The organism is Streptomyces verrucosisporus (genome assembly GCF_017114865.1).
Taxonomy (GTDB): Bacteria; Actinomycetota; Actinomycetes; order Streptomycetales; family Streptomycetaceae; genus Streptomyces; species Streptomyces fenghuangensis.
Window position 1 is genome coordinate 56,135 of record NZ_JADEYH010000012.1, and the last position, 113,595, is coordinate 169,729.

At 72.2% G+C, this 113,595-nt stretch carries 99 protein-coding genes and 1 riboswitch (1 of these 100 running past the window's edge); of the genes, 72 read left to right on the forward strand and 27 right to left on the reverse strand.

Annotation, left to right across the window (positions count from 1 at the left end; translation table 11 throughout):
- The 13 genes from rimM to IQ279_RS15120 all read left to right on the forward strand — a co-directional run.
- On the forward strand, window positions 1–525 hold the 3' portion of the coding sequence (rimM, locus tag IQ279_RS15060; protein ID WP_206349030.1) for a ribosome maturation factor RimM. It extends 75 nt beyond the left edge of the window; 525 of the gene's 600 nt are visible here — the last part of the coding sequence; its start codon lies beyond the left edge, outside the window; its stop codon occupies window positions 523–525.
- Entirely contained in the window at window positions 525–1,346 is an 822-nt protein-coding gene (trmD, locus tag IQ279_RS15065) for a tRNA (guanosine(37)-N1)-methyltransferase TrmD (protein ID WP_206349031.1), read from the forward strand. The genes rimM and trmD overlap by 1 nt, the downstream gene beginning before the upstream one ends.
- 129 nt (window positions 1,347–1,475) lie before the next feature.
- Window positions 1,476–1,823 carry a 50S ribosomal protein L19 gene (rplS, locus tag IQ279_RS15070; RefSeq protein ID WP_093850660.1) on the forward strand — a complete coding sequence of 116 codons (348 nt, stop codon included), beginning with the start codon at window positions 1,476–1,478 and terminating at the stop codon, window positions 1,821–1,823.
- A 125-nt stretch (window positions 1,824–1,948) separates the two neighbouring features.
- A complete protein-coding gene (lepB, locus tag IQ279_RS15075; RefSeq protein ID WP_206349032.1) occupies window positions 1,949–2,590 on the forward strand; it encodes a signal peptidase I in 642 nt (213 codons plus the stop codon).
- Window positions 2,583–3,653 carry a signal peptidase I gene (gene lepB / locus IQ279_RS15080; protein WP_206349033.1) on the forward strand — a complete coding sequence of 357 codons (1,071 nt, stop codon included), beginning with the start codon at window positions 2,583–2,585 and terminating at the stop codon, window positions 3,651–3,653. Before lepB (IQ279_RS15075) ends, lepB (IQ279_RS15080) begins: the two co-directional genes overlap by 8 nt.
- Entirely contained in the window at window positions 3,580–4,482 is a 903-nt protein-coding gene (gene lepB / locus IQ279_RS15085; protein WP_206349116.1) for a signal peptidase I, read from the forward strand. The genes lepB (IQ279_RS15080) and lepB (IQ279_RS15085) overlap by 74 nt, the downstream gene beginning before the upstream one ends.
- Before the next feature lie 108 nt (window positions 4,483–4,590).
- Window positions 4,591–5,340: a signal peptidase I gene (gene lepB, locus IQ279_RS15090; protein ID WP_307792361.1), complete on the forward strand. Its 750-nt coding sequence runs from the start codon at window positions 4,591–4,593 to the stop codon at window positions 5,338–5,340.
- 13 nt (window positions 5,341–5,353) lie between these two features.
- Entirely contained in the window at window positions 5,354–5,677 is a 324-nt protein-coding gene (locus IQ279_RS15095; protein ID WP_093662147.1) for a DUF2469 domain-containing protein, read from the forward strand.
- Between the two features lie 184 nt (window positions 5,678–5,861).
- Entirely contained in the window at window positions 5,862–6,236 is a 375-nt protein-coding gene (locus tag IQ279_RS15100; protein ID WP_206349034.1) for a YraN family protein, read from the forward strand.
- A 1-nt stretch (window position 6,237) separates the two neighbouring features.
- Complete coding sequence (locus IQ279_RS15105; RefSeq protein WP_206349035.1) at window positions 6,238–7,848, forward strand: YifB family Mg chelatase-like AAA ATPase; 1,611 nt, start codon at window positions 6,238–6,240, stop codon at window positions 7,846–7,848.
- Window positions 7,845–8,975, forward strand: coding sequence for a DNA-processing protein DprA (gene dprA, locus IQ279_RS15110; protein ID WP_307792362.1), 1,131 nt, complete (start codon window positions 7,845–7,847; stop codon window positions 8,973–8,975). Before IQ279_RS15105 ends, dprA begins: the two co-directional genes overlap by 4 nt.
- A 269-nt stretch (window positions 8,976–9,244) precedes the next feature.
- Window positions 9,245–10,087 (forward strand): RNA polymerase sigma factor WhiG, encoded by an 843-nt coding sequence (whiG, locus tag IQ279_RS15115; RefSeq protein ID WP_206349036.1) that lies wholly within the window; start codon window positions 9,245–9,247, stop codon window positions 10,085–10,087.
- 54 nt (window positions 10,088–10,141) lie between these two features.
- A complete protein-coding gene (locus IQ279_RS15120) occupies window positions 10,142–10,699 on the forward strand; it encodes a TetR/AcrR family transcriptional regulator (RefSeq protein ID WP_206349119.1) in 558 nt (185 codons plus the stop codon).
- Here IQ279_RS15120 and IQ279_RS28810 read toward each other — a convergent pair.
- On the reverse strand, window positions 10,653–11,489 hold the full coding sequence (locus IQ279_RS28810) for a murein hydrolase activator EnvC family protein (RefSeq protein WP_206349037.1): 837 nt from the start codon (window positions 11,487–11,489) through the stop codon (window positions 10,653–10,655). The genes IQ279_RS15120 and IQ279_RS28810 overlap by 47 nt on opposite strands.
- 351 nt (window positions 11,490–11,840) lie before the next feature.
- On the opposite strand from IQ279_RS28810, the gene rpsB reads away from it, so the two are divergent.
- The 9 genes from rpsB to IQ279_RS15170 all read left to right on the forward strand — a co-directional run bounded on the left by rpsB (window position 11,841) and on the right by IQ279_RS15170 (window position 21,886).
- Window positions 11,841–12,737 (forward strand): 30S ribosomal protein S2, encoded by an 897-nt coding sequence (gene rpsB / locus IQ279_RS15130; RefSeq protein ID WP_206349038.1) that lies wholly within the window; start codon window positions 11,841–11,843, stop codon window positions 12,735–12,737.
- A 115-nt stretch (window positions 12,738–12,852) separates the two neighbouring features.
- Entirely contained in the window at window positions 12,853–13,689 is an 837-nt protein-coding gene (gene tsf / locus IQ279_RS15135) for a translation elongation factor Ts (protein ID WP_206349039.1), read from the forward strand.
- A 181-nt stretch (window positions 13,690–13,870) separates the two neighbouring features.
- Window positions 13,871–14,641, forward strand: a complete 771-nt coding sequence (pyrH, locus tag IQ279_RS15140) for a UMP kinase (protein ID WP_206349040.1) — start codon at window positions 13,871–13,873, stop codon at window positions 14,639–14,641.
- A gap of 172 nt (window positions 14,642–14,813) precedes the next feature.
- Window positions 14,814–15,371: a ribosome recycling factor gene (gene frr, locus IQ279_RS15145; protein ID WP_206349041.1), complete on the forward strand. Its 558-nt coding sequence runs from the start codon at window positions 14,814–14,816 to the stop codon at window positions 15,369–15,371.
- A 21-nt stretch (window positions 15,372–15,392) separates the two neighbouring features.
- Window positions 15,393–16,574: a phosphatidate cytidylyltransferase gene (locus IQ279_RS15150; RefSeq protein ID WP_372445147.1), complete on the forward strand. Its 1,182-nt coding sequence runs from the start codon at window positions 15,393–15,395 to the stop codon at window positions 16,572–16,574.
- Window positions 16,575–16,760: 186 nt separating this feature from the next.
- Window positions 16,761–17,867, forward strand: coding sequence for a dual-specificity RNA methyltransferase RlmN (gene rlmN / locus IQ279_RS15155; protein WP_206349043.1), 1,107 nt, complete (start codon window positions 16,761–16,763; stop codon window positions 17,865–17,867).
- Window positions 17,868–17,951: 84 nt separating this feature from the next.
- Window positions 17,952–18,087, forward strand: a riboswitch (TPP riboswitch).
- Complete coding sequence (locus IQ279_RS15160) at window positions 18,082–19,176, forward strand: thiamine ABC transporter substrate-binding protein (RefSeq protein WP_206349044.1); 1,095 nt, start codon at window positions 18,082–18,084, stop codon at window positions 19,174–19,176. It overlaps the preceding riboswitch by 6 nt.
- Window positions 19,152–20,846, forward strand: coding sequence for an ABC transporter permease (locus IQ279_RS15165; protein ID WP_307792363.1), 1,695 nt, complete (start codon window positions 19,152–19,154; stop codon window positions 20,844–20,846). Before IQ279_RS15160 ends, IQ279_RS15165 begins: the two co-directional genes overlap by 25 nt.
- A 2-nt stretch (window positions 20,847–20,848) precedes the next feature.
- Complete coding sequence (locus IQ279_RS15170; RefSeq protein ID WP_206349046.1) at window positions 20,849–21,886, forward strand: ABC transporter ATP-binding protein; 1,038 nt, start codon at window positions 20,849–20,851, stop codon at window positions 21,884–21,886.
- A gap of 63 nt (window positions 21,887–21,949) precedes the next feature.
- Here IQ279_RS15170 and IQ279_RS15175 read toward each other — a convergent pair whose 3' ends face one another.
- Window positions 21,950–23,194 (reverse strand): hypothetical protein, encoded by a 1,245-nt coding sequence (locus IQ279_RS15175; RefSeq protein WP_206349047.1) that lies wholly within the window; start codon window positions 23,192–23,194, stop codon window positions 21,950–21,952.
- Entirely contained in the window at window positions 23,176–23,925 is a 750-nt protein-coding gene (locus IQ279_RS15180; RefSeq protein WP_206349048.1) for an ABC transporter ATP-binding protein, read from the reverse strand. Before IQ279_RS15180 ends, IQ279_RS15175 begins: the two co-directional genes overlap by 19 nt.
- Window positions 23,926–24,223: 298 nt before the next feature.
- Between IQ279_RS15180 and IQ279_RS15185 the strand changes: the two genes are divergently transcribed.
- Window positions 24,224–25,672, forward strand: a complete 1,449-nt coding sequence (locus IQ279_RS15185; RefSeq protein WP_206349049.1) for a gamma-aminobutyraldehyde dehydrogenase — start codon at window positions 24,224–24,226, stop codon at window positions 25,670–25,672.
- A gap of 330 nt (window positions 25,673–26,002) precedes the next feature.
- On the opposite strand, the gene IQ279_RS15190 is transcribed toward IQ279_RS15185, so the two are convergent.
- A complete protein-coding gene (locus IQ279_RS15190) occupies window positions 26,003–27,139 on the reverse strand; it encodes an adenosine deaminase (RefSeq protein WP_206349050.1) in 1,137 nt (378 codons plus the stop codon).
- Here IQ279_RS15190 and IQ279_RS15195 point away from each other — a divergent pair.
- The gene (locus IQ279_RS15195; protein ID WP_206349051.1) at window positions 27,138–27,779 is read left to right on the forward strand and encodes a DUF4190 domain-containing protein; all 642 of its coding nucleotides are present in this window, start codon (window positions 27,138–27,140) and stop codon (window positions 27,777–27,779) included. The two genes, IQ279_RS15190 and IQ279_RS15195, sit on opposite strands and share 2 nt — an antisense overlap.
- Here IQ279_RS15195 and IQ279_RS15200 read toward each other — a convergent pair.
- Together IQ279_RS15200 and gabT are read right to left on the reverse strand one after the other, a co-directional pair.
- Window positions 27,776–28,402: a phosphatase PAP2 family protein gene (locus tag IQ279_RS15200; protein ID WP_307792364.1), complete on the reverse strand. Its 627-nt coding sequence runs from the start codon at window positions 28,400–28,402 to the stop codon at window positions 27,776–27,778. The genes IQ279_RS15195 and IQ279_RS15200 overlap by 4 nt on opposite strands.
- 363 nt (window positions 28,403–28,765) lie before the next feature.
- Window positions 28,766–30,118 (reverse strand): 4-aminobutyrate--2-oxoglutarate transaminase, encoded by a 1,353-nt coding sequence (gene gabT / locus IQ279_RS15205; RefSeq protein WP_206349052.1) that lies wholly within the window; start codon window positions 30,116–30,118, stop codon window positions 28,766–28,768.
- 340 nt (window positions 30,119–30,458) lie between these two features.
- Between gabT and IQ279_RS15210 the strand changes: the two genes are divergently transcribed.
- Window positions 30,459–32,546: an ATP-binding protein gene (locus IQ279_RS15210; protein ID WP_241028145.1), complete on the forward strand. Its 2,088-nt coding sequence runs from the start codon at window positions 30,459–30,461 to the stop codon at window positions 32,544–32,546.
- A 195-nt stretch (window positions 32,547–32,741) separates the two neighbouring features.
- Complete coding sequence (locus tag IQ279_RS15215) at window positions 32,742–34,451, forward strand: PucR family transcriptional regulator (protein WP_206349054.1); 1,710 nt, start codon at window positions 32,742–32,744, stop codon at window positions 34,449–34,451.
- A gap of 84 nt (window positions 34,452–34,535) precedes the next feature.
- On the opposite strand, the gene IQ279_RS15220 is transcribed toward IQ279_RS15215, so the two are convergent.
- The gene (locus IQ279_RS15220; RefSeq protein WP_206349055.1) at window positions 34,536–35,867 is read right to left on the reverse strand and encodes a M14 family metallopeptidase; all 1,332 of its coding nucleotides are present in this window, start codon (window positions 35,865–35,867) and stop codon (window positions 34,536–34,538) included.
- Window positions 35,868–36,123: 256 nt separating this feature from the next.
- Here IQ279_RS15220 and IQ279_RS15225 point away from each other — a divergent pair, with 256 nt between their 5' ends.
- Complete coding sequence (locus IQ279_RS15225) at window positions 36,124–37,578, forward strand: aldehyde dehydrogenase family protein (protein ID WP_206349056.1); 1,455 nt, start codon at window positions 36,124–36,126, stop codon at window positions 37,576–37,578.
- Between the two features lie 77 nt (window positions 37,579–37,655).
- Here IQ279_RS15225 and IQ279_RS15230 read toward each other — a convergent pair whose 3' ends face one another.
- Complete coding sequence (locus IQ279_RS15230) at window positions 37,656–40,580, reverse strand: glycoside hydrolase family 3 C-terminal domain-containing protein (protein ID WP_307792365.1); 2,925 nt, start codon at window positions 40,578–40,580, stop codon at window positions 37,656–37,658.
- 351 nt (window positions 40,581–40,931) lie between these two features.
- Between IQ279_RS15230 and IQ279_RS15235 the strand changes: the two genes are divergently transcribed.
- The 4 genes from IQ279_RS15235 to IQ279_RS15250 all read left to right on the forward strand — a co-directional run bounded on the left by IQ279_RS15235 (window position 40,932) and on the right by IQ279_RS15250 (window position 46,929).
- Complete coding sequence (locus tag IQ279_RS15235) at window positions 40,932–42,599, forward strand: extracellular solute-binding protein (RefSeq protein ID WP_206349058.1); 1,668 nt, start codon at window positions 40,932–40,934, stop codon at window positions 42,597–42,599.
- A gap of 124 nt (window positions 42,600–42,723) precedes the next feature.
- A complete protein-coding gene (locus tag IQ279_RS15240) occupies window positions 42,724–43,857 on the forward strand; it encodes an ABC transporter permease (protein ID WP_307792366.1) in 1,134 nt (377 codons plus the stop codon).
- Window positions 43,858–43,901: 44 nt separating this feature from the next.
- Complete coding sequence (locus IQ279_RS15245) at window positions 43,902–44,783, forward strand: carbohydrate ABC transporter permease (RefSeq protein ID WP_206349120.1); 882 nt, start codon at window positions 43,902–43,904, stop codon at window positions 44,781–44,783.
- A 109-nt stretch (window positions 44,784–44,892) separates the two neighbouring features.
- Window positions 44,893–46,929, forward strand: coding sequence for a beta-galactosidase (locus IQ279_RS15250; RefSeq protein WP_206349059.1), 2,037 nt, complete (start codon window positions 44,893–44,895; stop codon window positions 46,927–46,929).
- A 105-nt stretch (window positions 46,930–47,034) separates the two neighbouring features.
- Here the strand turns inward: IQ279_RS15250 and IQ279_RS15255 are convergent, their stop codons facing one another.
- Together IQ279_RS15255 and IQ279_RS15260 are read right to left on the reverse strand one after the other, a co-directional pair.
- On the reverse strand, window positions 47,035–49,083 hold the full coding sequence (locus tag IQ279_RS15255) for a glycoside hydrolase family 31 protein (RefSeq protein WP_206349060.1): 2,049 nt from the start codon (window positions 49,081–49,083) through the stop codon (window positions 47,035–47,037).
- A 91-nt stretch (window positions 49,084–49,174) separates the two neighbouring features.
- On the reverse strand, window positions 49,175–50,188 hold the full coding sequence (locus tag IQ279_RS15260) for a LacI family DNA-binding transcriptional regulator (RefSeq protein ID WP_206349061.1): 1,014 nt from the start codon (window positions 50,186–50,188) through the stop codon (window positions 49,175–49,177).
- Window positions 50,189–50,428: 240 nt separating this feature from the next.
- On the opposite strand from IQ279_RS15260, the gene IQ279_RS15265 reads away from it, so the two are divergent.
- Together IQ279_RS15265 and IQ279_RS15270 are read left to right on the forward strand one after the other, a co-directional pair.
- On the forward strand, window positions 50,429–52,345 hold the full coding sequence (locus IQ279_RS15265; RefSeq protein WP_206349062.1) for an acyl-CoA dehydrogenase family protein: 1,917 nt from the start codon (window positions 50,429–50,431) through the stop codon (window positions 52,343–52,345).
- 144 nt (window positions 52,346–52,489) lie between these two features.
- A complete protein-coding gene (locus IQ279_RS15270) occupies window positions 52,490–53,458 on the forward strand; it encodes a transposase (protein ID WP_206349063.1) in 969 nt (322 codons plus the stop codon).
- Between the two features lie 251 nt (window positions 53,459–53,709).
- Here IQ279_RS15270 and IQ279_RS15275 read toward each other — a convergent pair whose 3' ends face one another.
- From IQ279_RS15275 to IQ279_RS15290, 4 genes are all read right to left on the reverse strand, one after another.
- Window positions 53,710–54,162 carry a hypothetical protein gene (locus tag IQ279_RS15275; protein ID WP_206349064.1) on the reverse strand — a complete coding sequence of 151 codons (453 nt, stop codon included), beginning with the start codon at window positions 54,160–54,162 and terminating at the stop codon, window positions 53,710–53,712.
- A gap of 122 nt (window positions 54,163–54,284) precedes the next feature.
- The gene (locus IQ279_RS15280) at window positions 54,285–55,886 is read right to left on the reverse strand and encodes an alpha/beta hydrolase (RefSeq protein WP_206349065.1); all 1,602 of its coding nucleotides are present in this window, start codon (window positions 55,884–55,886) and stop codon (window positions 54,285–54,287) included.
- A gap of 872 nt (window positions 55,887–56,758) precedes the next feature.
- Window positions 56,759–57,505, reverse strand: a complete 747-nt coding sequence (locus IQ279_RS15285) for an alpha/beta hydrolase (protein ID WP_307792367.1) — start codon at window positions 57,503–57,505, stop codon at window positions 56,759–56,761.
- 84 nt (window positions 57,506–57,589) lie between these two features.
- Window positions 57,590–58,087 (reverse strand): MarR family winged helix-turn-helix transcriptional regulator, encoded by a 498-nt coding sequence (locus IQ279_RS15290; RefSeq protein ID WP_206349066.1) that lies wholly within the window; start codon window positions 58,085–58,087, stop codon window positions 57,590–57,592.
- Between the two features lie 85 nt (window positions 58,088–58,172).
- On the opposite strand from IQ279_RS15290, the gene IQ279_RS15295 reads away from it, so the two are divergent.
- From IQ279_RS15295 to IQ279_RS15320, 6 genes are all read left to right on the forward strand, one after another.
- Window positions 58,173–59,096: an EamA family transporter gene (locus tag IQ279_RS15295; protein WP_307792368.1), complete on the forward strand. Its 924-nt coding sequence runs from the start codon at window positions 58,173–58,175 to the stop codon at window positions 59,094–59,096.
- 14 nt (window positions 59,097–59,110) lie between these two features.
- Window positions 59,111–59,755: an NAD(P)-dependent oxidoreductase gene (locus IQ279_RS15300; RefSeq protein WP_206349123.1), complete on the forward strand. Its 645-nt coding sequence runs from the start codon at window positions 59,111–59,113 to the stop codon at window positions 59,753–59,755.
- 203 nt (window positions 59,756–59,958) lie between these two features.
- Window positions 59,959–60,390 (forward strand): hypothetical protein, encoded by a 432-nt coding sequence (locus IQ279_RS15305; protein WP_206349068.1) that lies wholly within the window; start codon window positions 59,959–59,961, stop codon window positions 60,388–60,390.
- A gap of 394 nt (window positions 60,391–60,784) precedes the next feature.
- Window positions 60,785–61,210 carry a hypothetical protein gene (locus tag IQ279_RS15310; RefSeq protein WP_206349069.1) on the forward strand — a complete coding sequence of 142 codons (426 nt, stop codon included), beginning with the start codon at window positions 60,785–60,787 and terminating at the stop codon, window positions 61,208–61,210.
- A complete protein-coding gene (locus IQ279_RS15315; RefSeq protein WP_206349070.1) occupies window positions 61,210–62,574 on the forward strand; it encodes a hypothetical protein in 1,365 nt (454 codons plus the stop codon). The genes IQ279_RS15310 and IQ279_RS15315 overlap by 1 nt, the downstream gene beginning before the upstream one ends.
- A 42-nt stretch (window positions 62,575–62,616) precedes the next feature.
- The gene (locus tag IQ279_RS15320; RefSeq protein ID WP_206349071.1) at window positions 62,617–63,354 is read left to right on the forward strand and encodes a hypothetical protein; all 738 of its coding nucleotides are present in this window, start codon (window positions 62,617–62,619) and stop codon (window positions 63,352–63,354) included.
- Window positions 63,355–63,471: 117 nt separating this feature from the next.
- On the opposite strand, the gene IQ279_RS15325 is transcribed toward IQ279_RS15320, so the two are convergent.
- The 3 genes from IQ279_RS15325 to IQ279_RS15335 are packed head-to-tail and all read right to left on the reverse strand — an operon-like array spanning window position 63,472 to window position 65,143.
- A complete protein-coding gene (locus tag IQ279_RS15325) occupies window positions 63,472–63,999 on the reverse strand; it encodes a GNAT family N-acetyltransferase (RefSeq protein ID WP_206349072.1) in 528 nt (175 codons plus the stop codon).
- 41 nt (window positions 64,000–64,040) lie between these two features.
- Window positions 64,041–64,271, reverse strand: coding sequence for a DUF397 domain-containing protein (locus tag IQ279_RS15330; protein ID WP_206349073.1), 231 nt, complete (start codon window positions 64,269–64,271; stop codon window positions 64,041–64,043).
- Window positions 64,272–64,285: 14 nt separating this feature from the next.
- Complete coding sequence (locus IQ279_RS15335; protein ID WP_206349074.1) at window positions 64,286–65,143, reverse strand: helix-turn-helix domain-containing protein; 858 nt, start codon at window positions 65,141–65,143, stop codon at window positions 64,286–64,288.
- Between the two features lie 196 nt (window positions 65,144–65,339).
- On the opposite strand from IQ279_RS15335, the gene IQ279_RS15340 reads away from it, so the two are divergent.
- The 9 genes from IQ279_RS15340 (at window position 65,340) to IQ279_RS15380 (ending at window position 73,521) form a co-directional block, all read left to right on the forward strand.
- Window positions 65,340–65,546, forward strand: coding sequence for a hypothetical protein (locus IQ279_RS15340; RefSeq protein ID WP_206349075.1), 207 nt, complete (start codon window positions 65,340–65,342; stop codon window positions 65,544–65,546).
- Window positions 65,543–65,782, forward strand: a complete 240-nt coding sequence (locus IQ279_RS15345; protein WP_206349076.1) for a hypothetical protein — start codon at window positions 65,543–65,545, stop codon at window positions 65,780–65,782. The genes IQ279_RS15340 and IQ279_RS15345 overlap by 4 nt, the downstream gene beginning before the upstream one ends.
- Window positions 65,783–65,950: 168 nt before the next feature.
- Complete coding sequence (locus IQ279_RS15350) at window positions 65,951–66,100, forward strand: hypothetical protein (protein ID WP_206349077.1); 150 nt, start codon at window positions 65,951–65,953, stop codon at window positions 66,098–66,100.
- Window positions 66,101–66,204: 104 nt separating this feature from the next.
- Window positions 66,205–67,476 (forward strand): 1-deoxy-D-xylulose-5-phosphate reductoisomerase, encoded by a 1,272-nt coding sequence (dxr, locus tag IQ279_RS15355; RefSeq protein ID WP_206349078.1) that lies wholly within the window; start codon window positions 66,205–66,207, stop codon window positions 67,474–67,476.
- Complete coding sequence (locus tag IQ279_RS15360) at window positions 67,473–68,777, forward strand: M50 family metallopeptidase (protein WP_206349079.1); 1,305 nt, start codon at window positions 67,473–67,475, stop codon at window positions 68,775–68,777. Before dxr ends, IQ279_RS15360 begins: the two co-directional genes overlap by 4 nt.
- 152 nt (window positions 68,778–68,929) lie before the next feature.
- The gene (ispG, locus tag IQ279_RS15365; protein WP_206349080.1) at window positions 68,930–70,084 is read left to right on the forward strand and encodes a flavodoxin-dependent (E)-4-hydroxy-3-methylbut-2-enyl-diphosphate synthase; all 1,155 of its coding nucleotides are present in this window, start codon (window positions 68,930–68,932) and stop codon (window positions 70,082–70,084) included.
- An 89-nt stretch (window positions 70,085–70,173) separates the two neighbouring features.
- Window positions 70,174–71,019 carry a GNAT family N-acetyltransferase gene (locus IQ279_RS15370; RefSeq protein WP_206349081.1) on the forward strand — a complete coding sequence of 282 codons (846 nt, stop codon included), beginning with the start codon at window positions 70,174–70,176 and terminating at the stop codon, window positions 71,017–71,019.
- Between the two features lie 74 nt (window positions 71,020–71,093).
- Window positions 71,094–71,627 carry a GNAT family N-acetyltransferase gene (locus IQ279_RS15375; protein WP_206349082.1) on the forward strand — a complete coding sequence of 178 codons (534 nt, stop codon included), beginning with the start codon at window positions 71,094–71,096 and terminating at the stop codon, window positions 71,625–71,627.
- Between the two features lie 172 nt (window positions 71,628–71,799).
- Window positions 71,800–73,521, forward strand: a complete 1,722-nt coding sequence (locus IQ279_RS15380; protein WP_206349083.1) for a proline--tRNA ligase — start codon at window positions 71,800–71,802, stop codon at window positions 73,519–73,521.
- A gap of 91 nt (window positions 73,522–73,612) precedes the next feature.
- Here the strand turns inward: IQ279_RS15380 and IQ279_RS15385 are convergent, their stop codons facing one another.
- Genes IQ279_RS15385 through IQ279_RS15395 form a run of 3 tightly spaced genes read right to left on the reverse strand, consistent with a single transcriptional unit; the run spans window position 73,613 to window position 75,679 of the window.
- Window positions 73,613–74,524 carry an aminoglycoside phosphotransferase family protein gene (locus IQ279_RS15385; protein ID WP_206349084.1) on the reverse strand — a complete coding sequence of 304 codons (912 nt, stop codon included), beginning with the start codon at window positions 74,522–74,524 and terminating at the stop codon, window positions 73,613–73,615.
- Window positions 74,525–74,567: 43 nt separating this feature from the next.
- Window positions 74,568–75,125: a ferritin-like domain-containing protein gene (locus tag IQ279_RS15390; protein WP_206349085.1), complete on the reverse strand. Its 558-nt coding sequence runs from the start codon at window positions 75,123–75,125 to the stop codon at window positions 74,568–74,570.
- Window positions 75,125–75,679 carry a hypothetical protein gene (locus tag IQ279_RS15395; RefSeq protein WP_307792370.1) on the reverse strand — a complete coding sequence of 185 codons (555 nt, stop codon included), beginning with the start codon at window positions 75,677–75,679 and terminating at the stop codon, window positions 75,125–75,127. Before IQ279_RS15395 ends, IQ279_RS15390 begins: the two co-directional genes overlap by 1 nt.
- 268 nt (window positions 75,680–75,947) lie before the next feature.
- Here IQ279_RS15395 and rimP point away from each other — a divergent pair, with 268 nt between their 5' ends.
- The 8 genes from rimP to IQ279_RS15435 all read left to right on the forward strand — a co-directional run bounded on the left by rimP (window position 75,948) and on the right by IQ279_RS15435 (window position 84,237).
- Window positions 75,948–76,499: a ribosome maturation factor RimP gene (rimP, locus tag IQ279_RS15400; RefSeq protein WP_206349086.1), complete on the forward strand. Its 552-nt coding sequence runs from the start codon at window positions 75,948–75,950 to the stop codon at window positions 76,497–76,499.
- A gap of 2 nt (window positions 76,500–76,501) precedes the next feature.
- Window positions 76,502–77,527: a transcription termination factor NusA gene (gene nusA, locus IQ279_RS15405; protein ID WP_206349087.1), complete on the forward strand. Its 1,026-nt coding sequence runs from the start codon at window positions 76,502–76,504 to the stop codon at window positions 77,525–77,527.
- Between the two features lie 84 nt (window positions 77,528–77,611).
- Window positions 77,612–77,890 carry a YlxR family protein gene (locus IQ279_RS15410; protein WP_093850722.1) on the forward strand — a complete coding sequence of 93 codons (279 nt, stop codon included), beginning with the start codon at window positions 77,612–77,614 and terminating at the stop codon, window positions 77,888–77,890.
- A 169-nt stretch (window positions 77,891–78,059) separates the two neighbouring features.
- Window positions 78,060–81,080, forward strand: coding sequence for a translation initiation factor IF-2 (gene infB / locus IQ279_RS15415; RefSeq protein WP_206349088.1), 3,021 nt, complete (start codon window positions 78,060–78,062; stop codon window positions 81,078–81,080).
- Window positions 81,081–81,259: 179 nt separating this feature from the next.
- Window positions 81,260–81,553, forward strand: a complete 294-nt coding sequence (locus tag IQ279_RS15420; RefSeq protein WP_093850724.1) for a DUF503 domain-containing protein — start codon at window positions 81,260–81,262, stop codon at window positions 81,551–81,553.
- Window positions 81,554–81,618: 65 nt separating this feature from the next.
- Window positions 81,619–82,116 (forward strand): 30S ribosome-binding factor RbfA, encoded by a 498-nt coding sequence (rbfA, locus tag IQ279_RS15425; protein WP_206349089.1) that lies wholly within the window; start codon window positions 81,619–81,621, stop codon window positions 82,114–82,116.
- Between the two features lie 3 nt (window positions 82,117–82,119).
- Window positions 82,120–83,025: a tRNA pseudouridine(55) synthase TruB gene (gene truB / locus IQ279_RS15430; RefSeq protein ID WP_206349090.1), complete on the forward strand. Its 906-nt coding sequence runs from the start codon at window positions 82,120–82,122 to the stop codon at window positions 83,023–83,025.
- A 273-nt stretch (window positions 83,026–83,298) separates the two neighbouring features.
- Complete coding sequence (locus IQ279_RS15435; protein WP_206349091.1) at window positions 83,299–84,237, forward strand: bifunctional riboflavin kinase/FAD synthetase; 939 nt, start codon at window positions 83,299–83,301, stop codon at window positions 84,235–84,237.
- 84 nt (window positions 84,238–84,321) lie between these two features.
- On the opposite strand, the gene IQ279_RS15440 is transcribed toward IQ279_RS15435, so the two are convergent.
- From IQ279_RS15440 to eccE, 3 genes are all read right to left on the reverse strand, one after another.
- Window positions 84,322–87,078, reverse strand: coding sequence for an SCO5717 family growth-regulating ATPase (locus tag IQ279_RS15440; RefSeq protein ID WP_206349092.1), 2,757 nt, complete (start codon window positions 87,076–87,078; stop codon window positions 84,322–84,324).
- 255 nt (window positions 87,079–87,333) lie between these two features.
- Window positions 87,334–88,071, reverse strand: coding sequence for a hypothetical protein (locus IQ279_RS15445; RefSeq protein ID WP_206349093.1), 738 nt, complete (start codon window positions 88,069–88,071; stop codon window positions 87,334–87,336).
- Entirely contained in the window at window positions 88,071–89,393 is a 1,323-nt protein-coding gene (eccE, locus tag IQ279_RS15450) for a type VII secretion protein EccE (RefSeq protein ID WP_206349094.1), read from the reverse strand. Before eccE ends, IQ279_RS15445 begins: the two co-directional genes overlap by 1 nt.
- 192 nt (window positions 89,394–89,585) lie before the next feature.
- Here eccE and eccB point away from each other — a divergent pair, with 192 nt between their 5' ends.
- The 7 genes from eccB (at window position 89,586) to IQ279_RS15485 (ending at window position 96,662) form a co-directional block, all read left to right on the forward strand.
- Window positions 89,586–91,097 carry a type VII secretion protein EccB gene (eccB, locus tag IQ279_RS15455; RefSeq protein ID WP_206349095.1) on the forward strand — a complete coding sequence of 504 codons (1,512 nt, stop codon included), beginning with the start codon at window positions 89,586–89,588 and terminating at the stop codon, window positions 91,095–91,097.
- 16 nt (window positions 91,098–91,113) lie between these two features.
- On the forward strand, window positions 91,114–92,415 hold the full coding sequence (gene mycP / locus IQ279_RS15460) for a type VII secretion-associated serine protease mycosin (RefSeq protein ID WP_206349096.1): 1,302 nt from the start codon (window positions 91,114–91,116) through the stop codon (window positions 92,413–92,415).
- Between the two features lie 98 nt (window positions 92,416–92,513).
- On the forward strand, window positions 92,514–92,924 hold the full coding sequence (locus tag IQ279_RS15465) for a DUF2563 family protein (RefSeq protein WP_206349097.1): 411 nt from the start codon (window positions 92,514–92,516) through the stop codon (window positions 92,922–92,924).
- 16 nt (window positions 92,925–92,940) lie between these two features.
- Complete coding sequence (locus IQ279_RS15470) at window positions 92,941–94,620, forward strand: WXG100 family type VII secretion target (RefSeq protein WP_206349098.1); 1,680 nt, start codon at window positions 92,941–92,943, stop codon at window positions 94,618–94,620.
- A 184-nt stretch (window positions 94,621–94,804) separates the two neighbouring features.
- Entirely contained in the window at window positions 94,805–95,908 is a 1,104-nt protein-coding gene (locus IQ279_RS15475) for a S8 family serine peptidase (protein WP_241028147.1), read from the forward strand.
- A gap of 71 nt (window positions 95,909–95,979) precedes the next feature.
- A complete protein-coding gene (locus IQ279_RS15480) occupies window positions 95,980–96,345 on the forward strand; it encodes a WXG100 family type VII secretion target (protein WP_206349100.1) in 366 nt (121 codons plus the stop codon).
- Between the two features lie 29 nt (window positions 96,346–96,374).
- Window positions 96,375–96,662 carry a WXG100 family type VII secretion target gene (locus tag IQ279_RS15485; RefSeq protein ID WP_101258001.1) on the forward strand — a complete coding sequence of 96 codons (288 nt, stop codon included), beginning with the start codon at window positions 96,375–96,377 and terminating at the stop codon, window positions 96,660–96,662.
- Window positions 96,663–96,783: 121 nt separating this feature from the next.
- Here the strand turns inward: IQ279_RS15485 and IQ279_RS15490 are convergent, their stop codons facing one another.
- Both IQ279_RS15490 and eccCa read right to left on the reverse strand, forming a co-directional pair.
- A complete protein-coding gene (locus IQ279_RS15490) occupies window positions 96,784–97,017 on the reverse strand; it encodes a DUF397 domain-containing protein (RefSeq protein WP_031508379.1) in 234 nt (77 codons plus the stop codon).
- Window positions 97,018–97,260: 243 nt separating this feature from the next.
- Window positions 97,261–101,262 carry a type VII secretion protein EccCa gene (gene eccCa / locus IQ279_RS15495; protein WP_206349101.1) on the reverse strand — a complete coding sequence of 1,334 codons (4,002 nt, stop codon included), beginning with the start codon at window positions 101,260–101,262 and terminating at the stop codon, window positions 97,261–97,263.
- Between the two features lie 260 nt (window positions 101,263–101,522).
- Here eccCa and eccD point away from each other — a divergent pair, with 260 nt between their 5' ends.
- The 6 genes from eccD to IQ279_RS15525 all read left to right on the forward strand — a co-directional run bounded on the left by eccD (window position 101,523) and on the right by IQ279_RS15525 (window position 108,744).
- Window positions 101,523–102,998, forward strand: coding sequence for a type VII secretion integral membrane protein EccD (gene eccD / locus IQ279_RS15500; RefSeq protein WP_206349102.1), 1,476 nt, complete (start codon window positions 101,523–101,525; stop codon window positions 102,996–102,998).
- Window positions 102,999–103,234: 236 nt separating this feature from the next.
- Entirely contained in the window at window positions 103,235–103,522 is a 288-nt protein-coding gene (gene rpsO, locus IQ279_RS15505) for a 30S ribosomal protein S15 (protein WP_206349103.1), read from the forward strand.
- Between the two features lie 278 nt (window positions 103,523–103,800).
- On the forward strand, window positions 103,801–106,032 hold the full coding sequence (locus IQ279_RS15510; protein WP_206349104.1) for a polyribonucleotide nucleotidyltransferase: 2,232 nt from the start codon (window positions 103,801–103,803) through the stop codon (window positions 106,030–106,032).
- Window positions 106,029–107,456 carry a M16 family metallopeptidase gene (locus IQ279_RS15515; protein WP_206349105.1) on the forward strand — a complete coding sequence of 476 codons (1,428 nt, stop codon included), beginning with the start codon at window positions 106,029–106,031 and terminating at the stop codon, window positions 107,454–107,456. The genes IQ279_RS15510 and IQ279_RS15515 overlap by 4 nt, the downstream gene beginning before the upstream one ends.
- A 68-nt stretch (window positions 107,457–107,524) precedes the next feature.
- On the forward strand, window positions 107,525–108,277 hold the full coding sequence (gene dapB, locus IQ279_RS15520; RefSeq protein ID WP_206349106.1) for a 4-hydroxy-tetrahydrodipicolinate reductase: 753 nt from the start codon (window positions 107,525–107,527) through the stop codon (window positions 108,275–108,277).
- Window positions 108,278–108,282: 5 nt separating this feature from the next.
- A complete protein-coding gene (locus tag IQ279_RS15525; protein ID WP_206349107.1) occupies window positions 108,283–108,744 on the forward strand; it encodes a hypothetical protein in 462 nt (153 codons plus the stop codon).
- A gap of 40 nt (window positions 108,745–108,784) precedes the next feature.
- On the opposite strand, the gene IQ279_RS15530 is transcribed toward IQ279_RS15525, so the two are convergent.
- Together IQ279_RS15530 and IQ279_RS15535 are read right to left on the reverse strand one after the other, a co-directional pair.
- The gene (locus tag IQ279_RS15530; protein ID WP_206349125.1) at window positions 108,785–109,333 is read right to left on the reverse strand and encodes an SCO5741 family PH domain-containing membrane protein; all 549 of its coding nucleotides are present in this window, start codon (window positions 109,331–109,333) and stop codon (window positions 108,785–108,787) included.
- 52 nt (window positions 109,334–109,385) lie between these two features.
- The gene (locus IQ279_RS15535; RefSeq protein ID WP_206349126.1) at window positions 109,386–109,625 is read right to left on the reverse strand and encodes a hypothetical protein; all 240 of its coding nucleotides are present in this window, start codon (window positions 109,623–109,625) and stop codon (window positions 109,386–109,388) included.
- Window positions 109,626–109,884: 259 nt separating this feature from the next.
- Between IQ279_RS15535 and thyX the strand changes: the two genes are divergently transcribed.
- The 3 genes from thyX (at window position 109,885) to IQ279_RS15550 (ending at window position 113,431) form a co-directional block, all read left to right on the forward strand.
- A complete protein-coding gene (thyX, locus tag IQ279_RS15540; RefSeq protein WP_241028185.1) occupies window positions 109,885–110,577 on the forward strand; it encodes an FAD-dependent thymidylate synthase in 693 nt (230 codons plus the stop codon).
- A 166-nt stretch (window positions 110,578–110,743) separates the two neighbouring features.
- Window positions 110,744–111,643: a 4-hydroxy-tetrahydrodipicolinate synthase gene (gene dapA, locus IQ279_RS15545; RefSeq protein ID WP_206349109.1), complete on the forward strand. Its 900-nt coding sequence runs from the start codon at window positions 110,744–110,746 to the stop codon at window positions 111,641–111,643.
- 102 nt (window positions 111,644–111,745) lie between these two features.
- Window positions 111,746–113,431 carry a ribonuclease J gene (locus tag IQ279_RS15550; protein WP_206349110.1) on the forward strand — a complete coding sequence of 562 codons (1,686 nt, stop codon included), beginning with the start codon at window positions 111,746–111,748 and terminating at the stop codon, window positions 113,429–113,431.
- The last annotated feature ends 164 nt before the right edge of the window (window positions 113,432–113,595 follow it).

Genomic DNA, 113,595 nt, shown 5'->3' on the forward strand with positions numbered 1-113,595 from the left:
GAACCCGAGGCGCGCCTCGCTCCCGGCGCCGTCCTGGCCACCGACCCCGCCTCCACGGGCCCCCTGGCCATCGAGTCCGGGCGCGTCCACAGCGGCCGACTGCTGCTGCGCTTCGAGGGGGTGAGGGACCGCACCGCCGCCGAGGCGCTGCGCAACACCCTGCTGATCGCCGAGGTCGACCCGGAGGAGACCCCCGAGGACCCCGACGAGTACTACGACCACCAGCTGGTCGACCTCGACGTCGTCACCCGCGACGGAACGCCCGTCGGCCGGATCGAGGAGATCGCCCACCTGCCCCACCAGGACCTGCTCGTGGTGCGCAGGCCCGACGGCGGCGAGGTGCTCGTCCCCTTCGTCGGTGAGATCGTCCCCGAGATCGACCTGGACGGCCAGCGGGCCGTCATCGATCCGCCGCCGGGGCTCATCGACGACCGGGCCGAGGTCGCCGGATCCCGTACCGGGGACGGTGCCGGGGACGGCGGCGGCGGTGCCCGGGACGGCGGGGACGGAGAGGACGGCGCCTGATGCGGATCGACGTCGTCACGATCTTCCCCGAGTACCTGGAGCCGCTGAACGTCTCCCTGGTGGGCAAGGCGCGTGCCCGCGGCCTGCTCGACGTACGCGTCCACGACCTGCGGCAGTGGACCCACGACCGGCACAGCACCGTCGACGACACCCCCTACGGCGGCGGCCCCGGCATGGTGATGAAACCCGAGCCGTGGGGCGAGGCGCTGGACTCGGTCATCGCCTCGGGCGGTGACGGGCAGGGCGAGGGACCGGTCCTGGTCGTCCCCACTCCCAGCGGCAGCCCGTTCACCCAGGAGACGGCCGTCGAACTGGCCGCAGAGCCGTGGCTGGTCTTCACCCCCGCCCGCTACGAGGGCATCGACCGCCGCGTCGTGGAGGAGTACGGCGAGCGCCTGCGGGTGCGCGAGCTGTCCATCGGCGACTACGTGCTGGCCGGTGGCGAGGCGCCCGTGCTGGTCATGGTGGAGGCCGTCGCCCGGCTGCTGCCCGGGGTCCTGGGCAACGCCGAGTCCCACCGCGACGACTCCTTCGCGCCCGGCGCCATGGCCGACCTGCTGGAAGGCCCCGTCTACACCAAGCCCCCTGTGTGGCGCGGCCGGGACATTCCCGAGGTGCTGCTCAGCGGCCACCACGGCAGGATCGCCCGCTGGCGCCGCGACCAGGCGTTCCGCCGTACGGTGCGCCACCGCCCGGACCTGATCGAGAGGTGCGACCCCGCCGTGCTGGACGCCGACGACCGCGGGCTCCTGGCGGAGCTGGGCTGGACCGAGCGCCCCGACGGCCGATTTGGGCCCGCGGCCCGGGGCGTGGAAGAATAGGCCGCTGCCTCGCGTCCGGCGCGCGACCCTGCCACAGGGGGATCAACGCCCGACCGGTACGGCGGCTCACCGAACCCAACGAACGATTCCGCCGATGACCTGTGGCATCGGCGAGGAAAGCAGACGGTCATGCACCTTCTCGACAGCGTCGACTCCGCCTCGCTGCGCAGCGACATCCCCACTTTCCGCCCCGGCGACACCGTCAACGTCCACGTGCGCGTCATCGAGGGCAACCGCTCCCGTGTGCAGCAGTTCAAGGGTGTCGTCATCCGCCGCCAGGGCTCCGGCGTCCGCGAGACCTTCACCGTCCGCAAGGTCAGCTTCAGCGTCGGCGTGGAGCGCACCTTCCCGGTGCACACCCCGGTCGTCGAGAAGATCGAGGTCGTCACCCGCGGTGACGTCCGCCGCGCCAAGCTGTACTACCTGCGTGAGCTGCGCGGCAAGGCCGCCAAGATCAAGGAGAAGCGCGAGCGCTGATCCGCGGCCGGTCCGCGCGGTGGAGCGCCGGGCGCCCCGGCGTCCGGCGCCGCCCGTGGAGCACGGTCCCCGCGCCGCTGTCCGCACCGGTGTCCGCCGCGCCGCCGGGTTAGGCTCTCGGCTCGATGAACACCGACGAACAGCACACGCGACCCATGGAGCGCGACCGCTCCTCCCGCCCCGTACGGGGCGGGAGGCGGCGGTCGCGCTTCGTGCGTTCCGGGGCCGCGGTGGCCGCGGTCGCCGTGCTGCTCCTGCTGGTCCACACGTCCGTGGCGGAACCCTTCCGCATCCCGAGCGGCTCGATGGGGAACACCCTCGAAGCGGGGGACCGCGTTCTGGTGAACAAGCTGGCGTACCGTTTCGGCAACCTTCCGGCGCGCGGAGACGTTGTGGTGTTCGACGGGACCGGTTCGTTCGACCGGGAGCCGTCGAGGGGGACCGACTACGTCAAGCGGGTCGTCGGAGTCGGCGGCGACAGGGTCAGGTGCTGCGACGAACGGGGGAGGATCGAGGTGAACGGCGAACCGGTGGACGAGACCTATCTGCATCCCGGCGACCGGCCCTCGGCCGTCCCGTTCGACATCGCGGTTCCCGAGCGGCGGCTGTGGGTGATGGGCGACCACCGCTCCCGGTCGAGCGACTCCCGGGACCACCTCGGGTCCCCAGGCGGCGGCACCGTACCGGTGGACAGGGTGATCGGCCGGGCCGACTGGATCGTCTGGCCGGCCGGCCGCTGGACCTCTCTGCGGGGCCGGGATGGGTAGGCGCGGACGGCCGCGCGGCGGCCGGCGGGCGGACACCGCCCGCGGTGCCGCCCCGCCGGAGCTCAGGACCACGCTGCGCGGCCCCGGCGAGGGCCGGGCCGACAGGCGGCGCGCCGCCAAGCGGATCAGGCGGCGCCGGCGTCTGTCGGTGACCAAGGAGATCCCCGTCCTGGTGGGCGTCGCGCTGCTGATCGCGCTGGTGCTCAAGACGTTCCTGGTGCAGGCGTTCGTCATCCCCTCCGGCTCGATGGAGCAGACGATCAGGATCGACGACCGGGTGCTGGTGGACAAGCTGACGCCCTGGTTCGGCTCGCGCCCCGAACGCGGCGACGTGGTGGTCTTCAAGGACCCCGGGGGCTGGCTGCCCCCCGGGGAGGAGCCGGAGCGGGACGACCCCGTGGGCGTCAAGCAGGGCAGGCAGTTCCTGACCTTCATCGGCCTGCTGCCCTCCGCCGAGGAACAGGACCTGATCAAGCGGGTCGTCGGCGTCGGCGGGGACACCGTCGTGTGCTGCGACGAGGACGGCCGGGTGACGGTCAACGGCACGCCGCTGAACGAGCCGTACCTCCACCCGGGCAACGCTCCCTCGCAGATGGACTTCGAGGTGAAGGTGCCCGAGAACCGGATCTTCGTGATGGGTGATCACCGCTCGAACTCCGCCGACTCCCGCTACCACCTGCAGGACCCGGGCAAGGGGACCATCCCCGAGAGCCTGGTGGTGGGCAAGGCCGTGGTGATCGCCTGGCCCTACTCCCACTGGCGACGGCTTGAGGAGCCCGGGACCTACGCGTCGGTGCCGGATCCGCGCGGCGAGACCGCCTCCGCGGCCGCGGGCGCCGACAATGGAGGAGGCGAAGACATGGTGCACGTACCGAGCCCTGCGGAACTCCCGCTCGTTATGGGAGTGGCAGGCGTGGGTCTGCACCGGCTGAGGCGCGGGCTGCAGCGCGGTAAGAGCGGTATCGGTGTGAGGAGTGGATGTGGGGGACGTGGCGGTCGGAGCGCGCTCCGACGCGGACGGGCCCGAGCGGCGGGCCGAGGGCGAGCCCGTGGGGCGCGGTGAGGAAACGGCCGCGGGCCCGGACAGCGGAGAGAGAGTGACGGGAAAGAAGCAACGCTCCTTCCTGAAGGAACTGCCCATCCTCATCGGCATCGCGCTGTTGCTGGCCCTGGGAATCAAGACGTTCCTGCTACAGGCGTTCTCCATCCCCTCCGACTCGATGCAGAACACCCTCCAACGGGGCGACCGGGTGCTGGTGGACAAGCTGACCCCCTGGTTCGGGGCCGAACCCGAGCGCGGCGAGGTCGTCGTCTTCCACGACCCGGGCGGCTGGCTCGATCCGTCGGTCCAGCAGGACACCAACGTCTTCCAGGACTTCATGAGCTTCATCGGCCTGATGCCCTCCGCCGAGGAGCAGGACCTGATCAAGCGGGTCATCGCGGTCGGCGGCGACACCGTGGCGTGCGAGAAGAACGGCCCCGTCACGGTCAACGGCAAGGCTCTGGAGGAAGGGGCCTACGTCTACCCCGGGGACGCTCCCTGCGGCAGCGAGGGCTTCGGCCCGGTCAAGGTCCCCGAGGACCGGATCTGGGTGATGGGCGACCACCGCTCCAACTCGCTGGACTCCCGCTTCCACCAGCAGCTCCCCGGACAGGGGACGGTGCCCGTGGACGAGGTCGTGGGGCGGGCCGTGGTCAGGGCGTGGCCGATCGACCGCTGGGGCACCCTCCCGGTGCCCGACACCTTCGCCGAGCAGGGCCTGGCCGCGGCTCCCGCGGCACTGGGTCTGGCGGGCGCGGTGCCGCTGGTGATGTGGCGGCGGCGCCTGAGGGCGAGGGCCGAGAAGGGGAGCGCGGAAGGGGCCGCCTCGGCGTCCGGGGACGGCGTTTGACGCCGTGAGCGTGACGGACGGACGGGGCGAGGGCTGACCCGGAAGCGTACCCGGGGGTAGGGTGCGGCGCAGACCGCCGGTGGACCCAGACCTTTTCCGGGAGCGCGAGTGAGCAGAGCCGAACGTACCGGGAAAGGCCGCGGCCGTACGGGACAGGTGCTGTCGTCGGCGGCCGTGGCGATCGGCTGCGTCCTCTTCCTGGGCGGCTTCGTCTGGGCCGCGGTGCTGTACCAGCCCTACGCCGTGCCCACCGACTCCATGTCCCCCACCGTCGAGGCCGGGGACCGGGTGCTGGCCGAGCGCATCGACGGGGACGAGGTCCGGCGCGGCGACGTCGTCGTCTTCCTCGATCCGCTGTGGGGCGACATGCCGATGATCAAGCGGGTCGTCGGCGTCGGCGGCGACACCGTGGAGTGCTGTGACAAACAGGGGAAGCTGACCGTCAACGGCGATCCCGTCGACGAGCCGTACCGGCTGGAGGAGGAACGGGCCTCCTTCTCCACCTTCGAGGCCTCCGTGCCCGAGGGGCAGCTCTTCCTCCTCGGTGACCACCGGGGAGGGTCACTGGACTCGCGCACGCACCTGGAGGACGCCAACAACGGCTCCGTGCTCCGGGAGGCGGTGACGGGCCGGGTCGACGCCACCGTCTGGCCGCTGGGCCACGCCGACATGGTCGACCGCCCGGCCGGTTTCGCGGACCTGCCCGGCGGGACCTCCCGGCCGGGGCCGCTGGGCCCCGCCCTGACCGCGATCGGGGTCGGCGCCCTGCTGATCCTGGGCGGCGCCGGCTACGGGGCGATCGGCTCGGTCCGCGGCAAGCGCGCGGAACTGACGCACAATGGGGGAACGCACGGCTGAAGGGGAACACGCCATGAGCGCCGAGGACCTCGAGAAATACGAGACCGAGATGGAGCTGAAGCTCTACCGGGAGTACCGGGACGTCGTCGGCTTGTTCAGGTACGTGATCGAGACCGAACGCCGTTTCTATCTCACCAACGACTACGAGATGCAGGTGCACTCGGTTCAGGGTGAGGTCTTCTTCGAGGTCTCGATGGCCGACGCCTGGGTGTGGGACATGTACCGGCCGGCCCGTTTCGTCAAACAGGTGAGGGTACTCACCTTCAAGGATGTGAACATCGAGGAGCTCAACAAGAGCGACCTGGACCTGCCCGAGGACTCCGACTTCAAGAGGTGAGGCCGGAGCCGGTCACCGCTTTTTCCGCTCCGGTCGCTCCAGCCGCTCCCGTCAACGCCGAGCTTGCGGAATGCCTCGTACGGGTGAGCGAGATATCCACAACCGACCGGTAGTCCACCGGATCCGACCATGATCACCCAAACCACCTCCCCGGCCGCCACAGTCGGCGCCGGAGGTGGTACCGATGAACAGCAGGAACGCACTCGGGCGCTACGGCGAGGACCTGGCCGCCCGCCGGCTGCGCGAGGCGGGCATGGCCGTCCTCGAACGGAACTGGCGCTGCCGCGACGGCGAGATCGACATCGTCGCCCGGGACGCCGACGCGCTCGTCGTCTGCGAGGTCAAGGCGCGCCGGGCCGGCCCGTACGGGCACCCGATGTCGGCCGTGACCCCGCGCAAGGCCGAGCGGCTGCGCAGACTCGCCTCCCGGTGGCTCAGCGAACGCTGGCTCGCCCGCTACGGCCGCCCGCCTACCGGAGGGGTGCGCATCGACCTCGTCGGCGTCGTCCTGCCCGAGCGCGGCGCCCCCCGGGTGCAGCACGTCAGGGGGGTGGCCTGACATGGGCTTCGCCCGCACCTGCTCGGTCGCCCTCGTGGGTGTCGAGGGCGTGGTCGTAGAGGTCCAGGCCGACCTCGAACCGGGGCTGGCCACCTTCACCCTCGTCGGCCTGCCCGACAAGAGTCTGGTGGAGAGCCGCGACCGGGTCAGGGCCGCGGTCGTCAACTCCGGTGTCGACTGGCCCCAGAAGAAACTCACCGTCGGGCTCAGCCCCGCCTCGGTTCCCAAGAGCGGCAGCGGATTCGACCTCGCGGTCGCCTGTGCGGTGCTCGGAGCCGCCGAGCGGATCGACCCCCGCGAACTCACCGGACTCGTGATGATCGGCGAGCTGGGCCTGGACGGGCGCGTCCGGCCCGTCCGCGGCGTCCTGCCCGCGGTCCTGGCCGCCGCGGACGCCGGGTACCGCCAGGTCGTCGTCGCCGAGCAGACCGCGTCCGAGGCCGCGCTGGTCCCCGGCGTCTCCGTCCTCGGCGTCCGCTCCCTGCGCCAGCTCGTCGCCGTCCTCACCGACGCGCCCGTCCCCGAGGAGGAGTGCCCGGACGGGCACGGCACCGAGGCCACCATGCTCGCCGGTCTCACCGTGCCCGGCGCAGGCGGTGGGATCGCGGGGCTGGGCGGCGAACGACGTGTGGACCTCGCCGAGGTCGCCGGCCAGAAAGCCGCCCGCAGGGCCCTGGAGGTGGCCGCAGCGGGGCGCCACCACATCTTCTTCAAGGGGCCGCCGGGCGCGGGCAAGACCATGCTCGCCGAACGGCTTCCCGGACTGCTGCCGCCGCTCACCCCGAAGGAGGCACTGGAGGTCACGGCCGTCCACTCCGTCGCCGGGGCGCTGCCGCCAGGCCAGCCGCTGGTCGAGCGACCCCCCTACTGCGCCCCGCACCACTCGGCCACCACCGCCTCCCTGGTGGGCGGCGGCAGCGGTCTGCCCAGGCCCGGGGCCGTCTCCCTCGCCCACCACGGTGTGCTCTTTCTGGACGAGGCGGCCGAGTGCAGCGCGCGGGTGCTCGACGCACTGCGCCAGCCGCTGGAGTCGGGGCAGGTCGTCGTGGCCCGGGCCCAGGGCATGATGCGCATGCCCGCCCGCTTCCTGCTCGCCCTCGCCGCCAACCCGTGCCCCTGCGGCAGGCACGGCTCCCGGGGCGGCGGCTGTGAGTGCAGGCCCTCATCGGTCAGACGCTACCGGGCACGGCTCTCCGGGCCACTGCTGGACCGTGTCGACCTCCGGGTCACCGTCGAACCCGTCACCCGCTCCGAGCTGACGGCCCCCGGCACCCGGCCGGAGTCCACCGAGACCGTGGCCGCACGCGTGCTCGCCGCACGCGAGCGCGCCGCCGCCCGCTACGACGGCACGCCCTGGCACACCAACAGCGAGGTCCCCGGCCACGAACTGCGGACCAGATGGCCCGGGAGCCCGGGAGCGCTCGGCCGGGCCGAGGAGGACATGGAACGCGGCCTGCTCACCGCACGAGGCCTGGACCGTGTCCTGCGGGTCGCCTGGACTCTGGCCGACCTGTCCGGTCGCGACCGGCCCATCGCCGAGGACGTGGACGGTGCGCTGGAACTGCGCACCGGTGTACGGCGCGGCACGGCACTCGCCGGAGGCCGGGCGTGACCGGCCGCGAGGAGCGCGTGGCCCGGGCGGCGCTCACCAGGATCGGGGAGCCCGGGGACGAGGCGATGAACCGGTGGCTCGACCGGTACGGGGCGGTGGAGACACTCAAGGCGTTCGGATCCGACTCTCCGCTGCCCGGCGCGTCCCGGACCCGCTGGGCCGGGCTGCGGCAGCGTGCGCGAGGGCTCGACCCCGAGGCCGACCTCGCCGCGATCGGCACACTGGGCGGGCGTTTCGTATGCCCCGGTGACATCGAATGGCCGAGCCAGCTGGACGACCTGGGCGACGGGCGTCCCGTGGGCGTGTGGGTGCGCGGCAGGGCCTCGCTGCGGATGTGGGCGCTGCGTTCGGTCGCCGTCGTCGGTTCCCGGGCGTGCACGGACTACGGCGCCCACATGGCCGCGACACTCGGCTCCAGCCTGGCCTCCCGCGGCTGGACGGTGGTCTCCGGCGCGGCGTACGGGGTGGACGGCGCCGCGCACAGCGGGGCTCTGGCGGTGGAAGGAGCGACCGTCGCCGTCCTGGCCTGCGGAGTCGACGTGGCCTACCCGCCGGGCAACGGCGAGCTGATCCGGCGCATCGGGGAACAGGGACTGCTGGTCGCCGAACTGCCGCCCGGCGACCACCCCACCCGCAGCCGTTTCGTCCTGCGCAACCGCGTGATCGCGGCCCTCACCCGCGGCACCGTGGTGGTGGAGGCCGAACTGCGCAGCGGCTCGCTGGTCACCGCGCGGCGGGCCCTCGGACTGGGCAGGCTCACCATGGGCGTGCCCGGCCCGGTGACCAGCGGGCTGTCGGCGGGCGTCCACCAGCTCCTGCGGGGTGAGGGCATCGTCGTCACCGACGCCGCCGAGATCGTCGAGCTGGTCGGCGCGATCGGCGAGCTGGCCCCCGAGCGGCGCGGACCCACGGTGCCGCGCGACCTGCTGTCCCCGGAGGCGGCGCGCGTTCTGGAGGCGCTGCCCGCCCGGGGTGCGCTCGGCGTCGAGGCGGTGGCGCGTGCCGCCGCTCTCGTGGAGGACCGCGCGCTCGTCCGCCTCCAGGAACTGCGGTCGCTCGGGTTCCTCGAACGCATCGGTGACTACTGGCAGTTGGCCAGATCGGCCAACCAACACACCAACAGGTGACGAGGCGGTCCTTGACCTGGGACGATCGAGTGAAAGGGTGAGAGACATGATCGCTGAACGTTTTATTCCGCATGGCCCGGCCGCGCCGTTCCGGCCACCGGGGTAACCCCGGGGTGCGGGCAGCGGAACGTATCTGCGCATGCCCTGCCCACCGCCACTCGCACTGAGCGACGCCGCGGCCACGCTACGCTCCCAAGGTTCCCGGCCCCTTCGTACGCCCCCCACCGGCGTCAGCGCACAGATCACGGCAGAACGGCTCAAGACGACGCATGCCCCATCACATCCCCGGGCCCGACCGCACGGCCACGGCAGAACCGACTGCAGCCGACGGCGCTGCACGCCCTGCCCCGCCCAGATCGCTCGACGAACTGTGGCGGTCGTACAAGTGCACGGGCGACGAGCGGCTGCGGGAACAGCTGATCCTCCACTACTCGCCCCTGGTCAAGTACGTGGCCGGGCGCGTCAGTGTCGGCCTGCCCGCCAACGTGGAGCAGGCCGACTTCGTCTCCTCCGGGGTCTTCGGACTGATCGACGCCATCGAGAAGTTCGACCCGAGCCGCTCGGTCAAGTTCGAGACCTACGCCATCACCCGCATCCGCGGAGCCATGATCGACGAACTGCGGGCGCTTGACTGGATCCCCCGCTCGGTGCGGCAGAAGGCCCGCGCCTTCGAGCGCGCCCATGCCACGCTGGAGGCGACGCTGCGGCGCACGCCGTCCGAGGCCGAGATCGCGGACGAGATGGGGATCCCGCTGGAGGAACTCCACGGGATCTTCAGCCGGCTGCCGCTGGCCAACGTGGTCGCCCTGGAAGAGGTGCTCCACAGCGGCGCGGAGGGCGGCGACCGGCTGAGCCTCATGGACACCCTGGAGGACACGGCCGCCGACAACCCCGTCGAGATCGCCGAGGACCGCGAGCTGCGGCAGTTGCTGGCCCGGGCGGTCAACACCCTGCCAGAACGCGAGAAGACCGTGGTGACCCTCTACTACTACGAAGGGCTCACCCTCGCCGAGATCGGACAGGTGCTCGGGGTCACGGAGAGCCGGGTCAGTCAGATCCACACCAAGTCCGTACTGCAGCTTCGTGCCAAGCTTGCCGATGTGGGTCGCTGAACCGGCACCGCCCTCCCTACAGTGGGACCCGTGCCCAGGATTCGAGCGGCCTCCGTGGCCGAGCACCGGACGATGCAGCGCGACGCCCTGCTGGAGGCAGCACGATCCCTGCTGTCCGAGGGCGGCACGGAGGCGCTGACCTTCCCCGCGCTGGCGGCCCGCACGGGACTGGCGCGCTCCTCCGTCTACGAGTACTTCCGTTCCCGTGCCGCTGTCGTCGAGGAGTTGTGCGCCGTCGACTTCCCCGTCTGGGCAGCGGAGGTGGAGGACGCCATGGAGCGGGCCGACACCCCCCAGGCGAAGGTGGAGGCCTATGTGCGGCGGCAGCTCGCACTGGCCGGCGACCGGCGCCACCGGGCCGTCGTGGCCATCTCGGCCGGCGAACTGGACCCCGGCGCCCGGGAGAAGATCCGCGCGGCCCACGGCGGACTGATCATCATGGTGGTGGACGCTCTCACGGCCCTCGGCCACGGCGAGCCGCGACTGACGGCCACCCTGCTGCAGGGCGTCGTGGACGCCGCGGTCCGCCGTATCGAACTGGGTGCCGCCGAGGACCCGGACCGGATCACGCAGGCCGCCGTGTCGATGGCGCTCCATGGAGTCGCGGGCTGAGCCCCTCCCTCCGCCCGGCCCGCCCGGCCTGTCCGGTTGCCGGATGCCGCGTTCCGCCCGAGAGGGCTTCCGCGCGAAACCGGATGTGGCGACGCCGGGCCCAGAACGCGGCCACCGCCAAAACCAGTGCCGTCCCCGCCCCGGGCGAACCGGCGGACAGGGATCCCTGGGCGGCCGCCGTCCGCATCACGTCGCCCCGTTTGCTCTCCGTTTCCCCTTCCTCCGGAAGCGGAACCCCCAGCACCGGAAGGAGCCGGGAAGGGCCGCGGTCGAGCAGGGAGAGCGGGTCCAGGTAGACATCACCGCGGCGCAGCCCCCAGTGCAGGCACCCCACCGGGCAGTGGAAGCCGTCCGCCTCCAGCACGCCCACCACGTCCCCCGCCGCGACCCGGTCGCCCTCGCGTACCCGCGCACCGACCGGCTCGTACGTGGTACGCAGCGGAGGGGAACCCGTGCCCGCGAGTTCGACCGAGACCACTCCGCGTCCGGCGACCTTTCCCGCGAACGAGACCCGGCCCGCGGCCACCGCGCGCACCGGCTCCCCGGGGCGGGCCGCCAGGTCCACACCGCGGTGTCCGGCCGACCACCGTTCGGGCGGGGGCTCCCAGCCGCGTCCGACATCCCCCGGCACCGGCCTGACCCGGCCGGAACCGGACGGGTCGTCCCCTGGGACGGCACGGGCCGTGTCCGCCCCCGCGATGAGGAGCGGCAGCAGCAGGCAGAGAGGCAGGAAAAGGGGCAGGCGCAGTGGTGTGCGGCGCGGCAGCGCGGCGCGGAGTCGGCGTCCCATGAGCACAGCGTGGCGCGGAAGCACGGGACGGAGGCGGTCCCGGGCGAGGGCTGTGGAACACCGGTCGGTTGTGGACAACCACGTCACCCGGTCCGGGGACGGCAGCTCCCGCCGCGGCGGCACCCGTTCCCATGTGTGTCGCCCGCCGCTTCCCCGGTCCCGTACACTTCTGGTGCGATCCGGGTCACCGGATCGACTTCGCACGCCCCGCCGGCCTCCGCAGGCGGCAGCGCATCTCGGTCCTCGAAGACGGCCCCGGGCCGTCGACTTCGCAGGCAAGCGCATCGGGGCGTCAGGAGCGGCGGCCGTCCGGCCGCCGTGTACAACCGAGTGATCCAAGGAGATACGGCCATGGCCGTCGTCACGATGCGGGAGCTGCTGGAGAGCGGCGTCCACTTCGGGCACCAGACCCGCCGCTGGAACCCGAAGATGAAGCGCTTCATCTTCACCGAGCGCAACGGCATCTACATCATCGACCTGCTCCAGTCGCTGTCGTACATCGACCGCGCCTACGAGTTCGTCAAGGAGACCGTCGCCCACGGCGGCTCCATCATGTTCGTCGGCACCAAGAAGCAGGCCCAGGAGGCCATCGCCGAGCAGGCCACGCGCGTGGGCATGCCCTACGTCAACCAGCGCTGGCTCGGCGGCATGCTGACCAACTTCTCGACCGTCCACAAGCGCCTGCAGCGCCTGAAGGAGCTCGAGCAGATCGACTTCGAGGACGTGGCCGCCTCCGGCCTCACCAAGAAGGAGCTCCTGGTCCTCTCCCGCGAGAAGGCCAAGCTGGAGAAGACCCTGGGCGGTATCCGCGACATGCAGAAGGTGCCCAGCGCCGTCTGGATCGTGGACACCAAGAAGGAGCACATCGCCGTCGGTGAGGCGCGCAAGCTCAACATCCCGGTCGTCGCGATCCTCGACACCAACTGCGACCCGGACGAGGTCGACTACAAGATCCCGGGCAACGACGACGCGATCCGCTCCGTCACCCTGCTCACCCGTGTGATCGCCGACGCCGTCGCCGAGGGCCTCATCGCCCGCTCCGGCGCCGCCGGCGAGGGCAAGGGCGAGAAGACCGCGGGCGAGCCGCTCGCCGAGTGGGAGCGCGAGCTGCTCGAGGGCGACGCCCAGAAGGCCGCCGAGTCCAAGGAGGGCGAGGCCGCCGCCGAGGCTCCGGCCGCCGCCGAGGCCCCGGCCGCCGAGGAGCAGACCGCCCCCGCCGAGGGCGAGAAGCCGGCCGAGCAGGCCTGACCGACGCCGCAGGTGGTACGGCCGGGGGCAGTGCCATGAGCGCCGCCCCCGGCCGCATGCCCGTCCCGTAGATCGATCCATCCTCATCGACCTTCCGAGAAGAGATTCACCGACCATGGCGAACTACACCGCCGCTGACGTCAAGAAGCTCCGCGAGCTCACCGGCGCCGGCATGATGGACTGCAAGAAGGCGCTGGACGAGGCCGAGGGCAACGTCGACAAGGCCGTCGAGATCCTCCGCGTCAAGGGCCAGAAGGGCGTCGCCAAGCGCGAGTCCCGCACCGCCGAGAACGGCGCCGTCGTCTCCCTGATCGCCGACGACAAGAAGTCCGGTGTGCTGGTCGAGCTCAAGTGCGAGACCGACTTCGTCGCCAAGGGCGACAAGTTCCTCGCCGTCGCCGACGCCATCGCCGCCCACGTCGCCGCCACCTCCCCGGCCGACATCGAGGCGTTGCTCGCCTCCGAGATCGAGCCCGGCAAGAGCGTCCAGGTGTACGTGGACGAGGCCAACGCCACCCTCGGCGAGAAGATCGTCCTCGACCGCTTCGCGCAGTTCTCCGGTGGCTACGTGGCCGCCTACATGCACCGCACCAGCCCGGACCTGCCCCCGCAGGTCGGTGTCCTGGTCGAGCTGGAGCAGGAGAACGCCGAGGTCGCCAAGGACGTCGCGCAGCACATCGCCGCCTTCGCACCGAAGTTCCTCTCCCGCGAGGGCGTGCCGGAGGAGACCGTCGCGAACGAGCGCCGCGTCGCCGAGGCCACCGCGCGCGAGGAGGGCAAGCCCGAGCAGGCCCTGCCCAAGATCGTCGAGGGCCGGGTGAACGGCTTCTTCAAGGAGAACTGCCTCCTGGACCAGCCCTTCGCCAAGGACAACAAGAAGTCCGTCCAGAAGATCCTGGGCGAGGCCGGTGTCACGTTGAAGCGCTTCGCCCGCTTCCGCGTCGGCGCCTGATCCGTAGGCCCGCTCCCGGTTAGGGTCGGGTTACGGGGCCCGTCCCGGTGCGTGACGCACTGAGTGCAGGCGTGTACGGACCGGACGACCGCAGTTGTGACGAGGAGGCCATTGCCGCTTTCGGGGACCGAGAGGAACCACCGGCAATGGCCTCCTCACGCGTGTGCACGAGGAGATCCGCATGAAACAGGGCAACGACCCCGGAGGCAAAGCCTCCGACAAGGACCACGACCGCCGCCGCTTCCTGCTGAAGCTCTCCGGCGAGGCGTTCGCCGGCGGTGGAGGGCTCGGAGTCGACCCCGACGTCGTGCACAAGGTCGCCCGCGAGATCGCAGCCGTGGTCCGTGACGGCGCCGAGATCGCCGTCGTCATCGGCGGCGGCAACTTCTTCCGCGGTGCCGAGCTCCAGCAGCGCGGCATGGACCGGGCCCGGTCCGACTACATGGGCATGCTCGGCACGGTCATGAACTGCCTCGCCCTCCAGGACTTCCTGGAGAAGGAGGGCATCGACTCCCGCGTGCAGACCGCCATCACCATGGGGCAGGTCGCCGAGCCGTACATCCCGCTGAGGGCGGTGCGGCATCTGGAGAAGGGGCGCGTGGTCATCTTCGGCGCCGGCATGGGCATGCCGTACTTCTCCACCGACACCACCGCCGCCCAGCGCGCCCTGGAGATCGACGCCGAGGCGCTGCTGATGGGCAAGAACGGCGTGGACGGCGTCTACGACTCCGACCCGGCGACCAACCCCGACGCGGTGAAGTTCGACGCCCTGGAGTACGGCGAGGTCATCGCCCGCGAGCTGAGGGTGGCCGACGCCACCGCCATCACCCTCTGCCGCGACAACAGGCTTCCGATCCTCGTCTTCGAGCTGCTGGCCGAGGGGAATATCGCCAGGGCGGTCCGGGGTGAGAAGATCGGCACGCTGGTGAGCGACCAGGGCTCCCGGGCCTGACGCCCGCGGCGGACACGAAACGACGTCCGTACGGGAGTCGCCGCACACGGCACCGTACGGCAACTCCGTGCCGCACGATGGGCACGGTACGGGGATGGACAACAGCCTGCCGGTCGGACACCGTGCAGGAATCAGGGCTTTCCGGCTCAATTCATCGAACCAGGAGCACGTGGTGATCGAAGAGACCCTCCTCGAGGCCGAGGAGAAGATGGAGAAGGCGGTCGTCGTCGCCAAGGAGGACTTCGCCGCGATCCGCACCGGCCGTGCGCACCCGGCGATGTTCAACAAGATCGTGGCCGAGTACTACGGTGCGATGACCCCGATCAACCAGCTCGCGTCGTTCTCGGTGCCCGAGCCGCGAATGGCCGTGGTCACCCCGTTCGACAAGAGCGCGCTGCGCAACATCGAACAGGCCATCCGTGACTCCGACCTCGGCGTCAACCCCTCCAACGACGGCAATATCATCCGCGTCGTCTTCCCGGAGCTGACCGAGCAGCGCCGCCGGGAGTACATCAAGGTCGCCAAGGGGAAGGCCGAGGACGCCAAGATCTCCATCCGCAGCGTCCGCCGCAAGGCCAAGGAGGCCATCGACAAGGCCGTCAAGGACGGCGACATCGGTGAGGACGAGGGCCGCCGCGCGGAGAAGGAGCTCGACGACACCACCTCCAAGTACGTCACGCAGGTGGACGAACTGCTCAAGCACAAGGAAGCCGAGCTTCTCGAGGTCTGAGGTTTCGAGGCTGCGATTTTCGTGAACGACTCATCCTGGGGAGCACCACCGTCGGGCGCCGGGCCCTCCGGTCGTCCCGGCCACCCCGCCCCTCCCGGCCACTTCGGATACCGGAGCACCCCCGAACAGGGTTTCTCCTCCCCGCTTCGCGCAGAGATGGCCCAGGCCCCGGCGGGTTACACGCACGAGGACGCCCAGGCGTCGCAGACTCGGCGTATGCCCATCGTGCCCGACGCCCCCGGCGGTGACCAGGACGATCGTGACGGCCGGGCGGCCGGGCGGCCGTTCGGCGGCCCCGCCCCCGGCGATGACGGCCGGCCCGAACCGCGGACCGGCCCCGGGACGGAGCCTGCCGCGCTCTCGCCCCGGGGCCGTTCCTCGGGCCGCAAGCGGGCGGGCCGCGACCTGCGCGCCGCGATAGGGGTCGGCCTGGGGCTGGGCGCCGTCATCATCGCCTCGCTCTTCGTCTACAAGCACGTCTTCGTCGGCGTGATCGTCGCCGCCGTCGTGGTCGGGCTGTGGGAGCTGACTTCCCGTCTCGCCGAGCGCAAGCAGATCAGGGCTCCGCTGGTGCCGCTGGCCGTCGGCGGCGCCGCGATGGTCGTCGCCGGCTACGTCCGCGGCGCGGAGGGCGCCTGGGTGGCCACCGCGCTCACCGCGCTGGCCGTACTGGTGTGGCGGATGACGGAGGACCCGGCGGAGTACCTGCGGGACGTCACCGCCGGTGTCTTCGCCGCCTTCTACGTCCCTTTTCTGGCCACCTTCGTGGCCATGATGCTCGCCGCCGCCGACGGCCCGCAGCGGGTGCTCACCTTCCTGCTGCTCACCGTCGTCAGCGACACCGGGGCATACGCGGTCGGCTGGCGCTTCGGCACGCACAAGCTCGCCCCGCGCATCAGCCCCGGCAAGACCCGCGAGGGCCTGCTGGGGGCGGTGGCCTTCGCGATGGCGGCGGGCGCGCTGTGCATGCACTTCCTGATCGACGGCGGCACCTGGTGGCAGGGTCTGCTGCTGGGCCTGGCAGCGGCCGCCAGCGCCACCCTGGGCGACCTCGGCGAGTCCATGATCAAGCGGGATCTGGGCATCAAGGACATGGGCACCCTGCTGCCCGGTCACGGCGGCATCATGGACCGCCTGGACTCCCTGCTGCCGACGGCCCCCGTGGTCTGGCTGCTGCTGGTCGTCTTCGTCGGCGTGGGCTGACACCCGTTCCCCGTGATGCGTCAGGGGCCGCCGCACCGGTGCGGCGGCCCCTGACGCATCACGGGGAACGGAATGCCGGGCGGGTGGCGACGTGCGATGGCGAGGCGACTCGTCCCGGCCCGGAGGCAGACCCCGCGACGGCTGCGGCCCGGGGTGCCGGAGTCGATCTGCCACACTGGACGGGTTATGCCTGCACCCGGAGAACTCACCTTTGTCGCGCCGCGCGGGGCCGCCAGGCCGCCGCGGCACCTCGCCGACCTCGCCCCGGCCGAGCGGCGCGAGGCCGTCGCCGCGATCGGCGAGAAGCCGTTTCGCGCCCAGCAGCTGTCGCGGCACTACTTCGCCCGGTACGCCACCGACCCCGCCGCCTGGACCGACATCCCGGCCGCCGCGCGCGAGAGGCTGGCGGGCGAGCTGCTGCCCGAGCTGATGACCGTGGTGCGGCACGTCAGCTGCGACGACGACACCACCCGCAAGACGCTGTGGCGGCTGCACGACGGGACGCTGGTGGAGTCGGTGCTGATGCGCTACCCGGACCGGGTCACCATGTGCGTCAGCTCCCAGGCCGGCTGCGGGATGAACTGCCCCTTCTGCGCCACCGGCCAGGCCGGTCTGGACCGCAACCTGTCCACCGCCGAGATCGTCCACCAGATCGTCGAGGGCATGCGCGCCCTGCGCGACGGCGAGGTGCCCGGGGGCCCCGCGCGGCTGTCGAACATCGTCTTCATGGGCATGGGCGAGCCGCTGGCCAACTACAAGAGGGTCATCGGCGCCATCCGCCGGCTGACCGACCCCGAGCCCGACGGCCTGGGCCTGTCCCAGCGCGGTATCACCGTCTCCACCGTCGGACTGGTGCCGGGGATCCACCGCCTGTCCGACGAGGGGCTCAAGTGCCGGCTGGCGGTCTCCCTGCACGCGCCCGACGACGAGCTGCGTGACACGCTGGTGCCGGTCAACACCCGATGGAAGGTCCGTGAGGTCCTCGACGCCGCCTGGGAGTACGCCGAGAGGTCCGGCCGCCGTGTCTCCATCGAGTACGCGCTCATCCGGGACATCAACGACCAGGCGTGGCGCGCCGACCTGCTGGGCCGGCTGCTGGCGGGCAAGCGGGCGCACGTCAACCTCATCCCCCTCAACCCCACGCCCGGTTCCAAGTGGACCGCGTCCCGGCCCGAGGACGAGCGCGCGTTCGTCGCCGGACTGGAGGCGCACGGCGTGCCGGTGACCGTCCGCGACACCCGTGGGCAGGAGATCGACGGCGCCTGCGGCCAGCTCGCCGCCACCGAGCGCTGAGGGCCGGCCCGCCACTGGTACGGTGGCGGTGACCTCAGTGGTCGCACACGGTGGCGAAACAGGCGAACACCGATACCGAAACAGCGGAACCGACAGGGGAGCGCGTACAGCGCTGAGAGTGCGGTGCCGCCGGGAGAGGGCCGAGAGGCCACCCGGTGGGCCGCAGACCCTCGGACCTGATCCGGTTAGTACCGGCGTAGGGAGTCAGAAGAAGATGCACCTCAAGTTCCGGCGCGCCCTGGGCGTCGCCGTCCTCGGCACGCTCACCCTCTCCGCCCTCGCCGCGTGCGGCGGCTCGCAGCCCTCCGGGGACGGCGGAGGGGAGGGGAAGGGCGGCAAGACGGTCACCCTGGTCACCCACGACTCCTTCGCGGCCTCCGACGCCGTGCTGGAGGAGTTCACCGAGAAGACCGGCTACAAGGTGAAGGTGCTGCGCGGCGGTGACGCCGGCTCCTCCCTCAACCAGGCGATCCTGTCCAAGGACAACCCGCAGGGCGACGTCCTCTTCGGCGTCGACAACACCCTGCTCTCCCGTGCCCTGGACAACGGCCTGTTCACGCCGTACGAGGCGGAGGGCCTGGCGAAGATACCCGCGCGGTACCAGCTCGACGCACAGGAGCACCGGGTCACCCCCGTCGACTCCGGCGACGTCTGCGTCAACTACGACCGCGCCTACTTCGAGGAGCGCGGCATCGCCCCGCCCGACACCCTCGACGACCTCGCCGAGCCCGCCTACAAGGACCTGCTGGTCACCGAGAACGCCGCCACCTCCTCGCCCGGCCTGGGCTTCCTGCTGGCCACCGTCGCCGAGTACGGCGAGGGGTGGCAGGAGTACTGGAAGAAGCTGAAGGCCAACGGCGTCGAGGTCGTCGACGGCTGGGAGCAGGCGTACTACGACCACTTCTCCGGCTCCTCCGGGGGCAAGGGCAAGGGCGACCGGCCGCTGGTCGTCTCCTACGCCTCCAGTCCGCCCGCCGAGGTCCTGGGCACCGACCCCGCGCCCGAGCAGGCCCCCACCGGGGTGGCCACCGGCACCTGCTTCCGCCAGATCGAGTTCGCCGGACTGCTGGAGGGCGCGGACAACCCCGCCGGCGGCAAGGCACTGCTGGACTTCATGACCGGTCGGTCCTTCCAGGAGGACCTGCCGCTGCAGATGTTCGTCAACCCCGTGCGCGAGGACGCCGAACTGCCCGAGGTCTTCACCCGCTACGGCGAGACGATCGACGACCCCCACACCATGGCACCCGAGAGGATCGCCGAGAACCGCGAGGCGTGGATCAAGGCGTGGACCTCGGCCGTCGTGAGGTGAGGACGGGCATACGCGCGGGGACGGCGGCGCGCCTCGCGCTCGCGGCGGTGCCGGCCGTCTTCCTCGCGCTGTTCTTCGCCTACCCCGTCGCCGCCATCACCGCGCGCGGGCTGTACGACGGCGGGCGGTGGCGACCGGAGCGGATCGCCGCCGTCCTCACCGATCCCGACATCGCCGGCGTGGTGTGGTTCACGCTGTGGCAGGCGGCGGCCTCCACCGTGCTCACCCTGCTGCTGGCGCTGCCCGGCGCGTATGTGATGGCGCGCCTGGACTTCCCCGGCAGGCGGATGCTGCGGGCGGCGGTCACCGTGCCGTTCGTGCTGCCCACCGTCGTCGTCGGCTCCGCCTTCCTGGCCCTGCTCGGCCGCGGCGGACTGCTGGACCAGTGGTGGGGGGTGCGGCTGGACACCGGCGTCGCCGCCATTCTGCTGGCCCACGTCTTCTTCAACTACGCCGTGGTCGTGCGGATCGTCGGCGGCCTGTGGGCGCAGCTCGACCCCCGGCAGGAGGAGGCCGCGCGGGTGCTCGGCGCGAGCCGGTGGACGGCCTGGCGCACCGTGACCCTTCCCGCGCTCGTCCCGTCGGTGGCCGCCGCCGCGCTGATGGTCTTCCTGTTCACCTTCACCTCCTTCGGAGTCGTCCAGATCCTCGGCGGCCCCCGCTACGCCACCCTGGAGGTGGAGATCTACCGGCAGACCGCCCAATTGCTGGACCTGCCCACCGCCGCCGTCCTGACGCTGCTGCAGTTCGCCGCGGTCGCGGCCCTGATGGCCTTCCACTCCCGCCTCCTGCGCCGCCGCAGGACGGCTCTGGGCCTGGTCGACGCCGCCGGCAGCGCCCGCCGCCCACGAGGGGCCGGACAGCGGGCGCTGCTGGCGGGGGTGCTGCTCCAGATCGCCGTGCTGCTCCTGGCACCGCTCGCCGTGCTCGCCGAGCGCTCCCTGAGCGGTCCCGACGGCTACGGGCTGCACCACTACCGCGCCCTGGGGTCGGCCGACGCGGCCGGTGGCACCTTCACCGTCGCCCCGCTGGAGGCGGTCGGCAACTCCCTGGCCTACGCGGCCACCGCCACCGCCGTCGCCCTGGCCGTCGGCGTCCCGGCCGCGGTCGCCCTCACCCTGCGCGGCCCGGAAGGCCGGGCCGGGCGGTTGCTGCGCGGTCTGGACGCGCTGCTGATGCTCCCGCTGGGCACCTCGGCGGTCACCGTCGGCTTCGGGTTCCTCATCGCGCTGGACGCCCCTCCGCTGGACCTGCGCTCGTCGTGGATCCTGGTCCCGCTCGCCCAGGCCCTGGTCGGCATCCCCTTCGTGGTGCGCACCCTGCTGCCGGTGCTGCGAGCGGTGGACGCCCGGCTGCGTGAGGCCGCCGCGATGCTGGGCGCCTCGCCGCCGCGTGTGTGGCGCGAGGTCGACCTGCCGCTGGTGCGGCGGGCGCTGCTGGTCGCCGCGGGCTTCGCCTTCGCCGTCTCGCTGGGCGAGTTCGGCGCCACGGTCTTCATCGCCCGCGCCGACGCCCCCACCCTGCCCGTGGCCGTCGCCCGCCTGCTGGGCCGGGCCGGAGAGGCCAGCTACGGCCAGGCCATGGCGCTCAGCACGATCCTGATGCTGCTGTGCGCGGCGACCCTGCTGGCGCTGGAGGGCGTCCGCACCGACCGATCGGGGGAGCTGTAGGGATGGCCTCGCTGCGACTGGACGGCGTCACCGTGGGCTACGGCGGGCGCACCGCCCTGGACGCCGTCGACCTCGATGTCGCCGAGCACGAGATCGTCTGCGTGCTAGGCCCCTCCGGCAGCGGCAAGTCCACCCTGCTGCGGACCGTCGCCGGACTGACGGAGCCGGACTCCGGACGGGTGCTGCTCGCCGGCCGCGACCAGCGGGGCGTGCCCCCGCACCGGCGCGGGGTGGGCCTGATGTTCCAGGACCACCAGCTCTTCCCCACCCGTGACGTCGGCGGCAACGTCGCCTTCGGCCCGCGCATGCGCGGCGAACCGCGCGGAGAGGTCCAGGGGCGGGTGGCCGAACTGCTGGAAATGGTCGGCCTGCCCGGGGCGCAGAAGCGGCCCGTGTCCGCCCTTTCCGGCGGCGAGCAGCAGCGCGTCGCACTCGCCCGCGCGCTCGCCCCCAGTCCCGGCCTGCTGATGCTGGACGAGCCGCTGGGCCAGCTCGACCGTTCCCTGCGCGAGCGGCTCGTGGTGGAACTGCGGCAGCTCTTCCGCCGCCTGGGCACCACCGTGCTGGCCGTCACCCACGACCAGGGCGAGGCGTTCGCGCTCGCCGACCGGGTGGTGGTGATGGAGGCGGGGAGGATCGCCCAGACCGGCAGCCCGGTGGACGTGTGGCTGAGCCCCGCCTCGGAGTTCGTCGCCCGTTTCCTGGGCTTCACCAACCTCGCCGCGGCGGTCGTGCGGGGGCGGAGCGCGGACACCCCCTGGGGCGCGGTGCCCGTACCGCCCGGCGCGCCCCAGGGGCCGTGCACCGTGCTGGTGCGCCCCGCCGGGGTGCGGCTCGCGGACCCCGGCGAGGGACTGCCGTGCACCGTCACCGCCCGCACCCTGCGCGGCGGCGGTTCCTCGGAGATCTCTCTGCTGCTCGCACCCGAGGACGGCCCCGAGCTGGAGGCGTCCTGCCCACTGCACACGGCGCCCGGCCCGGGCACCACCGTGTCCGCCGCCTTCGACGCGGCCGAGGTGGTCGTCCTGCCCGCGCGGTGAGCGCGGACGGGGAGCGGAGGTTCGGGGAAGGGGAACGGACAGTGCGGTACGAAAGGCCCGCCCTCACCGCACCAGCGGCATCGAGGCCAGCTCCGCCACCAGCCAGGCCGCCGACCCCAGCACGCCCAGCAGGGCCGCCACGCGCAGCGCGGCGGCGGTGCGCAGCAGCCGGTTCGGCACGCCCAGCCGCCGCAGCCCGTCGTTGGCGGGAGCGCGGGCCGCACGGAACTCCGACGCCGCGCTCAGCGCCCCCGCCACCGCGCACACCACGACCACCGCCGCGCCCAGCGCTGCCAGCGGCCCCACCGACGCCTCCCCGCCGCCGAGGACCGTACCCGGCCCGTGCAGCCGGACCGCCGTCAGCGCCCCCGCCGCCACAGCGCACAGCACCCCCACCGGGTGGCCCACGCGCGGTGCCTCCTCACGCAGCACCCGGCCCGCCAGCAGCCGCAGCACTCCCGGCCGGCCGACAGCCAGCAGCAGTCCGCACAGATGGACCAGGCCCGGACCGGCCAGCACCAGCCCCGAGGCGATCAGCAGCCAGCCGGCCACGACTCCCGGTCCCAGGGCGTCCGGGGGGCCCGGCAGCTGTGCCAGCGGTCCGGCGGAGGCGACGAACCGCTCGGCGGCGTAGGACTCCAGGGCCAGGCCGGCCGCGGTGACCGCCACGCCCCAGGGCAGCCCGGCGGGCGCCGGCGGCGGCCGGTGGGGGAGGACGGCGGGCGGCTCCACCCGGTGGCCGCGGGGTGCCGTCCTCATCCGGGCGGCCGCCGCGCTCGCCCCGGCGGCGGCCAGCGGCGGCACGGCCAGCAGCGTCAGAGCCGCGGCCCGCGGCAGCGGCTGCCCGGCGCCCAGCAGTTCGCCCGCCGCCCCGGCCAGCGGCATCCCTTCGAGCGCACCGCCGGACGTGCCGCCGAGCAGACCGCCGAGCACACCGGCGAGTCCTCCGCGCAGATGGAGGAAGACCGGCAGGGCCAGCGCGCACCCCAGCGCGCAGTACAGGCCCGTGGTGAGCGCCGCCAGCAGCGGCAGCCGCGCGGGCCCCACCCCGACCGCGTCCAGTGCGGCCCGGGGGCGTACGCCCGGGTCGCTGCGGACGGCGGTGACGGCCAGATGAGTACAGGCGGCCAGCGGCACCGCGCACCACAGCAGCCGGGCCGTCGCCGCGCCGGGCCGCTCGGGGTGGGCGACGGCGTGGCCCAGTGCGCTCAGCAGCAGGAACCCCACGGCTCCGGCGGTGCAGGCGACCAGTGCCCGCCGCGCCAGCGCCGAGGGGCGAAAGGTGCGTACTAGGCGGAGAGCGAGCACGCGGCCCTGCCCTCCGGACCGGGCCGCACGGGTGCGTCCGTGGGCGGCGGGGCGTCGGCGCCGACCCGGCGGCCGTCCACGAGTGTGACCGCGCGGTCCGCCACGCCCGCCACCCTGGGGTCGTGGCTGGCCAGCACCACCGTGATCCCGTGCGAGCGGGCCGCGGTGGTCAGGGTGCGCAGCACCTGGGCGCGGTCCGCCTGGTGCAGCGGGGCGGTCGGCTCGTCGGCGAAGACCACCGCGGGGGAGTGCGCCAGCGCGCGGGCGATGGCCACCCGCTGCCGCTGCGCCTGCATCAGCGCGCCCGGCCGGCTGCGGGCGCAGTACCCGACGTCCAGCCGCTCCAGCCACTCGCACGCCGTGCGGCGGGCCCGGCGCCGCCCGGTGCCCGACAGCAGCAGCGGCAGCGCGGCGTTCTCCCACACCGTCAGCTCCGGCAGGAGGTGCGGTTCGCTGCCGACCCAGCCGAAGCGGTCACGGCGCAGCCGCTCGCGGGCGGGTGCGGGAAGGGCGTGCAGGGGGACGCCGTCGAACCACACCTCGCCCCGCGCCGGCACCAGCCGTCCCGACAGGCAGCCCAGCAGCGTGGACTTGCCGCAGCCGCGCGGTCCGGTGACGGACAGGACCTCGCCCCCGCGGACCCCGACGCACACGTCCAGCAACGCGGGCGAGCCCTCGTGCTCGTGGTGCAGCCCACGTGCCCAGAGCAGATCCTCGGGTGCAGCCACCATGACGGGCACCTCCGCTCCTCGCCTTCGGGTCGTGCCCCCTCCCTGACGGGGTACAACGAGCGCCAGGGGGGATCGGTCACTGGCACGGTACGGACCGCGGCCGCGGCCGGGACGGCGGCGGGCGCGGGAGCCGCCCAGTTTCCTCCGAATGGTCCTTCGAGGAGTCCTCCTCCAGTATTTCCGCCATTCGAGTGTCCGGAGCGGAAGAACTCCCGGAGGAGTGGGTGTGTCCAACACGTTCTTCGATGGTTAGGGTGGGTGTCCTACTCATCGGACAACAGAGCAGGAGTGCGCGAAGATGGGCACCGAACTGCGTCGGCTGCGCAACTACATCGACGGGGAGTTCCGGGACGCCGCCGACGGGCGCACCACCGAGGTCGTCAACCCGGCGACCGGTGAGGTGTACGCGACGGCGCCGCTGTCCGCCGCCGCCGACGTCGACGCCGCCATGGCAGCGGCCGAGGCCGCCTTCCCGGCCTGGCGCGACGCCACCCCCGGCACCCGCCAGACCGCCGTACTCAAGATCGCCGACGCGATCGAGCGGCGCGCCGACGAACTGCTGGCGGCCGAGTGCGAGAACACCGGCAAGCCGCTGGAGCTGACCCGGCAGGAGGAACTGCCGATGATGCTCGACCAGATCCGCTTCTTCGCCGGCGCGGCCCGCATGCTGGAGGGCAAGTCCGCCGGCGAGTACATGGAGGGCATGACCTCCTTCGTGCGGCGCGAGCCGGTCGGCGTCTGCGCCCAGGTCGCGCCGTGGAACTACCCGATGATGATGGCCGTGTGGAAGTTCGCCCCGGCGCTGGCCGCGGGCAACACCGTCGTCCTCAAGCCGTCGGACACCACCCCGGCCTCAACCGTCCTGCTCGCCGAGATCATCGGCGGGGTGCTGGGGGAACTGGGCCTGCCCGCCGGGATCTTCAACGTCGTCTGCGGCGACCGCGACACCGGCCGCCTGATGGTCGAGCACCGCGTCCCGGCGATGGCCTCCATCACCGGCTCGGTCCGCGCGGGTATGGAGGTGGCCGGCAGCGCGGCCAAGGACGTCAAGCGGGTCCACCTGGAGCTGGGCGGCAAGGCCCCCTGCGTGGTCTTCGAGGACGCCGACGTCCCGGCCGCCGTCGAGGGCATCCGCGACGGCGGTTTCTTCAACGCCGGGCAGGACTGCACCGCGGCCACCCGCGTACTGGTCCACGAGTCGGTCCACGACGAGTTCGTCGCGGCCCTCACCAAGGCCGCCGCCGAGGTGCGGACCGGCGACCTCGGCGACGAGGACTGCTTCTACGGTCCCCTGAACAACCCCACCCACCTGGAGAAGGTCACCGGCTTCATCGAGCGCCTGCCCGACCACGCCAAGGTCGAGACCGGCGGCCACCGCGTCGGCGACAAGGGCTACTTCTTCGCCCCGACGGTGGTCTCCGGCCTGCGGCAGGACGACGAGATCGTCCAGAACGAGGTCTTCGGCCCGGTCATCACCGTCCAGAAGTTCACCGACGAGGCCGAGGCCGTGCGCCACGCCAACGACGTCGAGTACGCCCTGGCGTCCTCGGTGTGGACCAAGGACCACGCCCGCGCGATGCGGATGTCCAGGGCGCTGGACTTCGGCTGCGTGTGGATCAACACCCACATCCCGCTGGTGGCCGAGATGCCGCACGGCGGCTTCAAGAAGTCCGGCTACGGCAAGGACCTCTCCGCGTACGGCCTGGAGGACTACACCCGCGTCAAGCACGTGATGACGGCGCTCTGACACACTCGCGTCCCGGCGCGACGCCGCGCCGCCCGGCCCCCACGCCCCTCCCGGGCGCGGGGGCCGCAGCGTTCGCCCGCACGAACGGCGCGTGCAGCCGGCCGGTGACGTGGAGCGACCGAACGGGGGAGCGGGCACGGCGCGGCCGTGCGGTCCGGTCTCCGTGCGCACGGACGTGGTCCGGCACGACGGCGGGCGGCGCGCAGACCACGCGGGCCATGCGGACCGGAGAGCACCCGAGAACATGACCAGGCCCCCGCGGCCGCATCACCACCAGCCGCAGCCGCCGCACTACGCCGGGCCGCCGGGCCCGTCCGGGCCGGGCGCCGGTCAGCCCCGCCAGGAAGCCAGGTAGGCGTCGATCTCGGCGGACAGGGACGACTTGACCTGCGCGGGCGCGAACGAGGCCGTCACGGCGTTCTTCGCCAGCTCCGCCACCCCGGCCGCGTCCAGCCCCAGCAGCCGGGCGGCGATCTCGTACTCGGTGCACAGGTCGGTGCCGAACATCGGGGGGTCGTCGCTGTTGACGGTGACCAGAACCCCCGCCTTCACCATCTCGGCGATCGGGTGCTCGTCCAGTGAGGTCACGGCGCGGGTGGCGATGTTGGAGGTCGGGCAGACCTCCAGCGGGATGCGGTGCTCGGCCAGGTACGCCAGCAGCTCCGGGTCGCGCACGGAACTGGTGCCGTGCCCGATGCGCTCGGCGCGCAGCGAGTCCAGGGCGTCCCAGACGGTCCGCGGCCCGGTGGTCTCGCCCGCGTGCGGGACGCTGTGCAGCCCCTCGGCGATCGCGCGGTCGAAGTACGGCTTGAACTGCGGGCGCGGCACCCCCACCTCCGGACCGCCCAGCCCGAAGGAGACCAGGCCCTCGGGGCGCAGCTCGCAGGCCAGCCGGGCGGTCTCCTCTGCCGCCTCCAGGCCCGCCTCGCCGGGGATGTCGAAGCACCATCGCAGGGTGACGCCCAGCTCGGCGGCCGCGGCCCGGCGGGCGTCCTCGATGGCCTCCATGAAGGCGCGCTCGGGTATGCCGCGCCGTGTCGAGCTGTAGGGGGTGACGGTCAGCTCGGCGTAGCGGATGTTCTGGCGGGACATGTCCCGGGCGACCTCGTAGGTCAGCAGCCGGACGTCCTCGGCGTCGCGGATCAGGTCCACCACGGACAGGTAGACCTCGATGAAGTGGGCGAAGTCACTGAAGGTGAAGAACTCCGCGAGCGCGTCCTCGTCGGCCGGGACCGCGGAGTTCGGGTGCCGGGCGGCCAGCTCGGCCACGATGCGGGGGGAGGCCGATCCGACGTGGTGGACGTGGAGTTCGGCCTTGGGAAGGCCTGCGATGAACGCGGACAGACCGCCGCTGCCGGGGCTGGACAAGATTCCTCCAGATGGACGAGAGCGCGGCCATGGTAGGCGGGAGCCGGGCGAGGCGCACACACGCCTACGATGGCCCGACACTCGAAGAGGAGGGGACATGCCGGAGAACCCGGGCCCGGGGGAGGGCGTACCGCTGGGCAAGGCCGGCGGACAGGAGGCCGGCCCGTCGCCGTCCGGCCGACCGGCCGTGACGGCGTTCGTGCCGCCGGCCGGACAGCCGCAGCAGCCGCAGCCGCCCGTACAGGGATACGGGCAGTGGCCCGGGCAGGGGCACGCGTACGGCGGTCCGTGGCCGGGAGCCGTGCCCCAGCCCGGCCACGGGTACGGGCCGGCGGGTCCGGTGGCCGGCTGGATGCCACCCCCGCGGCCACCGCAGACCAGCGGCATCTGCACCGCGGCGATGGTCCTCGGCATCGTCAGCATGGTGCTGGTGACGACCTTCTACGGCGCGGTCCTGGCCGTCGTCACCGGTCCCGTCGCCATCGGCCTGGGCATCACGGCGCGCCGCAGGGTCAAGCGGGGCCAGGCGTACGGCAGCGGCCAGGCGACGGCCGGGCTCGTCCTCGGGGTGGTCTCCTTCGTGGCCTCGGCCGCGCTCATCGCGCTGGGCGCCTGGTTCGTCCTCAACATCGACCGGTTCGAACCGGAGGAGGAGTGGCACGAGGACACCAACCACACCCAGGTGGTGGACCGGGCGCCCGCCTCCGGCGGGTACGGCCCGCCGGCCGGGGCGGTCTAGCGGCCGCCCGGCGGGTCCGGGCGGTTCCGTCCGGGCCGCCCGGACCCGCCGGAGGCGGCGAGGACGGCCGCCAGCAGCGGCACGCCCAGACACCAACTGCCCAGCACGTCCAGCGGCCAGTGGTACCCGCGCCACACCAGCCCCGCGCCCACGGCGGCGCACACCAGCGCGGCCGCCGCCGGCAGCGTCCACCGGACCAGCCGGGCCCACCGCGGCCGCGCGCGGAGGCGGGCCAGCAGCAGTGCGGCGGCGCCGTAGGCGACCACGGCCGTCGCCGCGTGGCCGGAGGGGAAGTAACCGGTGCCGCCGAGCGGGCCGGGCCGGCCGGTCAGCGCCTTCAGCGGCGCCACCAGAGCCGGTACGGCGGCCATCGCCGCGGCGGCCGCCAGGACCGCCGGCGGCGGGCGGCGACGGCGTCCGCGCGCCCACACGTACGCCAGTGCGGCGGCCAGGACGGGCAGCGCGACCTCGACGTTGCCCAGGTCGGCGAGGGACTCGGCGAGAGCGGCCGGCGGGGCGTCCTCGCGCATCCGGCGCGCCAGGCGCTCGTCCTCCTTCGCCAGTGGTCCGTCGGCGGCCACCTGCCAGGTGACCGCGGCGAAGAGCAGCAGGGGGAGGAGCACGGCCGAGAGCACCGTCAGGAGTACGGCCGACAGCGGAAGCGGCCGGGAACCGCGGAACGGCGGCCCCGGAACAGGGGGGAGGGTTCCGGGGCCGCCGCGGCGACCGGTCACCGCTCGCCCCGGGGGGTGTGGGGCGGGCGGCCGTCCGATCGGTGAGGAGTGTGCGCGAGGGCACAGCCGGGCCGGATGAGGGGAATCACCGGCTCGGTACCGTCCGCGGGGGCCCGCGGACGGGACACCGCGTTCTTCCGAGGAAGACCGTACGGCAGGCTGCGGGCGGAGGACAGGCGTGTCACCGCAAGGCCATGGCCCTCGCACACGTTCTTCACGCGGCTCCTCGTTCCGGGACGATCGCCCCGGGTGTCATCCCAGGCTCGCCAGGGCCTCCTCGACGACGTCCAGGCCCTCGTTCAGCAGATCCTCCCCGATGACCAGCGGAGGCAGGAAGCGGACCACGTTGCCGTAGGTGCCGGTGGTCAGCACCAGCACGCCCGCCTGGTGGCAGTGCCTGGCCACGGCGGAGGTGGCCTCGGAGTCGGGCTCCTTGGTGCCGGGCTTCACCAGCTCGACGGCGATCATCGCACCCCGGCCGCGGACCTCGCCGATCACGCCGTGCTGCTGGGCCATCTTCTCCAGCCGGGGCTTCATGATCTCCTCGATGCGGCGGGCCTTCGCGTTCAGGTCCAGCTCGCGCATCGTCTCGATCGCGCCCAGGGCCGCGGCGCAGGCCACCGGGTTGCCGCCGTAGGTGCCGCCGAGGCCGCCGGAGTGCACGGCGTCCATGATCTCGGCACGGCCGGTGACGGCGGCCAGCGGCAGGCCGCCGGCGATGCCCTTGGCGGTGGTGATCAGGTCCGGGACGATCCCCTCGTCCTCGCAGGCGAACCACTGGCCGGTGCGGCAGAAGCCGGACTGGATCTCGTCCGCGACGAAGACGATGCCGTTGTCGCGGGCGAACTCGGCGATGCGCGGCAGGAAGCCCTTGGCGGGCTCGATGAACCCGCCCTCGCCCAGCAGCGGCTCGATGACGATCGCGGCCACGTTCTGCGCCCCGACCTGCTTGGAGATCTGGTCGATCGCCTGGGCCGCGGCCTCCTCGGCGCAGTTGTCCGGGCCGGTGGGCCAGCGGAAGGGGTAGGCGACCGGCACCCGGTAGACCTCGGGCGCGAACGGGCCGAAGCCCTGCTTGTAGGGCATGTTCTTCGCGGTCAGCGCCATGGTGAGGTTGGTGCGGCCGTGGTAGCCGTGGTCGAAGACGACGACGGCCTGGCGCCCGGTGTACGAGCGGGCGATCTTCACGGCGTTCTCGACCGCCTCGGCGCCGGAGTTGAACAGCGCCGACCGCTTGGCGTGGTCGCCGGGGGTGAGCTTCGCCAGCTCCTCGCAGACCTCCACGTAGCCCTCGTAGGGGGTCACCATCACGCAGGTGTGCGTGAACAGCTCCAGCTGGGCGGCGGCGCGGCGCACCACGGCCTCGGCGCTGTTGCCGACCGAGGTCACGGCGATGCCGGAGCCCAGGTCGATGAAGGAGTTGCCGTCGACGTCCTCCAGGACGCCGCCCCCGGCACGGGCGGCGAACACGGGCATGACCGCCCCCACGCCCGCAGCCACGGCCGCCTGCTTGCGGACCGCCAGCTCCTGCGACTTCGGTCCGGGGATCGCGGTGACGACGCGGCGCTCCTGGGGGAGAGCGGGGCCTTTGGACAGTTCGGTCATGGCAGACTCCTCGGGCTCATCGGTGCGAAGGGGTGTTCATGGGTGTGGTTCCTCGCAGGCTAGGGCGGGGGAGGGGCCGTCGACATGCACCGCCGCGGAGAAGTGTCCGTGTCGTGTTGGCCGCGGTGGACATGGCCGGTTGTGTACGACGGCCAACTGCGTTCGCCGGGGACTAGATTGGGACGGTGGACGGGCGAGGGGTGCCGGACGAGGAGCTGGGCGGGGCATGGTGAACGGCGGGGCGCACGGGACATGGGGGGCAGGAGATCCGGGGGACCCGCGCAGGGCGCGCGGCGGGCAGGCGGACCTGCCGGCGCCGCCGCCCCCGCCCGTGCCCCCGATGCCGCGGCAGGCGCCCGCGGCCGGGCCGTCCCTGGGCGAGTGGCTGCGCACACCGCGTCCCGAGGCGGGACCCGGCATCTGGCGGTACGGGTACCGGCCCAGGCCGCCGGAGGACCCCGACCGGCTGGACGACCGGCAACTGCTGGGTGGCGCGGCGCTGATGGTGCTCTGCGGGCTGCTGCTGTGGTCGTTGTGCTGGAACGGCTACATCGATTTCTGGGTGAAGCCACTGGAATGGTTCACACCCGATTCCTGGCGTCAACCGGGTGGGGACCGCGAGGCGTTCGTCCGGGCGGCGAAGATCTACGAGTACCTGTTCACCCTCGTCTTCTTCTCGGCCGTCATCTGGATGGCCCGGGGCAGGGAGATCTGGCGCCGCTACGTGCGCCCGCGGCTGCGCGGGCCGGGCGGGCAGGAGAGGACGGGGGGAGGGGCGGGGCGGCCCGCCGATCCGGCGGCCGCGCCCCCCGGGGGGCCCGCCGATCCGGCGCTGTGGCCCCAGCTGCGGGCCGTGGGCGAGCACGCCGCGGCCGACCGGCTGACGGCCGAGATCCACGGCGGCCGGATGAACGACGTCGACTACGTACGGATCGACCGCGCCTGGCAGGCGGTACGCGCGCGGTACGAACAGCTGCCCGCCTTCGCCGAGGCCGTGCTCGGCCGGGGAGCGGCCGCATTCGCCCACCCCTCCGGCGACCGCGACCTGCCCGTCCGGGCGGCCCGGCACGACCTGCTGACCGGGCAGGTGCGGCTGGGCGCCGCACCCGAGGAGGAGCGCAACCCGTACGCCTACCGGGGTGTCCGCCTCGCACTTGAGCCCGCGCTGCTGAGCACCTCGATGCTGGTGGTGGGGCCGTCTGCGGCGGGCAAGACCAGCCGGGTCGTGCGGCCGGTGGTGGAGTCCCTGGCCCTCCAGGCCCTCGCCGGGCGGGCCGCCGTGGTCGCCGTGGGCACGGCGGGCGCCGGGCTCGGCCCCGACGAGGCCTACGACGTGGTGATCCGGCTCGGCGACCCCGGGTCCGCGCACGACCTCGACCTCTACGGCGGCACCGACGATCCGGACGAGGCCGCCGCCGTCCTGGCCGAGGCGCTGGTCGGGGACGCGCCCGGCGGACCGGCGGGCCCCGGCGGCGCGGGCGGCTTCGGAGGCGAGGCCGACACCCGCCGTGCCGCCACCGCCCTCGCCCAGCTCATCGGCCCCCACCGGACCGCCCACGGCCGCTTCCCGTCCGTGCCGGAGCTGCGCGAGCTGCTCGACGGGGTGCCCGTCGCGCTCGCCGCGCTGCGCCAGGCGTGCGAGGCCGCCGGGGACGGCGCCGCTCTGCGCGAACTGGACGCCCGCGAACGCCAGTCCGGGCGGCCCGGTGATCCGGGACCACTGCTCGCGGACCGGATCGCGCTGTTGGACCGGCCCGCGTTCGCCGGGTTCTTCGCCACCGGCGGCACCACCCGACCCTTCGCCATGAGCGATCTGGCGCACCCGCTGAGGGTACGGATCGACCTGCCCGAACGCGGTCACGCCGAGGCGTCCCGGCTGCTGGCCCGGCTGCTGCTCGCCCAGTTCACCGCCTGCGCCCGCGACCGCGACGAACGCTCCCTGTTCGCCTGCCTGGTGCTCGACGACGCCGCGCACACCCTCACCCCCGCCTCCGTACGCGCCGTCCAGCGGCTGCGGACGGCCAACGCGGGGGTGGTGCTGGCGCTGCGCAGCCTGGACGAGGTGCCCGAGCCGCTGCGTGCGGCGGCGGTCGGGGCGGTCGGCTGCCGGGTGGTGCTGTCGGGGGTGAGTACCTGGGACGGCGAGGTGTTCGCGCAGGCGTGGGGCCGGGAGTGGGTGAAGACCGAGGACGTCACCCACAACCCCGACTTCTCCGGCGGCACACTCCGGCGCGCCCTGCGCGGGATCCGGACCCTGTTCACCGGGGTGCGGGCGACCACCCGCTCGGTCACCGTGCGCACGGTCCAGCGCGAGCGCTGGTCCGCCTCCGACCTCGCGCACAAGGTGCCGCCGGGCCACGCGGTGGTGTCGCTGACCACCGTCCGGGGCGAGGCGAGCCCACCGGTCCTCGCCCGGCTCGGGGAGTAGCCGGGGCGCGCGGTACCCGGAAGTGGGCCGGAGCGGGCGGCCCGGAGCGGGCGTACGACGGCGCGTACGGCTGTACGGTCGGTAGTGGTGCGGCCTTATCCTTGCTACCGCACGGACAAAAACCGCTGCCCTCCTCTCCCGCCCGGCCGGGCCTCCGGCGAGCGGTCGAACGCCGGAAAGGGCCACAGGTCAGCCATGTCGATCACCCTCGCCTCGCTGGTCCGGAACTCCTCCCTCAAGCTCGCCGTCCTCGCGGGCGAGGAGCGGCTGGGCGTCCCGGTGCGCTGGGCGCACGTCAGCGAGCTTGCCGACCCGGTGCCGTATCTGGACGGCGGGGAGCTGCTGCTGGTCACAGCGATGAAGCTCGATGTCGAGGATCCGGAGGCGATGCGCCGCTACGTCGCCCGGCTGGACGCCGCCGGTGTGGTCGGGCTGGGCTTCGCGGCCGGGGTGGCCTACGACACGGTGCCCCCGGCACTGCTGGACGCCGCCCGTGAGGCCGGCTTCCCGCTGCTGGAGGTGCCCCGGCGCACCCCGTTCCTGGCCATCGTCAAGGCGGTCTCGGCGGCGGGCGCCGCCGAGCAGTACCGCGCGGTCAGGGCCGGGTTCGAGGCCCAGCGGGAGATGACCCGCGCCGTGCTCTCCGCGCGCGGCACGTCCGGTCTGCTGGCGAAGCTGGCGGCCCATGTGGACGGCTGGGCCGCGCTCTACGACGTCTCCGGCGCGCTGGTCGCCGCCGCCCCGTCCTGGGCCTCCCGCCGCGCCGCGGAGCTGACCGACGAGGTGCGGCGGCTGCGGGACCGTTCCGCCACCGCGAGCGCCGTGGTGAGCGGGACCGGCGGCCGGTCGGGCGACCGGGTGGAGCTGCAGTCGATCGGCTCGGGGCGCCGGGTCAGGGCGGTCCTCGCGGTCGGCACCGGCGTCCCGCCGGGTACCGCCGAGCGCTACGCCGTCAACTCCGCCGTGGCGCTGCTGACGTTGACCACCGAGCGGTCCCGGGCTCTGCTGGAGGCCGAGCAGCGGCTGGGCGCGGCGGTGCTGCGGATGCTGCTGGCGGGGGAGGCCGACCACGCCCGGGCGGTCGCCGGTTCGCTCTACGGCACGCTGCTGGACGAGCCGCTGCGGGTGGTCGTGGCCGAGGGCGCGTCGGTGCGGGGCAAGGCGGCGGACCCCCGGGAGCCCGGTGCGGGCGGGGCCGCGGGCGGCGCTTCCGAGGGGACGGGCGGGCCGGAGGGCGCTCTGCCCGCCGGGGTGGAGGCGCTCGCGGAGAGGACCGAGTCGGCCGCCGCCCGGGCCGGGGAGTCCGTCCTGCTGGTCCGGCACGACCGGCGGCTGGTGGGACTGGTGGCGGACGGCGGCGCCGCCGCGGCCGCCTGTGCGGACTTCGCGGGCCGGGCCGAGACGGCGGCCGGGGGCGGCCCGGTGGGCGCCGGCACGGAACACGGGGTGGTCGTCGGCGTCTCGGCGCCCGCCGGACTCGCCTCCGTGGCCGCGGCGTTCAAGCAGGCCGGGCAGGCGCTGTCCGTCGCCCGCCGCCGGGGCCGGGCGCTGGTCGAGCACGAGGACGTGGCCTCCGGCTCGGTCCTCCCGCTGCTGGCCGACGAGGCGGTGCGCGCCTTCGCCGACGGGATGCTGCGCGCGCTGTACGAGCACGACGCGCACGGCCGCGGCGATCTGGTCGCCTCGCTGCACGCCTGGCTCTCCCGGCACGGGCAGTGGGACGCGGCCGCCGCCGACCTCGGCGTCCACCGGCACACCCTCCGCTACCGGATGCGGCGGGTCGAGGAGATCCTCGGCCGGTCGCTGGACGATCCGGACGTGCGGATGGAGCTGTGGCTGGCGCTCAAGGCGACGGCGACCGTGCCCCCGGTCCGGAAGGACCAGGGGCGGTCCCGCAAGGGCTGAGCCCGGGAGGACTGGAGCCCGGAGCCCGGATCCCGCGGACCGGAATCCCGGAGGGCCGGGCGCGGCCGGGGCACCGTCAGGGCGTCAGGAGCAGTACTGCTGCTCCTTGCCGATCGAGCGGTACATGCAGTCGGCGTTCTCCATCAGCAACAGGACGGCGTCCTCGTTGCGGCTGGTCTCCCGCTCGATCACCTCGTCGGGCGGGTAGAAGCCGTCCCGCCCGTTCGGCCCGGGGTACATCTCGAAGGTGTAGCTGAAGATGCCCTGGTCGGCCCACATCCAGTCGTTGATCGTGCCGTCGGTGATGTACAGGTCGCTGGACTGCTGGGGGGTGTAGCCGTTGGTGGCGGCCATCGCCCTGCCGACGGTGGCGAAGGCGTCGCGGTCGTCCCGGGTGAGCCCCGGGGCGGTGTCGTTGTAGGTGTAGCCGTAGGGCCACAGCACCAGTTCGCTGTAGGTGTGGAAGTCGATGTGCGCCTTGATCTGCTGCTCTCCGCCCACGACGCGGCTGCGGACGAAGTCGGCGACCACCCGCACCTCCGGCGCGGACCCGGCGTACGGGCCGCGGTAGGTGGAACTCCAGGTGCTGGAGGAGGAGCCGCCGCAGCAGCCCCAGTTGTAGTACCAGTTGCGGTTGAGGTCGGTGCCGACGTACCAGGAGCCGGAGTTGGGCTGGCGGTTCTTGCGCCAGCTCCGGTAGCTGCCCGAGGCGATGTCGTACTCGCCGCCGTCGGGGTTGACGTCGGCGATCACCCACAGCTCCCGGGTGTCCACCATGCGGGTGATGCGGGAGTCGGTGCCGTACCGCTCGCCGAACTCGCGGATGACGTACAGCGCCATCTCCACGGTCAGGTGCTCGCGGGCGTGCAGGTGGTGGGTGAGCAGCACCTCCGGCTCGTTCTCGTCGGCGGCGACGTTGTCGCTGATCTTGACGGCGACGATGTCGCGGCCTTCGTAGGTCTTGCCGATGACCTGCTTGGCCATGATGTCCGGGTGGTCCCGCACGTACCCGTTGATGGCCGCCATGGTCTCGGCGTAGTTGTGGTAGCCGGAGTCGCTCGGCGGGTAGTCGAGGGTGCCGACCTCGTCGCTCCCGGCGCTCCGCTGAGGGGGCGCAGGCAGGGTGGTGAGGCGGTGGCCGGCCTTGCGCAGCTTGTCGGCCTGCGCGGCGTCGGCGGTGACCACCACCGAGTGCTCGCGCACCGCGTCGATGGCCGTGCCCGTGCGGGCGATGGCCGTGCGCTGTTCGACGCCGGTGATCCCGGCGATCTCGTACTGCCGCTCACCGGCGGGGGTGGCCCGCCGGCCGTCGTCTCCGGGGGCGGCGGTGGCCTGCGCTCCGAGCGGAACGGCCAGTGCGAGGGAGAGGAGGAGGGCGGCGGTGAGGGTCCGCCGCCCGTGAGGACGTCTACGCATCGCGTCTCCTGGGGTGTCCAGTTCGACGGGTGGGGTTGGTGCGTTCTGTGCTGTGTCATGGTCGCGGCAAAGCGGTGGGCGGGCAACCGGGCCTTCTCCGACAAAGCGGCGCGCGGAACAACCCGAGTGATACGCGCCGGACAAGAGTCCCGCACGGCTTCGGCCCCTACGGTGGTGCCGGGAGCCGGCCGCGCAGCAGCCGGGCCCCGACCACCACCTCCACCGCTCCACCACTTCGGAAGGGCCGGGATACGCAGTGACCACAGCGACTTCCCCACACGCGTTCTGGCTCGCCGGCCGCGAGGCGACCGGCGACGAGACCTTCGAGGTCACCTCGCCCTGGGACGGCCGGACCGTCGGCACCGTCAGCATCCCCACCGAGGCACAGGTCGAGCAGGCCGTGGCCGCCGCGGCCGAGGTGGCCGCCGAGTTCGCGGCCACTCCCGCGCATGTGCGCGCCGCCGCCCTGGACCATGTCCACCGGCGGCTGGCCGAGCGCGCCGAGGAGATCGCGAAACTGATCTCCGCCGAGAACGGCAAGCCCATGAAGTGGGCCCGCGGTGAGGTCGGCCGCTGCGTGTCGGTCTTCCGCTGGGCCGCCGAGGAGGCCCGCCGCTTCAACGGCGGCACCGCGCAGCGGCTGGACACCGACGCGGGCGGGACCGGCCGCCTCGCCCTGACCCGGCGCTTCCCGCGCGGGCCGGTGCTGGGCATCGCGCCGTTCAACTTCCCCCTCAACCTGTGCGCCCACAAGGTGGCCCCGGCCATCGCGGTCGGCACGCCGATCATCCTCAAGCCCGCCCCGGCCACCCCGCTGTCCGGGCTGCTCATCGGCGAGCTGCTGGCCGAGACGGACCTGCCGGCCGGCTCCTGGTCGGTGCTCCCCGTCCCCAACGACCGCATGCCCTCCCTGGTGGCCGACGAGCGCCTGCCGGTCATCTCCTTCACCGGTTCCGGCCCGGTGGGCTGGTCCATCCTGGACACCGTGCCCCGCAAGCGCGTCACTCTGGAGCTGGGCGGGAACGGCGCGGCCGTCGTACTGGCCGACTACTCCTCCGACGCCGACCTGGACCGGGCCGCGCAGCGCATCGCGACCTTCTCCAACTACCAGGGCGGCCAGTCCTGCATCTCCGTCCAGCGCGTCATCGCCGACGTCTCGGTCCACGACCGGCTGGTGCCCCGGGTGGTCGAGGCCGTCGAGGCGCTGGCCACCGGCGATCCGTCCGACGACGCCACCGACGTCGGCCCGCTGATCAGCGAGGACGCCGCCAAGCGGGTGGAGTCCTGGGTGGACGAGGCGGTCGCGGCCGGCGCGAAGCTGCTGACCGGCGGCAAGCGCGACGGCGCCACCTACGCCCCCACCGTCCTCGCGGACGTGCCCGCCGACGCCTCGGTCTCCTGCGAGGAGGTCTTCGGCCCCGTGCTCACACTGACCTCGGTCGACGGCGAGGAAGCAGCCTTCGCCGCGGTCAACGACTCCAGGTACGGCCTGCAGGCCGGGGTGTTCACCCACGACGTGCAGGCGGCCTTCCGCGCCCACCGCGCTCTGGAGGTCGGCGGTGTGGTCATCGGCGACGTCCCCTCCTACCGCGCCGACCAGATGCCCTACGGCGGCACCAAGGAGTCCGGCGTCGGACGCGAGGGCGTGCTGTTCGCCATGGAGGACTACACCTACGAGCGGGTGATGGTCCTCACCGGCCTGGACCTGTAGTCACCGCTCCCCTCGCCCGGTTCGCCGCGGTCCGGCCCCGGAGGAAGGGCCGGGCCGCGGCGCGGGCCCGCCCGTCGTCAGGTCGCTTCGGCGCAAGAGGGTGCGCCGAAGCCCAGGCGGGCCAGTCTGAGGGGGCCGTGCAGGGTGACGCGCAGATCGCGCACTCCCGAGGGCGGATCGTCCAGGCGGGCCCGCACGGTGGTGTAGGTGTGGCGGTCGCCGGTGCACGGGACGGTGAGACGTGCCAGAACGCCGTCCTCGCCGCCCCGGCCGTCCTCGCCGCCGCTGCTCTCCAGGCGCAGGACGATCTCCGCCTCGCCCGGCTCGGCGCGCGCCGCCTCCACCGTCACAGAACCGGCACCGGATCCGGCATCGGCCGTGAAGTCGCAGTCGTGGAAGACCAGTTCGGCCACCCCCGGACCGGCGGGGGCGACCGCGTCACCGCGCTCCCGGCTCAGATCCACCAGCTCGGTGCCGCTCTGCCCGTCGTAGTCGGCGGCCCGGATGTCGCCCACCGGACGCGGGGCGCCGGGCTCGCCGTCGACGCGGAAGACCGCGCTGCGGCGGATGTCGGCGCTGGAGGCGCCGAGGTCGGCGGCGTAGGAGCCCGGGGCCACCCGCCACCGGCCGTGGGCCACGTCCCACAGCCCCAGGGCCCGGGAGACCGGGACGGTGAACTCCACCTCCCGCGACGCGCCCGGGTCCAGCCGGACGCGGCGGTGGGCCGCCAGCGCGCGGTGCGGACGGGGCAGCCGGCGTCCGGCCACCTCGACGGCGCGCACATAGAGCTGGACCACCTCGTCGCCCGCCACCGCGCCGGTGTTGGTCACCGTGCAGCGGACGGTCAGCATCCGGCCGTCGCAGCAGACCTCCGGCTCGCCGTAGCCGAAGGAGGTGTACGACAGGCCGTGGCCGAACGGGTAGAGCGGAGTGCCGTCGAAGTACAGGTAGGTGGTGCGCGAGCCGATGACGTCGTAGTCCAGCAGACCGGGCAGATCGGCGTCGGAGGCGTACCAGGTCTGCGGCAGCCGTCCGCCCGGTGAGACGTCGCCGGCCAGCACGGCGGCCAGCGCTTCCCCCGCCGCCTGCCCGCCGTGGGCGGTCCACAGCAGCGCGGGCAGCGCCTCGTCCGCCTCGCCGACCGCGTACGGGTAGGCCGAGGTGAGCACCAGGGCGGTACGCGGGTTGGCGTCGCGGGCCGCCCGCCACAGCCGGTCCTGCTGCGGCGGAAGGGCGAGGGTGGTGCGGTCCTCGGTCTCGCGCCCGCCGATGTGCGGGTCGTTGCCCGCGACGACGATCACCACGCCGGCCTCCCGCGCGGCGGCCCGCACCTCGTCCTCGCCGCGCCGGACGGTCTCGACGGTGAACACCGTGCCCGGCCCGTCCCCGGCGGCAACCCGGACGCAGCCGGCGGCGACTTCCACGTACCGGCCCGTCCCCCGGTGCCTGAGGAGGTGCCCGCCGTCGTGGGGTTCCAGCCCGAAGGTCTCCTGGACCACCCAGCCGCCCGGCTGCTCGGCCGAGGCGCGTACGAAGCCGTCGTCGGCGACCGACAGGTAGCGGCCGCCGTCCGCGCGCAGCGTCAGCACCCCGCCGCCCCAGTCCACCAGCGCGAACTCCTCCCCGGCGCCCCCGCTCACCGTCAGCGGCGGCAGATCGGTGCGGCCGCGCAGCAGCGCCGGGTCCAGCGCGCCCGCGGCCGCCGGATCGCCGGGCCCCCGCTCACCGGGGCCGGCCCCGGGCACGGCCAGCCACCCGCCCGGGCAGCGCAGCCGCACCCGGTCGGCGCCCTCGGCGTACACCACCCGGTCCGTCCCGAACCGCTCCCGCAGTCCGTCCAGTGGGGTGGAGCGGCGCAGCAGCGCGCCGCTGTACCAGTCGAGCTTGCACTCGTCGGCCAGCAGCCCGACGACCGCCACCCGCACCCCGTCCGCCAGCGGCAGCAGACCGTCGTTGCGCAGCAGGACGATCGCCTGCTCGGCGGCCTCGCGCGCCAGCTCCCGGTGCCCGGGGGTGTCGAACGCGGCGTCCCCGTCGAACGGTTCGGGGTCGAACTCGCCCAGCGAGCAGCGCATCGCCAGCAGCCGCAGCACCGCCGCGTCCACGTGCTCCTGCCCGATCAGGCCGCGCTCCAGCGCGCCGCGCACCCGGGAGGTGATCGGCGAGGAGTCCTCGCCGTGGTCGGTGAAGCTGTCCACCCCGGCGCGCAGGGCGGCGGCGGTGGCCTCCTCGTGAGTGGTGAAGTAGCCCTGGGAGTCGGCCAGGTTGCTGGGCGCGCCGGCGTCCGAGCACACCACAAGGTCGTGGTCGCACCAGGTGCGCAACTGCTCGGCCAGCAGCGGCGAGAGGTGGTTGGGGCGGCCGTTGACCAGGTTGTACGCGGGCATCACCCCGGCCACCGCGCCCGCCCGGACGGGGCCGCGGAAGGCCGGCAGCTCGTACTCGTGCAGCACCCGCGGGCGCACCGAGGCCGAGGAGGTGTCGCGGTCGGTCTCGTTGTTGTGCGCCAGCCAGTGCTTGAGCACCGGGGCGGTGCGCCATCGGGCGGGGTGGTCCCCGCGCAGTCCGCGGGTGTACGCGGTGGCGATCGCGGCGGTCAGAAGCGGATCCTCGGAGTAGCCCTCCTCGTTGCGGCCCCACAGCGGATGGCGCAGCAGGTTGACCGTGGGCGACCATACGTTCAGCCCGACACGCGGGTCGCGCTCGCGCATCGCGCGCACCTCCCGCCCGACGGCCTCGCCCACCCGCCGCACCAGTTCCTCGTTCCAGGTCGCCCCGAGCCCCACGGCCTGGGGGAAGACGGTGGCCGGGCCCATCCAGGCCACGCCGTGCAGCGCCTCCTGGCCGGTGCGGAAGGCGGCGACGCCCAGACGCTCCACGGCGGGGGCGAACTGGTGCAGCATCGCGACGCGCTCGTCGGGCGTGAGCCGCGCCAGCAGGTCGGCGGCGCGCTCACGGGCCGGCAGGGCCGGGTCGCAAAATGGCGGCTGGTCGGTGCTCACGTGCGGAAGGTCTCCTCGGGGAGATGGGCGGCCACCGCCGCGCGGCGGTGCGTGCTGCGGGGCGTGCTGTGGCGCGGCGGTACACGATTCGAAGCGCTTCGATGCTGGGGTGACAGCGGGGCGGGTGTCAAGGATCCGAACGCGAGACGGCCGTCCGGACCCGTGAATTTCCTGTATCCGGGCCGCTTCCGGTGCTTCGATGTTTCTTCGCCACGACCCTTGCGCGGTATGACCCTCGCACTTAATCTCGGCGCAACATCGAAGCGCTTCGACCAACCTGCCCGACCGGCGGGGCCGCACGCCGTCCATCCCGTCCGTCCCGCCGACGCGCCGCCACGAAGGGTTGCCGCCATGTCCCAGACCACCAGCCCCAGCCGGAGAACCTTCCTCGCCTCGACGGCCGTCGCCGCCGCGGCGGTGGGTGGTCTGCCGCTGCTGTCGGCGTGCTCCTCCGAGGGCGGCGGCAACCGGAACGAGGGCACGACGACGAAGAAGGACGCGGCGAAGATCCTTCCGGCGTACGTCGCCTCGAAGGTCGTCGAACCCGACATCCCCAGCGAGAACGGATCGCGCCCCGGCTTCACCGGCAAGGCCGAGTCGTACGACGCGCTGCCCGCCTCCGTCCCCGAGAAGCTGGGCAGGGGCGGCGAGGTGGCCGTCATGAGCCCGCTGTGGGGCACCCCGCCGGAGAAGGACTGCGCCTACTACCGGGCCGTCGACAAGGCCATCGGGGTGAAGGTCGACTGGCAGACCCAGGACGGCAACACCTACGGCGAGAAGCTCGGCGCCGTCCTCGCCTCCAGCGGCATCCCGGACATGGTGGTCATCCCCAGCTGGGAGATGCAGGGCAAGATCCCCAGCGCCATCGGAAGCCGCTTCGCCGACCTCGGCCCGTACCTGTCGGGCGACAAGGTCAAGGCCTACCCCAACCTCGCCGCGATCCCCACCGCCGCCTGGCAGATGTCCATCTTCGGCGGGAAGCTCAGAGGTCTGCCCATCCCGTCGGGCGCGGTCGACATCATCATCCCCTACTACCGCCAGGACGTCTTCGAGGACAAGGGCTGGGAGGTGCCCACCAGCCCGCAGGAGTTCATGGACCTCGCCAAGGAGATCACCGCGCCGAGGTCGAAGGTGTGGGCGTGCGAGGACATGAAGTGGACGGCGTTCAACGTCTTCGGCGTGCTGCCGGACAAGCCCTACTGCTGGCAGTGGCAGGGAAAGAAGCTCGTCCACCGCATCGAGACGGACAACTACCTCGAGGCGCTGGAGTGGACCCGCAAGCTCTACGCCGCCGGCGTCGTCCACCCCGACGCCAAGACCGGCCGGGGCGACGCCGGCACCCGCTTCACCGCCGGCCAGTCGATGATCATGAACGACGGCAACGCCAAGTGGTACGGCTGGACCTTCGAGCAGAGCGAGCAGAATCCGGATTTCCGCGTCCAGGGCATGGACATCTTCGGCCACGACGGCGGCGACCCGCAGCTGTACTTCGCCAACCCGGCCGGCATCTGGGCCTTCGTCAACCGCAAGGCCCCCGAGGAGACCGTCCAGGAGTGCCTGGCCATCGCCAACTTCGCCGCCGCCCCCTACGGGACGAAGGAGAACCGCCTGGTCAGGTACGGAGTGGAGGGCACCCACCACACGCTCAAGGACGGCGTGCCCGCCAAGACCGAACAGGGCGTCACCGAAGTCCAGGACACCTACTTCTTCACCGCCAGCGCCGAGGCCGTCGCCGCCTTCCCCGACCACCCCCGGGTGGTGCGGGACTGGTGCGGCTGGCAGCAGCGGATGGGCGCCTTCATGAAGAAGCCCCTGCTGTACGGGATGCAGGTTCGCGAACCCAACCGCTGGACCAACCTCAGCGACCCTTTCGAGGACCTGGAGAACGACGTGGTGCGCGGCCGCAAGAAGGTCTCCGACATGCAGAAGGCCGTCGAGGACTGGCGCCGGGCCGGCGGCGACGACCTGCGCGACTGGTACCGAAAGCTGATCGAGGACGCCGGCGAGTCCGCCGCCTGACACACCCGCGCCCACAGGCCCCCGGCCCGGCGGCGCGGCGCCCACCGCGGCGCACCGCACCACCACCGCACCGCCATCCCGGGCACCGGGCCGGGGCCGGAACGACGCTGACGAGGAGAGTCCCGTGTCCCACAGCACGGCCCCCGGCGAGGCACCGGCCGGCGGCACCGGCCCCACCGGGAGGGCCCCGGCACCCCATCTGGCCCCGGCCGCCCCGGCCGCCCCGGCCGGCTCGCCGACCGCGGACGGACAACCGCCGCACGGACGCGGCGGCGGACGCGACGGCGCCGGAAGCCGCGGGAAGACCGGGGCGTCCCCGCCCCCCGGCGGCATCACCCGGCGCCACCGGCTGCGCCGCGACCGCGCCCTGGTCCTGATGACGCTGCCCGCCCTGCTGCTGGTCCTGGTCTTCGCCTACGTACCGCTGCTGGGCAACGTCGTCGCCTTCAAGGATTTCGACCCCTACCTCGGCGACTCCTTCACCGAGTCCTTCGCCCTCAGCCCCTGGATCGGCGGCGAGAACTTCCAGCGGATGTGGGAGGACCCCTACTTCTGGTCGGCGGTCGAGAACACCCTGCTGATCTTCCTCATCCAGCTGGTGTTCTTCTTCCCCGTCCCCATCCTGCTGGCCCTGCTGATCAACAGCATCATCAGCCCCCGGGTGCGCGCCTGGGCGCAGGGCGTGCTCTACCTGCCGCACTTCTTCTCCTGGGTGCTGGTCATCACCGTCTTCCAGCAGATCCTCGGCGGCGCCGGGATCATCGCCCAGACCATGCGCGAGAGGGGCTGGGGCGGCGGCTTCGACCTGATGACCGACCCCGGCTTCTTCAAGTTCCTGATCACCTTCCAGGCCGTCTGGAAGGACGCCGGCTGGGGCATCATCGTCTTCCTCGCCGCGCTGGCCGCCGTCAACCACGAGCTGTACGAGGCCGCCGCCGCGGACGGCGCGGGCCGGTGGCGGCGGATGTGGCATATCACCCTGCCCGCGCTGCGCCCGGTGATCGCCCTGCTGCTGGTGCTGCGCGTCGGCGACGCCCTCACCGTCGGCTTCGAGCAGATACTCCTGCAGCGCACGGCGGTGGGCACCGGCGCGGCCGAGGTGCTGGACACCTACGTGTGGAACGTCGGCCTGGAGAACGGCGACTTCGGCTACGCGGCGGCCGTCGGCGTCGTCAAGGGCGTCTTCGGCCTCTGCCTGGTGCTGGCCGCCAACAAGACCGCCCACCTGCTGGGCGAGCAGGGGGTGTACAAGAAGTGAGCGTGCTGACCGAGGACCGCGGGACGGAGGGCGCCGGAGCCCGGATGCGCCCCGCCTGGGAGGAGCCCCCCAGCGGTGTCGGCACCGCCGCCAAGAGCGCGGTACTGGCCGTCGCCTGCCTGGCGATCCTCTTCCCGCTGTGGATCGTGGTCGTCACCAGCCTGTCGTCGGCCGAGACCATCCGCGAAGCCGGCGGCCTGGTGGTCGTGCCCGGCGGCATCACCTTCGAGGCCTACCGCGAGCTGCTCTCCGGAGGCCAGGTCACCCGGGCCACCGTCATCAGCGTCTGCGTCACCGTGACCGGCACGCTGTTCAGCATGGCCGTCTCGGTGCTGTGCGCCTACGGCCTGTCCCGCCCGGGCTCCTTCGGCCACCGCCCGATGCTGATGACGCTGCTGGCCACGATGTTCTTCGGCGCCGGACTGATCCCCACCTATCTGCTGGTCCAGTCCCTCGGCCTGATCGACACCTACGCCTCGCTGATCCTGCCCAGCGCGGTGAGCGTGTTCAACATCCTGGTGCTGCGGGCGTTCTTCATGAACACCGCGCCGGAACTGATCGACAGCGCCCGTATCGACGGCGCCGGCGAGTTCCGCATCCTGTGGCGGATCGTGATGCCGCTGTCGAGACCGGTGCTGGCGGTCATCTCGCTGTTCTACGCGGTCGGCTACTGGAGCGCCTGGTTCAACGCCTCGATCTACCTCAACGACCAGACCAAGATGCCGCTCCAGGTGGTGCTCAACCAGATCGTCCTCAAGGGCGAGCGGCCCGCGGGCATGTCCCAGATCATCAACACCGGCCAGATCCACACCCTCTCGGTGCAGATGGCCGTGATGGTGCTGGCCCTGGTGCCGGTCGCCGTGCTCTCGCCCTTCGTCCAGAAGCACTTCAAGAAGGGCGTGCTCATCGGTGCGGTCAAGGGCTGACCGCCCCCGCCGCCCTCACCGCCACCTCCCCGCCTCCGCCACCCCGGACCGATCCGATCACCGACCACAGCACACGGGCGACCGCGGCGCCCACTACGGAAGGCATCCTGTGACATCCCCGCCCAGGCCCACCCTCGCCGACGTCACCCGCGGCCGGATCCTCTACGGCGGCGACTACAACCCCGAGCAGTGGCCCGAGTCCGTCCGGCGCGAGGACGTCGCGCTGATGCGCGAGGCGGGCGTCAACCTCGCCACCGTCGGCGTCTTCTCCTGGGCCCGGCTCGAGCCCCGCCCCGGCGAGCGCGACTTCGGCTGGCTCGACCGCGTACTGGACCTGCTCCACGCGGGCGGGATCGGTGTCTGCCTGGCCACCCCGACCGCCTCCCCGCCCCCCTGGATGGGCGCCCGCCACCCCGAGACCCTGCCGCGCGACGAGACGGGCGCGGTCGTCTGGTACGGCTCGCGCAACCACTTCTGCGCCTCCTCGCCCGTCTACCGCGACCACGCCCTGCGCATCACCGCCGACCTCGCCGACCGCTACGGCGACCACCCCGCCCTGCGGCTGTGGCACGTGAACAACGAGTACGGCACCGCCTGCTGGTGCGACGTCACCGCCGCCCACTTCCGCCGCTGGCTGCGCGACCGCTACGGAAGCCTGGACGCCCTCAACGACGCCTGGGGCACGGCTTTCTGGAGCCAGCGCTACGGCGACTGGGAGGAGATCATCCCGCCGCGCCGTGCCCAGTACATGGTCAACCCCACCCAGGAGCTGGACTTCCGCCGCTTCACCAGCGACGCCCTGCTGGAGTGCTTCACCGCCGAACGCGACGCCCTGGTGGAGCGCACCCCGCGCATCCCCGTCACCACCAACTTCATGCCCCTGTTCGTCGGCCAGAACGGCTGGACGTGGGCCGAGCGCGAGGACGTCGTCTCCGTCGACCTCTACCCCGACCCCGCCGACCCGGAGAGAGACGACGGCGCCGCGTGGGGGGCGCTGGTGCAGGACCTCACCCGCTCCCAGGCACGCGGCCCCTGGCTGCTGATGGAACAGGCCGCGGGACCGGTCAACTGGCGCGGCGTCAACCACCCCAGGCCCGAGGGCCTGACGCGGCTGTGGTCGCTGCAGGCCGTGGCGCGCGGCGCGGACGGGATCTGCTTCTTCCAGTGGCGCCAGTCGCGGCAGGGCAGCGAGAAGTTCCACTCCGGGATGGTCTCCCACGCCGGGCCGCGCGGCCGCACCTTCCGCCAGGTGCGCCAACTGGGCGCGGATCTGGAGCGCCTGGGCGCTCTCACCGGCTCGCCCGTGACCGCGCGGGCGGCCGTACTGCACGACTGGAACGCCTGGTGGGCCACTCTGTCCGCCGGCCGCCCCTCGAATCTCCTCACCTACGAGCGGCCGCTGCGCGCCTGGCACCGCGCCCTGTGGGAGTCCCATCTGACCTGCGACTTCGCCCACCCCGAGAGCGGGCTGGAGGACTACGCCCTGATCGCCGTCCCCCATCTGTACCTGCTCACCGACGCCGCCCTGGACAACCTCGCCTCCTACGTCAGGGGCGGCGGCACCCTGGTGTGCGGCTTCTTCACCGGCGTCGTCGACACCGACGACCGGGTGCGCGAGGGCGGTGTGGACGCCCGGCTGCGCGAGGTGCTGGGCATCGGAACCGTGCACGAGTGGTGGCCGCTGGACGAGGGGAAGGTCCAGCCGCTCGCCTCCTGCGGGGACGACATCGCGGAAGGCGCCGTCGGCACCCTGTGGCGCGAGGACTTCGAGACCCTGCCCGGCACCGAGACCGTCGCCGCCTACCGGGGCGGCGAACTCGGCGGCCGGCCCGCGATCACCCGTCATCCCTTCGGCGACGGCACCGCCTGGTACCTGTCCACCCTCCCCGATCCCGCCGCGCTGCGCGCCCTGCTGTCCCGCGCGGCGGGCGAGGCCGGGCTGCGGCCTCCGCTTCCCGGACTGCCCACGGGAGTGGAGGCCGTACGCCGCGGCGGCCGGCTGTTCCTCCTCAACCACCGGCGCGAGCCGGCCACCGTCCCCCTGCCCGCCCCGGCGACCGACGAGCTCACCGGGCGGCGGCACGAGCACACGATCACCCTCGGCCGCCACGGCGCCGCCGTCCTGCGCGAGGCCCCGCCCGCGTAGGACGGCGGGCGGCGCCCCGCGCACAGCGGACAGCGCAGACGGCGGAGGTGCCGGCGGATCGCATCCGCCGGCACCGTCCGCGCGACCCGGGGGCCGCCTGCCGTCTCAGTCCTCCCTCACCGGAAGCCGGGCGCCGTCCCGCAGGAACAGCGGGATCCGCTCCAGCGGCGCGGGCACGGTGACCGGCCCGCCGCCGGGGTACCTCTCGCCCGTCCAGGCGTCCGTCCACTCCGCCCCGGCCGGCAGGTGCACGGTGCGCTCCCGGGCACCGGCCTCCAGCACGGGCGCCACCAGCAGGTCCGGCCCGAACAGATAGGCGTCGTCCACCTCCCAGGCGGCCGGGTCGCCGGGGAACTCCAGGAACAGCGGACGCATCGGCGGCAGCCCCTCGGTGTGGGCGGCGCGCATCTGCTCCAGCACATACGGCTTGAGCCGCTCGCGCAGCCGCAGGTACGCCTCCAGGATCTCCCCGGCCTCCCGGCCGTAGGACCACACCTCGTTGGGCCCGCCGGTCATGTCCGGGCCCAGCGGCATCCCCGGATCGCGGAAGCCGTGCAGCCGCATCAGCGGGGAGAGCGCGCCGAACTGGAACCAGCGCACCATCACCTCGCGGTAGGCCGGGTCGTCCGGGTCGCCGCCGTGGAAGCCGCCGATGTCGGTGTTCCACCACGGGATGCCCGACAGCGCGGTGTTGAGCCCGGCCGCGATCTGGCGGCGCAGGGTGGCGAAGTCGGTGCCGATGTCCCCGGACCACAGGGCGGCGCCGTAGCGCTGGGAGCCCGCCCAGGCCGACCGGTTCAGCGAGACGATCTCGGCCACGCCCTCGGCGGCCAGACCGTCGTGGACGGTACGGGCGTTCTCGCGCGGGTAGAGGTTGGACACCTCCAGCCCGGGGCCCGCGTGGTAGCGGAGATTGGCCGCGAAGCCGGGCTTGAGCTCCGGCTCGCCCGCGTCCAGCCAGAACGCCGTGATGCCGTACGACAGGTAGTTCTCCCGGATGCGGGACCACACGAAGTCGCGGGCGTCGGGGTTGGTGGCGTCGTAGAAGGCGACCTGGACGGGCTCGGCCACCCCCTTGTCCGGCCAGTCGGCGTGCGCCATCGGCCCGTACTCGGTGCCGATGAACAGGCCCTGCTGCTCCATGGGCCGGTGGTTCTCGCTCAGCGGCGAGACCGACGGCCACACCGAGACCACCAGCTTCACCCCCAGCCCCTCCAACTCCTTGACCATGGCCGCCGGGTCGGGCCACTCGGCCGGGTCGAACCTCCACTCGCCCAGATGCGTCCAGTGGAAGAAGTCGCAGACGATCGCCGACAGCGGCAGCCCGCGCCGCTTGTACTCCCGCGCCACCGACAGCAGTTCGTCCTGGGTGCGGTAGCGCAGCTTGCACTGCCAGAAGCCGGCCGCCCACTCGGGCAGCATCGGGCTGCGGCCGGTGGCGGCCGAGTAGCGGCGCTGGGCGTCGGCCGGATCGCCGGCGGTGATCCAGTAGTCGATCTGGCGGGCGGAGTCGGCCACCCAGCGGGTGCCGTTGTGCGCCAGCTCCACCCGTCCGACGGCCGGGTTGTTCCACAGCAGGGTGTAGCCGCGGCTGGAGGTCAGCACGGGGATGGATACCTCGGCGTTGCGCTGGACGAGGTCGACCACCGCGCCCTTGTGGTCCAGCAGACCGTGCTGGTGCTGGCCCAGCCCGTACAGCCGCTCGCCGGAGTAGGCGGCGAAGCGCTGCTCCAGGCGGTGGTAGCCGTTGCCGGTGGCGGTGTGCAGCCGGGAGCCGGGCCACCAGAAGTGCGCGCGGTCCTCGGCCAGCAGCTCGGCGCCGTCGCCGGTGCGCACGAAACGCAGCATGCCGTCGGCGCTCACCACGGCGGTGATCGCGCCGCAGGTCACCCGCGCGTGGTCGTCCTCGACCCGGATGTCCGGCCCGTCTTCGGAGGGTGGTGGATCGGCCAGGAGGGCGCCGGGCAGCCCGTCCAGAACCGGGCCGCCCAGCCGGGCGCGCACCCGTACGGCGTCCGGGCCCCAGGGCTCGACGCGTACGGTCTCCTGCCGCCCGCGCCACTCCAGCGCGCCGTCGCGGGTGCGGAAGGTGCCGCGGGTGGGTGAGGACTGGGCCAGGGAGGAGGAGGGAGGGGAGAAGGCGGGTGTGGACACGGGGCTCCTGAGGGGCTCGTCGGTGTGCGGACCGGTCGGGCGGGAAGAGCGGGGAGCGGCGGAGAGGCGGGGGAGAACGGCGGGCCAGGGGTCAGCGGGCGGCGGGGGCCGGGCCGGAGCTGGCCCGCACCGTCAGCCGCGGGGGCAGCAGTTCCAGGCGCTCCCCGCGCTCGCCGCGCACCCTGGCCATCACCAGCTCCACCGCGCGGCGGCCCATCTCGTGGGCGGGGATGGCCACCGAGGTCAGGCGCACGGACGCCTGGACGGCCACCTGGTCCGGGCAGATGGCGACCACCGAGACGTCCTCGGGCACGGCCCGGCCCTGCTGGCGCAGCAGGCTCAGCAGCGGGTCGATGGCGGCCTCGTTCTGCACGACGAAGCCGGTGGTGCCGGGGCGCTCGTCGAGGATGCGCGAGAGCGTCCCGGCCATCGCCGCGTAACTGCCCTCGCACGGCCGGTGCAGCAGCCGCACACCCAGCTCGGCGGCGCGGGCGCGCAGCCCGTCACGGGTGCGCTCGGCGAAACCGGTGTGCCGCTCGTAGACGGCGGCCGCCTCGCCGACCACCGCGATGTCGCGGTGGCCCAGCTCGGCCAGGTGCTCCACGCACAGCGCGCCGGTGGCGGTGAAGTCCAGATCGACGCAGGTCAGCCCGGACGGGTCGGCGGGAATGCCGATGAGGACGGCGGGGCGCCCGGTGTCGCGCAGCAGTGGCAGGCGGGCGTCGTCCAGCTCGACGTCCATCAGGATCATCGCGTCGGCCAGCCCGCTGCCCACCACCCGCCGCACCGCCTCCGGGCCCTCCTCACCGGTCAGCAGCAGCACGTCGTGGTCGTGGGCACGGGCGGTGGTGGCGACGGCCAGAGCGATCTCCATCATCACCGGCACGTACATGTCGGTGCGCAGCGGCATCATCAGGGCGATGATGTTCGACCTGCTGCTGGCCAGCGCCCGCGCGCCGGCGTTGGGGTGGTAGCCCAGCTCGCGGATGCTCTGCTCGACGCGTTCGCGGGTGGCGGCGGAGATGGAACGCTTGCCGCTGAGGACGTAGCTCACGGTGCTGGCGGAGACTCCGGCGTGCCGGGCGACCTCGGCGAGGGTGACCATGGACTCTCCAGGGCGGTGCGGGAAGCGGCTGAGGTGAAGCGCTTCGACAGGGAATCTGCGGACCGACCCTAAACCCGACCTGACCGCCTGTCCAGATGCTCTGCGATGGGTTGTCGAAGCGCTTCAACAGATGATCGCATACGGGTGCACCGCACCCCGGAAAAGGTACGTACCGTGCGCAACGGGTACACGCATCGCGCAGCCCCGTCGGCAGTCCCCGGCAGTGCGAGGTGAACCGCGATGACCGTCTCCGAACGCGAAGCACGACAGGTGGCCGAGGCCGCGAGGGAGCAGGACTGGCGCAAGCCGAGCTTCGCCAGGGAGCTGTTCCTCGGCCGCTTCCGCCTCGACCTGATCCACCCCCACCCCCGGCCCGCCGAGGCGGACGCCCGGCGCGGCGAGGAGTTCCTCGCCAGGCTCCGGGCCTTCTGCGAGACGGAGATCGACGGCCCGCGCATCGACCGCGAGGGGCTGGTCCCCGACGAGGTGGTCAAGGGGCTCAAGGAGCTCGGCGCGCTCGGCATGAAGATCGGCCCCGAGTACGGCGGCCTGGGCCTGAGCCAGCTCCACTACAACCGCGCCCTGGCCCTGGCCGGATCGGCCAGCCCCGCCGTCGGCGCGCTGCTGTCGGCGCACCAGTCGATCGGCGTGCCGCAGCCGCTGAAGATGTTCGGCACCGAGGAGCAGAAGAAGGCGTTCCTGCCGCGCTGCGCCCGGGGCGACATCTCGGCCTTCCTGCTCACCGAACCGGACGTCGGCTCCGACCCGGCCCGCCTGGCCACCACCGCCGTACCCGACGGCGACGCCTACGTCCTGGACGGCGTGAAGCTGTGGACCACCAACGGTGTCGTCGCCGACCTGCTGGTGGTCATGGCCCGCGTACCGGCCTCGGAGGGCCACAAGGGCGGTATCACCGCCTTCGTCGTCGAGGCCGACTCCGAGGGCATCACCGTGGAGAACCGCAACGCCTTCATGGGCCTGCGCGGCATCGAGAACGGCGTCACCCGCTTCCACCGCGTCCGCGTCCCGGCCGCCAACCGGATCGGTCCCGAGGGCGCCGGACTGAAGATCGCGCTGACCACCCTCAACACCGGCCGCCTCTCCCTGCCCGCGATGTGCGCCGGAGCGGGCAAATGGTGCCTGAAGATCGCCCGCGAGTGGTCCGCGGCCCGCGAGCAGTGGGGCAAGCCGATCGCCCGCCACGAGGCCGTCGGCTCCAAGATCTCCTTCATCGCCGCCACCACCTTCGCCCTGGAGGCCGTCCTCGACCTCGCCTCCCAGATGGCCGACGACGACCGCAACGACATCCGCATCGAGGCGGCCCTCGCCAAGCTCTACGGCTCGGAGATGGCCTACGAGATGGCCGACGAACTGGTCCAGATCCGCGGCGGGCGCGGCTTCGAGACCGCAGACTCCCTCGCCGCCCGCGGCGAGCGCGGCGTACCGGCCGAGCAGATGCTGCGCGACCTGCGCATCAACCGCATCTTCGAGGGCTCCACCGAGATCATGCACCTGCTCATCGCCCGTGAGGCCGTCGACGCCCACCTGTCGGTCGCGGGCGATCTGGTCGACCCGGACAAGACCCTCACCGACAAGGGCCGCGCCGCCGTCCGCGCCGGCGGCTTCTACGCCCGCTGGCTGCCCAGGCTGGTCGCCGGACCGGGCCAACTGCCCATCTCCTACCGCGAGTTCCACCCCGCCGGCCATCCCGACCTGGCCGCCCACCTGCGCTACGTCGAGCGCGCCTCCCGCCGCCTGGCCCGCGCCACCTTCCTGGGCATGTCCCGCTGGCAGGCGAAGCTGGAGGGCAAGCAGGGCTTCCTCGGGAGGATCGTCGACATCGGCGCCGAGCTGTTCGCCATGAGCGCCGCCTGCGTGCGGGCGGAGATGCTGCGCGCCCGCGGCGAGAACGGCCGCGCCGCCTACCAGCTCGCCGACGCCTTCTGCCGCCAGGCCCGCCTCCGCGCCGAGGAACTCTTCGGACGGCTGTGGGACAACACCGACGACATCGACCGCAAGGTCGTGCGCGGCGTCCTGGGCGGCGCGTACGCCTGGCTGGAGGAGGGCGTCGTCGACCCCTCCACCCCCGGCCCCTGGATCGCCGAGGCCGCCCCCGGCCCCTCCAGCCGCACGGACGTCCACCGCCTCATCCCCTGACCGGGGCGAGACAGCCTTCTAACCTCGCGCTTTCACGAGGTGGGGTGTCCGAGGCTTGATCAAATAAGCGGAGAGTGCTCCTGGCCTGCAACGATGGGACTTGTCTAGGGTCCTGTCGGCTGCACGGAAAGAAGCACTCTCCAGGTGAAGAAGCGTATCGGGTCCTACCCGCGTGTCCGTATCGAGGGCGGCGGCCGGGCGGTGGTCTCGCAGGCCGGGGGCGTGCTGCTGGTCGAGACCGTCCGTAAGGCCGGCCTGGACACCGTGATATCAGCGGCGCTGACGCCGTGGCGGAAGCCCCGGGCGGTGCACGATCCGGGCAAGATCCTGCTGGACCTCGCGCTGGCGGTCGCGCTGGGCGGGGACTGCCTCGCGGATGTCGCCATGCTGCGGGCCGAGCCGGCCGTGTTCGGGTCGGTGGCTTCCGACCCGACGGTCTCCCGCCTCATCGACACCCTCGCAGTCTCCGGGGAGAAGGCCCTGCGGGCTATCCGTGCCGCGCGGGCTGAAGCCCGCCAACGTGTCTGGCGGTTGGCCGACCGAAAAGCGCCTGATGCGGGCGGGACGGTGACCGTGGACCTCGACGGGGTGCTGGTGATCGCGCACTCGGACAAGGAAGACGCCGCACCCACGTGGAAGCGGACCTACGGCCACCACCCGCTGATGGGGTTCGTCGACCACGGACCGGGCGGCACGGGTGAACCGGTCGCGGCCCTGCTCAGGCCGGGCAACGCGGGATCGAACACCGCCGACCAGCCGATCGCCGAGCTCGAGCTCCGTCACCGGCTGTGGGCCCGGGCCGAGGACCGGATCCGGGCCGCACGGGCCACCGGCCTGCGCAACCCGCCCCTGCACCGCACGGCCCAGAACCGGATCTGGCTGGAGATCGTCCAGCTCGCCCTGGATCTGCTGGCCTGGCTGCCAATGCTCGCCCTGACCGGAAAGGCCCGCCTCTGGGAGCCCCGCCGCCTGCGGCTGCGCCTGTTCTCCGCGGCCGGACAGCTGGTCACCACCGGTCGGCGCCGCATCCTCCGGCTGGCCCGGCACTGGCCCTGGACCGGCCACATCACCGCCGTCCTCGACCGGCTCGCCCTCCTGCCCAACCCCGGCTGACCAGCGGATTCCCCGTCCCGACGAGCAGCACCATCCCGACCCGGAGCAGTGGAAACCGGCGCCCACCCGACGCGACAGCCGGGCCCTCGGCCTGCCCGGACTCAGGAACAGAACGCGTGAGGGTCCGCCGACTCCGTCGGCGGACCCTCACGAAAGATCGAGGCTAATGTGTGGCCGTTGCAGCGGAGGTGCATACCCGTCGCCGGGGGTGGACGCTCCCCATGCTGCTGAACCTGTGTGCACGATGTCCCTCAGAACTGTTGCTGCGTCGCGCCGGGTGGGAGTAGACAAGGGGTGCTGATGGAGAAGAAAAGCTCGTCATCAGGGTGGTAACCGCGAACCGAAATACTGAAACCCTTATCCGGGTCCGAGGCATCCAGGATTACCGAGGGATTTTCTCCATGGATCTCCTGATAGCCGTCGATTTTGTAACCGTTTCTTTTTAGATCCTCTCGGATCTTCTTTACCGATTCGGCATGGTCGGCTACTTTCAGGGGGGCTCGCGAATAGTAATCTAGGTTGAACCTTCCATCCTCGGCCACCTCGTCGTTCTTTCCCACGCATTCGTGAAACGTGGGATTTACTGTCTTCTGTGAGATTTTCACACCGGCTGACCGGGCCATCGAATCGGTGAAGTGGCGTGCCCACTCCTCCGCTTTCTTCTTACTCATTCGAGGGAGAGGTTCATTAACCTCACCGGACATGCAGCCTCCTGTCAAGATGGCAACAAAAGCGGTAACTGTGAATATTTTGAATATTGTGGACTTCAATTTCCCTGTCCAGGGATGAGTAGGTTTGTTCCATCCTCGTCTGCGAGATTCATTCACTATTCATCTCCGTGATAGTGGTTCCCCAGCCTGGGCTGACGCCCGACGATGATGCTTCCCTGATTGATCAGGCTTTCTTTGCCGATATCCCAGTAACTGCTGTGACCTCCGTCATTTACTGCCATGGGCTGTGCACCGAACTCTTCCCGGGCGGGATTGATTCCGAGTGTCAGGTCGGAGAAGTGCTTTACGATTCGGTCCTGCTGAGTGGCACCGACCCACACATGGCCGGGGTCCACTTGCAGATCACTGGCTTTGTCGACTCCCATCCCCGGGCTGCCCAGGGCGATGATGTCGTCCGCGTCCAGTCCGCGACCCTCGCTGGCGGCCACTCCCACCGTGTTGGCTCCGTAACTGTGGCCGATCACGGTCAGATGCCCGCGTTCGCCCTCGTGCGCGACCCTGCTGCCTTCAGTGAAGCCACGCAGGTCCGGAGCCCCCTCCTCGGCCCGCCCCTTGCTGGCCACGCTGCCGTCGATCTCCGGTGCGTCGTAGCCGAGCCAGCTGATGACAGAGACATCCTCGTTGGGGCTCTGCGACAGGGCTGCTTCCTGGAGCCTGTCGATTCGCGCGATCTGGCCCGGCATGTTGCCCAGGTCCGTGTCCGTGCCCGGAACCAGGACAGCAGTGTGATCGGCCTTGTCGGGGTTACCCATGGCGACGATCGCCTTGCCGTCACCCTCTGTCCCGATGCCCAGGACATAGAGCCTCTTGTGTTCGGGTGCCGTGTCGGCTTGGTCGAAGCGGTTCTTGAGCTTCTGAAGGGAGGAGTACGCGGATCGCTCCTGGATGCCGAGCGAGTTCTCCCGTAGGGCGTAGTCGTTCAACTGGTTTTCGATCACAGTACGGTTGGCCTGGTCCCGTACGGTGGCGGGCAGGCCGTCCAGTGCGCCGATCCGATCTGGGAAAGCTGCGAGGTAGACGCGCTTCTCGCTGTCGTCCAGCCCTACCCACCAGTCGGCGTTCTCCTTCGGGCGTTTACCGTCCGGGATCGACTTCTCGTCGAGCCCCATGAACTTGGCGACCCTCTCCGCATCCTCGCGCGCCTTCTCGCCGCCGTACCGTTTGTCAAGGTCGAACGGATCGATCTGCCGTAGCGCTTCGGCCGCCTGTGAACTGGCCGTCCGAGCATCCGAGATCGCGTCGCCGATACGGGATCGGTAGGACCCGAGGTCGCGGTTCGCCTCTTGCTGGAGGTCCTCGTAATCGGGGTCGTTGTGGTACTTCGGGTCGATGGCTTGCTTGGGTTCGACCCACCCATCGGCGGTCACGGTGTGGCCGGCTGTCTCGGCATCGTGAACGGCGTTGCGTAGTTTCCGCTGAGCCGCCTGCATCTTGTCGTTGAGGGTTTCCAGTACCGAAGCTATGAGACCTACGTTCGTGCCTGCGGTGCCGAGTTTGCTCTCGGTGGCTTCCAAAGCCGCGAACCCGTAATGGGCGCTTTCGCCTTCCCAACCCGCAGCGTGCAGCGGACCCGACACTTTCCTTCCGGATTCGCTTTTGGCGTCAGATAACTTCTTGACAAGCCCTCTCCATGACTTGGAAGCGGCCTCAAGGTCGGAGAAATCCTGGCGGAGTAGTTCGGAGTAGTACTCGGGCATGATGGTCTGTCACCATCCCTTGAAACGGCTCAGAACTTCCTGCTCGTTGCTGTCGTGTCCGTCGGCCACGAGCCGCAGGCCATCAGCGTGTTCGCCGATTCGGCCACGCAGAGCCCCCAAAGCGTCCCCCCAGCCCTCTCCGGTGCTTTTGAGTTGGGAGCCGACGGACCAGTGGCGCAGAGATCCGGCGGCATCAGTGATGTCCCCTAGAGCTTTGGACAGAGGCTTCTCCAAGTCCCCTGAGATGGTGTCGGCCGCGTGAGCTGACGCACGCAGCTCGCTCGGCGAGACATCAAGTTTTTCCCCCATGTGAATTTCTCCCGGCTATGTCTGGTCGGGTGATGCCGAAAACTCTACTCCAACGAGCTCTCCCCATCGTGCCCGGATCGTGTGGCGTCCGCTGGGCGGAGCCGTGATGTGCGAGACTTCCTGTCCGTTGAGGTAGTGCCAACCCTCGCTCGGGGCAGGGAACTTCGCAGTCACCTGTCGTGCCACCCTTGATGTGCCGTCCGATCTGGCCTCCTGGCTGGATAGTTCGGCCGCCACCCGAAGGGTTGAGGTTATTGGCTCCTGACGGGCACTGACCCTCTGGGGCTGGATGGTCATACTGTCGACCCGGTCGGCCAAGGGAGACACTTTTGTCCAGCTCGGAGCCCGCTTCGGGTATCGACCGACACCGCCTGGCGCTACACCCACGAGGCCGTCGAGGCACTCACGGCTCTCGTCCTCCGCTCGCCGAAGCACCGGAGAGCGCCGGTGACCAGCACCGGCTGCCGGAGGGCATGCTCATCCCCACCCGGCGTTGCGCCGCGCAGGCCACCGGGACCAAACCGGACCCGGTGTAGAACGCCAGGCACCGCGCCCATGGACGGCTACCCCGGCACGGGGAGACCGGCGGCGCGGGCCAGGACGCGGGCCGCGGTGCGGCCGGCTGCCAGAGCGCCCGCACTGCGGGCCGGGACGCAGCGCTCCCGCGCGGGGTCGTACTCGGTCATCACCGCGCCCGCGTGGTCGGCGTTGGTCTCGGTGAGGGTGACCGGCCATCCCCACCGGTCGAGGACGGGCACGAAGTCCCGCGAGTGGTGGACGGGGGCGATGTCGTCGGCGGTGCCGTGGAGCAGGTGGACGGGCACCGGATCGACGGGTGTCGATCCCAACGCGTCACTCAGGTCGCCCAACCCCATCTCCGGACGTTCCCAGAGGTACCTGCCCGCGATCCCGGCGACCGCCGCGGGCCGCCATCCGTCCATCAGGCCGGGCCGGACCGCGACGCTCACCGCGGCGTACGCGCCCAGCGACCAGCCGGCCAGCACGATCCGTTCGGCGTCGCCGCCGAACTCCCCCGCCCGTTCCCGGGCGAAACACACCGACGCCGACAGGTGCCCCCAGCCGCCGTCGGGCGCGTCCGGGTGCCAGTCGGGCACCACGACCACCAGCCCCAGCGAGGCGGCCTGACGGGCGAGCGGCGCGAGTACGTCCCGCTCGTTCGGCCCCCTGCCGTGCCAGAGGAGGACGGTGGGCGCGGTGGCCGGGCCGCGGGTGGGCCGGTGGACGTCCAGTAACAGGCCGCCGGGTTCGTGGACGATGCCTTGCTCGGTGCTGACCGCGATCTCGTTCACGCCCGGTAGAACGACTCGGCGCGGGCGAAGGTGCCGTGCATCCGGCGGGCGGTGGCTTCCGGCAGGCCCGTCGGCGCGTCCGGCTCAGTCCGGCCGGTCTCCGAGGGACTCAAGCAACTCGCGCAGTAGTCCGGCGAGTTCGCCTTGCCGGGCGTCGGTGAGTCCGGACAGGACGCGGTGCTCGGTGGCCAGGTGATCCGGCAGCACCCGGTCGATCAGGGCGTGCCCCTCTTCGGTGAGGGTGACGTGCACCGCGCGGCCGTCCGTCTCGCTGGGGGAGCGCGCCACCAGGCCGCGCGCCTCCAGCCGGTCCAGACGCTGGGTGATGGCCCCCGAGGTGACCATGGCCGAGCGCATCAGCTCGGCCGGGTTCAGCCGGTACGGCGGCCCGCTGCGGCGCATGGTGGCCAGGACGTCGAAGGACGCGTGGTCCAGGCCGTGGGCGGCGAAGGTGCGGCGCAGTTCGGCGTCGATCAGCCGGGAGAGGCGGCCCAGCCGCCCGATCACTCCCATCGGGGAGGCGTCCATGTCGGGGCGTTCGCGGGCCCACTGCTCCAGCACTCGGTCGACGTGATCGGCCATGGCCTCACCCTACCCGGTGTCTTAGTGGTGAGAGATGCGTCACCCGCCGCGGCCAGATTCCTTAGCGGTGAGTTACTTTAGCTTAGTGCTAAGCGATCGAGCTGGAACCCTGCTGACCACCGCCCTGGCCCCGGCCATCTGGGGCACCACCTACCTCGTCACCACCGAACTGCTGCCCCCCGACCGCCCGTTGCTGGCCGCCGTCCTGCGCGCTCTGCCCGCCGGGCTCCTCCTCCTCGCTCTCACCCGCCGCCTGCCCACTGGGCAGTGGTGGTGGCGGGCGGCCGTGCTCGGTGCCCTCAACATCGGGGTGTTCCTCGCGCTGCTGTTCGTCGCCGCCTACCGGCTCCCCGGTGGCGTCGCGGCCACCGCCGGAGCGGTGCAGCCCCTGATCGCCGCGGGGCTGTCCGCCGCCGTGCTGGGCGAGCGGTTCACCCTTCGCACCGCGCTCGCCGGGGTGGCGGGTGTGGCCGGGGTCGGTCTGCTCGTCCTGCGGGCCGACGCACAACTGGACGCGGTCGGCGTCGCCGCCGCGCTCGGCGGCGCGGCCGTCATGGCCACCGGCGTCGTCCTCAGCAAGCGGTGGAGCGCGCCCGCGCCCCTGCTCGCCGTCACCGGCTGGCAGCTCGTCGCGGGCGGGCTGCTGCTGCTCCCCGTAGCCCTGGCCGCCGAGGGGCCGCCGCCCGCCGGGCTGACCGCCGGCAACCTGCTCGGCTACGGCTACCTGTCGGTCGTCGGCGCGGCACTCGCCTACGCCCTGTGGTTCCGGGGGATCCGCGCCCTGTCGCCCACCGCCGTCACCTTCCTCGGCCTGCTCAGCCCGCTGGTCGCCACCGCGCTCGGCTGGCTGGTGCTCGGCCAGCACCTGACCTGGGCGCAGACGGCGGGCGCGCTCACCGTCCTGGCCGCCCTCGTCGCGGCCCAGACCCGGCCCCGTCCCGCCGCCGGCGCACCCGCCGTACCCGTCGTGTCCACCGAATTCAAGAACCCCGAAACTCAGAGGAGTTGAAAGCCATGAAGACCATGCACATCACCGTCTTCGGAGCCACCGGCAGCGTGGGCGGCCAGGTGGTGGCCGAGGCGCTGGCCCGGGGCCACCGGGTCACCGCCGTCGTGCGCGACGCGGCCCGTCTGCCCGAGCTGCCCGCCACCGTCCTGGGCCGTACCGGCGACGCCCGCAGCGCCGAGGACGTGGCCGAACTGAGCACCGGCCGGGATGTGGTGGTCGGCGCCACCCGTCCGGCACCCGGCCGTGAGCGCGAACTCGCCGCCGCCACCCGTGCCCTGCTGGCGGGCGCGGCCGAAGCAGGCGCCCGGTTGCTGCTCGTCGGCGGTGCCGGAAGCCTGACCGTGCCCGGCACCGGCGGCAGCACCGTCCTCGACGACCCGCGGTACCTCCACCCCGACTGGCGGGCCGTCGCCGAGGCCGGCGCCGAGCAACTGGAGATCTGCCGCGCCGACACCTCCACGGCGGACTGGGCGTACCTCAGCCCGCCCGCCCGGCTGGAGCCGGGGGAGCGCACCGGCCGCTACCGGCTGGGCGCCGACGAACTGGTCACCGACGCCGAGGGCGTCTCCCGCATCACGGTGGCCGACCTGGCGGTGGCCCTGCTGGACGAGGCGGAGAAGCCCCGGCACCACTGCAGGCGGTTCACGGTGGCGTACTGACGCGGGAACCGGTGTCCGCCCGGCCCCTGGTGGAGCCCGCGGAACGTGGGCGACGGCATTGCGGACCGTCTGGCGGTACTGTGCCGAGTGCGCTGCATCGGTCGCACCCGAGGAGACTTCGAGGTCCGCGGGGTGGTCTGCGGTCCCATGGAGGCATCCGCCGCCGGGAGCCTCCCGGCTCGTGAACTCGCGAAGGGGAGTGTGTGAGACCGGCGCACCGTGCACTGCTGTCCCTGGTTCTTGTGCTGCTGACGGGGCAGGCGCTCGCGATCGTCCTCTACTGTTTCTTCTTCGTCCCGATGTTCGCCCGGGGTCTGGGTCCCGACGCGCAGGTGACCGAGCGACAGGCCGAGTTGACGACCATCGTCTCCCTGGCAGCCGGAGCGCTTCTGACGTCGTTCAACGTCTGGGTCTGCGCCCGGGTGCTGCGCACGCTCCTGGGAGGAAAGTCGTCCGCCGTCCCCTTGCTGGCCGTCTGCGTGCTCGACCTGCTCATCCTGGCCCGCGCCGCCTACCGGGGCTGGCCGGACATAGCGGCCGTCGCCGCGGCCCTGCTTGCCCTGCTCGTCGCCTGCTACCGCTTGGACCGCCGCGCCTTCCCGGCTTCCTCTCCGCACTACGGGCGATCCGCTTAGGTGCCACTCGGGTACCGCTGCCCTGTCCGTGCCCCCGACAGGCAGGCCGGGGTGACGGGGACGGGCGGGGAGCGCGTTGCCCCGGCCGGGCCCGGGCAGGTCGTGCGGTCCGCGTTGACGCGGACGCGGTCGACGGACGGGCCGCAGCCGTAGAGCGTGGCCTCGGCCTGTCCGGCGACCGGGCCGTGTCCCGCGCCATGGCCGACCGGCTCCGGTACCTGTGTTCCGCTCATGCCTTCGGTGAGCCGATCCGCGCAACGGGGGCTGTCGGAAACCAGCCGGTATGCCGTTGCCCGGGAGAAGGCCGTAAAGCAGGATGCCTCTGTACCAGCGGGGGCCGCACCAGTGGAGGCAGGAGCCCGGCTCGCCTCTGGCCGGGCATATGAGGGGGGACATGTCGTTCGACGACGAGTGGAACCAGCTCGTGGCGGAGGCGAACCGCAGGCGCGAGGCGCGGACACGGCTCGAGTCCGCGGAGGGCGGCGGCCGGGGAGGGGCCGAGCTGGCGGACGCGGACTTCGGGCTGGAGGACGGACCGGTCCGGTCGAAGGCGTCGGGTATCCGCACGGCCACCACCGAGGCCCGGTCGAAGTCGAAGCTGGCCGATGCGCGGGCGGCGGGAACAAGTCACTCCGGTTGGCTTGCCGGTGCCGCGAGTGACGGCTGCGTGAACGCCTGGCAGAGGCGGCTCCACGGTCTGAGCGATCTGGTCGAGGACGCCGCCGACGCGCTGACGGAGGCGATGGACCAGCAGATCGACCAGGACCGCTCCACGGCGGCCGGACTCCGGGCGTCGTCCCGCTGGCTGGAGGGCGCCTGATGGTCTCCGTCCCGGAACTCGACAGCGCCAGTCCCCGGAAGTGGCGGGACGCGGCCGACGACGCGGTGGCCGCGGCGAAGCAGTGCGACGGGCTCGCCTCGTACGCCCGTGACGAGGTGGCCGGGACACTACGGACCTGCTGGGTGGGCGACACCGGCAAGGCCGCCCGCAGCCGCTTCGTCAGGCACGCCGACGACTACGAGGCGGCCGCCGTCGCCCTGCGCGCCCTGGCACGCGTCTACGACGGTCTCGCCGACGACATCGCCGACGCGCAGAGGGACCTGCACAGCGCACTCGACTACGCGCGCAGGCACGACCTGAAGGTGGACGACAGCGGCCGTGTGCGGTCGGCCCGGTCCGTGATGGGCCCCAGGGACGGCGGCCAGCACCTGGAGCCGGTGGAGCACGCCCGCGACGTCATCTCCGCCGCGCTGTCGAAGGCCACCCGGGCGGACATCGAGGCCGCGCGGGCCCTGCGCACCATCGAAGGTCTCACCGACATCGGTGATCCGAAGCTGGTGGGAGACGCGCTCAAGGACGACAGTCCGCTGGGCATCGCGCTGCGTCTGTCGGGCGGACTCGACGGGCTTCACCGGATCAACGTCCCGCCGACGGTCCTCGCCGCGGTGGACCGGGCCGCGCTGGAGACGGGCATGAGCCGGAAGCTTCTGCTGGCGGTCCTGTGGCAGGAGCAGCAGTGGCACCAGAACCACAGCCCGGGCCTGCGCGGACCGGTCACCGAGTTCGGCCGGCTCTTCAACTGGAGCCTCGCCGTCGGACCGAAGCCGGACAAGTCGTTGGGGATCACCCACATCAAGCTGGAAACGGCGCGGGAGGTTCTGGAGAGGAACCGCGAGGTCTTCAAACTGACCGACGGAAGATACATGAGTGAGCTGACTGACGCCGAACTCGCCGCTGAGATCGAGGCCGACCCTCAGTTGGACGTCCGGCTCAGTGCCTATCACCTGAAGGAACTCAAGGAGGATCCATACGGTTCCAGGTCGGACAAGGACCTCTTCGTGCTCTATGCCGCCGACACCCCCGGGGTCCGGGAGTTGAACGAGATGTACGGCGATGAATCCGGACGGCGCGGAGGCGATATCAAGTCCCGAGGTGAGAACTGGGACAGGATCGAACCGCACTTGGAGGACGCCATGGCCTGGGAAGATCTCGGGGACGAAGAGCGCGATCAAGCCGTGGAGCAGTTGAAATCGCAGATCCCGGTGCCGCGAGACGTCTATATCGAGCCGATCTACAGCGACGGTGGCCCGGTCGGCGGCGTTGGCGAGAAGGATCCCGATCTCGGTCCGCTCACTCCGTCCCCGAGCCCGGCTCCGCCCCCGATTCCCCCGGCGGGGGGCTGAGGCATGCGAAGAACCGTGCCGACTCTGGTCTCATGCCTCCTGGTGATGGCTCTCACCGCTTGCTCATCATTCACGCGAAAGGACACGGAGCCGCTCACCCCCCTCCCTGAGAGCGTTCCGGTGAAACCGGTGTTCAATACCGCGGACGAGGTGGTGGCGGCACTTGAGCGGAGCGGTGTCGAGTGTGTGGTCCTGCGGCGAAGGGGGGGTGGCTCCGGTCTCGACTGCGCGGCTGAGATCAATGGTGTGAAGGTCGAGAACGAGGTACATGTGCTCGGTACCGAGGAGTTCACCCGTGATGAGGTGGGTGACTCCGTTGCCAGTTGGCGAACACCCCCGCGTTTCCGCACCATCGTCGCCGCCGGCAACTGGTACATCAGCGTGCTGAAGCCCGCATACGCGCCCCAGGTGGCCGAGGCGCTTGACGCAGTCGTTCTTCCGCCGCTGCTCCCGCTGCCCGACATTCCGAAGAAGCCTCGCTACACGGAGCTCGACTCGCTCGCGGACGCGCTGGATGCCTCCGTGGGGTGCGAGAGGCGTGAGAGGGAGAAGGACGCGGCGAACGCGATGACGTGCGTGACGGAGCGGTCGGAGGAGCCCTGCGCCTATCTGGAACTGCATGGCACGTCCGCCGAGCGCGACGACGCGCTGCGCCTGGCCATCAGCGTGCCGGAACTTTCCAGGTTCATCGTCACGGCGGGGAACTGGTCCATCCAGTTCTGCGACAGGTCCCTGGGACGCGAGGCGGCCGACGATCTGGGAGGAGCCGTCGTCTCCTGAACCGGGTCCGCTGTCAGCGGGGTATCCGTCGCTCGCCGCGAACGCGTGCGGGTCCGGGACGGCGGACCCGCACGGAATCGCGTGGTGCCCAGGAGGGGTTTTCGGCTCTCTGCCCGCTCACACGCGGCCGAACGGCTCGGCGTAGGTGAAGGCGCCGCGCAGGGCGGAGTCTTCGGGGTCGTACGCGGTCAGGGTGCGGACCTGGAAGTACTCGCCCCAGGCCGGGTCGGTCGGGGTGATGCCGTACTCGGTGGAGGTGCGGAAGCCGAAGCGGCGGTAGTAGGCGGGGTCGCCGAGCAGGGCCACCAGTGGCTCGCCGAGGGCGTCGGCGGCGCCGAGTGCGGTGTGCATCAGAGCCGAGCCGGTGCCGCGCCTCTGGTGGCCGGGGTGGACGCCGATGGGGCCGAGCCCCAGCGCGGGCGCGGCGCCGACGCGCCCCCGGGTGCACACCACATGGCCGACGACCTCGCCGCCAGGGCTTTCGGCCACCAGCGACAGCGCGGGCAACCACGCTTCGCAGCCGCGCAGTTCGTCCAGCAGGGTGACCTCCACCGGGACGGGCGTCTGTGACCGGGCGGCGAAGGCCGCACCGGTCACGGCGCGTACGGCGGGGATGTCGGCGGGTCTCTCGCGTCGGATCAGCACCGGGGCAGTCTGCGCCGCCGTGTCGGGTGCGGGCAACGGGATTACGCCCCGCCGGTGGGCGTTCGGCCCTCCGCGCGTACCCGCTCCAGGAAGGCCGTCCACGGCGCGGCGCCGAAGGCGAGCGCCGGCCCTGCGGGGTCCTTGGAGTCCCGCACGACGGTGCGCTGCCCGCCGGGCAGAACTGCGGCCTCCACACAGTTGCCCTCGCCGCCGCTGTAGCTGGACCTGCGCCAGTCGCCCGGTATGTGGGCGCTGTTCGATTCCTTTGCCATCTGCTCCATCTCCTCTACCGGCCGGTCAGCAACTCGGCGATCGCTGCATGGGACTGGCGCGGGCTGAGTGCTGCCGCGCGTAGTGCGTCGAGGGCATCAGCGTATGTCTTCACCTCGTCGGGGCTGTCCAGGTAGACGGTCGTGATCAGGCCTTCTTCGCAGACCACCTGGCTCTCCCCCGGCAACGGGAAGGTGAAGATCACAAACGGTCCGTTACCGCCGGGATGCTCTCCGGCGTCGATCGGAAGTACCTGAAGGGTGACGTTGGGCAGCTCGGCCAGGGAGAGCAGGTGGCGGAGCTGTCGGTCCATCGTGCCCGGACCGCCGACCCTGCTGCGCAGAGCAGCTTCCCCGATCACAGCCCAGAACTGGACACCTCGTCCATCGGTCAGCAGGCTCTGCCTGTTGGTACGCACTTCGAGCCTGCGCTCGACATCCTCCTCGGTGCGCACCGATGGATATGCGCTGATCACAGCGCGAGCGTAGTCACGGGTCTGGAGAAGTCCCGGAACGAGAAGAGGTTCGTAACAGCTGATCTCAGCTGCTTCGGCTTCAAGCTCGATGAAGTCCGTGTAGCCGGGGCGCAGTACGCCGGCATGGCGTTGCCACCAGCCGGACTCCTTCCCCTTGCGTGCCATCTCCAGGAAGGCGTCAACCCGGGCTGTGTCGGTGATGCCGTAGAGCGAGAGCAACGCACGCAGGTCGCGAGTTCGCACCCCTGAACGACCCAGCTCCAGACGGGAGATCGTCGCTTTGTGGCACTCCAGGTGACGTGCCGCGTCCTCCAGGGTGAGGTCCTTCGCCTCACGCAGCCTCCGCAGCGCTGATCCCAGCCGACGGCGTCGGACTGTGGGTGTGGGGTCGGCAGGCATGGGTTCTCCTTCAACAGCTTTGACGAGAGATCAGTTTGTCGAAGAAGTGGGCCACGGGTGCGCGAATCGGCGAAGTTAAGTGTTCGTGTTGCACTTCGAAGGGTTGCGGTGTCATGGTGAACCGGACACGTTGGGTGTCCAAGTCGTAACGCCGGGCGTTCGCGGCCCGGTGGCCGGATGTCAGAAGGGTCGAGCGATGCACGCAACGCCAAGCAAGAGGGACGCACGGTACGACCGGGTGCGGGACCGGGTGACCGTCGCCGTCACCGTCCACGGGGACGACGGCGTGTCCGTCGAGACCGAGATGGTGCTGGAGCCCGGCCAGTTGGAGCTGCACTACGCGCAGCTCGGCCGGCTGATCGAGTGCCGCGACCGGTACGGGCGGACGGGGGGGTGGGCGTGAGTGCCGCGCCGCTGCCGAGGCGGGGCACCCCCGACGAGGTGATCGAACTGCCCGCCGACACCCCAGGCGACCGCCTCAACGGCCGGGCCTGCGTCCACTGCGGCACTCGCGGTGAGCCGCTCGCCTACATCGGTTGGGCGCGGGTCGCCACCGGGCGGCCCGGCGGGCATCTGTCCTGCCCGGTCAGCGCCTGCGCCGACTGCCGGGCGCGACGGGCGCGGCAGCCGACGCGGTGACGCGCTACGCGCTCGCGGTGGCCGAGACCGTCCTGGCGGCGCTCACCGTCCTGTCCGCCTCCGGCGCCGCCTGGCTGCTCGCCTCCGGGTGAGCGGCAATAGGCTTGAGCGAGAAGCGACTTGGCGGCGGCTACTCCCTCAGGGGGTGGCCGCCGCCAACTCGACGCCATGGACGTGGTGGACACGGCCGTCCCCGTGCCGCTGGACGACCTCGCCCTCCACGGGCTGGGTGTGGTCGTTCTCGTCGCCGCCGCCACCGGCCTCGGACTGCTGTTCCCGTGCCCGGGCACCTCGGTGGAAGAGCTGCGCACCGGCTGACGGCCGGGCCCCGCGCCACCCGGCCGGACACCGGCCGGGTGGCGCGGGGTGGCGCGGGGTGACGCGGTGTCCGGGCCGTCTCGCGGACCGGACACAATGGGGGGATGACCGACAGTCCCGCTCCCCTCGCAGACCCGCGTCTGCGCCACCCGGCCGACACCCCCGCCGGGGACGGCCCGCGCGACATCGTGATCCTGGGCTCCACCGGATCGATCGGCACCCAGGCCGTCGACGTGGTGCTGGCCAACCCCGACCGCTTCCGGGTGACCGCGCTGTCCGCCGCGGGCGGCCGGGTGGAGCTGCTGGCGGAGCAGGCCCACCGGCTGAGGGTCCGCACCGTCGCGGTCTCCGACGCGGGCCGGGCCGGCGAGCTGCGCGAGGCGCTGCGTGCCCGCTACGGATCGGCCGAGCCGCTGCCCGAGGTGCTGGCCGGGCCGGACGCGGCCACCGAACTGGCCGCGTCCGAGTGCCACACCGTCCTCAACGGCATCACCGGCTCCATCGGCCTGCGCCCCACCCTGGCCGCCCTGGAGGCCGGACGCACGCTGGCCCTGGCCAACAAGGAGTCCCTGATCGTCGGCGGTCCGCTGGTGAAGGCGCTGGTCGAGCCGGGGCAGATCATCCCCGTCGACTCGGAGCACTCCGCGCTGTTCCAGGCGCTGATGAGCGGCACACGCGCCGAGGTCCGCAAGCTGCTGGTGACCGCCTCCGGCGGCCCCTTCCGGGGACGCACCCGCGAGGAGCTGGAGGACGTCACGCCTGAGGACGCCCTGGCCCACCCCACCTGGGCGATGGGCCCGGTGATCACGGTCAACTCCGCCACCCTGGTCAACAAGGGCCTGGAGGTCATCGAGGCGCACCTGCTGTACGACATCCCCTTCGACCGCATCGAGGTCGTCGTCCACCCGCAGTCCTACATTCACTCGATGGTGGAGTTCGAGGACGGCTCCACCATCGCCCAGTGCGGCCCGCCCGACATGCGGCTGCCCATCGCGCTCGGCATCGGCTGGCCGCACCGGGTGCCCGACGCCGGCCCCGTCTTCGACTGGTCCAGGGCGATGAGCTGGGAGTTCTTCCCGCTGGACGAGAAGGCCTTCCCGTCCGTGGCGCTGGCCTGCCACGTCGGGGCCCTGGGCGGCACCGCGCCGGCGGTGTTCAACGCCGCCAACGAGGAGTGCGTCGAGGCGTTCCTGTCCGGCGGGCTGCCGTTCAACGGCATAGTGGATACCGTCGCCGCGGTGGTCGAGGAGCACGGCACCCCCAAGGGGGGCGATCTGACCCTGGACGAGGTGCTCGACGCCGAGACCTGGGCGCGCGCCCGCGCCCGCGAACTGGCGGCACACATGACACGACCGACAGCGGAGGCACGCGCATGACGACGGTGATGACCATCCTCGGCATAGTCGTCTTCGTCGTCGGCCTGCTGTTCTCCATCGCCTGGCACGAACTGGGCCACCTGTCCACGGCCAAGATGTTCGGCGTCCGCGTGCCGCAGTACATGGTCGGTTTCGGCCCTACCCTGTGGTCGCGGAGGAAGGGCGAGACCGAGTACGGCGTCAAGGCGATCCCGCTGGGCGGCTACATCCGCATGATCGGCATGTTCCCGCCCGGCGAGGACGGCGCCGTCCGGCAGCGCTCCACCTCCCCCTTCCGGGGGATGATCGAGGACGCCCGCGCGGCGGCCTACGAGGAGCTCCAGCCGGGCGACGAGAAGCGGATGTTCTACACGCGCAAGCCCTGGAAGCGCGTGATCGTGATGTTCGCCGGCCCGTTCATGAACCTGGTGCTGGCCGTGGCGATCTTCCTCGGCACGCTGATGACCTTCGGCATCAACACCACGACCACCACCGTCTCCTCCGTCTCCGAGTGCGTGGTCAAGGTCTCCGAGCGCACCGACACCTGCCCGAAGGGCGCCCCCGACTCCCCGGCCAAGGCCGCCGGCCTGAAGCCCGGCGACACCATCGTCGCCTTCAACGGGGCCGAGGTCACCGAGTGGGACGACCTCCAGCGGCGCATCCGCGACACCATCGGACCGGCCACCATCACCGTCGAGCGCGACGGTGGGCGCGAGGTACTCCAGGCGGACCTGGTCAAGAACCAGGTCGCCAAGTCCGACGGGCGCGGCGGCTACGTCGAGGGCGAGTACGTCACCACCGGCTTCCTCGGCTTCTCCCCGGCCACCGGTGTGGTCGAGCAGTCCTTCCCGCAGGCCGTGGACCGCATGGGCGACATGATGATCGCCGGCGCCGAGGCGCTCACCCGCCTGCCGGAGAAGATCCCCGGCCTGTGGAACGCGGCCTTCGCCGGCGCCGAGCGCGAAGCGGACTCCCCGATGGGCGTGGTCGGCGCGGCCCGCGTCAGCGGGGAGATCTTCGCCCTGGAGATCCCGGCGGAGCAGCGGGTGGCGATCACCCTCCTCACTCTCGCCCTGTTCAACCTCTCCCTGTTCCTGTTCAACATGCTGCCCCTGCTGCCGCTGGACGGCGGCCACATCGCGGGCGCCCTGTGGGAGTCGCTGCGCCGGGGCCTGGCCAGGGTGCTGCGCCGTCCCGACCCCGGCCCGTTCGACGTGGCGAGGATGATGCCGGTGGCGTACGTGGTGGCCGGCGTCTTCGTCTGCTTCACACTGCTGGTGCTCATCGCGGACGTGGTCAACCCCGTACGCCTGACCGGCTGACGCGGCGGTGCGGGGCCGCAGGCGCGCCCGCGGCCCCGCACCGCGTACGGCGGACCACGGTGTGCCCCGGGCACCGGGCGTACCGTAATCTCGGAGGCCGGAGCCCGCCGCCGAACGGGGCACTGAACCACAGCTTGGGGTTGCACACCACAATGACAGCCATTTCGCTCGGAATGCCGTCCGTACCGACCAAACTGGCCGACAGACGGGCCAGCCGGAAGATCCAGGTCGGCTCGGTGGCCGTCGGAGGCGACGCCCCGGTCTCCGTGCAGTCGATGACCACCACCGTCACCGCCGACATCGGCGCCACGCTCCAGCAGATCGCCGAGCTGACCGCCTCCGGGTGCGAGATCGTCCGCGTGGCCTGCCCGTCCCAGGACGACGCCGAGGCGCTGCCGGTCATCGCGAAGAAGTCCCAGATCCCGGTGATCGCGGACATCCACTTCCAGCCCAAGTACGTCTTCGCCGCCATCGACGCCGGCTGCGCGGCCGTACGCGTCAACCCGGGCAACATCCGGCAGTTCGACGACAAGGTCAAGGAGATCGCCAAGGCGGCCTCCGACGCCGGCGTCCCCATCCGCATCGGCGTCAACGCCGGCTCCCTGGACAAGCGGCTGCTGGCCAAGTACGGCAAGGCCACCCCCGAGGCGCTGGTGGAGTCCGCGCTGTGGGAGTGCTCGCTGTTCGAGGAGCACGGCTTCCGCGACATCAAGATCTCGGTCAAGCACAACGACCCGGTCGTGATGGTCAACGCCTACCGGCAGCTCGCCGCCCAGTGCGACTACCCCCTCCACCTGGGCGTCACCGAGGCAGGCCCGGCCTTCCAGGGCACAATCAAGTCGGCCGTCGCCTTCGGCGCCCTGCTGAGCGAGGGCATCGGCGACACCATCCGCGTCTCGCTGTCCGCGCCGCCGGTGGAGGAGATCAAGGTCGGCATCCAGATCCTGGAGTCCCTCGGCCTGCGCCAGCGCCGGCTGGAGATCGTCTCCTGTCCTTCCTGCGGCCGCGCCCAGGTGGACGTCTACAAGCTCGCCGACGAGGTCACCGCCGGTCTGGCGGGCATGGAGGTCCCGCTGCGGGTGGCCGTCATGGGCTGCGTCGTCAACGGGCCCGGCGAGGCCCGCGAGGCCGACCTCGGTGTCGCCTCCGGCAACGGCAAGGGCCAGATCTTCGTCAAGGGCGAGGTCATCAAGACCGTCCCCGAGTCGAAGATCGTCGAGACCCTCATCGACGAGGCCATGAAGATCGCCGAGCAGATGGAGAAGGACGGCGTGATCTCCGGCGAGCCGGAGGTCTCCGTCAGCTGACCGACCGGCCGGGGCCGCCCGCCACGACCCGGGGGTAAAGTCGAAAAGACGCTCCCCTGCCACTACGGCCGCACGGTGAGGCATCCCACGTGTTGACGACCACCACCATCCGTGTCGTCGAGCCCCACGAGCTCGACGACGCCCTCGCGGTACTCGACCGCGAACCGGTCAACAACGCCTTCGTCGCCGCCCGCGTCCGGGTCGCCGGCCTGGACCCGTGGCGGCTGGGCGGCGAGATGTGGGGCTGGTACCACCGCGGGCGGCTGGAGTCCCTGTGCTACGCGGGCGCCAACCTCGTCCCCGTGTGCGCGGGGCGGGAGGCGGTGCGCGCCTTCGCCGAGCGGGCACGCCGCCAGGGGCGTCGCTGCTCGTCGGTAGTCGGCCCGGCCGGACCCACCGCGGCCCTGTGGGCCCGGCTGGAGCCGCACTGGGGGCCGGCCCGCGAAGTCCGCCGCCACCAGCCGCTGATGGTCGCCGACCGCATGCCCTCCGGGATACGGCCCGACCCGTACGTGCGGCGCGTCCGCAAGGACGAGATGGACGTGCTGATGCCCGCCTGCGTGGCGATGTTCACCGAGGAGGTCGGCGTCTCGCCGATGGCCGGGGACGGCGGGCTGATCTACCAGGCCCGGGTCGCCGAACTGGTCGGCGCCGGCCGCTCCTTCGCCCGTATCGAGGACGGCCGGGTGGTCTTCAAGGCCGAGATCGGCGCCGTCACACCGCGGGCGTGCCAGATCCAGGGCGTGTGGGTCGCGCCCGAACACCGCGGCCGGGGCCTGTCCGTCGCCGGCATGGCGGCGGTGCTGCGCTACGCGCTGACCGAGGTCTCCCCGGTCGTCAGCCTCTACGTCAACGACTACAACGCCGCCGCCCGCGCCGCCTACCGACGCGTCGGCTTCCGCGAGGTCGGCGAGTTCATGAGTGTGCTGTTCTGAACGGTCCCGGACGGGCGGCCGCCCGCGCGGGTGTTCGCCGGATCCACCCGGCCCCTCCAGTAGGGTCGTTCACCATGGAAGACGCCCAGGTCGGTCCCCTTGACCTCGCAGCCCGCGTGGACGAGGCACTCGCCGTACAGGCCGTCGCCTTCGGACTGACCGACGACGAGGTGGAGGTGCGCCGCCACATCGTGCTGCGGCACGCCGCCTCCCCCGGCGTCCGGGCGCTGGGCGTCACCACGCCGCAGGGCCGGCTGGTCGGTTTCGTCTACGGCATGCCCAACGACCGCACGCAGTGGTGGTCCACGGTCGTCGAGCCGTACCTGCGGCGCAACGGGAACGCCGGGTGGCTGGACGACGCCTTCGTCATCACCGAGCTGCACGTCCACCCGGCGTACCAGAAGCACGGCCTCGGCCGGGAGCTGATCACCACGATCACCGACGCCGCCGCCGAACCGCGCTCCATCCTCTCCGCCATCGACACGGAGAGCCCGGCCCGCGCCCTCTACCGCTCGCTGGGCTACCGCGACCTGGCCCGCCACGTGCTGTTCCCGAGCGCCGGGAGTCCGTACGCGGTGATGGGTGCGCCGCTGCCGCTGCGGCGGTGAGGCGGGTCCGGCCGGGGGTCCGGGGGTGGCCCCCGGGAGGCGGGGTCCGAGCGCCGGGAGTCCGTACGCGGTGATGGGTGCGCCGCTGCCGCTGCGGCGCCGGTAGTCTCCTGGACGGGCCGCAACACCGTCGCGGCCCCGGAAACCGACCTACCGCACGCAGGAGAGACCCATGGCAGCCCGTGTCCAGCGCATGTCCCGGCTCATGCTGAAGACGCTGCGCGAGGACCCGGCCGACGCCGAGACCATCAGCCACAGGCTCCTGGTCCGCGCCGGCTACGTACGCCGCACCGCCGCCGGGATCTGGACCTGGCTGCCGCTGGGCAAGCAGGTCCTGGAGAACGTCACCCGGATCGTGCGCGAGGAGATGGACGCCATCGGCGCCCAGGAAGTACTGCTCCCGGCCCTGCTGCCGAAGGAGCCCTACGAGACCTCGGGCCGCTGGGAGGAGTACGGCGACCTGCTGTTCCGCCTCAAGGACCGCAAGGGCGCCGACTACCTCCTCGGGCCCACCCACGAGGAGATCTTCACCCAGGTCGTCAAGGACCAGTGCACGTCCTACAAGGACCTGCCGGTGATGCTCTACCAGATCCAGACCAAGTACCGCGACGAGGCCCGCCCGCGCTCGGGCGTCCTGCGCGGCCGGGAGTTCCTGATGAAGGACTCCTACTCCTTCGACACCTCCGACGAGGAGCTGGCCGAGTCCTACCGGCTGCACCGCGAGGCGTACGTGCGGATCTTCACCCGGCTCGGCCTGGACCACCGGGTCGTCTCCGCCGTCTCGGGTGCGATGGGCGGCTCGGCCTCCGAGGAGTTCCTGGCCCCGGCCGCCGCCGGTGAGGACACCTTCGCCGACTGCCCGGCCTGCGGCTACGCGGCCAACACCGAGGCCGTAACCTTCCCGCTGAAGCAGGCCGACCCCATGGGCCACCCGCCGGCCGAGGAGCTGGACACCCCCGACACCCCCACCATCGAGACCCTCGCCGACCACCTGGGCGTGCCCGCCTCCGCCACCCTGAAGAACCTGCTGGTCAAGGTGGACGGGGAGATCTGGGCGGTGGGCGTGCCCGGCGACCGCGAGGTGGACCTCGGCAAGCTCACCGAGCACCTGGCGCCCGCCACCGTGGAACTGGTCGCCGCCGAGGACTTCACCGGCCGCCCCGCCCTGGTGCGCGGCTACGTCGGCCCGCAGGGGCTGGCCGGCACCGCCTTCCGCTACGTCGCCGACCCGCGCGTGGCCCCCGGCACCTCCTGGATCACCGGGGCCAACAAGCCCGACACCCACGCCCGCAACGTGGTGTGCGGCCGCGACTTCGAGGTCGACGAGTACCTGGACGTGGTCACCGTCGAGAACGGCGACCCCTGCCCGTCCTGCGGGGAGGGGCTGAAGCTGGACCGGGCCATCGAGATCGGCCACATCTTCCAGCTCGGCCGCAAGTACGCCGACGCCTTCTCCCTGGACGTGCTCGGCCGCGAGGGCAAGCCCGTCCGCGTCACCATGGGCTCCTACGGCATCGGCGTCTCCCGCGCGGTGGCGGCGCTCGCCGAGCAGACGGCCGACGGCCAGGGCCTGTGCTGGCCGCGCGAGGTCGCCCCGGCCGACGTCCACGTCGTCGCCGCCGGCAAGGGCGCCCAGATCGAGATGGCCCTGGAGTTGGCCGGGAGGCTGGCCTCGGCCGGGGTGCGCGTCCTGGTGGACGACCGTACGGGCGTCTCGCCCGGTGTGAAGTTCACCGACGCGGAGCTGATCGGCGTGCCGGAGATCCTGGTGGTGGGCCGGGGCGCGGCCAAGGGCCTGGTGGAGCTGAAGGACCGGCGCACCGGCGAGCGCGAGGAGGTGCCGGTGGACGAGGCGGTGGAGCGGCTGGTCCGCTCGGCCGGCGAATCCGCCTGAGCCGTCGCGGCGGGGCTTTCGTGACGGGCCCCGCCGCGGTTCTCGCCGTGCTTTTCGCCGCGGGCCCCGGTCAGGGGCCCGCGGCCGCGGCTCACAGCCAGCCGGCGAACTCCAGAAGAGCCTCGCCGTCGGCACGGTCGCCGGCGGCGATGTGCCGCGCGCCCGACTCCACCGCCCGGTACAGGCTCCAGGCGCGCAGCCGGTCGCGGCCCACCTCCAGGGAGTTCGCCAGTTTTCCCACCCGGCGCCTGGCGATCGCCGGAGCGCCGGATCCGGCGGCCAGGTCGTGCAGCCGGTCGCGGACCAGCCGGGCCAGGTCGTACGCCCGCTCGCCCACCAGCGGATCGGGGCCGACCACCAGCCAGTGCGCCCGCCCCGGGTCCCCCGACAGCACCGCGCCCTGCCGGAAGTCGCCGTGCAGCAGGACGTTCTCGGGGGCATCGGCGAGCAGCTCGGAGCGCAGCGCCAGGGCCTCGTCGGCCAGCGGGCGGGCCTCCTCCGGCACATGCGCGCGGATGCCCTCCACCGCCCGGGCGGTGTACTCCTCGACGGTGGTGAAGGGGTGCTGGTCGTCGGGGACGCCCGGGGGCGTGGGCGACACCCACAGCCGGTGCAGTGCCGAGACCGCCTCCAGGGTGGCCTTCGCGTCCGGCAGTGAACGCAGCGACACGTCCGCGTGCAGCCGTTCCAGCAGCAGCGCGCCGTCCCCGGGCGCGGCGTCCAGCAGCCGTACGGCGCCGTGTCCCTCCCAGCGGGACAGTGCCGCCGCCTCGTCCGCCGCGCCGGTGGCCCGCAGCTTCAGCGCGGCCGGTGAGCCGTCCGCGCGGCGGACCAGGACGACCAGGCTGCCGCGTCCGCCCGGGGAGACCACCCGCTCGGCCGTCAGCTCCCAGCGCTCCAGCGACGCCCGCACCAGGCCGGGCAGCCGTGCCAGCCAGGGGGAGTCCGCGCCCAGGAAACGCACCAGTCGCTGCGGGGGTTCGACGTGCGGAGCCGATGTCATGCCGGGCGTCCCTTTCGTCGTCGGCGTTGCGCGGAGGAGCCCTTCAGAGGGACTCCGGGCCCGCCGGTGCGGCGCGCTCGGCGAGACCTGGGAAGGGTACGCCCGTGCCGCGCCAGCGTGCCGCGTGGACGGCGGCCTCCCGCAGCGCGGCGGCCGCCTCCCGCCGCAGCCCGTCCTCGCCGGCCCGGACCAGATCGGCGTAGACGGCGGCCACCCGCTCCTCCAGCTCGGCGGCGAGCCGCACCGCCGCGGCGCCGTCCGGGACCGGGAAGGGCAGGGAGTAGGCCGCCGCGGCGGGCTCGGGGGCAGCGCCCATCCGCCGCACCGCGCGGCGCAGGGCGTCACGGCGCGCACGGTGGGCGTCGTGGGCCTGCCGCGCCTGCGCGCGCCGGTCCTCGGCGATCCGCCCGCCCACGACGCCGTAGCCGTAGACGGCGGCGTGCTCGGCCGAGAGCGCGGCCTGCAGGGCGGTCAGGGCGGGGTCGTCCTTCCCGCCGGGGGAGGAGGACGCGGGGGAGCCCGGGGAAGCGGCCGTTGCCGTCGCCGGGCTTATCGCCGGATTCGCCGCCGGATTCACAGCGGGGCTCGTCGTCTGGTTCATCACTCGCCGTCCGTGAGCAGGTAGACGTGGACCGCCCCGGCCGCCGCGACGGACGCGAGCAGCCGGGCGAGCTCGGGCGGGGCGCCGTCGAGGGCCCGGGTGAGGGCGTCGGCGGCGGCGCGTTCGGCGTTGGCCAGAGCGGCCAGCGCGCGCCCCGGATCGGCGGGCACGCCCGCACCGGTGCTCCGGGAGGCGTCCGGGGCCGGGGAGCCGCCGGTGCTCTCGGAGGCCTTCGGGGTGCCGGAGGCCTTCGGGCCCGCCGAAGCGCCGGACCCCGTCCCGCCGAAGGCCTTCACATGCCGTGCCACGTCCGCCCGCAGCGGCTCCAGCCGCTCCGCCAGGTCCGGGTGCGCGGCGAGGGTGCGGTCGTAGCGGACCAGCAGCGCGGCGCTGCCGCGTGCGGCGGCGCCGCGCAGCCGCTCGCCCGCGGAGGCGAGCCCGCGCTCGGCGGCCGTCGGCTCCTCCCATGAGCATCCGGTCAGCAGCAGCGCGGCGGCGCCCGCCGCACCGGTGGCCAGCAGGCTCCGCCGGCGGGGACGCGGGTCGATCGGCACGGGCGCTCCCAGGGCAGGTGGTTCGGCGGCGCGGGGGGACGGGCGGCGATCACCGCGGATGTGAGCGTACCCGTGTTCGTACCGTCCCCCTCGGCGGGGCACCGCCGCGCCCCGCGCATGCCCCGCGCGGGGGACGGCCGCCCGGCGCAGCGCCTCCGGCCGTCCGGGCCGTCTGGTCGGCGCGGCCCGCGGCAGACGATAGGCTTGACCCCCGTAACCCAGGACTGGACGTTCCCACAACAGCACACGCGGCCGAGGAGTCACCCGGATGAGCACCACCCAGAGCGAGAGGCTGCGAGGACTGCTGGAGCCTCTCGTCACCGCGAAGGGGCTGGATCTCGAGGAGATCACCGTGACTCCGGCCGGAAGACGGCGGGTGCTGCGCGTGGTGGTGGACTCCGACGACGGCGTGCGGCTCGACACCTGCGCGGAGCTGAGCCGCGAGGCCTCCGAGGCGCTGGACGAGACCGACGTGATGGGCGGCGCCCCGTACGTCCTCGAGGTCACCTCACCCGGCACCGACCGCCCGCTGACCGAGCCGCGGCACTACCGCCGCGCCGTCGGCAGGCTGGTCAGGGCCCGGCTGACGGAGGAGGCGGGCGGCGGCGAGCTGGTCGCCCGCGTCGGAGCGGCGGACGAGGAGGGCGTGGACGTGGAGGTGCCCGGCGTCAAGGGACGCAGGCCCACCGCCCGCCGCCTCGCCTACACCGAGATCGCCAGGGCCCGGGTGGAGATCGAGTTCAACCGCAAGGCCGCCGAGAAGGCCGAGAAGGCGCGTCAGGCTGCGGCCTCTGACGAAGAGAGCCAGGAGGAGGCGTAGCCGTGGACATCGACATGAGTGCCCTGCGGGGTCTGGTGAGGGAGAAGGAGATCTCCTTCGACCTGTTGGTCGAGGCGATCGAGGCCGCTCTTCTCATCGCGTACCACCGCACCGAGGGAAGCCGCCGCCAGGCCCGCGTGGAGCTGGACCGCTCCACCGGCCATGTGACGGTGTGGGCCAAGGAGGACCCGGCCGATCTGCCCGAGGGCGCCGAGCCGCGCGAGTTCGACGACACCCCCTCCGGGTTCGGACGGATCGCCGCGACCACCGCCAAGCAGGTCATCCTGCAGCGTCTGCGGGATGCCGAGGAGGAGGTCACCCTCGGCGAGTACGCCGGGCGCGAGGGCGACATCGTCACGGGGGTCGTCCAGCAGGGGAAGGATCCGCGCAGCGTCCTTGTTGACATCGGCAGGCTCGAGGCGATCCTGCCCCCGCAGGAGCAGGTGCCCGGCGAGGACTACTCGCACGGCACCCGGCTGCGCACCTATGTCGTGCGGGTCGCCAAGGGCGTGCGCGGTCCGTCGGTGACCCTCTCGCGCACCCACCCCAACCTGGTGAAGAAGCTCTTCGCCCTGGAGGTGCCCGAGATCGCGGACGGCTCGGTGGAGATCGCGGCCATCGCGCGCGAGGCCGGCCACCGCACCAAGATCGCGGTACGGTCCACCCGTGCGGGCCTGAACGCCAAGGGCGCGTGCATCGGCCCGATGGGCGGCCGGGTGCGCAATGTGATGGCCGAGCTGCAGGGCGAGAAGATCGACATCGTGGACTGGTCGGACGACCCGGCGGAGATGGTGGCCAACGCGCTCTCGCCCGCCAGGGTGAGCGGGGTGGACGTCGTGGACGCCACGGCCCGGTCGGCCAGGGTCACCGTGCCCGACTACCAGCTCTCGCTGGCGATCGGGAAGGAAGGGCAGAACGCCCGGCTCGCCGCCCGGCTCACCGGCTGGCGGATCGACATCCGCCCGGACGTCGAGCAGAGCGGAGAACGCGGTGGGGAGCACCGGGGGAGCGGCGCGGAGAGGGGCTGAGAGGGGCTGAGAGGTCTGTCACCGTCCGTACCCCACCGACGACCCCGCCAACGGCGCAATCGGCGCGGGGAGGTAGACTGAAGAGTGTCTGACCGGACGCGCGCCCGCGCATGCCCTGAACGCACCTGTGTGGGTTGTCGGGAGCGGTCGGGCAAGGGCGATCTGCTGCGTGTGGTGCTGGTCGGGAACAGATGCGTTCCGGACCATCGCGGTACGCTGCCCGGCCGGGGCGCTTATCTGCACCCCGCACCGACCTGTGTCGACCTGGCGGTCCGCCGCCGGGCGTTCCAGCGGGCCTTCCGGGCCGGCGGACCGCTCGATACCGCGGAGCTGCTGCAGGCAGTACCGCGGGCAACACCGTAAGACAGCAAGCACGCACGACGTCCGTACGGCACCCCGCCGTGCGGGACAGGTACCTCGCGAGTTGGAAGTAGGTCGAGATTGCGATGAGCACTCGATGAGTACGCGATGAGTACGCCCATGCAGTAGCGAAGGTCCGGCGGACGAATCCCTCCGGACCGTAAGGAGCGAAGTGGCTAAGGTCCGGGTATACGAGCTCGCCAAGGAGCTTGGAGTCGAGAGCAAGGTCGTCATGGCCAAGCTCCAGGAACTCGGTGAATTCGTCCGTTCGGCGTCCTCGACGATCGAGGCGCCGGTGGTACGCAAGCTGACCGACGCGTTCGACGCGGGCAACGGCGCCGGAGGCGCCAAGAAGTCCGCCGCGAAGCCCGCCGCCCCCCGCAAGGCGGCCCCCAAGCCGGGCGCCCCGAAGCCGGGTGCCTCCGCACCCCGCCCGGGTGCCCCCAAGCCCGGCGCGCCCAAGCCCCCGGCCCCCGCGGCCGAGGCGCCCAGGAGCGCGCCCCAGAAGAACGTCCCGGGTCCGGGTCCCGCCAAGAGCGGCCCGACCCCGCCGACCCCCGGTCCGCGTCCGGCCCCGGCCAAGCCGGGCCCGGCGCAGCCCCCGGCTCCGGCCAAGCCCGAGTTCACCGCGCCGCCGTCCGGCCAGGGCGCGCCGCGTCCGGGCGCCCCGAAGCCGGGTGGCCGTCCCGCCCCGGCGGGTCAGGACCGCCGCGGTCCCGGCGGTCCCAAGCCGGGCGGTCCCAAGCCGGGCGCCCGTCCGGCCGGCCCGCGTCCGGGCAACAACCCCTTCACCTCCGGCGGTTCCACCGGCATGGCGCGCCCGCAGGCGCCCCGTCCGGGCGGCGCCCCGCGTCCCGGCGGCCCCGGCGCCCCGGGCGGTCCGCGTCCCGGAGCCGGCCAGGGCGGCCCCCGCCCGCAGGCTCCCGGCGGCGGCCGCCCCAGCCCCGGCAACATGCCGCGTCCGCAGGGCGGACAGGGCGGCGCAGCGGGTCCGCGTCCGGGCGGCAACCGCCCGAACCCGGGCATGATGCCGCAGCGTCCGGCCGCGGGTCCGCGTCCGGGGCCCGGCGGCCGCGGTCCCGGCGGCGGCGCGGGCCGTCCCGGTGGCGGCGGCGGTCGTCCCGGTTTCGCCGGCCGTCCCGGTGGCGGCGGTGGCGGTCGTCCCGGTGGCGGCGGCGGGTTCGCCGGCCGTCCCGGCGGTGGCGGCGGTTTCGGTGGCCGTCCCGGTTTCGGTGGCCGTCCCGGTGGTCCCGGCGGCCGCGGCGGCACGCAGGGCGCCTTCGGCCGTCCCGGCGGTCCGGCGCGCCGCGGCCGCAAGTCGAAGCGGCAGAGGCGCCAGGAGTACGAGGCCATGCAGGCCCCGTCCATCGGCGGTGTGATGCTGCCGCGCGGCAAGGGCGAGACCGTCCGGCTGTCGCGCGGTGCGTCGCTCACCGACTTCGCGGAGAAGATCAACGCCAACCCGGCGTCGCTGGTCCAGGTGATGTTCAACCTGGGCGAGATGGTCACCGCGACCCAGTCGGTCTCCGACGAGACGCTTCACCTCCTCGGCGAGGAGATGAACTACGTCGTCCAGATCGTCAGCCCGGAGGAGGAGGACCGCGAGCTTCTCGAGTCCTTCGACATCGAGTTCGGCGAGGACGAGGGCGGCGAGGAGGCACTCGTCTCGCGTCCGCCGGTGGTGACCGTCATGGGTCACGTCGACCACGGTAAGACGCGCCTGCTGGACGCGATCCGCAAGACCAACGTCATCGAGGGCGAGGCCGGCGGCATCACCCAGCACATCGGTGCGTACCAGGCCGCGACCGAGGTCAACGACGAAGAGCGCAAGATCACCTTCATCGACACCCCCGGTCACGAGGCGTTCACCGCCATGCGTGCCCGCGGTGCGAAGTCGACCGACATCGCGATCCTGGTGGTGGCGGCCAACGACGGTGTGATGCCCCAGACGGTCGAGGCGCTCAACCACGCCAAGGCGGCCGACGTGCCGATCGTGGTGGCGGTCAACAAGATCGACGTCGAGGGCGCGGACCCGACCAAGGTGCGCGGCCAGCTCACCGAGTACGGGCTCGTGGCCGAGGAGTACGGCGGCGACACCATGTTCGTCGACATCTCCGCCAAGCAGGGCCTGAACATCGACGGGCTGCTGGAGGCCGTGGTCCTGACCGCGGACGCCTCGCTCGACCTGCGGGCCAACCCGGAGCAGGACGCGCAGGGCATCGCGATCGAGGCCCACCTCGACCGCGGCCGCGGCGCGGTGGCGACCGTGCTGGTCCAGCGCGGCACCCTGCGGGTCGGCGACACGGTCGTGGTCGGCGACGCCTACGGCCGCGTCCGGGCGATGCTCGACGACAAGGGCAACAACGTCCAGGAGGCCGGTCCGGCCACCCCGGTCCTGGTGCTGGGCCTGACCAGCGTCCCCGGCGCGGGCGACAACTTCCTGGTGGTCGACGAGGACCGCACGGCCCGGCAGATCGCCGAGAAGCGCGCCGCCCGCGAGCGCAACGCCGCCTTCGCCAAGCGCACCCGCAGGGTCTCCCTGGAGGACCTGGACAAGGTGCTCAAGGCCGGCGAGGTGCAGCAGCTCAACCTCATCATCAAGGGCGACGCGTCCGGTTCGGTCGAGGCGCTGGAGTCCTCGCTGCTCCAGCTCGACGTCGGTGAGGAGGTCGACCTGCGCATCCTGCACCGCGGCGTGGGTGCGGTCACCGAGACCGACATCGACCTGGCGACCGGCTCCGACGCCATCGTCATCGGCTTCAACGTGCGCGCCGAGGGGCGTGCCACGCAGATGGCCGAGCGCGAGGGCGTGGACGTCCGCTACTACTCGGTCATCTACCAGGTGATCGAGGAGATCGAGGCGGCCCTCAAGGGCATGCTCAAGCCGGAGTACGAGGAGGTCGAGCTGGGCACGGCGGAGATCCGCGAGGTCTTCCGCTCCTCCAAGCTCGGCAACATCGCGGGTGTCATCATCCGCTCCGGCGAGGTCAGGCGGAACACCAAGGCCCGTCTCATCCGCGACGGCAAGGTCGTGGCGGAGAACCTCAACATCGAGGGTCTGCGCCGCTTCAAGGACGACGTCACCGAGATCCGCGAAGGCTTCGAGGGCGGTATCAACCTCGGAAACTTCAACGACATCAAGATCGATGACGTCATCGCGACGTACGAGATGCGGGAGAAGCCCCGCGCCTGACCCCAGCCGGTGGGTGCCACCGGTGAACGGCCACGGAGCCTCCCGCCCCGGCGGGGGGCTCCCGGCCGTTATATGCGTCGATCACCGGGAACCGTTGCGTGTACGGTTTCCCGTGTCCTGCCGGGAGTCGGCAGGGCTTCGCCCCACGAGGCCCCACGGGTCGGCTGGACCCGCATCCCATGTACGTAGGCACACTCTCGTTCGACCTGCTGCTCGGCGACGTACGGTCGCTGAAGGAGAAGAGGTCGGTCGTCCGCCCGATCATCGCGGAGCTGCAGCGCAAGTACACGGTGAGCGTCGCGGAGGTCGGGGACCAGAACATCCACCGCAGGGCCCTGATCGGCCTCGCGACGGTCTCCGGGGACGCCGGGCACGTCTCGGACGTGCTCGACCGGTGCGAGCGGCTGGTGGCCGCCCGGCCGGAGGTGGAACTGCTGTCGGTGCGCCGGCGGTTCCACGGGGACGAGGACTGAACGCGTCCGGTGCGCAGCCCCGGCCGGACCGAACCGAACGATCCGAAACAGAAGGAAGCAGACACATGACCGACACCGCGCGGGCACGCAAACTGGCCGACCGCATCCGGGTCGTGGTCGCGGAGACCCTCCAGCGGCGGATCAAGGACCCGCGGCTCGGCTATGTGACGATCACCGACACCAGGGTCACCGGCGACCTGCGGGAGGCGACCGTCTTCTACACGGTCTACGGCGACGACGAGGAGCGGGCGGCCTCCGCCGCGGCGCTGGAGAGCGCCAAGGGCGTACTGCGCTCGGAGGTCGGGCGGCAGACCGGCGTGCGCTTCACGCCGTCTCTGACGTTCGTCCCGGACGCGCTCCCGGAGAACGCCCGGACCATCGACGACCTGCTGGCCAGGGCCAGGGCCTCGGACGCCCAGGTGCGCCAGGCGTCCTCCGGCGCCGCGTACGCGGGCGAGCCCGACCCGTACCGCAAGCCCGTGCGCGAGGAGGACGCCGAGGACGTCGGGGAGAGCGGGGACGCGGGGGACGACAAGGGCCGGGCGGACGGCGAGGACGCCTGACCCGTGGCACGCAAAGGAACCCAGGAGCCCGGCGGGCTGGTCGTCGTCGACAAGCCCGCCGGCTTCACCTCCCACGACGTGGTCGCCAAGATGCGCGGCATCGCCCGCACCCGCCGGGTCGGGCACGCCGGCACGCTGGACCCGATGGCCACCGGCGTCCTCGTCCTGGGCATCGAGAAGGCGACCCGGCTGCTGGGGCACCTGGCGCTGACGGAGAAGGAGTACGTCGGCACCATCCGCCTCGGCCAGAACACCGTCACCGACGACGCGGAGGGCGAGATCACGTCCTCCACGCCGGCGGACGGCATCGCCCGCGAGGCGATCGACGACGGCGTCGCCAAGCTGACCGGCGACATCCTCCAGGTCCCCTCGAAGGTCAGCGCGATCAAGGTCGACGGAAAGCGGTCCTACGCCCGGGTGCGCGAGGGCGAGGAGGTGGAGCTGGCCGCCCGGCCGGTCACCGTCTCCTCCTTCACCGTGCACGACGTCCGCGCCGGGAGCGCCGAGGACGGCACCCCCGTACTGGACCTGCTGGTCTCCGTCGTCTGCTCCTCCGGCACCTACATCCGGGCGCTCGCCCGTGACCTGGGCGCCGGGCTGGGGGCCGGCGGCCACCTCACGGCGCTGCGCCGCACCCGGGTCGGCCCGTACGGTCTGGACGCGGCGCGCACCCTGGAGCAGCACCAGGAGTCGCTGACCGTCATGCCCGTCGGCGAGGCGGCCGCGGCCGCCTTCCCGCGCTGGGACGTGGACGAGCGGCAGGCGAGGCTGCTGGCGAACGGCGTGCGGATCGCCATGCCGCCGTCCGGCCGTCCCGGACCGGTCGCGGTCTTCGGACCGGAGGACCGCTTCCTCGCGCTGGTCGAGGAGCAGGGGGGCAGGGCCAGGAGCCTGGCCGTCTTCGCCTGACCCGGCCCGGCGGGACGGTGGTACGCACCGTGGGTGTGGGCGCCGGATCCGGCGCCCACACCCACGATCCCCCTCCTGTGTGCATCTGGTTCTCTGTCCACCCGGAGGCCCGGAATCACCCCACCGGGCGGGCGCGCGGAGTGAATCACGGCGCGCACCGGGGCGCTTTCCGGTGGGATCCGTCCGGCGCGGGTCCCCGTGCGAACACGACGGGGGGTCATGGCACCCTTGGACCCGGCACCATCCACTGGTATTCGGCGAGGAGCGGGCACTGTGCAGCGCTGGCGTGGCTTGGAGGACATCCCCGAGGACTGGGGGCGCAGCGTCGTCACCATCGGCTCCTACGACGGGGTGCACCGCGGGCACCAGTTGATCATCGGCAGGGCGGTCGACCGCGCCCGCGAGCTGGGCGTACCGGCTGTCGTCGTCACCTTCGACCCGCATCCCAGCGAGGTCGTGCGGCCCGGCAGCCACCCGCCACTGCTCGCACCGCACCACCGGCGCGCGGAGCTGATGGCCGGCCTGGGGGTGGACGCGGTCCTCGTCCTGCCCTTCACCGAGGAGTTCTCGAAGCTGCCGCCGGCCGAGTTCGTGGTGAAGGTGCTGGTCGACAGGCTCCACGCCCGCACCGTCGTCGAGGGTCCCAACTTCCGTTTCGGCCACCGGGCGGCCGGCACCGTGGAGACCCTGGCCGAGCTGGGCCGGACGTACGACTACGACGTGATGGTCGTCGACCTGTTCGAGCGCGGGGAGGCGGGCGGCGGCGAGCCGTTCTCCTCCACCCTCACCCGCCGGCTGGTCGCCGAGGGCGACGTGCGGGGAGCCGCCGAGGTGCTGGGCAGGCCGCACCGGGTGGAGGGCGTGGTCGTCCGCGGCGCGCAGCGCGGACGCGAGATGGGCTATCCGACGGCCAACATCGAGACGCTGCCGCACACCGCGATCCCCGCCGACGGCGTCTACGCCGGATGGCTGGTGGTCGAGGGCGAGCCGATGCCCGCCGCGATCTCCGTCGGCACCAACCCGCAGTTCGAGGGCACCGAGCGGACGGTGGAGGCGTATGCCATCGACCGTGTGGACCTCGACCTCTACGGGCTCCACGTCGCGGTGGACTTCCTGGCCTACATCCGCGGCCAGGAGAGGTTCGACACGCTGGGGGAGCTGCTGGAGCGGATGGCCGAGGACGTGCGGGTGGCGAAGGAACTGCTGGGCTGAGCGACCCGGCCCACCCGCCCGCGGCGGACGAGCGGGGACGCGCATACGGGCGGGCCCGCCGGTATGCGCGTCGCCGCGCCGCCGTCACCGATCAGGCTGCTGCCACTGCGCGCCGGACGCGGGCGGCCCGGCGGCACCGTACGGCTGCTGGTGGGGGTGCGGCTGACCGGGCTGCGGCGGCTGCCCGTACGGCTGCTGGGGCTGCCCGTACGGCTGCTGGTGGGGGTGGGGTTGGCCGGGCTGCGGCTGCGGCGGGTAGGGGGCCTGCGGCTGCTGCTGGTGGCCGGGGTGTGCCTGGCCGGGCTGCGGCTGCGGCGGGTAGGGGGCCTGCGGCTGCTGCTGGTGGCCGGGGTGTGCCTGGCCGGGCTGCGGCTGCGGCGGTTGCTGCTGCGGCTGGCCGGGGATGGGCGGCGCGGTCAGCGGCGGGTTCCCGCCGGGAGACCACAGGCCCTGCTCCTGCTGATGGCGTGAGAAGTCCTCGGCGATCAGGGCGGCGAGGTTGAAGTACGCCTCGCGCGTCCTGGGCCGCATCATGTCCAGGTCCAGTTCCGCGCCCGCCGCGAGGTGCTCGTCGAACGGGACGACCACCACATCGCGGCAGCGCGTCTTGAAGTGCGCCACGATGTCGTCCACCTTGATCATCTTCCCGGTCTCGCGGACCCCGGAGATGACCGTGATGCTGCGCTGCACCAGATCGCCGTAACCGTGCGCGGAGAGCCAGTCCAGCGTCGTACTGGCGCTGCTGGCGCCGTCCACGGACGGGGTGGAGATGACGATCAGCTGGTCGGAGAGGTCGAGGACGCCGCGCATCGCGCTGTAGAGCAGGCCGGTGCCCGAGTCGGTGAGGATGATCGGGTACTGCTGTCCCAGCACGCCGATGACGCGCCGGTAGTCCTCGTCGTTGAAGGTCGTCGAGATCGCCGGGTCGACGTCGTTGGCGAGGATCTCCAGACCGGAGGGCGCCTGCGAGGTGAACCGGCGGATGTCCATGTAGCTGTTGAGGTACGGGATCGCCGTCACCAGGTCGCGGATCGTCGCACCCGTCTCGCGCCGCACCCGGCGGCCGAGCGTACCCGCGTCCGGGTTGGCGTCGATCGCGATGACCTTGTCCTGCCGCTCGCTGGCGAGCGTCGCGCCGAGCGCCGTGGTGGTCGTCGTCTTGCCGACGCCGCCCTTGAGACTGATCACCGCGATGCGGTAGCAGGACAGCACCGGAGTGCGGATGAGGTCGAGCTTGCGCTGCCGCTCGGCCTCCTCCCTCCTGGCCCCGATACGGAAGCGGGAGCCGCCGCGGTTGCTCTGCGGGCGGGGCTTCTTCTTCTGGTTCAGCAGGCGATCGGATGACAGCTCCACCGAAGCGGTGTACCCGAGTGCGCCGGGCCGGCTCGGAGGCTGCTGACGGGGGTCGGGCCAGGCGGAGCCGGCACGGGGGTCCTGCGGCGGCTGCTGCGGCAGCGGTTGCTGCGGGCCGGGCGCGGAGGGCTGGGCGGGAGGCATCGGCTGAGAGGGACCGGCCTGGGGAAAGCCGTAACCGCTCTGCGGTGCCGGAGGGTTGGGCGCTGCCGGGGGCTGCGGCTGTTGCTGCGCCGACGGCTGCGGCTGAGGGCGGGGGAAGCCGTAGCCGTCCTGGGAGGCGGACTCCGGGAGCGGCATGGGGACTCCGGCCTGACCGGTCGCGGGCCCGGGGGGCGGGCCGGGCTGCTGCGCGGCCGGGGGCAGGGGCTGAGGCGGCTGCTGGCCCCGCGACTGCTCCTGCGGCTGGGGGAAGCCGTAACCGCTCTGCGGTGCCGGAGGGTTGGGGGCGTTCGCGGGCTGCGGACGGTCGGGCTCGTTCTGAGGGACGGCGGGCGGCTGGGGGAAACCGTAACCGCCCTGCGCGGCAAGCTGGTTGGGCGCTGCCGGGGGCTGCGGCTGTTGCTGCGGCCGGGGTTGAGCCTGCGGCTGGGGGAGAGGGTAACCGTCCTGCGGCGCGGGCGGGCTGGGTGCAGCAGGCGCCGGCGCACCGGCCGGAGGAGCGGCGGGCTGGAAGTGCGGCGGCAGAGGAGGCAGCCCGACCGGTGCCCCGCCCTCCGGAGCGGTCTGCCACGGCGGCTGCGCGGGGGCCTGCGGAGCCGAACCGTGCGGCGGCTCACCGGCAGCTCCGGCTTCGGGCCCGGCTCCGGCTTCGGGTCCGGCTTCGGGTCCGGCTTCGGGGCCGACGGAACCGTCGGCCGCCCCGGGTTCCCCGCCCGCGTCGCCCTCGGACCGGGGTCGGGGCAGGGCATCGGAGCCGGCGGCCGGCGCCGGGACCGGGGGAGTCTCATCGGCGGAGGCCGCGTCACCGGACGGCTCACCGTCCGCGTTCTCGCGCAGGTACTCCCCGCCCTCGGCGGACTCCTCGGCCGCCTGCCGTCCGGCGATCTCCCGGCGCAGCGCGGCGGAGGAGAAACGCATGGTCGCGTCGGTGACGGGACCGTCGCCGGCGGGGTGCTCCACCTGCCGACCGTCCTGCTCGTCGCCGTCGCGGTCGCCGTCAGCGGCGCCCGGCGCCGGGCCGGTCCGCGGTTCACCGGACTCCTCCCGGACGTCCGCCGCCGGGGCGCCGGACGGCGTCGCCGGGGGGAAGGCGGGAGGCGCGTCGGCACCGGTACCGGCGTCCGCGTCCGTCCTGCCCGTCTCCGCCCCGTCCGCGGGGCCGGCGGAAGCGGCCGGCGGCCGCGGGGCGGGGTCGGCGTTCCGCGTGTACCAGGCAGGCGGCGTGTAGTCGATGGTGAACTCGCCCGTGGCGTCGAGTTCGTCCTTGGGCAGGTCGTCGCCGGGTTCGATCCCGTCGACGCGGATCTCGTCCCGGTCGCTGTTCACAATGCCTCCTGCTGATCTGGTCGAGCATCCCGGCCGAACCGCGCGGACCGCTCCCTGCCGACGGACGGGCGCGGCAACCGGCTCCCCCGCCGCCGCGGCCTCCGGCCCGTTCCTTCGGAATGTCCTGCCGCGCGCACGCCCACCCTAGTCGCCACAGGCCCCGAAACGGCATGCCGGTCCTGTCCCACTCGGGCAACGGGCCGGTGACGGGGCGGCAGACCGCGGACGGGCGGCCGGGGGAGCCGGCGGCGGACGTCAGTCCAGCCGCCGGGCCACGCCCAGCAGCCCCGTCTCCGCGTCGGTCGACCGGGTCAGCACGAACCGCCGGTCCCGGCCCGTGCACCACAGCGTCACACCGTCGGCGAGCGTGGACAGCGCCTCGGACTCCTGCCGGGACAGGGAGAGGATCCTGCCCACCTGCCGGGCCTCTTCGGGGGAGACCTGCTGGACACCGGTGAGCGAGGCGCCTCTGAGCAGCCGGGGGGCCACCGGGCTCAGATACGGAAGCAGCGTCAGCACCGACTGCCAGGGCCCCGAGGAGACCCGTCCGCGCGGCGGCTTCATGCCGCAGTCCCGGATCACCACGACCGGCGAGACGGCCGTGGCGCCCAGCGGCGGCACCCGGCCGACGTCGTGGAGCGTCATGCACTGCTGGCCGCCGCCCGCGGCCCGGGCCAGACCCGTCCATGCCTGGGGCCGGCCCGTCTCGACGGCCACCCGTGCGCCCGTGCCCGCCGCACGCAGCGCCAGCACCTGGGCCGTCCACAGGCCGCCGATCAGCACCACGTCGTAGGGGGCCGGGTGGTGGAGGCCGATGACGGCCGGACGGTCCTCGACGTCGACCCCGGCCACCACCCCGTCGTCACCGACCGGCAGGGCGAGCGCGTCCAGTTGTTCCGCGGAGAGGACGTGACGGGCCGTCCGCGGTCCGCGCAGTCCGAACCCCAGACGGGAACGCGCGGCCGTGCGCACCGAGTCGGCGGATCCGGGCATCAGCGTGTCCCTCCCAGCGGCAGCGTCGCCAGCACCCCGGGCACCTGCTCGCGGTCCAGCCTGGCGATCCCGACGCGGTGCTCCCGCGCCAGCCGCTCCAGCACATGCCGGGCGTCGACCAGTTCGGCGTCGCTGCGGGCGGTGATGCGCACATGCCCGCGTATCGCGACCGAACGGCTCCCGCCCCGGCTCAGGGTCAGACCGAAGGTGGTGGCCAGGGCGGGCAGGCCCGTCAGCGACGCCACCAGCGACGGCAGCGGAGCGGCCCCCGGCCCCAGCTCGGGCCAGCGCGACACCGCGTACGTGGTGTTCCAGCGGTCGTCGCACCGCCAGGCACGGGCCTTCTCCTCGGTGCGCCGCGCGGGAGCGGAGTCGGGGCGTCCTGCCCGCGCCGTGGCCGCAGGGCTCGCCCCGGCCGACGTCGCCAGAGCGGTGACCAGTTCCTGCTCCGGCAGCAGCGTCGCCCGGAACCCCGCACCGGCCAGCCGGCTCGCCAACTGGTCAGCGGCGCGCACCAGGCAGCGCTGCGCTCCTTCCAGGCCGTCCCCGCGCGCCCGGACCGCCTCCCGGCACAACTCCGGATCGAGCTTGAGGGCCACCCAGGTCACACGCACGGCCGGTGCGCCGCACGACGCCTGCAGGGGGCCGTAACTGGAGGCGGCCACCGACTGCGCCGGCAGATGCGGCGCCGGGGCGGGCTGGGTGTACTGCACCGCCTGCACCGACTCCAGCCGTATGCCGTCCACCTCCAGGGCGTCGGAGAGCAGCCGCAGCGGCAGGGGCCGCTCGCCGGGGCCGGAGCGCAGAGCGGAGGGGCGGGGCTCGACGCGCAGCACGGCCGTCAGGAACGTGCCGTCACCCACCATGCCGACACCGCGCCGTTCGCGGTCGACGTAGGTCAGGCTGCGCAGGGCCGGATCGCACTCGATGGCCGGGGCCAGGCCCGGATCGGTGTCCACAGGCAGCACCTCGGCGGCGGCCCGCCGCCTGCGACGGCGCAGCGCCATGACGGTGCCCAGCCACTCCGGGAGCGGACGGCCGCGCCGCCGAAGCACCGTCACGAACAGCAGGGCGACGGCCACCACGGCCGCCGGGAGCACCAGGACCTCGTGCACGGCGGCCGCGGCCAGTACCCCCGCCGCGGCCAGCTCGGCCAGAACCAGATGGTGCAGCCGGAGCGGCCCCAGGCCGCGGCGGCGTGCCTCGGCGCGCGGCGTGGCCGAGCGCACCGGACGCGGCCTCGCGGGCTCGGGGCGTGCGCCGTCCGGCGCCGGGCTGTCGGGCGCGGACGTGGCGGTCCGGGCCCGCGTGGCGGTCCCCATCCCCTGTAGATCCCCTTGTGTCCGTAATCACCCTGACCCTCCAGGGCGTTGGTCGGGCGATCACCCTACCGGAGCAGCAGGGGCCGATCGCCAACGGGCATAGTAGGGGCCCGGACCGACAGAAGGCAGCAGTGGCGGTGCTCCGGAATCCCGGGGGACACTGGGCCCACCAGTGGGGAGAAGCAGCGAGAGATGGCATCACGGCGGGACGAGCTCAACGCCTACACCTTCGCCAAGAAGCGGCTGGTCTCGGCATTCCTCCAGCCCACACCGACCGGCACCGAGGAGGGAGCGCCGCGCCCGCTGCGGGCGGTGCTCCCCGGGCTGGTCGTCGGGGTGGTGATCCTGGCGGGCTTCGGGGCCTGGGGGATGTTCAAGCCCAAGGCGCCCAAGGGCTGGGACAACCCCGGTGAGAAGGTCATCATCGGCAGCGAGTCCACCACCCGCTACGTCGTCCTCGAAACCAGGGGGAAGAAGCAGCTCCACCCGGTACTCAACCTGGCCTCCGCGAAACTCCTGCTGGATCCGGGCAAGTTCGGGATCGTCGAGGTCGACGAGAAGGTCCTCGACAGCGGGAAGATCCCGCACGGCGCCACCATCGGCATCCCCTACGCCCCCGACCGGCTGCCCGGCAAGGAGGAGGCGACGAAGGCCAAACGCTGGGCCGTGTGCGTCCAGCCCGGCGACGACGGCGTGCAGAAGGCGGTCTTCGTCCTCGCCGACCGGGACGCCAAGCGGGTCGAGGGGAGGAACCGGCTGCGCGGCGGCCAGGTGTTGTACGTCAGGGGCCCCGGCGAGGAACTGCACATCGTCGACGCGCAGGGCACCGCGTACCCCATCGAGGCGGACGACACGCTGCTGCGCACCGTCGTCGGCGACACGCGGCCCCAGGACGTCACCGGCGACTGGCTCAAGACCCTCAAGCAGGGCGACCCGGTCCGGTTCCCCGAGGGGATCGAGGAAACGGGAACCCCGGCCGGAGCCCCCGGCGACCTGGACGCCGAGGCCAACCGGGTCGGCATGGTGCTGCGCGCCCCCTCCGGCACCGGCCACCAGCACTACGTGGTGCTCAGGGACCAGATCAGGCCGGTCACCGACTTCATGGCCAAGCTGCTGCTCAACAGCCCGCAGGCCACCGTGCTCGGCCAGCAGGGCAAGGCCCGGGAGGTCAGCGCCGGCGCCATCCGGCCCGAGAGCACCTTCTACGGCGACAGCCTCAACTGGCCCGAGGCGGAACCGAGCGCGGTCAACCGGGCGGACAGCGGCCGGGACGCCCTGTGCAGCGTGCTGCGCGGCGTCGACGAGAAGAAGGGCACCACGACGCTCAGCACCTGGGCGGGCGAGGACTATCCGGCCACCCTGCCCAACGGGGCCACCAGCGCCTACGTGACCCCCGGATCGGGCCTGCTCTTCCGTCAGGTCACCGGGCGGGACACCGGATCCGGCGGAGTCTTCCTGGTGACCGACACCGGTCTGCGCTACGCGGTGCAGGCGAACACCGACAGCGGCCGGGACGAGTCCGAGATCGGCACGGACGGTGGGAAGAAGGACCCGGCGCAGAGCGTCCAGGAAGGCAACCAGGCGCAGATCATGCTCGGTTACCAGGGCGTCCGGCCGGTGCCGGTGCCCGCCGCCTGGTCGGGCTTCCTGCCAACCGGGCCGAGGCTGAGCACGAGCGCGGCGAAGCAGCCGCAGGGTTCCTGAGCCGGGAGAGCGCGAGATGACGGACACTTCGGCCACCACCACACCCGCCCCGACGAGGCGGGCGGCGCTCCCGACGGCCGCGGCGGTCGGCCTGGCGGCCATGGGCGCCGTCGCCGGCCCCCTGGCCTGGGCACCGCCGGCCGTCGCGGACACCGGGCAGTGCACCTTCCCCGCCAAGCCCTTCGAGGGCAGGCCCTGGTCGCTGAAACGGGTGATCCTGGACCAGTTGTGGGAGAAGACGAAAGGTGGGGGCGTCAAGGTCGCGGTCATCGACACCGGAGTGGACGACGACCACCCCCAGCTGAAGGAAGCGGTCGACGCCGGACTGGGCATGAGCAACCTGCCCGCCCCCGAGAAGGACGAGTACGGCAACACCCCCGAGCCACCCGCGAAGGACGGCACGGAGGACACCGTCGGCCACGGCACCAAGGTCGCGGGCATCATCGCCGCGCGCCCGGCCGAGAACACCGGATTCGTCGGCATCGCCCCCGAGGCGACCATCATCCCCATCCAGCAGAACGACGCCGCCGGGAGGGGAAACACCGACAGCATGGCCGAGGCCATCGACCACGCGGTCGACGTCGGGGCGAAGGTCGTCAACATCTCGCAGGACACCACCAGGGCCCTCAAGCCCAACTCGAAACTCGAGCAGGCGGTGAACCGCGCACTGGCCAAGAACGTCGTCATCGTCGCCTCGGCCGGCAACGACGGCCTGGGCGGCAACGTGAAGGAGACCTACCCGGCCTCCTACGAGGGCGTCATCGCCGTCGCCTCCTCCGACCGGAACAACGAGAGGGCGCCCTTCTCCCAGTCCGGAGACTTCGTGGACGTCGCCGCGCCCGGCGTCGACATGATCTCCACGGTCCCGGGCGGAGGCCACTGCGCCGACAACGGCACCAGCTTCTCGGCGCCCTACGTGGCGGGCGTGGCGGCCCTGCTCGTGGCCGAGCACCCGGACTGGGAACCGCACCACGTCGCGGCCCAGATCGCGCAGACCGCCGAGCGGTCCGTACCCGGGCACGACCGCCACGTGGGCTGGGGCGTCGTCGACCCCGTCCGGGCGCTCACCGAGGACGACAGTCGGATCGAGAAGCCGGTGGCCCGCGAGGGCGTGGACCGGGCCGAACCGCCCACCCCGGCCGAACTCCACCTCGGCGAGACCCCGCAGGAACGCGACAGGCGCCTGGGCACCTACACGGTGGTCGGGGGAGGCGTCCTGGTGTCGGTGATAGCCGGGGGCTCGCTGGTGTACCGGGACTGGCGGCGCAGACGGGGACCGGCCGAGGAGCGCGTCCGCGGCGCCGGGACGCCCATGTGACGTGCCGGAGAACCGGGTTGCCGTCGTGTCACAGGCAGTGGCTAGAGTGATGGGGCACGGATCGGGATGTGCGTTGGAGCAGGCGGAGGGGGAGCCTGATGGGGGTGCCGGCCGAGAAGCTCAAAGGTGAACTCGAGTCGCTCAAGGACTTCAAGAACCGGGTCGACAACATCCTGGAGGAGCTGGAGAGTTCGCCCGCCTCCCCCACGAGGGTCCGCCAGCAGGAAGTGAAGCGGTCCTCCTTCGGGGGCGAGTTCGCCGAGGCGGACGGCGTCTACTCGCAGTACGCCCGGGTCCACACCCAGCTCACCAGGCTCTCCGGAGTCCTCGGCGACCAGATCGAGGCCATGCGCATCGCCGTCCACGGCGCCGACGTCGGCTTCGGCAATCTGGAGGACGACCTGAAGCGGCGCTTCTGGGAGCTCCAGACCAGGGCCCACCAGTACCAGCAGCAGCACGCGGCGGGCAAGCAGCCGCCCAAGGACGATGCCACCGGGGTCACCTACTGACGGGGGAGGTACGACCATGACCGACAAGAAGGACGGGCAGAGCGGGCCGGACAGGCCCGAGGAGCCGTTCGTCGCGGCGCAGCTCGTCATGACCGACCTCAAGCGCAGCGGCGCTCTCGTCCCGGTCGACCTGTTCGGGGGCACGGCCGCGCGCAACAGCGTCATGAGCACCACGGACTTCGAGAACAAGGATCTCGAAGAGATGTTCTCCCTGGTGGACGACGCGGACCCGGCCGACATCGAGAACGCCGCCGACATGCTCTGGGACGCGGGCGGCAGGATCAGACAGGTCGGCGACGACCTCAGGAAGCACATCGACAAGGTCGACTGGGAGGGCGAGTTCGGCGACAGCTTCCGCGAGTGGGGCCGGAAGCTGAGCAAGAACACCCTGCTCCTCGCGGACTTCACCGAGAAGGCCAGCACTCAGCTGAAGGCCGCCGGAGTCGGCCTGTCCATGGTGCGCGGCGGCATGCCCGAGCGCGACCCGGCGGTCATGGCCGCACCGCGCCTGGAGAGCATCCCGCCCGAGGAGCGCGACGAGTCCAACGAGAAGTACAAACTGGCCAAGAAGAAGGAGGACAACCGCCAGGAGGCCATCAACCAGATGAACCGCCTGGCCTCCTACTACAAGGTCTCGCACGACAACATGAAGGACCTGGAGGAGCCGGAGTTCGGCCCGATGCCGAACGTCGGCATGCCGCCGGCGCCGCCGCCCGGGTCCGGGGACGAGTTCCTTCCCGGGCCCGGGCGTAACTCCGTAGCCTCCGGTTACGGAAATGGCGGACTCGCCAGCGGCTCGCAGGCCACCGGCATGGGAGCGACGCCTTCCGCTCCGACCGAGCCCGGCTTCGTCGGGGGATCCCCCGCTCCTCAGGAGTCTGTGCGCACGGACCTCAACACCGTCGCTCCCGTGGCGCCTCCCGCACCCGCCGACGCCGGTCCGCGCGCCCCGGCCGCCTCGACGGGCGGCGGGCCCGCAGCGCCCGGCCCCGTCCTGCCCGGACCTGCCCCCGCTCCCACTCACAGAGGAGGGGGGAACCTCAAGCAGGTGGGGACCTCCAGGCTCCCGACCACACACGCTCCAGGCCAGGGGTCTGGTCAGCCCGGCACGGGACGAGCAGGTGGACCGCCCACCGTTCCGCCGGCGAACAACACGAATCCCCGTCCGATCACAGGCTCCGGCTCACCCGCCGGAAGGACGCCCACCGCGACGGCCCCGCCCATGGGGCGGGGCGGCAGCGGCATCTTCGGAGGGACTCCGCAGCAGGGTCAAGGGACGTCCAACAGCCCGCGTCTTCCGCGAGGAACCGTGGTCGGCGCGGAACACGGCATAACGGGACGCCCTCCGGGGGGAGCCACGGGCACGGGAGCGATCGGCTCGGGGGCGGGCAGCGGCTCCACCGGGCGCAGGCCGGGTGCGTCGACCGGCGGCGGTGCCGTCGGAGCCCCCCGGAGCGCCCCGGGCCAGGGCGGCGCGGTGCGCTCCTTCACACCCGGCGGCTCCGGGCTGACGAGAGGTGGCACAGGCGGAACGGGTGGGAGCGGTCAGAGCACGACGGGCGCGGTGCCCCGCGGCGGAAGCACCAGCCCCCGCGAGGTGGACCGGAAGGACTCCCGCAGGCCCGACTACCTCACCGAGGACGAAGAGACCTGGCGGACGGGGCGCAACGGAATCGCCCCTCCTGTTATCGACTAACCCACGACAGAGAGCGGCGATGACGGCAGGACACGACCACGGCCACAGGTTGCCGTCGCGGCGGATGCGACGGCGCCTGCTCTCCGTGCTGGCTGTAACCGGTGCATGGACTGTATGCCTCGTCGGGACGGCACCTGTGGCTCGGGCGGAAGACGTCCGTTCGCAGCAGTGGTATCTGGACGCCATGCGGGCCGAGGAGATGTGGGAGGTCAGCACGGGCGAGGGCATCAAGGTGGCCGTCATCGACAGCGGTGTCAACGACTCCACCGATGCTCTCCGGGGCCAGGTGCTGCCCGGGGAGGATATGACCGGATCCCCTGGGGAAGCCACCGATGACTACCTCGGCCATGGGACGGACATGGCCGAGGTCATCGCCGGTACAGGGAAGAACGGGAGCATCCGGGGGCTGGCCCCTGGAGCGAAGATCATCCCATATCGCATTCCGCTGAAAGGCCTGGGCAACAAGCTCAAAGCCGACGGCTATATGAAGGCGATCCGTGCGGCGGCCGACAGTGATGCCAAGATCATCAGTATGTCCTTCGGAGGCTCGTACTACGACTCTGCCGGAGCCGAGGCCGTCGAGTACGCGATCAGCAAGGGGAAACTGCTCTTCGCTTCCGTCGGAAATGATGCCGAAGGTGAGAACAAGCCGAGATATCCCGCCTCGTACCCCGGCGTCGTCGGTGTGGGCGCCACTGATGAGAAGGGCGAGGTGACGGGCTTCTCCCAATACGGCGTCAACGTGGATCTGTCCGCTCCAGGAAGCGAAATGCCCGGATGGTGTGACAAGAACTTTCAGAAGTACTGCGCCGGCAAGGGAGGCACCAGTGCTGCCACTGCCATCGCCTCCGCATCGGCGGCTCTGATCTGGGCCAAGAACCCGGACTGGACGGCCAATCAGGTTCTGCGTGTGCTCGTGGACACCGCCGGGCGCAAGGACCGGAAAGAGGGGGCCTCCAGCGTCTACATCGGATACGGTGCCGTCCGGCCCCGCATCCACCTCCTCGAAGGCAAGGGCGATCCCGGAGAACCGGGCACGAACCCGATCGAGGTCACGGAACCGACCCTCCCGCCGGAGGCGTCCTCCTCGGAGGGGGAGAGCGACGGCAAGAACGACCGGGGTGGCGCCGGGGGAACGGACGAGGACCGGAACGACCAGGGTGAGGCCGCGGCCGCCGCGTCGGAGGACGACGGCAGTCTGTGGATCTACCTGGGGGCGGGTGCCGCGGCGGCCATCGTGGTCGTCGGCGCATTCGTTCTCGTGCGGAGGACGATCCGCGGGACATGACGGGGCCCGTACGCGGAGCGCCCACGAAGACCAGCCAGTGAACACCATCAACCCGATTCGAGGAGAACGGTATGTCCGGAGAAGGTGGCGGCGACTTCCAGTCAAGCGAGGCCGATCTCAACGACCTGATCAAAGAGGTCAACGAGATGCAGGTCAAGCTCAAGAACAAGCTCTCCAGGCTGAATGACGTGGTCGACACGATTCAGCATGCCTGGAAGGGCGATGCCGCGAACTCCTACGACAGGCTCCAGCGGCAGACCAACGACTACGGCCGGAAGCTGGACGGTCGGCTTCAGCTGATCGAGGACGCCCTCGAGGCGAGCAAGCAGGGGTTCACCGCCAACGAGATCGACCAGATGGAGAAGTTCAACCATCTGGCGAAGGCGAGCCCGATCAGCGACTTCGCCGGCACGGGCAGCACCCCGACCATCAAGTAACGAGCCGCACAGAGAAGGCAGGGGTCGATATGACCATCAAGATCACGTATGCCACCGTCATCTCCGCGGCGGATGACGTCCGCAATGCGGCCAAGGAGCTGACGATCCAGCTCAACGCGCTCGAGGACAAAGTGATGAAGGTCGTCAACACCTGGGACGGTGAGGCGAAGCAGGCGTTCAAGGCCAAGCACGACGGCTGGGGCCGGGACGTCAGCGGCCTGAACACCACCCTCAACGCCATCGCCGACAACCTGGTCGAGTCGACCAATGGCTACCAGCGGACGGACCGCAAGGCGGCCCAGCGGTTCGAGTTCTGATCGCTCGGGTCTGCCGCGAGCACATCGGAGGGCGCCCGGTGGCCGGACGAAGATCCGGCCACCGGGCGCCCTCCCGCTTTCCCGCCCGTTCCCGGCCGATGAGAGGCCGGGGCGCAAAGGCTCAGGGCTTGAGGTCGAACTCCCCGTCGCGGACCCCGAGGACGAAGGCCCGCCACTCGGCGGCGGTGTAGCGCAGCACGGTGTCGGGGTCCTTGGAGTTGCGCATGGCCACGGCGCCGCCCGGCAGATGGGCGATCTCCACCTTCTCGTCCTCCGGACCGCCGGGCGCGCTCTCCCACACGGCGTCGGAGATGTCCATCGCGTACAGCTCGTCCTTCTCCTGCTGAGTCCCCATCAGTGTCCTTCCTCGATGGACGCCGGCGACGGGAGCCTGCCCCCGTGCCACGCCGCACCGCGTATCCGAGATGCGGCATCGGTGAACGTGGGGGCACGGCGCGGTGCTGCGCGGCTCACGGCCCCCGGGCAAGATAACAGCCCGGTATGCGCTCCGAGGGGCGTCCGCACAACCTCCGGTACGGGGAAGGCCCCGGGACGGCGGTACGGCCCGTGGGGCCGGACGCACCGCCGCCCGCGAAGGTCAGTTCGGGGGCAGCCAGCCCACCTGGACCAGCGGGGCCCCGCGCTTGCGGGAGACGAAGTGGCCCCGGCCGGGCGGCATCGGCCGACCGCGGACGTTGCCGAGGAGATCGCCCTCGCCGGGGTCGGCGGAGAGGACCACACCCTGGGCCCCGAGCTCCTTGATGCGCTGCATGAACGGCTCGTAGGAGGCACGGGAGGCCCCGGCGGAGCTGCGGGCGATGATGAAGCAGACGCCGATGTCCCGGGCGAAGGGCAGGTGCTCGGTGAGCATCGCCAGCGGGTTGCCGCTGGAGGTGGAGACCAGCTCGTAGTCGTCGATGATCATGAACATCTTCGGGCCGTGCCACCAGCTGCGGTCGCGCAGCTGCTGCGGGGTGACGTCCTCCGGCGGGGTGCGCTTCTCCATCAGGTCCTTCATCGCGGCCATGTGCGTGTCCATGGCGTTGGACATGGCGGCGTACACGATGAGGTGGGAGTCGGGGATGTCGCCCAGCAGCGAGCGCCGGTAGTCGGCGACGACGATGCGCGCCTCGTCGGACGTGTAGCGCTCGCAGATCTGCTTGGCCAGCAGGCGCAGCAGCGCCGTCTTGCCCGACTCGCTCTCGCCGAAGACCAGGAAGAACGGGTCGGTCTCGAAGTCGACGAAGACCGGCTGCAGGGTGTTCTCGTCGATGCCGAAGGCGACGCCGTGCCGGGGGTGGTCGCCGCCCCCGGGCAGCCGGCCGGCGGGCAGCTCGCGCGGCAGCAGCCGCACTGGCGGGGCCGCGGGCCCCTGCCAGGCGTCGGCCACCGCCCGGGTCAGCGCCGCGGTGGCGTCGGAGAGCTCCTCGTCGGAGGTGACGCCGTCGATACGCGGCACCGCGGTCATGAAGTGCAGCTTCTCCGGTGTCTGGCCGCGCCCGGGGACACCGGTGGGCACGTTCGCCGCGACCTTGCGGTCGAACTCCGAGTCCATGGTGTCGCCCAGCCGCAGCTCCAGCCGGTTCAGCAGCTGGTCCTTCAGGGCCGGACGCACCTCCATGTACCGGGAGGCCGCCACCACGACGTGGATGCCGTAGCCCAGACCGCGGGAGGCGATGTCGGTGACGACGGCCTCCAGCATCTCGTACTCCTGCTTGAAGGCGCCCCAGCCGTCGATGACCAGGAACACATCGCCCCACGGCTGGTCGGTGATCTCCCCGCGGGCCCGGCGGCGCCGGAAAGTGGCGATGGAGTCGACGCCGGTGGCCCGGAAGTACTCCTCGCGCTGATTGAGCACACCGGCGACCTCGGCCACGGTCCGCCGCACCCGCTCCGGGTCCAGTCTCGACGCGATGCCGCCCACGTGCGGCAGGTCCCGCACGGCCGACAGGCCGCCGCCGCCGAAGTCCAGCCCGTAGAACTGGACCTCCTGCGGGGTGTGGGTGAGGGCGAAGGAGGTGATCAGGGTGCGCAGCAGGGTGGACTTGCCCGCCTGCGGGCCGCCGACGACCAGCATGTGGCCCGCGGCGCCGGAGAAGTCGCGCAGCAGCGTCTCGCGCCGCTGCTCGAACGGCTTGTCCACCAGGCCCAGGGGGACCGTCAGCCGGCCCGAGTGCTGGTGGTCCGGCTGGGTCAGGCCACGGCCGGGGACCACCGACAGACCGGGCAGCAGCTCGTCCAGCGGCGACGCCCGGTCCAGCGGCGGCAGCCACACCTGGTGGGCGGCCGGACCCTGGTTCTCCAGCCGGCGCACGACGACGTCCAGAACGGTGTCGGCCAGTGCGTCGTCGTCGGCCGGGGCGGCGGGCACGGGGGCCGGGACGGGCCCGGGGCGCCGGGGGGCGGGCACCGGCACCGGCCTGGCGGTGAAGAGCACCGGCCGGCGCTCGGCGGGCAGCGGGCCGCCGGCGGCCCCGGCGGAGGCGGAGGTGCCGGAGCGGTAGGTGCCCGATACGTAGGCGGCCTTGAAGCGGACCATCTCGTCGGTGCCGAACTTCAGGTAGCCCGAACCGGGCACCGACGGCAGGTGGTAGGCGTCCGGCACGCCCAGCGCCGCGCGGGACTCGGCCGCGGAGAAGGTGCGCAGACCGATCCGGTACGACAGATAGGTCTCCAGGCCGCGCAGCCGGCCCTCCTCCAGACGCTGCGAGGCCAGCAGCAGGTGCACGCCCAGCGAACGGCCGATGCGGCCGATCTGGATGAACATGTCGATGAAGTCCGGCTTGGCCGTGAGCAGTTCGCTGAACTCGTCGATGACCAGCACCAGCGAGGGCAGCGGGATCAGCGGGGCGCCCGCGGCCCGGGCCCGCTCGTAGTCGTGGACGTTGGCGTAGTTGCCGGCGTCGCGCAGCAGCTCCTGGCGGCGGTTGAGCTCGCCGCGGATGGAGTCGCCCATGCGGTCGACCAGCGAGAGGTCGTCGGCCAGGTTGGTGATGACGGCCGCCACGTGCGGCATCTGCGACATCCCGGCGAAGGTCGCGCCGCCCTTGAAGTCCGCCAGCACGAAGTTCAGCGTCTCCGAGGAGTGCGTGACCGCCAGGCCCAGCACCAGGGTGCGCAGCAGCTCGGACTTGCCCGAACCGGTCGCGCCGACGCACAGGCCGTGCGGGCCCATGCCGTCCTGCGCGGCCTCCTTCAGGTCCAGCATGACCGGCTGGCCGGCCTCGCCCACGCCGATGGGCACCCGCAGCCGCTCGGCCGTCGAGCGCGGCCGCCAGGTGCGCCGTACGTCGACCGAGGCGGCGTCGCCCAGGCTCAGCAGGTCGGTGAACTCCAGGTTCGCCAGCAGAGGTTCGTCGTCGTCGCCCCCCGTGCCCATGCGCAGCGGGGCGAGCTGGCGGGCCAGCGCTTCGGCGGCCTCCACGGAGAGGGAGTCGGGCCGGCCCTGGTACACCGCGCCGTGCGCCGACTCCAGCCGCAGTTCGCCGGGCCGTACGACCACCGACAGCCCGCCGCGCGGACTGCCGATGTCGCCGGGCACGACCTCGATGACGGTGACCCCCTGCAGCCCCTCGGCGGAGGCCAGCATCGAGTCCGGGGGCACCACGGAACCGCCGTCCAGCACGACCACCACGTGCGGCTGGTCCAGCAGCGGCGGTGCGGAGGAGTTGAAGCGGGGGCGGCCCTCCAGTTTCGCGCCCAGCAGATGCTCGAGGCCGGCGGGATCGCCTGTGATCAGCCGTCCGCTGCCCGCGCCGTCGGCGACACCGGGGACCTGGACGTGGGGCAGCCACTTGGCCCACTCCCAGCGCTCGGCGCCGTCCCGCCCGGTCACCACGCCGACCACCAGGTCCTCGGGGGAGTGCAGGGTGACCAGGGAGGCGACCATGGCTCGGACGGCGCCGTGCACCGGTTCCGGGTCGCCGCTCACCGTCAGGTGGTAGAAGGCGCGCAGGGACACGGCCATCGGCAGGTTCGCGACGGTGCCCTGCGTCTGCAGGAACTGGTGCATCGCACCGGCCGTCAGCGGCTCCAGCTCGTCCACCGGCGCCGTCTCCGGAGCCACCAGAGGGGTGGTTAGCCGCTGCTCGCCCAGGCCGACCCGCACATGCACGAAGTCGTCGTCGCTCGCGCGCCGTTCCCACACCCGGCTCGGCGCCTCCCCGGCGAAGCGCGGGGAGGACTCGGCGACCAGGGCCCACAGCTGGTCCGGCGAGGGGTGCAGGTAGTACTGCGCGTCCCGCTGCATCCGCGCCGTTTTGCGGACCCTGCGCCTGGTCTGCGCCAGGTACTTGAGGTAGTCGCGGCGCATCTGGGCCATCTCGCCCTGGGTGCCCCGCCGGTACCGCACGATGGTGGCGACGAGCATGGCCAGGGTGGACGCGATCATGATCACGCCCATGATGCGCATGAAGGGATGCGCGTTCGGCATGAAGAAGAAGACCACCGAACCACCCATGCCCAGCATCGGCAGGAGCTGGAACAGCACGCTCTCCTGCTGCCCGCGCGGGAGTTCGGGCGGCGGTTCGAGCCTCAGATCCTCGCCGGGCACGCTGGGCGGCAGCACCCGCGGCGGACGCTTGACGACGATCTGGCTCACGGAAGCATCAATCCCTCGGGCAGAGCGGGACGGTGGTGTGCCTGCCGACGCCCCCGTGGCGACGGACCCCGTCCGCGCGGGGCGATACTACTGGCAGCCGGTGATGCCGGGGGGGCGGTAGGGTGGCGCGCGGCGTGTGCGCGGCGTGAGCGGCCGGCCAGGGTGAAGAGCCGCGGAAGAACGCGGAGTTCCGGTAGAAGGCCCGTGCGCATCGTGTGGAGCCAGTGAGCCAGTGAGCAGCCCACGAGGGGGATCTCAAGGTGAGTACGACTGCACCGGCAGCCGCCACCGGCTTCTGCCGGGTCACCATCGTCGCGCCCGACAGCCGCATCGATGTGGCCCTCCCCGAGGACGTGCCGGCCGCCGATCTGTACCCCGAGATCCTCCGCCTCAGCGGCCAGGCCTCCGCGGAGGGCGCCCCCGTCGGCTACCACCTGGTGCGCCGCGACGGCGGAGTGCTCGACAGCGCCCGCTCCCTGGCGGCCCAGCAGATCCTGGACGGCGAGGTCCTCAGCCTCCGCCCGTTCGCCGAGTCGCTGCCGCCGGCCGTCTTCGACGACGTCTCCGACGCGGTCGCCTCCGCGGTCTCCAGGGACCGCCGGATGTGGAGCGACGACCTGATGCGCGGTGCCGGGCTGGTCGGCGGCGTGGTGCTGCTGTCGCTCATGGCCTTCGTGCTGTGGTTCGCCGACCCGGTCCGCCACGACATGCACAGCCTGCCGGGCATCCTCGCCGCCGTGACCGGGGTGCTGCTGATCGCCTTCGCGGCGGTACGGGCCCGGGTGTACGACGACCGGCCCTCCGCGACGGCGCTCGGACTCGCCTCCCTGCCGCACGTGATGATCGCCGGCTCCGGACTGCTGCCCCTGGCGGACGGCGGCGGCATCGGCAGGCTGCAGTTCCTGCTCGGATGCGTGGCCGTCCTCGTCGCCTCCGTCGCCCTGATCGCCGCCATGCCGGGCGGGGACGGCCCGTTCGTCGCCGCCGCCTTCGCCGCCGCCATCGGCACCCTGGCCACCTTCACCGGCATCCTCGCCGAACTGAGCCCGGTGCAGACCGCGGCCGTGTGCGCCCCCGTGGCGATCGGCGCCATCGCCTTCCTGCCCGGCCTGTCCGCCCGTTTCGCCCGGCTCCCCATCGGCTACAACGCGCCGCGCACCGGCACCATGCGCTACGACGAGGACCCCGACGCCGCTCCCGACACCGCGGGCCCCGTCGACGCGGACCGCGTCGCGTCCCAGGCCCGCCGCGGCCACGAGGCGCTGCTCGGCCTCGTCGGCGGCTGCTCGGCCGTCACCGTCGCGTCGGCGGCCGTCCTGGGCTTCTCCGACTCCGGCTGGGGGCAGCTCCTCGCCCTGGCCGCCGGCCTGGCGGCGCTGACGCGCGCCCGCCTGTTCCGCTACACCGCCCAGGTCGCCTGCACCCTCGCCGCGGGGCTGGCCGCCCTGGCCCTCCTCGCGCTCGGACTGGCCCTCAACCCGCCCGCCGACCTGGTGGGCGAACTGCTGGCCGGGGACGGAGGCCCGCTGGACCTGCGCACCGTCTGGCTGTCGGCCGCCCTGGCCGGAGCGGCGTCACTGGCCACGGCCATCGGCCTGGTCGTGCCGCGGCGCGGCGTCACACCCTTCTGGGGCCGCTTCCTCGACTTCGCCGAGGGCTTCGTCCTGCTGTCGCTGGTCCCGCTGTGCCTGGCGGTGCTGGACGCCTACTCCGCCGCGCGGAGCATGACCGGCTGAGACGGACGTCCGGGAGCGTCCGGGCGCCCCGGCGGCCTCCGGGTTCCGGCGGCGACCTGCGGTGAGCGGCCCGTCGCACGACTGGTAGGGTTGTCGGCGGCCGTTTGTGTACGCGTCTTCCGGTGACCACCTGGAGGCAGCGCCCAGCGGACCCCGCCTCCCGAGTCATGGAAGATCCCCTGCGCGGAAGACCAGGGGCACTCGGTGGCCTCGACGAAGAACCCAAGGAGTATCGCGTGCCGCTCGACGCCGCTACGAAGAAGCAGATCATGGCCGAGTTCGCCACCAAGGAGGGGGACACCGGCTCTCCCGAGGTCCAGGTCGCGATGCTCACCCGCCGCATCTCGGACCTCACCGAGCACCTGAAGACCCACAAGCACGACCACCACTCCCGCCGGGGCCTGCTGCTCCTGGTCGGCCAGCGCCGCCGCCTGCTGCAGTACCTGGCGAAGAAGGACATCCAGCGCTTCCGCGCGCTGGTCGAGCGCCTGGGCATCCGCCGCGGTGCGGCCGGCGCCCGGTAGTACGCCGTGAGAGGGAGCGGTTCCCGCAAGGGGAACCGCTCCCTTCGCCGTACTCGCGGCACCTCACAGGCACTCACGGAGGCCGGAAGCTTTGTAGTCTGGTCCCACAACGACATACGAGAACGAGGCGGAGCGCCTTCACGCCGCCGGTCCTCGGTAGTGGCCCCCGGGCAAAAAGGCCCCGGGAGCTTCGATCGAAGACCGGCCCGTACGGGAAGACGCTCCACCGCCACCGTCCGAGCCACACGGGCACGGACGCAGACGAGGAGAATTCCCTGGTGGAGAACGAGACCCACTACGCCGAGGCCGTCATCGACAACGGAACCTTCGGCACCCGCACCATCCGCTTCGAGACCGGCCGCCTGGCCCGTCAGGCCGCCGGTTCCGCCGTGGCCTACCTGGACGACGACACCATGGTGCTGTCGGCCACCACCGCCTCGAAGCACCCCAAGGAGCAGCTGGACTTCTTCCCCCTGACGGTCGACGTCGAGGAGCGGATGTACGCCGCGGGCAAGATCCCCGGCTCCTTCTTCCGCCGCGAGGGGCGCCCGAGCGAGGACGCCATCCTCACCTGCCGCCTGATCGACCGCCCGCTGCGCCCGTCCTTCAAGAAGGGCCTGCGCAACGAGATCCAGATCGTCGAGACGATCATGGCCCTCAATCCCGACCACCTCTACGACGTGGTCGCCATCAACGCCGCCTCCTGCTCCACCCAGCTGGCCGGCCTGCCCTTCTCGGGCCCGATCGGCGGCACCCGAGTCGCCCTGATCAGCGGCCAGTGGGTGGCCTTCCCCACCCACAGCGAGCTGGAGGAGGCCGTCTTCGACATGGTCGTCGCCGGCCGTGTCCTGCCCGACGGCGACGTGGCGATCATGATGGTCGAGGCCGAGGCCACCGAGAAGACCGTCGAGCTGGTCAAGGGCGGCGCCGAGGCGCCGACCGAGGAGGTCGTCGCCGCCGGCCTGGAGGCCGCCAAGCCCTTCATCAAGGCTCTGTGCAAGGCCCAGTCGGATCTGGCCGCCAAGGCCGCCAAGCCGGTCGGCGAGTTCCCGATCTACCTGGACTACCAGGACGACGTGTACGAGGCGCTCCGGACGGCCGTCCGCGACGAGCTGTCCCAGGCGCTGACCATCGCCGGCAAGCAGGAGCGCGAGAGCGAGCTCGACCGCGTCAAGGCGCTGGCCGCCGAGAAGCTGCTGCCGCAGTTCGAGGGGCGCGAGAAGGAGATCTCCGCGGCGTACCGCTCGCTGACCAAGGCCCTGGTCCGCGAGCGCGTCATCAAGGAGAAGAAGCGCATCGACGGCCGCGGGCTGACCGACATCCGCACCCTGGCCGCCGAGGTCGAGGCGATCCCGCGGGTCCACGGCTCGGCGCTGTTCGAGCGCGGTGAGACTCAGATCCTGGGCGTCACCACCCTCAACATGCTCCGCATGGAGCAGCAGCTCGACACCCTGTCGCCGGTGACGCGCAAGCGCTACATGCACAATTACAACTTCCCACCGTACTCCACCGGCGAGACCGGCCGCGTCGGCTCCCCCAAGCGCCGCGAGATCGGCCACGGCGCGCTGGCCGAGCGGGCGATCGTCCCGGTGCTGCCCACCCGCGAGGAGTTCCCGTACGCCATCCGCCAGGTCTCCGAGGCGCTGGGCTCCAACGGCTCGACGTCCATGGGCTCGGTGTGCGCCTCCACCATGTCGCTGCTGAACGCCGGTGTGCCGCTCAAGGCGCCGGTCGCCGGCATCGCCATGGGCCTGATCTCCCAGGAGATCGAGGGCGAGACCCACTACGTCACCCTCACCGACATCCTCGGTGCGGAGGACGCCTTCGGTGACATGGACTTCAAGGTCGCCGGCACCCGCCAGTTCGTCACCGCCCTCCAGCTCGACACCAAGCTGGACGGCATCCCGGCCTCCGTGCTGGCCGCGGCCCTCAAGCAGGCCCGCGACGCCCGCCTGCACATCCTGGACGTGATGAGCGAGGCCATCGACGTCCCGGACGAGATGTCCCCCAACGCGCCGCGGATCATCACCGTGAAGATCCCGGTCGACAAGATCGGCGAGGTCATCGGCCCCAAGGGCAAGATGATCAACCAGATCCAGGAGGACACCGGCGCCGACATCACCATCGAGGACGACGGCACCATCTACATCGGCGCCGCCGACGGCCCGGCCGCCGAGGCCGCCCGCGCCACGATCAACGGCATCGCCAACCCGACGATGCCCGAGGTCGGCGAGCGCTACCTGGGCACGGTCGTCAAGACCACCACCTTCGGCGCCTTCGTCTCCCTGCTCCCGGGCAAGGACGGCCTGCTGCACATCTCGCAGATCCGCAAGCTCGCCGGCGGCAAGCGCGTGGAGAACGTCGAGGACGTGCTGGGGGTCGGCCAGAAGGTCCAGGTCGAGATCGCCGAGATCGACCAGCGCGGCAAGCTGTCGCTGATCCCGGTCCTCGAGGAAGACGAGAAGGAAGGCGCCGAGACCACCGACGCGAAGGACACCGCGACCAAGTGACGCGCACGCCCCGTACGACGGCCCGCCCCACCGCCCCGGTGGGGCGGGCCGTCGCCCGTCCTCACCACGCCCCCCGCCCGGCCGCCGGACCCGCCTTCGGGCGCTGGTCCCCGTCCGCCACCGCGGCCGGAAACGGCACGGGCACCGTCCGCAAGACCGTGCTCCCCGGCGGCCTGCGGGTCGTCACCGAGTCGGTGCCGACCGTCCGCTCCGCCACCTTCGGCATCTGGGCACGGGTCGGCTCCCGCGACGAGACGCCCGCGCTGGGCGGCGCCACCCACTACCTGGAGCATCTGCTCTTCAAGGGCACCGGGCGGCGCAGCGCTCTGGACATCTCCGCGGAGATCGACGCGGTCGGCGGCGAGATGAACGCCTTCACGGCGAAGGAGTTCACCTGCTACTACGCCCGGGTCCTGGACACCGACCTGCCGCTGGCGGTCGACGTCGTCTGCGACATGCTGACCGGCTCGCTGATCCGCTCCGAGGACGTCGACGCCGAGCGCAACGTCGTCCTGGAGGAGATCGCCATGACCGAGGACGATCCCGGGGACTGCGTCCACGACCTGTTCGCCAGAACCATGCTCGGCGACACCCCGCTGGGCCGCCCGGTCCTGGGCACCACCGACACCATCAACGCCCTCACCCGCGACCAGATCGCCCGCTTCTACCGCCGCCACTACGACCCCACCCACCTGGTCGTCGCCGCCGCCGGCAACCTCGACCACGACACGGTCGTACGCCAGGTGAGCGAGGCCTTCGAACGCGCCGGCGCCCTGGGCCGCACCGACGCCGAGCCCGTCGCCCCCCGGAGCGGCTCGCGCCGCATCCGCACCGCGGGCCGCGTCGACCTGCTCGACCGCGCCACCGAGCAGGCCCACGTCATCCTCGGCATGCCCGGGCTGTCCCGCACCGACGAGCGCCGCTGGGCGCTCGGAGTGCTCAGCGCGGCCCTGGGCGGCGGGATGAGCTCCCGGCTGTTCCAGGAGGTGCGCGAGAAGCGCGGGCTGGCCTACAGCGTGTACTCGTACACCTCCGGCTTCGCCGACTGCGGCCTGTTCGGCGTGTACGTGGGCTGCCGCCCCAACCTGGTCCACGACGTGCTGAAGATCTGCCGCGACGAGCTCGACCACGTCGCCTCGCACGGCCTGGGGGACGAGGAACTGCGCCGCGCCATCGGTCAGGTCTCCGGCTCCACGGTCATGGGCCTGGAGGACACCGGCGCGCTGATGAACCACATCGGCAAGGGCGAGCTGTGCTGGGGCGAGCAGCTGTCGGTCGACGGGATGCTCGCGAAGATCGCCTCCGTCACACCCGACGACATCCGCTCGGTGGCCCGCGAGATCCTGGGGTGGCGGCCCTCGCTGTCGGTCATCGGGCCACTGACCGACCGGCAGAGCGCCCGCCTCGACGAAACCGTCGCCTGACCGCAGGCCCGCCCGGCCTGCCCGACGCGGGCCCCGCAGGGCCCGTACCCGTGAAAGGGAACACGCACATGAGCAAGCTCCGCGTAGCAGTCCTCGGCGCGAAGGGCCGCATCGGCTCCGAGGCGGCCCGCTCCGTGGAGGGCGCCGACGACATGGAGCTCGTCGCCGCCCTGGACAAGGACGACTCCCCGGAGGCGCTCACCGAGGCGGGCGCCCAGGTCGCGGTGGACCTGACGCATCCGGACGCGGTGATGGACAACCTCGAGTTCTGCGTCGGCCACGGCATCCACGGCGTCGTCGGCACCACCGGCTGGACCGACGAGCGCCTCGGCAAGCTGCGCACCTGGCTGGAGGCGTCCCCGGGCACCGGAGTGCTGGTCGCGCCGAACTTCTCCATCGGCGCCGTGCTGACCATGCGCTTCGCTCGTCAGGCCGCCCGCTTCTTCGAGTCCGCCGAGGTCGTCGAGCTGCACCATCCGAACAAGGCCGACGCGCCCTCCGGCACCGCCACCCGCACCGCCCGGCTCATCGCCGAGGCGCGGGCCGAGGCGGGCCGCCCGGCGCAGCCGGACGCCACCACCTCCGCCCTCGACGGTGCCCGCGGCGCGGATGTGGACGGAGTCCCGGTGCACGCGGTGCGGCTGCGCGGACTGCTGGCGCACCAGGAGGTCCTCTTCGGCGACACCGGCGAGACCCTCACCATCCGACACGACTCACTGCACCACAGCAGCTTCATGCCCGGCATCCTGCTGGGAGTGCGCCGTGTGACGGACACCCCCGGCCTCACCGTGGGGCTGGAGCACTTCATGGACCTGGACTGAGAACCATGGGCGGAAAGATCACCTACGCCTTCCTCGCCGTCTCGCTGGTCGCCGTCTTCGCGGTGGTGGCGGTGCAGGGCGTGCTGCTGCTGAGGACGGGCGAGCCCGCCGCGATGGGGATAGGGGTCGTCGCCTTCGTCCTCCCGTGCGTCGGTGCCTGGTTCCTGTGGCACAACACCCGCTTCGCGCGGAACGCCGGCCGTCTGGCGCGGGAGCTGGAGGCCGAGGGCGGGCTGCCGCAGGACGGTCCCGCGCGGACGGCGGGCGGACGCGTGGACAAGGCGTCGGCGGACGAGGTATTCGCCCGGCGCAAGGAGGAGACCGAGGCCGCCCCGGACGACTGGCGCTGCTGGTTCCGGCTGGCCGTGGCCTACCACGACGCCCGGGACACCCCGCGGGCCCGCAAGGCCATGCAGCGCGCCATCGCACTGCACGACGGCAGGCCCGTGCGGGAGACCGCCGCCTGAACGGAGCCCGCCGCCCCGGGGCCCGTCGCGCCGGCGTGGGCTAGCGGCGGTTCTCCGCGGCCCAGCCCTCGACCACGTCCGCCGCCTCGTCGAAGGAGTCGGGGCGGGACAGGAAGTCGGCGTTGTGGTCGGTCAGCACCGGCCTCAGCGCCTCGCCGCGCCGCGGTTCGACGAGCAGGGCCTGCCCCTGCACGGTCCGCGGCAGGCCCAGCCATTTCACCGGCTGCTGTACGGTGCGCACGGCCGAGACCTCGCGCCAGGACAGCGTCGTGGTCGAGACCAGGCCCACCTGGCGTATCCCGCGGGCGCTGACCCACACCCCCACCCGCAGCAGCCGCAGCGCGTACGCGATCACCAGTGCCGCCACCAGCAGGCACACGAGTGCCTCCACGGCGGCGCCCGCCATGGCGATGATCAGGGTGGACATCAGCATGTAGGCGGCGAGCAGCAGAGTCAGCGCCGCTCCGGCGACCCGCCAGGGGCCCGGCCGGTAAGGTCGACGCCATCTCTCCCGCTCCTCGTACGGCAGCGGTGCGTCGGAGGCGGTGGCGTCCAGTTCGCCGTCGGCCGTCAGGAAGTGCAGTGGCACGGAATCCTCGCTCACGGACACAGTGGGTGGGGGCCTGTGAGCGAGGAGATTATCAGCGGCTCTCGGCGGCGGTCGGTCGGTCCGGCCCGCCGTCCTGCGGCCGCGGGGTGTCCAGGGCCGGCATCCCCAGGAGCAGGGATCCCACGAGGCCGGCGACCACGACCACTCCCAGCAGCACGCGACCGGCCATGTCCGCCCTCGACGGACGGCGGCGCGGCGGAGTGACGTTACTGCGGAAGTGCCCGGAGTCGGCGACGAAGGCGAAGGGCACGGACTCCTCGCGGCGGACCATCTGCTGCTGCTCCTTCAAGGGTGGTCTGTACTGCCACGGGGAGAACGCCCAGGCATTCGGGTAAGTGCCCGTTTTCCGTTGCTTGCGGAAGAATATCAGCGACCGTGCCCGCCGCCGTGCGGGCGGAGGCGGGCCGAGGGGGCGAGGTCGCCCCCCGGTTCGCCCCCGCCATAGGCTGTGCGCCGCCCCGACTTCCCGCGTGGCACGACCGAAAGGATTCCCGGTGTCCGACGCCCCCGACATCCGCTTCCGCAGTGACATGACCGTCGAGCTGGTCAAACACTCGGCCGCAGACACCGACGTGCTGTGGGCGGCGCGGGTCTCTACCGCGGGTGAGCAGTCCCTGGAGGAGCTGGAGAAGGATCCGCAGCGCTCCAGGGGGCTGATCAACTTCCTGATGCGCGACCGGCACGGCAGCCCGTTCGAGCACAACTCGATGACCTTCTTCATCAGCGCGCCGCTGTTCGTCTTCCGTGAGTTCCACCGCCACAGGGCCGGCTGGAGCTACAACGAGGAGAGCGGCAGGTACCGGGAGCTGGAGCCCGTCTTCTACGTGCCGGACACCTCCCGCAAGCTGGTGCAGGAGGGGCGTCCGGGCAAGTACCGGTTCGTCGAGGGCACGGCCGAGCAGCACCGGGGCACCGTCCGCACCCTTGAGGACAGCTACCGGCGCTCCTACGAGGCGTACCAGGGGATGCTGGACACGGGCATCGCCCGCGAGGTCGCCCGCGCGGCTCTTCCGGTCGGCCTTTACTCCTCGATGTACGCCACCTGCAACGCCCGGTCGCTGATGCACTTCCTGGGGTTGCGGACCCGGCACGAACTGGCGAAGGTGCCCTCCTTCCCGCAGCGGGAGATCGAGATGGTCGCCGAGCGCATGGAGGCGCACTGGGCCGGTCTCATGCCGCTGACGCACGAGGCGTTCAACGCCAACGGGCGGGTCGCCCCGTAGCACGTGGACCGTCGCTATCTATGTCCGGATTGCGGCTTTTGGAAATGTTCGTCTACGCTTTTCCCACGGACCCGGCACTGTCTGAACCCCCGAGCGGACAGTGCCGGGCTCCTCAACCGCCTCCCGAGGGCGCGCCGGACCTCAGGCTGCGAGTAGCGTGGGACCCATGGCTCCGACCTCCACACCGCAGACGCCCTTCGGGCGGGTCCTGACCGCGATGGTCACGCCGTTCACCGCGGACGGCGATCTCGACCTCGACGGCGCGCAGCAGCTCGCCGTCCACCTGGTGGACGCCGGTAACGACGGCATCGTCGTCAACGGCACCACCGGTGAGTCCCCGACCACCGGCGATGCGGAGAAAGCCCAGCTCGTGAGGGCCGTGGTCGAGGCGGTCGGAGACCGTGCCCACGTCGTCGCCGGAGCCGGCACCAACGACACCCGGCACAGCCTGGAACTGGCCCGTGCGGCCGAGCGGGCCGGCGCCCACGGCCTGCTGGCCGTCACGCCGTACTACAGCAAGCCCCCGCAGGAGGGCCTGTACCGGCACTTCACCGCCATCGCCGACGCCACCGGCCTGCCGGTCATGCTCTACGACATCCCCGGCCGCAGCGGCGTCCCCATCAACACCGAGACCATCGTCCGACTGGCCGAGCATCCGAGGATCGTCGCCAACAAGGACGCCAAGGGCGATCTGGGGCGCGCGAGCTGGGCCATCGCCACCAGCGGACTGGCCTGGTACAGCGGCGACGACATGCTCAACCTCCCGCTGCTGTCCGTCGGCGCCGTCGGTTTCGTCTCGGTCGTCGGCCACGTGGTCGCCCCCGAGCTGCGCGCTCTGCTGGACGCCCACCTCAGCGGCGACGTGACCAAGGCGACGGAGATCCACCAGAAGCTGCTGCCGGTCTTCACCGGTATGTTCCGCACCCAGGGCGTGATCACCACCAAGGCCGCCCTCGCACTCCAGAAGCTGCCGGCAGGTCCCCTGCGCATGCCGCTCGTCGAGCTGACCCCTGAGGAGACCGAGCAGCTCAAGCGCGATCTCGCCGCCGGCGGGGTACAGCTCTGAAACAGACTTCACAACTGGATACGGACCAACAACTGCAAGTGCACGACGATCGCGCGCCACGTGCCCGCCAGGGTGCGTGGCGCGCGTGGTGAGGAGAGACTTTTGAGTCACCCGCATCCCGAACTCGGCCCGCCGCCGCCACTGCCCGAAGGCGGCCTGCGCGTCACCCCGCTGGGCGGCCTGGGGGAGATCGGCCGCAACATGACCGTCTTCGAGTACGGCGGCCGGCTGCTCATCGTCGACTGCGGCGTCCTCTTCCCCGAGGAGGAGCAGCCCGGAGTCGACCTGATCCTCCCGGACTTCAGCTCCGTGCGGGACCGGCTGGAGGACATCGACGGCATCGTCCTGACCCACGGTCACGAGGACCACATCGGCGGCGTCCCGTACCTGCTGAGGGAGAAGCCGGACATCCCGCTGATCGGCTCCAAGCTGACCCTGGCCCTGATCGAGGCCAAGCTGCAGGAGCACCGCATCCGTCCCTACACCCTTGAGGTGACCGAGGGCGACCGCGAGCGCATCGGCCCCTTCGACTGCGAGTTCGTGGCGGTCAACCACTCCATCCCGGACGCCCTGGCCGTCGCCGTCCGCACCCCCGCGGGCATGGCCGTGCACACCGGTGACTTCAAGATGGACCAGCTTCCGCTGGACCGACGCCTCACCGACCTGCGCGCCTTCGCGCGTCTGGGCGAGGAGGGCATCGACCTGCTGCTGTCGGACTCCACGAACGCCGAGGTGCCGGGCTTCACCCCGCACGAGCGCGACATCTCCCAGGTGCTGCGCCAGGTGTTCGCCGGAGCACAGAGGCGCATCATCGTGGCGAGTTTCGCCAGTCACGTCCACCGCATCCAGCAGATCCTCGACGCGGCCCACGAGTACGGCCGCCGTGTCGCCTTCGTCGGCCGCTCGATGGTCCGGAACATGGGCATCGCCCGGGACCTGGGCTATCTCAAGGTGCCCGCGGGGCTCGTCGTGGACGTCAAGACGCTGGACGACCTGCCGGACGACGAGGTGGTACTCGTCTGCACCGGGTCGCAGGGTGAGCCGATGGCGGCGCTGTCGCGGATGGCCAACCGCGACCATCAGATCCGCATCGTCCCCGGCGACACGGTGATCCTGGCCTCCTCGCTGATCCCGGGCAACGAGAACGCGGTCTACCGGGTGATCAACGGGCTGACCCGCTGGGGCGCCAACGTCGTCCACAAGGGCAACGCCAAGGTCCACGTCTCCGGCCATGCATCGGCCGGCGAACTGCTGTACTTCTACAACATCTGCCGTCCGAGGAACCTGATGCCGGTCCACGGCGAGTGGCGCCATCTGCGCGCCAACGCGGAACTGGGCGCGCAGACCGGTGTACCCAAGGATCACATCGTGATCGCCGAGGACGGTGTGGTGGTCGACCTGATCGAGGGCAGGGCCAAGATCGCCGGAAAGGTCCAGGCAGGCTACGTATACGTCGACGGTCTGTCGGTCGGCGACGTCACCGAGACATCGCTGAAGGACCGCAGGATCCTGGGAGAGGAGGGGATCATCTCGATCTTCGTGGTGGTGGACAGCACCACCGGCAAGATCACAGGTGGTCCGCACATCCAGTCCCGGGGTTCCGGCATCGACGACAAGGACTTCGAGTCGGTGATCCCCAAGATCGACGAGGTCCTGGCCAAGTCGGCTCAGGACGGCATCTCCGAGCCGCACCAGGTGCAGCAGCTCGTCCGCCGTGTGGTGGGCAGGTGGGTGTCGGACAACTACCGCCGCCGGCCCATGATCCTCCCCGTGGTCGTCGAGGTCTGAGGCTCAACCAGGAGCGGGGCGCCCGGATTTGCATCCGGGCGCCCCGCTCCAGTACGTTTAGGGCTCCGCCGAACGGGAACCGAAAACAGTCTTGCACTGGAAGGTTCCCGGCCGCCGGAATCAGTGAACGGGACGGAAACGGACCGGAAAATGATTCTGGTAAG

Bases quoted from the DNA above. Each gene is read 5' to 3' on its own strand.
- IQ279_RS15220 (WP_206349055.1), bottom strand. From the start codon at position 35,867: ATGCGTAGACGTCCTCACGGGCGGCGGACCCTCACCGCCGCCCTCCTC.
- IQ279_RS15340 (WP_206349075.1), top strand. From the start codon at position 65,340: ATGCACGCAACGCCAAGCAAGAGGGACGCACGGTACGACCGGGTGCGG.
- lepB (WP_206349033.1), top strand. From the start codon at position 2,583: ATGGGTAGGCGCGGACGGCCGCGCGGCGGCCGGCGGGCGGACACCGCC.
- IQ279_RS15420 (WP_093850724.1), top strand. From the start codon at position 81,260: ATGTACGTAGGCACACTCTCGTTCGACCTGCTGCTCGGCGACGTACGG.
- IQ279_RS15170 (WP_206349046.1), top strand. From the start codon at position 20,849: ATGGCCTCGCTGCGACTGGACGGCGTCACCGTGGGCTACGGCGGGCGC.
- rplS (WP_093850660.1), top strand. From the start codon at position 1,476: ATGCACCTTCTCGACAGCGTCGACTCCGCCTCGCTGCGCAGCGACATC.
- pyrH (WP_206349040.1), top strand. From the start codon at position 13,871: ATGAAACAGGGCAACGACCCCGGAGGCAAAGCCTCCGACAAGGACCAC.
- IQ279_RS15260 (WP_206349061.1), bottom strand. From the start codon at position 50,188: ATGGTCACCCTCGCCGAGGTCGCCCGGCACGCCGGAGTCTCCGCCAGC.
- eccB (WP_206349095.1), top strand. From the start codon at position 89,586: ATGGCATCACGGCGGGACGAGCTCAACGCCTACACCTTCGCCAAGAAG.
- trmD (WP_206349031.1), top strand. From the start codon at position 525: ATGCGGATCGACGTCGTCACGATCTTCCCCGAGTACCTGGAGCCGCTG.
- IQ279_RS15330 (WP_206349073.1), bottom strand. From the start codon at position 64,271: ATGGCAAAGGAATCGAACAGCGCCCACATACCGGGCGACTGGCGCAGG.
- IQ279_RS15315 (WP_206349070.1), top strand. From the start codon at position 61,210: ATGGTCTCCGTCCCGGAACTCGACAGCGCCAGTCCCCGGAAGTGGCGG.
- rlmN (WP_206349043.1), top strand. From the start codon at position 16,761: ATGCCTGCACCCGGAGAACTCACCTTTGTCGCGCCGCGCGGGGCCGCC.
- IQ279_RS15185 (WP_206349049.1), top strand. From the start codon at position 24,224: ATGGGCACCGAACTGCGTCGGCTGCGCAACTACATCGACGGGGAGTTC.
- IQ279_RS15215 (WP_206349054.1), top strand. From the start codon at position 32,742: ATGTCGATCACCCTCGCCTCGCTGGTCCGGAACTCCTCCCTCAAGCTC.
- rpsB (WP_206349038.1), top strand. From the start codon at position 11,841: ATGGCCGTCGTCACGATGCGGGAGCTGCTGGAGAGCGGCGTCCACTTC.
- dapB (WP_206349106.1), top strand. From the start codon at position 107,525: ATGAGCAAGCTCCGCGTAGCAGTCCTCGGCGCGAAGGGCCGCATCGGC.
- IQ279_RS15385 (WP_206349084.1), bottom strand. From the start codon at position 74,524: ATGACATCGGCTCCGCACGTCGAACCCCCGCAGCGACTGGTGCGTTTC.
- IQ279_RS15380 (WP_206349083.1), top strand. From the start codon at position 71,800: ATGGCAGCCCGTGTCCAGCGCATGTCCCGGCTCATGCTGAAGACGCTG.
- IQ279_RS15160 (WP_206349044.1), top strand. From the start codon at position 18,082: ATGCACCTCAAGTTCCGGCGCGCCCTGGGCGTCGCCGTCCTCGGCACG.
- IQ279_RS15095 (WP_093662147.1), top strand. From the start codon at position 5,354: ATGAGCGCCGAGGACCTCGAGAAATACGAGACCGAGATGGAGCTGAAG.
- IQ279_RS15375 (WP_206349082.1), top strand. From the start codon at position 71,094: ATGGAAGACGCCCAGGTCGGTCCCCTTGACCTCGCAGCCCGCGTGGAC.
- dapA (WP_206349109.1), top strand. From the start codon at position 110,744: ATGGCTCCGACCTCCACACCGCAGACGCCCTTCGGGCGGGTCCTGACC.
- IQ279_RS15335 (WP_206349074.1), bottom strand. From the start codon at position 65,143: ATGCCTGCCGACCCCACACCCACAGTCCGACGCCGTCGGCTGGGATCA.
- mycP (WP_206349096.1), top strand. From the start codon at position 91,114: ATGACGGACACTTCGGCCACCACCACACCCGCCCCGACGAGGCGGGCG.
- IQ279_RS15265 (WP_206349062.1), top strand. From the start codon at position 50,429: ATGACCGTCTCCGAACGCGAAGCACGACAGGTGGCCGAGGCCGCGAGG.
- IQ279_RS15180 (WP_206349048.1), bottom strand. From the start codon at position 23,925: ATGGTGGCTGCACCCGAGGATCTGCTCTGGGCACGTGGGCTGCACCAC.
- IQ279_RS15275 (WP_206349064.1), bottom strand. From the start codon at position 54,162: ATGTCCGGTGAGGTTAATGAACCTCTCCCTCGAATGAGTAAGAAGAAA.
- IQ279_RS15210 (WP_241028145.1), top strand. From the start codon at position 30,459: ATGCCGCGGCAGGCGCCCGCGGCCGGGCCGTCCCTGGGCGAGTGGCTG.
- IQ279_RS15195 (WP_206349051.1), top strand. From the start codon at position 27,138: ATGCCGGAGAACCCGGGCCCGGGGGAGGGCGTACCGCTGGGCAAGGCC.
- thyX (WP_241028185.1), top strand. From the start codon at position 109,885: ATGACCGTCGAGCTGGTCAAACACTCGGCCGCAGACACCGACGTGCTG.
- IQ279_RS15300 (WP_206349123.1), top strand. From the start codon at position 59,111: ATGCACATCACCGTCTTCGGAGCCACCGGCAGCGTGGGCGGCCAGGTG.
- IQ279_RS15490 (WP_031508379.1), bottom strand. From the start codon at position 97,017: ATGGGGACTCAGCAGGAGAAGGACGAGCTGTACGCGATGGACATCTCC.
- IQ279_RS15470 (WP_206349098.1), top strand. From the start codon at position 92,941: ATGACCGACAAGAAGGACGGGCAGAGCGGGCCGGACAGGCCCGAGGAG.
- rbfA (WP_206349089.1), top strand. From the start codon at position 81,619: ATGACCGACACCGCGCGGGCACGCAAACTGGCCGACCGCATCCGGGTC.
- rimP (WP_206349086.1), top strand. From the start codon at position 75,948: ATGAGCACCACCCAGAGCGAGAGGCTGCGAGGACTGCTGGAGCCTCTC.
- IQ279_RS15480 (WP_206349100.1), top strand. From the start codon at position 95,980: ATGTCCGGAGAAGGTGGCGGCGACTTCCAGTCAAGCGAGGCCGATCTC.
- eccE (WP_206349094.1), bottom strand. From the start codon at position 89,393: ATGGGGACCGCCACGCGGGCCCGGACCGCCACGTCCGCGCCCGACAGC.
- IQ279_RS15190 (WP_206349050.1), bottom strand. From the start codon at position 27,139: ATGTCCCCTCCTCTTCGAGTGTCGGGCCATCGTAGGCGTGTGTGCGCC.
- IQ279_RS15445 (WP_206349093.1), bottom strand. From the start codon at position 88,071: ATGCCCGGATCCGCCGACTCGGTGCGCACGGCCGCGCGTTCCCGTCTG.
- gabT (WP_206349052.1), bottom strand. From the start codon at position 30,118: ATGACCGAACTGTCCAAAGGCCCCGCTCTCCCCCAGGAGCGCCGCGTC.
- IQ279_RS15390 (WP_206349085.1), bottom strand. From the start codon at position 75,125: ATGAACCAGACGACGAGCCCCGCTGTGAATCCGGCGGCGAATCCGGCG.
- IQ279_RS15360 (WP_206349079.1), top strand. From the start codon at position 67,473: ATGACGACGGTGATGACCATCCTCGGCATAGTCGTCTTCGTCGTCGGC.
- IQ279_RS15350 (WP_206349077.1), top strand. From the start codon at position 65,951: ATGGACGTGGTGGACACGGCCGTCCCCGTGCCGCTGGACGACCTCGCC.
- lepB (WP_206349032.1), top strand. From the start codon at position 1,949: ATGAACACCGACGAACAGCACACGCGACCCATGGAGCGCGACCGCTCC.
- IQ279_RS15100 (WP_206349034.1), top strand. From the start codon at position 5,862: ATGAACAGCAGGAACGCACTCGGGCGCTACGGCGAGGACCTGGCCGCC.
- IQ279_RS15280 (WP_206349065.1), bottom strand. From the start codon at position 55,886: ATGCCCGAGTACTACTCCGAACTACTCCGCCAGGATTTCTCCGACCTT.
- IQ279_RS15310 (WP_206349069.1), top strand. From the start codon at position 60,785: ATGTCGTTCGACGACGAGTGGAACCAGCTCGTGGCGGAGGCGAACCGC.
- IQ279_RS15475 (WP_241028147.1), top strand. From the start codon at position 94,805: ATGCGGGCCGAGGAGATGTGGGAGGTCAGCACGGGCGAGGGCATCAAG.
- IQ279_RS15290 (WP_206349066.1), bottom strand. From the start codon at position 58,087: ATGGCCGATCACGTCGACCGAGTGCTGGAGCAGTGGGCCCGCGAACGC.
- IQ279_RS15245 (WP_206349120.1), top strand. From the start codon at position 43,902: ATGCGCCCCGCCTGGGAGGAGCCCCCCAGCGGTGTCGGCACCGCCGCC.
- IQ279_RS15525 (WP_206349107.1), top strand. From the start codon at position 108,283: ATGGGCGGAAAGATCACCTACGCCTTCCTCGCCGTCTCGCTGGTCGCC.
- IQ279_RS15535 (WP_206349126.1), bottom strand. From the start codon at position 109,625: ATGGTCCGCCGCGAGGAGTCCGTGCCCTTCGCCTTCGTCGCCGACTCC.
- IQ279_RS15465 (WP_206349097.1), top strand. From the start codon at position 92,514: ATGGGGGTGCCGGCCGAGAAGCTCAAAGGTGAACTCGAGTCGCTCAAG.
- IQ279_RS28810 (WP_206349037.1), bottom strand. From the start codon at position 11,489: ATGGGACGCCGACTCCGCGCCGCGCTGCCGCGCCGCACACCACTGCGC.
- tsf (WP_206349039.1), top strand. From the start codon at position 12,853: ATGGCGAACTACACCGCCGCTGACGTCAAGAAGCTCCGCGAGCTCACC.
- whiG (WP_206349036.1), top strand. From the start codon at position 9,245: ATGCCCCATCACATCCCCGGGCCCGACCGCACGGCCACGGCAGAACCG.
- dxr (WP_206349078.1), top strand. From the start codon at position 66,205: ATGACCGACAGTCCCGCTCCCCTCGCAGACCCGCGTCTGCGCCACCCG.
- IQ279_RS15235 (WP_206349058.1), top strand. From the start codon at position 40,932: ATGTCCCAGACCACCAGCCCCAGCCGGAGAACCTTCCTCGCCTCGACG.
- IQ279_RS15485 (WP_101258001.1), top strand. From the start codon at position 96,375: ATGACCATCAAGATCACGTATGCCACCGTCATCTCCGCGGCGGATGAC.
- ispG (WP_206349080.1), top strand. From the start codon at position 68,930: ATGACAGCCATTTCGCTCGGAATGCCGTCCGTACCGACCAAACTGGCC.
- IQ279_RS15105 (WP_206349035.1), top strand. From the start codon at position 6,238: ATGGGCTTCGCCCGCACCTGCTCGGTCGCCCTCGTGGGTGTCGAGGGC.